General features: G+C 67.1%; 94 protein-coding genes (1 of these 94 running past the window's edge). 59 read left to right on the plus strand and 35 right to left on the minus strand.

Going from position 1 to position 104,757, the window contains the following annotated elements; translation table 11 throughout:
• The 5 genes from pheT to EV560_RS32575 all read left to right on the plus strand — a co-directional run.
• Window positions 1-1,292, plus strand: partial view of a phenylalanine--tRNA ligase subunit beta gene (pheT, locus tag EV560_RS32555; RefSeq protein ID WP_131860016.1) — the 3' portion only. The gene continues 1,132 nt to the left of window position 1, outside the view; only the last 1,292 of its 2,424 coding nucleotides appear in the window; its start codon lies off the left edge, out of view; the stop codon is at window positions 1,290-1,292.
• Window positions 1,293-1,537: 245 nt separating this feature from the next.
• Window positions 1,538-2,449, plus strand: coding sequence for an alpha/beta fold hydrolase (locus tag EV560_RS32560; protein ID WP_131860017.1), 912 nt, complete (start codon window positions 1,538-1,540; stop codon window positions 2,447-2,449).
• Window positions 2,446-3,540 carry a tartrate dehydrogenase gene (locus EV560_RS32565; RefSeq protein ID WP_131860018.1) on the plus strand — a complete coding sequence of 365 codons (1,095 nt, stop codon included), beginning with the start codon at window positions 2,446-2,448 and terminating at the stop codon, window positions 3,538-3,540. The genes EV560_RS32560 and EV560_RS32565 overlap by 4 nt, the downstream gene beginning before the upstream one ends.
• Before the next feature lie 72 nt (window positions 3,541-3,612).
• Complete coding sequence (locus EV560_RS32570) at window positions 3,613-4,317, plus strand: TerC family protein (protein ID WP_131860019.1); 705 nt, start codon at window positions 3,613-3,615, stop codon at window positions 4,315-4,317.
• A 27-nt stretch (window positions 4,318-4,344) separates the two neighbouring features.
• Window positions 4,345-5,085: a TerC family protein gene (locus EV560_RS32575; protein WP_131860020.1), complete on the plus strand. Its 741-nt coding sequence runs from the start codon at window positions 4,345-4,347 to the stop codon at window positions 5,083-5,085.
• 10 nt (window positions 5,086-5,095) lie between these two features.
• On the opposite strand, the gene EV560_RS32580 is transcribed toward EV560_RS32575, so the two are convergent.
• Window positions 5,096-5,704 (minus strand): 4'-phosphopantetheinyl transferase family protein, encoded by a 609-nt coding sequence (locus EV560_RS32580; protein WP_131860021.1) that lies wholly within the window; start codon window positions 5,702-5,704, stop codon window positions 5,096-5,098.
• Between the two features lie 131 nt (window positions 5,705-5,835).
• On the opposite strand from EV560_RS32580, the gene EV560_RS32585 reads away from it, so the two are divergent.
• The 3 genes from EV560_RS32585 (at window position 5,836) to EV560_RS32595 (ending at window position 7,850) form a co-directional block, all read left to right on the plus strand.
• A complete protein-coding gene (locus EV560_RS32585; protein WP_131860022.1) occupies window positions 5,836-6,567 on the plus strand; it encodes an AzlC family ABC transporter permease in 732 nt (243 codons plus the stop codon).
• Window positions 6,554-6,871 carry an AzlD family protein gene (locus EV560_RS32590; RefSeq protein ID WP_131860023.1) on the plus strand — a complete coding sequence of 106 codons (318 nt, stop codon included), beginning with the start codon at window positions 6,554-6,556 and terminating at the stop codon, window positions 6,869-6,871. Before EV560_RS32585 ends, EV560_RS32590 begins: the two co-directional genes overlap by 14 nt.
• 112 nt (window positions 6,872-6,983) lie before the next feature.
• Entirely contained in the window at window positions 6,984-7,850 is an 867-nt protein-coding gene (locus EV560_RS32595) for a branched-chain amino acid aminotransferase (RefSeq protein ID WP_131860024.1), read from the plus strand.
• 83 nt (window positions 7,851-7,933) lie between these two features.
• Here EV560_RS32595 and murJ read toward each other — a convergent pair whose 3' ends face one another.
• Both murJ and EV560_RS32605 read right to left on the minus strand, forming a co-directional pair.
• On the minus strand, window positions 7,934-9,460 hold the full coding sequence (gene murJ / locus EV560_RS32600) for a murein biosynthesis integral membrane protein MurJ (RefSeq protein WP_131860025.1): 1,527 nt from the start codon (window positions 9,458-9,460) through the stop codon (window positions 7,934-7,936).
• Window positions 9,461-9,524: 64 nt separating this feature from the next.
• Window positions 9,525-10,559, minus strand: coding sequence for a glycosyltransferase family 2 protein (locus tag EV560_RS32605; RefSeq protein ID WP_131860026.1), 1,035 nt, complete (start codon window positions 10,557-10,559; stop codon window positions 9,525-9,527).
• Window positions 10,560-10,714: 155 nt separating this feature from the next.
• On the opposite strand from EV560_RS32605, the gene EV560_RS32610 reads away from it, so the two are divergent.
• Entirely contained in the window at window positions 10,715-11,545 is an 831-nt protein-coding gene (locus EV560_RS32610) for a ChbG/HpnK family deacetylase (protein ID WP_131860027.1), read from the plus strand.
• A gap of 160 nt (window positions 11,546-11,705) precedes the next feature.
• Window positions 11,706-13,352, plus strand: coding sequence for a methyl-accepting chemotaxis protein (locus EV560_RS32615; protein ID WP_165923749.1), 1,647 nt, complete (start codon window positions 11,706-11,708; stop codon window positions 13,350-13,352).
• Between the two features lie 171 nt (window positions 13,353-13,523).
• On the opposite strand, the gene EV560_RS32620 is transcribed toward EV560_RS32615, so the two are convergent.
• Window positions 13,524-14,123, minus strand: coding sequence for a superoxide dismutase (locus EV560_RS32620; RefSeq protein WP_131860029.1), 600 nt, complete (start codon window positions 14,121-14,123; stop codon window positions 13,524-13,526).
• 330 nt (window positions 14,124-14,453) lie between these two features.
• On the opposite strand from EV560_RS32620, the gene EV560_RS32625 reads away from it, so the two are divergent.
• Window positions 14,454-15,905, plus strand: a complete 1,452-nt coding sequence (locus EV560_RS32625) for a hypothetical protein (protein ID WP_131860030.1) — start codon at window positions 14,454-14,456, stop codon at window positions 15,903-15,905.
• Between the two features lie 33 nt (window positions 15,906-15,938).
• Here the strand turns inward: EV560_RS32625 and EV560_RS32630 are convergent, their stop codons facing one another.
• Window positions 15,939-18,074 (minus strand): S9 family peptidase, encoded by a 2,136-nt coding sequence (locus EV560_RS32630; protein ID WP_465247064.1) that lies wholly within the window; start codon window positions 18,072-18,074, stop codon window positions 15,939-15,941.
• A gap of 511 nt (window positions 18,075-18,585) precedes the next feature.
• On the opposite strand from EV560_RS32630, the gene EV560_RS32635 reads away from it, so the two are divergent.
• Complete coding sequence (locus EV560_RS32635; protein ID WP_131860031.1) at window positions 18,586-19,002, plus strand: Ros/MucR family transcriptional regulator; 417 nt, start codon at window positions 18,586-18,588, stop codon at window positions 19,000-19,002.
• A 217-nt stretch (window positions 19,003-19,219) separates the two neighbouring features.
• Here EV560_RS32635 and EV560_RS32640 read toward each other — a convergent pair whose 3' ends face one another.
• Entirely contained in the window at window positions 19,220-19,657 is a 438-nt protein-coding gene (locus EV560_RS32640) for a SufE family protein (RefSeq protein WP_131860032.1), read from the minus strand.
• A gap of 113 nt (window positions 19,658-19,770) precedes the next feature.
• Window positions 19,771-20,067: a hypothetical protein gene (locus EV560_RS32645; protein ID WP_131860033.1), complete on the minus strand. Its 297-nt coding sequence runs from the start codon at window positions 20,065-20,067 to the stop codon at window positions 19,771-19,773.
• A 412-nt stretch (window positions 20,068-20,479) separates the two neighbouring features.
• Here EV560_RS32645 and EV560_RS32650 point away from each other — a divergent pair, with 412 nt between their 5' ends.
• From EV560_RS32650 to EV560_RS32660, 3 genes are read left to right on the plus strand one after another with little or no spacing between them, the layout of a single operon-like run.
• The gene (locus tag EV560_RS32650; RefSeq protein WP_165923750.1) at window positions 20,480-22,195 is read left to right on the plus strand and encodes a PAS domain-containing sensor histidine kinase; all 1,716 of its coding nucleotides are present in this window, start codon (window positions 20,480-20,482) and stop codon (window positions 22,193-22,195) included.
• Between the two features lie 16 nt (window positions 22,196-22,211).
• Window positions 22,212-22,814, plus strand: coding sequence for a hypothetical protein (locus tag EV560_RS32655; protein ID WP_131860035.1), 603 nt, complete (start codon window positions 22,212-22,214; stop codon window positions 22,812-22,814).
• A gap of 18 nt (window positions 22,815-22,832) precedes the next feature.
• Window positions 22,833-23,168 carry a DUF1491 family protein gene (locus EV560_RS32660; RefSeq protein WP_131860036.1) on the plus strand — a complete coding sequence of 112 codons (336 nt, stop codon included), beginning with the start codon at window positions 22,833-22,835 and terminating at the stop codon, window positions 23,166-23,168.
• A 108-nt stretch (window positions 23,169-23,276) separates the two neighbouring features.
• On the opposite strand, the gene EV560_RS32665 is transcribed toward EV560_RS32660, so the two are convergent.
• Window positions 23,277-24,407 (minus strand): DUF2336 domain-containing protein, encoded by a 1,131-nt coding sequence (locus tag EV560_RS32665; RefSeq protein ID WP_131860037.1) that lies wholly within the window; start codon window positions 24,405-24,407, stop codon window positions 23,277-23,279.
• A gap of 180 nt (window positions 24,408-24,587) precedes the next feature.
• Between EV560_RS32665 and EV560_RS32670 the strand changes: the two genes are divergently transcribed.
• A complete protein-coding gene (locus EV560_RS32670; RefSeq protein WP_131860038.1) occupies window positions 24,588-24,800 on the plus strand; it encodes a hypothetical protein in 213 nt (70 codons plus the stop codon).
• 44 nt (window positions 24,801-24,844) lie between these two features.
• Window positions 24,845-25,618: a hypothetical protein gene (locus tag EV560_RS32675; protein WP_131860039.1), complete on the plus strand. Its 774-nt coding sequence runs from the start codon at window positions 24,845-24,847 to the stop codon at window positions 25,616-25,618.
• 105 nt (window positions 25,619-25,723) lie between these two features.
• On the opposite strand, the gene EV560_RS32680 is transcribed toward EV560_RS32675, so the two are convergent.
• The 3 genes from EV560_RS32680 to EV560_RS32690 are packed head-to-tail and all read right to left on the minus strand — an operon-like array spanning window position 25,724 to window position 29,160.
• A complete protein-coding gene (locus EV560_RS32680; RefSeq protein ID WP_131860040.1) occupies window positions 25,724-26,353 on the minus strand; it encodes a DUF1254 domain-containing protein in 630 nt (209 codons plus the stop codon).
• Window positions 26,350-26,925 carry a DUF1214 domain-containing protein gene (locus EV560_RS32685; RefSeq protein ID WP_131860041.1) on the minus strand — a complete coding sequence of 192 codons (576 nt, stop codon included), beginning with the start codon at window positions 26,923-26,925 and terminating at the stop codon, window positions 26,350-26,352. Before EV560_RS32685 ends, EV560_RS32680 begins: the two co-directional genes overlap by 4 nt.
• Before the next feature lie 6 nt (window positions 26,926-26,931).
• A complete protein-coding gene (locus EV560_RS32690; RefSeq protein ID WP_131860042.1) occupies window positions 26,932-29,160 on the minus strand; it encodes a transglycosylase domain-containing protein in 2,229 nt (742 codons plus the stop codon).
• A gap of 267 nt (window positions 29,161-29,427) precedes the next feature.
• On the opposite strand from EV560_RS32690, the gene EV560_RS32695 reads away from it, so the two are divergent.
• The 10 genes from EV560_RS32695 (at window position 29,428) to nadC (ending at window position 40,175) form a co-directional block, all read left to right on the plus strand.
• Window positions 29,428-29,919, plus strand: coding sequence for a YcgN family cysteine cluster protein (locus EV560_RS32695; protein ID WP_131860043.1), 492 nt, complete (start codon window positions 29,428-29,430; stop codon window positions 29,917-29,919).
• Between the two features lie 289 nt (window positions 29,920-30,208).
• Window positions 30,209-32,893: a pyruvate, phosphate dikinase gene (gene ppdK / locus EV560_RS32700; protein ID WP_131860044.1), complete on the plus strand. Its 2,685-nt coding sequence runs from the start codon at window positions 30,209-30,211 to the stop codon at window positions 32,891-32,893.
• Between the two features lie 85 nt (window positions 32,894-32,978).
• On the plus strand, window positions 32,979-33,692 hold the full coding sequence (locus EV560_RS32705; protein WP_131860045.1) for an HAD family hydrolase: 714 nt from the start codon (window positions 32,979-32,981) through the stop codon (window positions 33,690-33,692).
• A 218-nt stretch (window positions 33,693-33,910) separates the two neighbouring features.
• Window positions 33,911-34,120, plus strand: coding sequence for a cold-shock protein (locus EV560_RS32710; protein WP_131860046.1), 210 nt, complete (start codon window positions 33,911-33,913; stop codon window positions 34,118-34,120).
• Between the two features lie 173 nt (window positions 34,121-34,293).
• Complete coding sequence (locus EV560_RS32715; RefSeq protein WP_131860047.1) at window positions 34,294-35,802, plus strand: DEAD/DEAH box helicase; 1,509 nt, start codon at window positions 34,294-34,296, stop codon at window positions 35,800-35,802.
• A gap of 81 nt (window positions 35,803-35,883) precedes the next feature.
• Complete coding sequence (gene infA, locus EV560_RS32720; protein ID WP_054207590.1) at window positions 35,884-36,156, plus strand: translation initiation factor IF-1; 273 nt, start codon at window positions 35,884-35,886, stop codon at window positions 36,154-36,156.
• A 10-nt stretch (window positions 36,157-36,166) separates the two neighbouring features.
• Window positions 36,167-36,436, plus strand: a complete 270-nt coding sequence (locus EV560_RS32725) for a hypothetical protein (protein ID WP_131860048.1) — start codon at window positions 36,167-36,169, stop codon at window positions 36,434-36,436.
• A 172-nt stretch (window positions 36,437-36,608) separates the two neighbouring features.
• Window positions 36,609-37,697, plus strand: a complete 1,089-nt coding sequence (nadA, locus tag EV560_RS32730) for a quinolinate synthase NadA (protein ID WP_131860049.1) — start codon at window positions 36,609-36,611, stop codon at window positions 37,695-37,697.
• A gap of 53 nt (window positions 37,698-37,750) precedes the next feature.
• Complete coding sequence (locus EV560_RS32735) at window positions 37,751-39,307, plus strand: L-aspartate oxidase (RefSeq protein ID WP_131860050.1); 1,557 nt, start codon at window positions 37,751-37,753, stop codon at window positions 39,305-39,307.
• 13 nt (window positions 39,308-39,320) lie between these two features.
• Complete coding sequence (gene nadC / locus EV560_RS32740) at window positions 39,321-40,175, plus strand: carboxylating nicotinate-nucleotide diphosphorylase (protein WP_131860051.1); 855 nt, start codon at window positions 39,321-39,323, stop codon at window positions 40,173-40,175.
• 109 nt (window positions 40,176-40,284) lie between these two features.
• On the opposite strand, the gene EV560_RS32745 is transcribed toward nadC, so the two are convergent.
• A complete protein-coding gene (locus tag EV560_RS32745; RefSeq protein ID WP_131860052.1) occupies window positions 40,285-40,875 on the minus strand; it encodes a hypothetical protein in 591 nt (196 codons plus the stop codon).
• Window positions 40,876-41,202: 327 nt separating this feature from the next.
• On the opposite strand from EV560_RS32745, the gene EV560_RS32750 reads away from it, so the two are divergent.
• From EV560_RS32750 to EV560_RS32765, 4 genes are all read left to right on the plus strand, one after another.
• Window positions 41,203-41,841 (plus strand): 2OG-Fe(II) oxygenase family protein, encoded by a 639-nt coding sequence (locus EV560_RS32750; protein WP_131860053.1) that lies wholly within the window; start codon window positions 41,203-41,205, stop codon window positions 41,839-41,841.
• A gap of 92 nt (window positions 41,842-41,933) precedes the next feature.
• Window positions 41,934-42,809: an aldose 1-epimerase family protein gene (locus tag EV560_RS32755; RefSeq protein ID WP_131860054.1), complete on the plus strand. Its 876-nt coding sequence runs from the start codon at window positions 41,934-41,936 to the stop codon at window positions 42,807-42,809.
• Window positions 42,810-43,581: 772 nt separating this feature from the next.
• The gene (locus EV560_RS32760) at window positions 43,582-43,770 is read left to right on the plus strand and encodes a hypothetical protein (protein WP_131860055.1); all 189 of its coding nucleotides are present in this window, start codon (window positions 43,582-43,584) and stop codon (window positions 43,768-43,770) included.
• Between the two features lie 541 nt (window positions 43,771-44,311).
• A complete protein-coding gene (locus tag EV560_RS32765; RefSeq protein WP_131860056.1) occupies window positions 44,312-45,508 on the plus strand; it encodes an acyltransferase family protein in 1,197 nt (398 codons plus the stop codon).
• 288 nt (window positions 45,509-45,796) lie between these two features.
• On the opposite strand, the gene EV560_RS32770 is transcribed toward EV560_RS32765, so the two are convergent.
• Window positions 45,797-47,104 carry a cell wall hydrolase gene (locus EV560_RS32770; protein WP_248312322.1) on the minus strand — a complete coding sequence of 436 codons (1,308 nt, stop codon included), beginning with the start codon at window positions 47,102-47,104 and terminating at the stop codon, window positions 45,797-45,799.
• Between the two features lie 238 nt (window positions 47,105-47,342).
• Between EV560_RS32770 and EV560_RS32775 the strand changes: the two genes are divergently transcribed.
• Window positions 47,343-48,581 (plus strand): MFS transporter, encoded by a 1,239-nt coding sequence (locus EV560_RS32775; protein WP_131860057.1) that lies wholly within the window; start codon window positions 47,343-47,345, stop codon window positions 48,579-48,581.
• Between the two features lie 273 nt (window positions 48,582-48,854).
• Complete coding sequence (acuI, locus tag EV560_RS32780; protein WP_131860058.1) at window positions 48,855-49,841, plus strand: acrylyl-CoA reductase (NADPH); 987 nt, start codon at window positions 48,855-48,857, stop codon at window positions 49,839-49,841.
• Between the two features lie 46 nt (window positions 49,842-49,887).
• Here acuI and EV560_RS32785 read toward each other — a convergent pair whose 3' ends face one another.
• Both EV560_RS32785 and EV560_RS32790 read right to left on the minus strand, forming a co-directional pair.
• Window positions 49,888-50,793: a LysR family transcriptional regulator gene (locus EV560_RS32785; protein ID WP_131860059.1), complete on the minus strand. Its 906-nt coding sequence runs from the start codon at window positions 50,791-50,793 to the stop codon at window positions 49,888-49,890.
• Between the two features lie 126 nt (window positions 50,794-50,919).
• Entirely contained in the window at window positions 50,920-51,912 is a 993-nt protein-coding gene (locus EV560_RS32790; RefSeq protein WP_131860060.1) for an L-threonylcarbamoyladenylate synthase, read from the minus strand.
• 163 nt (window positions 51,913-52,075) lie between these two features.
• Between EV560_RS32790 and EV560_RS32795 the strand changes: the two genes are divergently transcribed.
• Window positions 52,076-53,851, plus strand: a complete 1,776-nt coding sequence (locus tag EV560_RS32795; RefSeq protein ID WP_131860061.1) for an acyl-CoA dehydrogenase family protein — start codon at window positions 52,076-52,078, stop codon at window positions 53,849-53,851.
• A gap of 224 nt (window positions 53,852-54,075) precedes the next feature.
• Here the strand turns inward: EV560_RS32795 and EV560_RS32800 are convergent, their stop codons facing one another.
• Window positions 54,076-54,864: a class I SAM-dependent methyltransferase gene (locus EV560_RS32800; protein ID WP_131860062.1), complete on the minus strand. Its 789-nt coding sequence runs from the start codon at window positions 54,862-54,864 to the stop codon at window positions 54,076-54,078.
• 80 nt (window positions 54,865-54,944) lie between these two features.
• On the opposite strand from EV560_RS32800, the gene EV560_RS32805 reads away from it, so the two are divergent.
• The 4 genes from EV560_RS32805 to EV560_RS32820 all read left to right on the plus strand — a co-directional run bounded on the left by EV560_RS32805 (window position 54,945) and on the right by EV560_RS32820 (window position 58,915).
• Entirely contained in the window at window positions 54,945-55,799 is an 855-nt protein-coding gene (locus EV560_RS32805; protein ID WP_131860063.1) for an SDR family NAD(P)-dependent oxidoreductase, read from the plus strand.
• A gap of 12 nt (window positions 55,800-55,811) precedes the next feature.
• A complete protein-coding gene (locus EV560_RS32810) occupies window positions 55,812-56,672 on the plus strand; it encodes an SDR family oxidoreductase (RefSeq protein WP_131860064.1) in 861 nt (286 codons plus the stop codon).
• A gap of 195 nt (window positions 56,673-56,867) precedes the next feature.
• Window positions 56,868-57,887, plus strand: a complete 1,020-nt coding sequence (locus EV560_RS32815; RefSeq protein ID WP_248312323.1) for a magnesium transporter CorA family protein — start codon at window positions 56,868-56,870, stop codon at window positions 57,885-57,887.
• A 71-nt stretch (window positions 57,888-57,958) separates the two neighbouring features.
• Complete coding sequence (locus EV560_RS32820; RefSeq protein ID WP_131860112.1) at window positions 57,959-58,915, plus strand: DMT family transporter; 957 nt, start codon at window positions 57,959-57,961, stop codon at window positions 58,913-58,915.
• 127 nt (window positions 58,916-59,042) lie between these two features.
• Here the strand turns inward: EV560_RS32820 and EV560_RS32825 are convergent, their stop codons facing one another.
• Together EV560_RS32825 and EV560_RS32830 are read right to left on the minus strand one after the other, a co-directional pair.
• Window positions 59,043-60,473, minus strand: coding sequence for a TRAP transporter large permease (locus tag EV560_RS32825; protein WP_465247063.1), 1,431 nt, complete (start codon window positions 60,471-60,473; stop codon window positions 59,043-59,045).
• Window positions 60,470-61,084: a TRAP transporter small permease subunit gene (locus EV560_RS32830; protein ID WP_131860114.1), complete on the minus strand. Its 615-nt coding sequence runs from the start codon at window positions 61,082-61,084 to the stop codon at window positions 60,470-60,472. Before EV560_RS32830 ends, EV560_RS32825 begins: the two co-directional genes overlap by 4 nt.
• A 374-nt stretch (window positions 61,085-61,458) precedes the next feature.
• On the opposite strand from EV560_RS32830, the gene EV560_RS32835 reads away from it, so the two are divergent.
• Complete coding sequence (locus tag EV560_RS32835) at window positions 61,459-62,631, plus strand: hypothetical protein (protein ID WP_131860065.1); 1,173 nt, start codon at window positions 61,459-61,461, stop codon at window positions 62,629-62,631.
• Window positions 62,632-62,653: 22 nt separating this feature from the next.
• Here EV560_RS32835 and EV560_RS32840 read toward each other — a convergent pair whose 3' ends face one another.
• Window positions 62,654-63,700, minus strand: a complete 1,047-nt coding sequence (locus EV560_RS32840) for a cysteine synthase A (RefSeq protein ID WP_131860066.1) — start codon at window positions 63,698-63,700, stop codon at window positions 62,654-62,656.
• A gap of 126 nt (window positions 63,701-63,826) precedes the next feature.
• Between EV560_RS32840 and EV560_RS32845 the strand changes: the two genes are divergently transcribed.
• Window positions 63,827-65,062, plus strand: coding sequence for a class I SAM-dependent RNA methyltransferase (locus tag EV560_RS32845; protein ID WP_131860067.1), 1,236 nt, complete (start codon window positions 63,827-63,829; stop codon window positions 65,060-65,062).
• A gap of 79 nt (window positions 65,063-65,141) precedes the next feature.
• Complete coding sequence (locus tag EV560_RS32850; RefSeq protein WP_131860068.1) at window positions 65,142-66,548, plus strand: FAD-binding oxidoreductase; 1,407 nt, start codon at window positions 65,142-65,144, stop codon at window positions 66,546-66,548.
• 105 nt (window positions 66,549-66,653) lie between these two features.
• On the opposite strand, the gene EV560_RS32855 is transcribed toward EV560_RS32850, so the two are convergent.
• Window positions 66,654-68,261 carry a gamma-glutamyltransferase family protein gene (locus EV560_RS32855; protein WP_131860069.1) on the minus strand — a complete coding sequence of 536 codons (1,608 nt, stop codon included), beginning with the start codon at window positions 68,259-68,261 and terminating at the stop codon, window positions 66,654-66,656.
• Between the two features lie 59 nt (window positions 68,262-68,320).
• Window positions 68,321-69,094, minus strand: coding sequence for an SOS response-associated peptidase (locus tag EV560_RS32860; protein ID WP_248312325.1), 774 nt, complete (start codon window positions 69,092-69,094; stop codon window positions 68,321-68,323).
• A gap of 87 nt (window positions 69,095-69,181) precedes the next feature.
• Between EV560_RS32860 and EV560_RS32865 the strand changes: the two genes are divergently transcribed.
• On the plus strand, window positions 69,182-69,664 hold the full coding sequence (locus tag EV560_RS32865) for a hypothetical protein (RefSeq protein ID WP_131860070.1): 483 nt from the start codon (window positions 69,182-69,184) through the stop codon (window positions 69,662-69,664).
• 162 nt (window positions 69,665-69,826) lie between these two features.
• Here EV560_RS32865 and EV560_RS32870 read toward each other — a convergent pair whose 3' ends face one another.
• Both EV560_RS32870 and dxs read right to left on the minus strand, forming a co-directional pair.
• Window positions 69,827-70,552, minus strand: a complete 726-nt coding sequence (locus EV560_RS32870) for a TlyA family RNA methyltransferase (RefSeq protein WP_131860071.1) — start codon at window positions 70,550-70,552, stop codon at window positions 69,827-69,829.
• Between the two features lie 118 nt (window positions 70,553-70,670).
• A complete protein-coding gene (gene dxs, locus EV560_RS32875; RefSeq protein WP_131860116.1) occupies window positions 70,671-72,581 on the minus strand; it encodes a 1-deoxy-D-xylulose-5-phosphate synthase in 1,911 nt (636 codons plus the stop codon).
• A gap of 164 nt (window positions 72,582-72,745) precedes the next feature.
• Here dxs and EV560_RS32880 point away from each other — a divergent pair, with 164 nt between their 5' ends.
• A complete protein-coding gene (locus EV560_RS32880) occupies window positions 72,746-73,969 on the plus strand; it encodes an MFS transporter (RefSeq protein WP_165923752.1) in 1,224 nt (407 codons plus the stop codon).
• Here the strand turns inward: EV560_RS32880 and EV560_RS32885 are convergent.
• Window positions 73,947-74,867, minus strand: a complete 921-nt coding sequence (locus EV560_RS32885) for a pirin family protein (RefSeq protein ID WP_131860073.1) — start codon at window positions 74,865-74,867, stop codon at window positions 73,947-73,949. The genes EV560_RS32880 and EV560_RS32885 overlap by 23 nt on opposite strands.
• A gap of 130 nt (window positions 74,868-74,997) precedes the next feature.
• Between EV560_RS32885 and EV560_RS32890 the strand changes: the two genes are divergently transcribed.
• Window positions 74,998-75,666 (plus strand): GntR family transcriptional regulator, encoded by a 669-nt coding sequence (locus EV560_RS32890; RefSeq protein ID WP_131860074.1) that lies wholly within the window; start codon window positions 74,998-75,000, stop codon window positions 75,664-75,666.
• Window positions 75,667-75,864: 198 nt separating this feature from the next.
• A complete protein-coding gene (locus EV560_RS32895; RefSeq protein ID WP_131860075.1) occupies window positions 75,865-76,458 on the plus strand; it encodes a biotin transporter BioY in 594 nt (197 codons plus the stop codon).
• On the opposite strand, the gene EV560_RS32900 is transcribed toward EV560_RS32895, so the two are convergent.
• The gene (locus tag EV560_RS32900; RefSeq protein ID WP_131860076.1) at window positions 76,424-76,999 is read right to left on the minus strand and encodes an NAD(P)H-dependent oxidoreductase; all 576 of its coding nucleotides are present in this window, start codon (window positions 76,997-76,999) and stop codon (window positions 76,424-76,426) included. The genes EV560_RS32895 and EV560_RS32900 overlap by 35 nt on opposite strands.
• A gap of 85 nt (window positions 77,000-77,084) precedes the next feature.
• Here EV560_RS32900 and EV560_RS32905 point away from each other — a divergent pair, with 85 nt between their 5' ends.
• On the plus strand, window positions 77,085-77,993 hold the full coding sequence (locus EV560_RS32905) for a LysR family transcriptional regulator (RefSeq protein WP_131860077.1): 909 nt from the start codon (window positions 77,085-77,087) through the stop codon (window positions 77,991-77,993).
• A 15-nt stretch (window positions 77,994-78,008) separates the two neighbouring features.
• On the opposite strand, the gene EV560_RS32910 is transcribed toward EV560_RS32905, so the two are convergent.
• The 3 genes from EV560_RS32910 to EV560_RS32920 form a co-directional block, all read right to left on the minus strand.
• Window positions 78,009-78,266, minus strand: a complete 258-nt coding sequence (locus EV560_RS32910) for an exodeoxyribonuclease VII small subunit (RefSeq protein ID WP_131860078.1) — start codon at window positions 78,264-78,266, stop codon at window positions 78,009-78,011.
• Window positions 78,267-78,335: 69 nt separating this feature from the next.
• A complete protein-coding gene (locus EV560_RS32915) occupies window positions 78,336-78,773 on the minus strand; it encodes a hypothetical protein (RefSeq protein ID WP_131860079.1) in 438 nt (145 codons plus the stop codon).
• Between the two features lie 34 nt (window positions 78,774-78,807).
• On the minus strand, window positions 78,808-79,272 hold the full coding sequence (locus tag EV560_RS32920) for an Lrp/AsnC family transcriptional regulator (RefSeq protein ID WP_207908173.1): 465 nt from the start codon (window positions 79,270-79,272) through the stop codon (window positions 78,808-78,810).
• A gap of 259 nt (window positions 79,273-79,531) precedes the next feature.
• Between EV560_RS32920 and EV560_RS32925 the strand changes: the two genes are divergently transcribed.
• On the plus strand, window positions 79,532-81,082 hold the full coding sequence (locus tag EV560_RS32925; protein WP_131860080.1) for an ABC transporter substrate-binding protein: 1,551 nt from the start codon (window positions 79,532-79,534) through the stop codon (window positions 81,080-81,082).
• Window positions 81,079-81,930, plus strand: a complete 852-nt coding sequence (locus EV560_RS32930; protein WP_131860081.1) for a metallophosphoesterase family protein — start codon at window positions 81,079-81,081, stop codon at window positions 81,928-81,930. Before EV560_RS32925 ends, EV560_RS32930 begins: the two co-directional genes overlap by 4 nt.
• 32 nt (window positions 81,931-81,962) lie before the next feature.
• Here the strand turns inward: EV560_RS32930 and EV560_RS32935 are convergent, their stop codons facing one another.
• Together EV560_RS32935 and EV560_RS32940 are read right to left on the minus strand one after the other, a co-directional pair.
• Entirely contained in the window at window positions 81,963-82,946 is a 984-nt protein-coding gene (locus EV560_RS32935; RefSeq protein WP_131860082.1) for an NUDIX hydrolase, read from the minus strand.
• 34 nt (window positions 82,947-82,980) lie between these two features.
• The gene (locus tag EV560_RS32940; protein WP_131860083.1) at window positions 82,981-83,493 is read right to left on the minus strand and encodes a tyrosine phosphatase family protein; all 513 of its coding nucleotides are present in this window, start codon (window positions 83,491-83,493) and stop codon (window positions 82,981-82,983) included.
• 122 nt (window positions 83,494-83,615) lie between these two features.
• Between EV560_RS32940 and EV560_RS32945 the strand changes: the two genes are divergently transcribed.
• Window positions 83,616-84,176: a thioesterase family protein gene (locus EV560_RS32945; protein ID WP_131860084.1), complete on the plus strand. Its 561-nt coding sequence runs from the start codon at window positions 83,616-83,618 to the stop codon at window positions 84,174-84,176.
• 104 nt (window positions 84,177-84,280) lie between these two features.
• Here EV560_RS32945 and EV560_RS32950 read toward each other — a convergent pair whose 3' ends face one another.
• Window positions 84,281-87,847: a PAS domain-containing hybrid sensor histidine kinase/response regulator gene (locus EV560_RS32950; protein ID WP_131860085.1), complete on the minus strand. Its 3,567-nt coding sequence runs from the start codon at window positions 87,845-87,847 to the stop codon at window positions 84,281-84,283.
• 273 nt (window positions 87,848-88,120) lie between these two features.
• Here EV560_RS32950 and mscL point away from each other — a divergent pair, with 273 nt between their 5' ends.
• The 3 genes from mscL (at window position 88,121) to EV560_RS32965 (ending at window position 91,055) form a co-directional block, all read left to right on the plus strand.
• Entirely contained in the window at window positions 88,121-88,540 is a 420-nt protein-coding gene (gene mscL, locus EV560_RS32955; RefSeq protein ID WP_131860086.1) for a large conductance mechanosensitive channel protein MscL, read from the plus strand.
• A 122-nt stretch (window positions 88,541-88,662) separates the two neighbouring features.
• A complete protein-coding gene (locus EV560_RS32960; RefSeq protein ID WP_131860087.1) occupies window positions 88,663-89,850 on the plus strand; it encodes a pyridoxal phosphate-dependent aminotransferase in 1,188 nt (395 codons plus the stop codon).
• Window positions 89,851-89,987: 137 nt separating this feature from the next.
• A complete protein-coding gene (locus tag EV560_RS32965; RefSeq protein ID WP_131860088.1) occupies window positions 89,988-91,055 on the plus strand; it encodes an AbrB family transcriptional regulator in 1,068 nt (355 codons plus the stop codon).
• 226 nt (window positions 91,056-91,281) lie between these two features.
• Here the strand turns inward: EV560_RS32965 and EV560_RS32970 are convergent, their stop codons facing one another.
• From EV560_RS32970 to EV560_RS32980, 3 genes are all read right to left on the minus strand, one after another.
• Window positions 91,282-92,871, minus strand: coding sequence for an ABC transporter substrate-binding protein (locus EV560_RS32970; RefSeq protein WP_131860089.1), 1,590 nt, complete (start codon window positions 92,869-92,871; stop codon window positions 91,282-91,284).
• A 102-nt stretch (window positions 92,872-92,973) separates the two neighbouring features.
• Window positions 92,974-93,912, minus strand: coding sequence for an SMP-30/gluconolactonase/LRE family protein (locus tag EV560_RS32975; protein ID WP_131860090.1), 939 nt, complete (start codon window positions 93,910-93,912; stop codon window positions 92,974-92,976).
• Window positions 93,913-93,999: 87 nt separating this feature from the next.
• Window positions 94,000-94,905 carry a LysR family transcriptional regulator gene (locus EV560_RS32980; protein WP_131860091.1) on the minus strand — a complete coding sequence of 302 codons (906 nt, stop codon included), beginning with the start codon at window positions 94,903-94,905 and terminating at the stop codon, window positions 94,000-94,002.
• Window positions 94,906-95,041: 136 nt separating this feature from the next.
• Between EV560_RS32980 and EV560_RS32985 the strand changes: the two genes are divergently transcribed.
• The 3 genes from EV560_RS32985 to glcF all read left to right on the plus strand — a co-directional run bounded on the left by EV560_RS32985 (window position 95,042) and on the right by glcF (window position 99,187).
• Entirely contained in the window at window positions 95,042-96,478 is a 1,437-nt protein-coding gene (locus EV560_RS32985) for an FAD-binding oxidoreductase (protein WP_131860092.1), read from the plus strand.
• The gene (locus tag EV560_RS32990; RefSeq protein WP_131860093.1) at window positions 96,475-97,662 is read left to right on the plus strand and encodes an FAD-binding protein; all 1,188 of its coding nucleotides are present in this window, start codon (window positions 96,475-96,477) and stop codon (window positions 97,660-97,662) included. Before EV560_RS32985 ends, EV560_RS32990 begins: the two co-directional genes overlap by 4 nt.
• A 130-nt stretch (window positions 97,663-97,792) precedes the next feature.
• Complete coding sequence (gene glcF / locus EV560_RS32995; protein ID WP_131860094.1) at window positions 97,793-99,187, plus strand: glycolate oxidase subunit GlcF; 1,395 nt, start codon at window positions 97,793-97,795, stop codon at window positions 99,185-99,187.
• A gap of 105 nt (window positions 99,188-99,292) precedes the next feature.
• On the opposite strand, the gene EV560_RS33000 is transcribed toward glcF, so the two are convergent.
• Complete coding sequence (locus EV560_RS33000; RefSeq protein ID WP_131860095.1) at window positions 99,293-99,994, minus strand: DUF3053 family protein; 702 nt, start codon at window positions 99,992-99,994, stop codon at window positions 99,293-99,295.
• A 185-nt stretch (window positions 99,995-100,179) separates the two neighbouring features.
• Between EV560_RS33000 and hisS the strand changes: the two genes are divergently transcribed.
• From hisS to EV560_RS33020, 4 genes are all read left to right on the plus strand, one after another.
• Window positions 100,180-101,721 carry a histidine--tRNA ligase gene (hisS, locus tag EV560_RS33005; protein ID WP_131860096.1) on the plus strand — a complete coding sequence of 514 codons (1,542 nt, stop codon included), beginning with the start codon at window positions 100,180-100,182 and terminating at the stop codon, window positions 101,719-101,721.
• Window positions 101,722-101,826: 105 nt separating this feature from the next.
• Window positions 101,827-102,939, plus strand: a complete 1,113-nt coding sequence (locus EV560_RS33010) for an ATP phosphoribosyltransferase regulatory subunit (protein ID WP_131860097.1) — start codon at window positions 101,827-101,829, stop codon at window positions 102,937-102,939.
• On the plus strand, window positions 102,936-103,910 hold the full coding sequence (gene hisG, locus EV560_RS33015) for an ATP phosphoribosyltransferase (protein WP_131860098.1): 975 nt from the start codon (window positions 102,936-102,938) through the stop codon (window positions 103,908-103,910). The genes EV560_RS33010 and hisG overlap by 4 nt, the downstream gene beginning before the upstream one ends.
• 184 nt (window positions 103,911-104,094) lie before the next feature.
• On the plus strand, window positions 104,095-104,583 hold the full coding sequence (locus tag EV560_RS33020; protein WP_248312326.1) for an META domain-containing protein: 489 nt from the start codon (window positions 104,095-104,097) through the stop codon (window positions 104,581-104,583).
• Window positions 104,584-104,757: the final 174 nt, after the last annotated feature.

Consider the following 104,757-nt stretch of genomic DNA (forward strand, 5'->3'; position numbering starts at 1 on the left):
ATCTCGCCACCGCGATGATCCTCGATCTCTGCGGCGGCGAGGCCTCCGAGATGGTCTTCGCCGGCGAGATCCCCGAGTCCAAGGGCGCCATCGACTTCCCGTGGTCGGAGGTCAAGCGCCTCACCGGGCTGGAGCTGCCGCAGGTCGAGATGAAGCTGGCGCTGACCTCGCTCGGCTTCCACGTCTCGGGCGCGGGCGAGCGCGTCAAGGTCGCGGCGCCGTCCTGGCGCGGCGATGTCGAAGGCAAGGCCGATCTGGTCGAGGAGATCCTGCGCATCGCCGGGCTCGACCGCGTCGAGCCGACGCCGCTGCCGCGCATCAAGGACGAGGTGATCAAGCCGGTCCTGACCGTGCTGCAGAAGCGCACCCGCGCCGCCAAGCGCCTGCTTGCCAGCCGTGGCCTGGTCGAGGCCGTGACCTGGTCCTTCATCTCGCGCGATGCGGCCAGGCTTTTCGGCGGCGGCTCGCCCAAGCTCGCGCTCGCCAATCCGATCGCGGCCGATCTCTCGGATATGCGGCCCTCGCTGCTGCCGGGGCTGATCCGCTCGGCCCAGGCCAATGCCGATCGCGGCTTCGGCGATGTCGCGCTGTTCGAGGTCGGGCAGGTCTTCCAGAGCGACGAGCCGGAGGGCCAGCTCATCGCCGCCGCCGGCCTGCGCCGCGGCAGCGCCCGGCTCGACGGCGTCGGCCGCCATTGGGACGGCGCGGCCAAGCCGGTCGACGTCTTCGATGCCAAGGCCGATCTGATGGCGCTGCTCTCCGGCCTCGGCATCCCCGTCGGCGGCCTGCAGACCGTGGCCGGCGGCCCGGCCTGGGCCCATCCCGGCCGCTCGGCGACGCTGCAATTTGGCCCGAAGGGCGTGGTCGGTGCCTTCGGCGAGGTCCACCCGAAGGTGCTGAAGGCGCTCGACGTCAAGGGACCGCTCGTCGCCTTCGAGATCCATCTCGATGCACTGCCGCCGCCCAAGTACAAGCCGACCAAGGTCAAGCCGAAGCTCGTCCTGTCCGGCTTCCAGCCGGTGACGCGCGATTTCGCCTTCATCGTCGACGGCAAGGTCGCGGCCGGCGACATGCAGAAGACGGCGCAGAATGCCGACCGCAACCTGATCTCCGACGTCTCGGTCTTCGACCTCTATGAGGGCCCGGGTGTCGAGGCCGGCAAGAAGTCGATCGCGCTCGCGGTCACGCTCCAGCCGGTCGAGAAGACCCTGACCGATGCCGAGATCGAGGCGGTCGGCGCCAAGATCGTGGCCGAGATGGCCAAGCGCTACGGCGCCGCGCTCAGGGGCTGAGCCGGCCGCCAGCCGCCATGCCCGGGCTCGTCCCGAGCATCCGCGGCCTGAACACCAGCTTTCACGATTGAAGGCATTGCCGGCCGCCGCAAGGGCGGCCATGACGCGGGCGCTGCTCCCGCGGTGCTGGCGGCTGCGCGCCTGCCGGCCCCGTTATTGATAACATATTGTGTAATAATCCGCGCACGAAATCGCCGATAGATCAGGCTATCGGCTTTAGGATTGTTGCAATGCTGCCGTTCTGAATGACCCTGATCGAACGCCCCGTCGAAGATGCGCTCTTCCCCGGCTACCGCCTGCTCGATGTCGCGACATCGGGCGCGCGCATCCGCGTGCGCACGGGAGGGCAGGGGCCGGCGCTGCTCCTGCTGCACGGCTACCCGCAGACGCATGTGCTCTGGCACAAGGTCGCGGCACGCCTGCAGGACCGCTTCACCCTCGTCTGCGCCGACCTGCGCGGCTATGGCGACAGCGAGAAGCCGGCGACCGATTCCGAGCACCTGCCTTATTGCAAGCGCGCCATGGCGCAGGACATGGTCGAGGTGATGAGCGCGCTCGGCCATGCCAGCTTCGCCATCGGCGCGCATGACCGCGGCGCCCGCGTCGCCCATCGCCTGGCGCTCGATCATGCCGATCGGGTCACGCGCCTCGCCACGCTCGACATCGCGCCGACGCGCGAGATGTACGCCAATACCGGCGACGCCTTCGCCCGCGCCTATTGGCACTGGTTCTTCCTGATCCAGCCGGCGCCTTTCCCGGAGCGGATGATCGGCGCCGATCCGGAGGCCTATTGGCGCAAGAAATGCGGCTCCGGCTCGGCCGGGCTGACACCTTTCGCGCCGGAGGCGCTCGCTCATTACCTGCGCTGCTTCGCCGATCCGGCGACGATCCATGGCAGCTGCGAGGATTACCGCGCCGCCGCCACCATCGACATCCGTCATGACGACGAGGATGGCGGGCGCAAGCTGACGCAACCCCTGCTCGCGCTCTGGGGCGCGAACGGGATCATAGGCCGGTGCTTCGACCCCTTGGCGCTGTGGCGGCTGCGTGCTCAGGATGTGCGTGGCCACGCCTTGCCGGGCGGGCACTACCTGGCGGAAGAGGTCCCCGACCTCGTTGCCGCCGAATTCACGGCCTTTCTAGGAGAGACCCCATGACCGCGCCCAGTAAGCCCGGGACCAATCGCGTCTATCGTATCGCCGTCATCCCCGGTGACGGCATCGGCAAGGAGGTCATGCCGGAAGGCGTGCGCGTGCTCGAGGCCGCCGCGAAGAAATACGGTTTCGAGCTCCGGCTCGACCATTTCGATTTCTCCTCGGTCGATTATTACGAGAAGCACGGCCAGATGCTTCCCGACGACTGGAAGGAGACGATCGGCGGCCATGACGCGCTCTATTTTGGCGCTGTCGGCATGCCGGACAAGGTGCCCGACCACGTCTCGCTCTGGGGCTCGCTGCTGCTCTTCCGCCGCGAGTTCGATCAATACGTCAACCTGCGCCCCGTGCGCCTGATGCCGGGCGTGCCCGGCCCGCTGGTCGGCCGCAAGCCGGGCGATATCGACTTCTTCGTCGTGCGCGAGAACACCGAGGGCGAGTATTCCTCGGTCGGCGGGCGCATGTATGGCGGCACCGAGCGTGAGATCGTCACCCAGCAGACGATCATGAGCCGCGTCGGCGTCGACCGCGTGCTGAAATACGCTTTCGAGCTGGCGAGCCGCCGGCCGCGCAAGAAGCTGACCTCGGCCACCAAGTCGAACGGCATCTCGATCACCATGCCCTACTGGGACGAGCGGGTGAAGGAGATGTCCCGGCACTATCCGGGCGTGACCGTCGACCAGTACCATATCGACATCCTGACAGCGCATTTCGTGCTGAACCCCGACAAGTTCGACGTCGTCGTCGCCTCCAACCTGTTCGGCGATATCCTCTCGGATCTCGGCCCGGCCTGCACCGGCACGATCGGCATCGCGCCGTCCGGCAACATCAATCCCACTCGCGAGTTCCCCTCATTGTTCGAGCCGGTCCATGGCTCGGCACCGGATATCTATGGGCAGGGGATCGCCAACCCGGTCGGCCAGATCTGGTCGGGGGCGATGATGCTCGACCATCTCGGCGAGCATGACGCGGCCAAGGCGATCGAGGCCGCTATCGAACGTGCGCTCGGCGACGAGCGCACCCGCACCCGCGATCTCGGCGGCAAGCTCAGCACCGAAGCCGCCGGCAAGGCGGTCGAACAGGCTCTCGGCTGAAGGAGAGGCGGCCTCGCTCTTGGGGCCGTCTGAACCACGGAAACGCACTACCTATAGGAAAGGCCCACGGCTATGGATCTGCTCACCTCCTTTGCCGACCCCCTGATCTGGGGAAAACTGTTTCAGATCATCGCGCTCAACATCGTGCTGTCGGGTGACAACGCGGTCGTGATCGCGCTCGCCTGCCGGGCTCTGGCGCCCAGTCAGCGCGCCACTGGCATCGCGCTCGGCGCCGGCGTCGCCGTGCTGTTGCGCGTCGTCTTCACGGTGGCGATCGCCTCGCTGCTGAACATGCCTTTCCTGCACATCATCGGCGCCGGTCTGCTGATCTGGATCGCGGTGAAGCTCGTCGTCGAGGATGGCGAGAGCGACGAGGACTCGATCGCCGCCAACAGCAAGCTCTGGAAGGCGGTGCAGACCGTCGCCATCGCCGATATCGTCATGAGCCTCGACAACGTGCTGGCCATCGCCGCCGTCGCCAAGGATTCGCTGCCGCTGCTCGTCATCGGCCTGCTGATCTCGATTCCGCTGATCGTCGTCGGCGCCTCGCTGATCACCAGCCTGCTCACCCGCTTCCCGATCCTGGTCTGGGCCGGCGCGGCGCTGCTTGGCTGGGTCGCCGGCGAGATGTTCGACAGCGATCCCTGGCTCATCGAGCAATTCGGCGCCTCGACCCTGCATGCGCTCGAATATCCGGCCGCCATCCTCGGCGCGCTGCTCGTCGTTGGCCTGGGCTACTTCCTGAAGAAGTCGCGCCAGCCCAATCCCGTCACCTGACCACGTAACAAGGGGAACAAAGGACACATGGATTTCTCGTCGAGCCAATTCTGGGTTTCGCTGCTGCAGATCATCTGGATCGATCTGCTGCTGTCCGGAGACAACGCGGTCGTGATCGCGCTCGCCTGCCGTTCGCTACCCGAAAACAAGCGCAAGCTTGGCATCTGGCTCGGCGCCGGTGCGGCTGTTGGCCTGCGCATTCTCTTCGCGCTGGTCGTCACCTGGCTGCTCGGGGTGCCTTACCTCAAGCTGATTGGCGGCATCCTGCTGTTCTGGATTGCCATCAAGCTCGCCAAGGGTGAGGAGGAATCTCATGGTGATATCGCGGCCAGCGATAGCCTCTGGAAGGCGGTGCGCACCATCGCCATCGCCGACGCGGTGATGAGCCTCGACAATGTCATCGCCATCGCCGGCGCGGCGAAGGGGCATGTCGAGCTCTTCATCTTCGGTCTGCTGCTCTCCATCCCGCTGATCATCATGGGCGCCCAGCTCCTGACCACGATCATCGAGCGCTATCCGATCCTGATCTGGCTCGGCGCGGCGCTTCTGGGCTGGATCGCGGCCGAGATGATCCTCGGCGATATCGCGGTGCTGCAGTGGCTGCAGGTCAATATGCCGACCTGGGTCAAGACCGTTCCGGTCGAGGAGAATCCGCTCGGCATGGCTCCGGCAGATACGCCGCACTATGTGGGCGCGGTCATCGGTGCGCTCATTGTCTGCGCCGCGGGCTTCATGCTGAAGAGCAAGCCGGTCAACCAGCCCGGCTGAGGCTCAGGCCTCAGGCGAGAACGACAATCGCGGCGGCCAGGGTTCCCTGGCCGCCGTTTTCGATGGTGCGGCCCGTGCCGGCGATGACGCCCGGCCTGTTCGGGTCGCTGACCTCGAATTGCTCGGTCGAGAGCAATGTGACCGCGAAGCTCTCCGGCGCCCGCGCGAAGCCGAGCCCGAGCGCCTTCACATAGGCTTCCTTGGCGCTCCAGAGCTGGGCGAAGGCGAGCGGCCTGGCGGGGACGGGCAGGGAAAGCAGGGCCTCGCTCTCCTGCGGATGCAGCGACGTCAGCGGCAGCTCGATGTCGGGATCGATCCGCTCGACATCGATTCCGACGGGGTCATGCGCCAGCGCCACCGCGACCAGCCCTGCGCGCGTCGCCAGCGAGAGATGCAGGCCGGTTCCGGCCGGATGGCGCAGGATCGGCTTGCCGCGCTCGTCATGCTCGATCTCGACCTCGCCATGCTCCAGGTTGAATTGCCGCGCGATCAGCCGGCGCGCCGTTTCTCGGCGCAGGGCCGAGCGCTCCGTCAGACCATGTGGATGTTCGCCGCTATCGATCAGCCAGCCGGCGGGGAGGGTAGAGGCGGTCGCGTCGGGGGAAGTCAGCCAGATCATCGTTCCAAGCTAATCCTGCTGCCGCGGCTTGTCCTCGTACTTGTCGAAGCTGGGCCGTCCTGCGCCCGGTTCATGCGCCCGCACCGCCGGTGCGCGTTGACCTCGTCCCGGCTTGGTCCTTTGGAAGACGCATGTCCTCGCTTCAAGAACCCTCCCGCAAGACGGCGGGGCCCATTCTCACCTGGCATGGCGCCGTGCAGGGCGCCCGCAGCGCCCTGGTCCTGATCCCCGGGCTCGTGGTCTTCGCGGTCGCGTTCGGCGCCGCCGCCTCGGCCAAGGGGCTGAGCCTGCTCGAAACCGTGATGATGAGCGCCTTCGTCTATGCCGGCGTGTCGCAGCTCGTCGCCATCGAGCTTTGGCGGCCGGAATGGAGCTGGGGTGCGATCGCCGGGCTCGCGGTGGTCACCGCGACCGTCAATGCCCGCCTCGTGCTTCAGGGCGCCTCGCTGCAGCCCTGGCTCGCCCCCTATCCTAAGCTCGTCAACGCCCTGCATCTGTTCTTCTTCACCGATGCGAACTGGCTGATCGGCACACGCTACCATGCCGAGGGCGGGCGCGATCTCGGCGTGCTCTTCGGGGCCGGCTTCATCATCTGGATCAATTGGATCCTTGCGACGATCCCCGGCTACCTGCTCGGCTCGCTCGTCGCCGATCCGCGCCGCTATGGCATCGACCTGGTCATGCCGATCTTCTTCGCCTCGATGCTGGTGCCTCTCTGGCGCGGCCGCAGCGCCGCGGTGCCCTGGATCGTCGCCGGCATCGTCGCGCTCGTCACGGCCAAGCTGGTCGAGGGCTATGCCTTCATCATCGTCGGCGCCTTGAGCGGCGCGCTCGTGGGAGCCTTCCGCGATGACCGTGCCTGATCCGGTCCTCTGGGGTGCGCTCGCAGCCATCGGCGCGATGGCTGTCGCGACCTATCTCTGCCGCATCTCCGGCGTGGTGCTGATGGGCTTCATCCCGCTCACCCCGCATGTGCGGCGCGGGCTCGCGGCGCTGCCGGGCTCGATCGTGGTCGCGACCGTGCTGCCGCTGATCGAGCGCCTCGGCTTCGCCGCTGCGCTCGCCCTGCTTGCGGCGATCGGCAGCATGGTGCTGCGCCGCAGCGAGCTGCTGGCGCTGATCGTCGGCATGGGGGTGATCTCGGGGCTGCGTGCGCTCGGCTGGTGATCCATCACCCGTTCCGATCGCACCCATCACATCACATCATCCGCGCCATGTTGACGCCACGCCACCGCGGGCAGACGGTGCGGGCAAACAACGCTGACCGAACGGGGATAGCATGGCTTGGTATACGCAGACTTGGACATGGTTCGAGGGTGAGTGGCTCGAAGGCAATCCCGGCATCATGGGACCGCGTACTCATGCCGCCTGGCAGGGCTCGAGCGTCTTCGATGGCGCCCGCTATTTCGATGGCGTCTCGCCCGATCTCGACCGTCACGCCGCCCGCGTGAACCGCTCGGCCGTCGCGCTCGGCCTCAAGGCCACCGTCACGGCCGAGGAGATCATCGCCAGGACCGCCGAGGGTGTGAAGAAATTCGCCGGCGGCACGGCGCTCTACATCAAGCCGATGTACTGGGCCGAGGCCGATGGTCCCTCGACCATCATTGGCGAGCCCGAGTCGACCAAGTTTGCGCTCTGCCTGTTCGAGGCGCCGATGGGCGACCCCGGCAAGGGCTTCTCGGTGACGCATGGCGCCTATCGCCGTCCGACCTTCGAGACGATGCCGACCGACGCCAAGGCCGGCTGCCTCTATCCCAACAATGCCCGCGTCCTGCGCGAGGCCAAGGCGCGCGGCTTCGACAACGCGCTGGTGCTCGACATGCTCGGCAATGTCGCGGAGACCGGCACCTCCAACATCTTCTTCGCCAAGGACGGCATGGTGAAGACGCCGGCGCCGAACGGCACCTTCCTCAACGGCATCACCCGCCAGCGCACCATCGGCCTGCTGCGGCAGGACGGGGTCCCGGTCGAGGAGACCAGCCTGCGCTATCAGGATTTCGTCGAGGCCGACGAGATCTTCAGCACCGGCAACTATTCCAAGGTCATGCCGATCTACCGCATCGACGACCGCGAGCTGCAGCCCGGCCCGATGTTCCGCAGGGCGCGCGAGCTCTACATGGACTTCGCGCATAGCAAGACGGCCTGAGACCGCAACGGCCCCGACGGCTTGCGACCGGGGCATATCAGCTTCTCCGCCCTGGCTTCGGCCGGGCGGGGAATTCGGTGGCTTCAGCGCAGCAGCCGGATCAGCCGGGCCGCCTTCAGCCCGCCAAGCGCCACCACCAGATAGATCAGGCCGGCGACGATGCCGACCGCCGCCAGCGTCACCAGCTTCGCCTCCGCGGGAATACGGGCCAGCTCGACCAGCAGCACGGGCGTCAGCACCCGCGCCGCGACCGCGGCGATGACGGAGCCGGCGAGCGTGATCATGATCAGCAGCGGCAATTGCCTGTCGGGCTTCGTCCAGCCGCGCTTCAGCGCCAGCACGAAAAGCGCCCCGAGATTGATCCAGGCCCCGGCTGCCGTGGCGAGCGCGAGGCCCGGCGCGCCCCAATCGCGCCAGAGCAGCAGCTTCAGCGCGACATTGCAGGCGATCGCGGCGAGCGAGACGATCATCGGCGTCGTCGTGTCGCCGCGCGCCTGGAAGGCCGAGACCTGGCTGCGGATCAGCACGATCGCGGGAAGCCCGACCGAATAGGCGAAGAGCACGGCGGCGGCCGCCTGGCTCGCCGCCGCATCGAAGCGCCCGCGCTCGAACAGCGCCGAGACGATCAGCTCGGGGATCGCGAGGAAGGCGGCTGCGAAGGGCGCGGCCATGACGAGGGTCAGTGCCACCGCCCGGTTCTGCGCCTTGTCGGCCGCCTCGACATTCCCGGCGGCGATGAAGCGGCTCATCGTCGGCAGCAACACCGTGCCGACGCCGATCGCGATCACGCCGATCGGCAGCTGGTAGAGTCGCTCGGCATAGTAGAGCGCCGAATAGGCGCCGCGCGGCAGGAGCGAGGCGATGATCGTGTCGGCGAAGAGCGCGATCTGCACGCCGGCCGAGCCGATCACGGCCGGGCCGAAGGCCCTGAGAAAGCTCTTCACATCGGCATCGATCCGTGGCGCGACCAGCGCCGCACCGACGCCGGCCCGCTGCGCATCGACGGCGACGAGCAGCCATTGCAGCACGCCGGAGATCGCGACGCCCCAGGCGGCGGCATAGGCCGCGCCCGGGAACAGGAAGGCGATGGCGAGCGCCGCGATCAGGCAGACATTCAGCAGGATCGGCGCGCCGGCCGCTGCCGCATAACGGTCGATCGCATTGAGATTGGCCGAAAGCAGCGTCACCAGCGTGATGAACAGCAGATAGGGGAAGGTGATCCGCGTCAGCGAGACGGCGAGCTCGAAGCGCTGCGGATCGTCGCTGAAGCCGGGCGCGAGCAGGCGCACGATCTCCGGCATGAAGGGCAGGGCGAGCGCGAGGAGCACGACCTGCACGATCAGGTTCAGCGAGAAGATCCGGTTGGCGAAGAGCGCCGCGGCCGCCTCGCCGGCCTGCTGGCGGACGCGCGCATAGGCCGGGATATAGGCCTGGTTGACGGCGCCCTCGCCAAAGATGGTGCGGAAATGGTTCGGCAGTCGCAGCGCCACCGAGAACGCATCCATCATCGCGCCGGCGCCGAGCACGGCGGCAAGCGCGACGTCGCGGACGAAGCCGCTCAGGCGCGAGAGCAGCGTGAAGCCGCCGACCGACAGGATCTTTCTGAACATTGTACTCTCGGGCTCGACGAGGCCTCAGCCCTCATGGCGAGAGCGGCAGGAGTCTACCCGATTCTCAACGGATCAGCGGCGGCAATGCGTCGCCGCGCGGATGGTCCACGGTGCGGGCGTCGAAACCGACCCGCTCGCCGATCAGGTAGAGCGGCCGGCGCTTCACCTCGGCGAAGATTCGCCCGACATATTCGCCGATCATGCCCAGCGAGATCAGCTGGATGCCGGAAAAGAACATGATCGAGACGATCAGCGACGGGAAGCCGGGCAGGTCCGTGCCGAAGAACAGCGTGCGGACTAGGAAGAAAGCGGCCGTCAGCGTCGAGATCACGGCGATCGCCACGCCGATCCAGGTCGCGATCTTCAATGGCACGGTCGAGAAGGAGGAGAGCCCGTCGAACGCGAAGCTGAACAGCTTGCCGAACCGGAACTTGCTGACGCCATGCTCGCGCTCGGCCACCTCGAAGGTGACGCCCGTTCCGGGGAAGCCGACCCAGGCATAGAGCCCCTTGGTGAAGCGGGCCCGCTCCGGCAGCGCCCGCAGCGCATCGACGACCTTGCGGTCGAGCAGGCGGAAATCGCCGGCACCCTCCGGCAGCTCGATCTCGCCGAAGCTGGCGAAGAGCTTGTAGAAGGCCTTGGCGAAATTGCGCTTGAGCCGGCCCTCGCCCTCGCGGTCGGCCCGCTGCCCGTAGATGTTGAGATAGCCCTCGCGCCATTTCGCGAGGAAGAGCGGGATCGTCTCCGGCGGGTGCTGCAGGTCGGCGTCCATGATCACCACGGCGTCACCGGCGGCATGGTCGAGCCCGGCGGCGATCGCGACCTCCTTGCCGAAATTGCGGCTGAACGAGACCGCGCTGATGCGCTTGTCGTTGGCATTCAGCAGGCGCAGCACCGCAAGCGTGCCGTCGCGGCTGCCGTCGTCGACGCAAACCAGCTCCCAGGACCGTACTTCCTTGTCGAGCACCGCCTTCAGCCGCTCGACCAGCAGCGGCAGGTTGTCGGCCTCGTTGTGAACGGGCACGACGATCGAAAGCTCCGGCCGCGTGGCGGCCGGGCCCTGCGATACAGGACGGGATTGGGTGAGGACTTCGGACACGCTCGACCTTTCGCTCCGGCCACGGAGCCCGCCTCGCCACCGGAGAGGTGACTCGGCCTGCCTAAATTGTCATTTAGAGCACCTGGGCCCGCCGTGCCCGCACGCTCTGCGCCGGCTGCATACACCAGCGCAGATGAACCCAGGATAACGAGCCCATGGCCACCCGCTTCGTTCTTTGCGCCGATGATTTCGCGCTGACGGAGGGCATCAGCCGCTCGATCCTCGAATTGCTGGCGCTGGGCGCGCTCACCGCGACCGGCGCCATGACCAGCCGGCCGCATTGGAAACGATTCGCCGGCGAGCTTGCCGCTTTCTCCGGCCGGGCCGATCTCGGCCTGCACCTCAACCTGACCTGTGCCGCCCCGCTCAGCCCGATGCGGCGCCTCGCCCCGGGCGGGGAGTTTCGCGCGCTGGGCGACGTCGCCAAGGCGGCCGCCTCATCGCGCGAGGCACGCGCCGAGATCGCCGCCGAGATTGCGCGGCAGCTCGATGCATTCGAGACCGCGCTCGGCCGCGCGCCCGATTTTGTCGACGGCCATCAGCATGTCCATGTCCTGCCCGGCGTGCGCGGCGCGGTGTTGTCGGCGATCCAGCGGCGCTATCCGGAGGGCAGCGTCTATCTGCGCGACCCCGCCGATTCGTCCGCCGCTATCCGGGCGCGCGGCGTTGCCGTCGGCAAGGCGCTGGTCATCGCCGGCCTGGCGTTCGGCCTGCGCGGGCAGGCCCTGCGCCGCGGCATCAAGGTCAATCGCGGCTTCTCCGGCGTCGCGCCCTTCGATCCGGAGCGCGACTTCGCCAGCGATCTGCGCCGCTTCCTGGTCCGGCCCGGCCCATCCCATCTCGTCATGTGCCATCCCGGCCATGTCGACGACGAATTGCTGGGGCTCGATCCGGTGGTCGCGACACGCCCGCTCGAACATGCGGCGTTGAAGGATTTCGTGCCGCCTCCGGGGCTGGAGATGGCCCGCTTCGCAGCTCTGTCCTGACCGGCCGCGCTATCGGCGACGCAATCGAATATTTACCGGGTTCCGTCAAATTGCTGCCACCTGGTCCGTTCCGTTCGGATCCTGTGAGGCCTCCGGCGGAGATGTCTGCGCGATGACTTGGCTAAAGCGAGCGGGTGCGGCCGCTTCGATTGCGCAGCGAATGGCTGTCAAGGAAGGCTCCAGCGGTTCTCTCGGCAGCCAGATCGCCGGGGCCGCGGTTGCCATTGTCGCGGTGGCGATCCTCTTCGTGGTGATCGCGGTCGCGCGCTATAACGACGCCAAGACGCGCGGCGATCTCGAGCAGAAGATGACGGCCCTGACCACGATGGTGGTCAATGCCTCTCCCGCCCTGATCCTCGCGCGCGATACGACGACGCTCGGCTATATCCTCGAGTCGCTGCGCCGCGATCCGGATTTCGATGCCGGCATCGTGGCCGATGACGTCTCGACGCTCGCCAGCGCCGGCCGCAACGAGGAGGCCCGGCTCTCGCTGACGCCGCGTGCGCTTGCCGCGGCGCTCGGCCGCGACCCCTGGGACGTGCTGAAGGACCAGACCTCGACCGAACTCGAGGACAAGACCTTCATCACCCGGCTTCATGTGGTCAAGGTCGGTGGCCACAAGAAGCAGATCGGCTATATCGCCATCCGCTTCGACAAGAGCCGCCTCGTGGCGCGCGCCGCCTTCGAGCAATTCGTCACGATCGGTTTCGGCATCCTGATCCTGCTCGTGCTCGGGCCGCTGCTCTGGATTTCGCTCTCGCGCACGATGAAGCCGCTGAAGAGCATGACGAACGCGATCGTCAGCATCTCCGACGGCAATCTCGACACGAAGATCGACGCGATGGGCCGGCGTGACGAGATCGGCGCGATCGCACATGCGCTCGGAATCCTCAAGCTGCGCCTCGCCGAGCGCGCCGCCCTGCAGGAAAAGCAGCATGTCAACGAGGTCGAGCGCCGCCATCACCAGCAGCGCGTCGACGAGGCGATTGCGCTGTTCCGCGCCGAGGTCGGCGTTGCGCTCGAAGCCTTCAAGAGCAATGCCGAGCGCATGAGCGAGGCCTCCGACGGGCTTGCCCGGGTCGCGGCGGAATCCTCGCAGCGTGCCGCCCGCGCCGCGCAGAACTCCCATGGCGCCTCCGGCAATGTCGAGAACGCCGCCCAGGCCGCCGAGGAAATGGGCGCCGCCATTCGCGAGGTCGAGTTCCAGGTCCGGCGCGTGCGCACCGAGATCGTCGAGGCCGCCTCGATCTCGCGCGACACGGCAAGCTCGGTCCAGGCGCTGGACGAGACCGCCCGCGCCATCGGCGAGGTGGTGAACCTCATTCGCGATATCGCGGCGCAGACCAATCTCCTCGCGCTCAACGCCACCATCGAGGCTGCCCGCGCGGGCGAGGCGGGGCGCGGCTTCGCCGTCGTCGCGTCCGAGGTGAAGAGCCTCGCCTCGCAGACCGCCGATGCGACCGACCGCATCGTCAGCCAGGTCGGCGCCATCCAGAGCGCCACCGGCGAGGTCGTCTTCGCCATTCACAACATTGCCGAGCGCATGGGGGCGATCGAGAATTTCGCGAATGCGGTCGCGACCTCGATCGAGCAGCAGGCCATTGCCACCGGCGAGATCGCCAGCGGCGTCGCCATGGCGAGCACCTCGGCGCTTTCCGTGTCGAGCGATCTCAGCGTGCTTGCCGACAGCGTCGAGGAGACCGGGCAATCGGCCGAGCAGGTTCGCGGCGCGGCGGGCGAGGTCGCGGCGCAGGCGCTGCGCCTGCGCGCCACGGTCGACCAGTTCCTGCGCAGCGTCGCGGCCTGAAGATTTCGCTTCAGCGTCGTTGCGAGCGTAGCGAAGCCATCCAGCAGGGCTGGCGCCCGGCGCCCCGGATCGCTCAGCCGGCCGCGCCTCCTCGCAATGACGCAAGGGCATCGCCCAAACGAAAACGGGGCCCGCAAGGGCCCCGTCCGCATTCGAACCGTCGCTGAAGGCTCAGGCCTTGGCGCCGTCATAGAGCTCCGCGACATAGTCCCAGTTCACCAGGCTGTCGAGGAAGGCCTTGAGATAGTCGGGACGGCGGTTGCGGTAGTCGATGTAGTAGGAGTGCTCCCAGACATCGACGCCGAGGATCGGCGTGCCGCCATGGACGAGCGGGCTCTCGCCGTTCGGGGTCTTGCTGACCGCGAGCTTGCCGCCCTTGACCTCGAGCCAGGCCCAGCCCGAACCGAACTGGCCGACGCCGGCGGCGACGAAATCTTCCTTGAACTTGTCGACCGAACCGAACGAGTCGGTGATCGCCTTCTCCAGCGCACCCGGCAGCTTGCCGCCGCCATTGGGCTTCATCCACTTCCAGAAATGGAGGTGGTTGTAGTGCTGGCCGGCATTGTTGAACACGGCCGGGTTCTTGCCATAGGAGCCCTTGACGATCTCCTCGAGCGATTTGCCCTCGAATTCCGTGCCTTTGATCGCGTTATTGCCGTTGGTCACATAAGCCTGGTGGTGCTTGTCGTGATGGTATTCGAGCGTCTCCTTCGACATGAAGGGCTGGAGCGCATCATGGGCGTAGGGCAGGTCGGGAAGGGTAAAGGACATCGTGCCTCTCCTTGGGCTGTCAAATCGCACTGCTGAGAATGGCTTCGTCTTGAACGGCTTGGAACCTGGCGGCTCCGGCGGAACCTCCCGCCATTCCACCCGCTAGTTAAGCCCGCGGCCGGCCACCGGCAACCGCCAGTAGCGAGCAAACATCATGCATTCCGCGGAGAAGCTGGGACGCAGTCGCGATATGGTCATGCTCGCGGCGCGCCGGCTTTTGCGGCCCGATCAGTCACGATTTGTGAAATTGTCTCTTATTCAATAAGTTAGAGGCTAATCTGATGGAATCGGTGCCGCCGTTCCCGTCGATGCCTTGCTGAGGATGCTGGGTTGATCACGATCTTCGTCTTGCTGGGCCTGTCTTTCCTGGTCGGTGGCGTTGGAGCCATTGTCGATGGCTGGCCATATCTGGTGCTGGAGCGTGGCTTCACGCAGGTGATTATTGGCACCGTTGCGGCGACGGGCGGCGTGATCTTGCTTGGCCTGGCCTGGCTCCTGATCGAGCTGCGCCGCGTCAGGACGGAGCTGCGCGCGATGTCGCTGCTCTCGGCTGTGGGGCTACAGGGCGAGCCGGCGCCGCGGGCAGCCATTGAACCGACGCCGCGGGCAGCCATTGAAGAAGAGCGCGCGCCGACTTTTCCCGAGCCGCCGCCATCGGAGAGCAGGCTGCCGGGTCTCGGCACCGTCGCGGCCGGTGCAGGCCTCGCTGCCGCCGGCGGCGCCTTGGCGACGGCAATGGCCGAGCGCGGGATCGCTCGGCGCGAGGATGAGCCATCGACCGCAGAACCGGTTTCCCCGACTCGGGACGAGCCTGAACCGCAGGCGCCGGAACCTGTCGCGAAGGATATCTTCGACGAGGCGCTGCTCGACGTTGCCGCGACCAGGGGGACTGATGACGAGGCCCTGTCCCATGCCGCGTCCCATCCTGGGCGCGAGCCTGCTGCGCACGAACCACTGCCGGAGCCGGAGCCAGAGGCTGAGCCAGAGGCCGAGCCCGAGCCGATTGCGGCTGAGCCGCAGCGGGACAAGGCGCCCGAGGACGATATCTTCGCCGCGATCGCGGCCGACCATGCTCTGCCGACCGAACGCGAGCACGAGATTCCCGCCCAGGAGAGGGAGCCCGAGTTGCAGGTCGAGCCGGTGCCCACCGTCGAACCGGTCGAGCCGCCTCCCGTCGCCGCGCCCGAGCCGCGGCGCTCATGGTGGCCGCGCTTTGGCGCCGGCCGCACCTCGGAAGCGACCTCCGAGCGCGCGGGCGGCGAGGCCGATGACCTTGCCTCGCTGCGCCAGCATCTGACGCTCGGGCCGCAGCCGCCGTTGAAGCCGGCGGAGCCCGAGGACACGGTCGAGGAGCAGCGCGAGGCCGAGCCGGCCGCGCCCGAGGCCTGGGCGCCGCCCCCCGTTTTCGGCCGGCGCGAGCCGACATTCGACGAGCCGTCCGAGCAGGAAACGCCGCAATCCGAGCCCGAGGATGAGACCGGGGCGGAGGACGCGCCGACTGAAGAGGCAGCTCAGGCTGATGAGCCGACTGCCGAGGCCGCCGACGAGGTCGTCGCGGATGAGGCCGAGACCGCAGTGGAAGCGCCGCAGCCGGCCGAGCCGCCACGCCCGGCCGCCTCGGACGAGGGCGTCGTCGGCGCCTATCAGGTCGGCGACACGCATTTCACCATGTATGCGGACGGTTCGATCAAGGCCCGCACGCCGGATGGCGAGTACAGCTTCGCCTCGATGGACGAGCTGAAAACCTATCTCGCCAGCGAGAAGAGCCGGCTCGGAAGCTGAGCGGTACCAGGGCGCTCAGCTCGAAAGCGCTGCTCAGCTCGCAGCCATGACGGCGTCCGGCCAGCCGCCCTCCACGGCTTGGATCGCGAAGGCATAGGCCAGCGCGACCTCCTTCAACGAGTCGAAGCGCCCGGCCGAGCCGGCATGGCCGGCTTCCATATTGGTGTGCAGCAGGACGGGGCCGCCGCCGGTCATCGTCGCACGCAGCCTCGCGACCCATTTTGCCGGCTCCCAATAGGTCACGCGCGGGTCGGTCAGTCCCCCCATCGCCAGGATCGGCGGATAGGCCTGCGGCTTGACGTTGTCATAGGGCGAATAGCTGCGGATCGTGTGGAAGGCCTTGATGTCGCGGATCGGATCGCCCCATTCCGGCCATTCCGGCGGGGTCAGCGGCAATGTGTCGTCGAGGATGGTGTTGAGCACGTCGACGAAGGGCACTTCCGCGACGATGCCGGCAAAGAACTCGGGCGCCATGTTGGCGATCGCGCCCATCAGCATGCCGCCGGCGCTGCCGCCATGGGCGACGATGCGGCCGCGTGCGGTGAAGCCGGCATCCGCCAGCATCTCGGCGGCCGCGATGAAATCGGTGAAGGTGTTGGTCTTCTTCTCGCGCTTGCCGTCGAGATACCAGCGCCAGCCCTTGTCGGTGCCGCCGCGGATATGGGCGATGGCATAGACGAAGCCGCGATCGACCAGGCTGAGCGGATTGGTCCGGAACGAGGCCGACATCGCCGAGCCGTAGGAGCCATAGCCGTAGAGCAGGCACGGTGCCGAGCCGTCGATCGGCGTGTCGACCCGGTGCAGCAGCGAGACCGGCACCTTGGCGCCATCCTTCGCGGTCGCGAAGATACGCCGCACCCGATAGGCCGCGGGATCGTGGCCCGAGGGCACCTCCTGGCGCTTCAGCAGGGTGCGCTCGCCGCTGCGCATGTCGTAATCATAGGTCTCGGCCGGTCGCGCCATCGAGGCATAGATGAAGCGCAGCGTGTCGGTCTCGAATTCGTAGCCGGCATCGAGGCCGAGCCCATAGGCCTCCTCCTCGAAGGCGATGCTGCCTTCCGTGCCGCTGGCGAGATCGCGGATGACGATGCGCGGCAGGCCCTCCTCGCGCTCCAGCCGGATCAGGCGACCCTTCAGGCAGACATGGCTCAGGATCAGCCGCCCGGCCCGATGCGGAATGAGGTCGCGCCAGTTCCGTGGCGCGGGATCGGCCACCGGCGCGGTGACGATCTTGAAGTCCTCCGCCCCGTCGGCATTGGTCAGGATCAGGAAATCCTCGCCGTGATGGTCGACGCTGTATTGCCGCCCGACCTCGCGCGGCGCGATCGTCACCGGCCTGGCCTCGGGCTCGGCAAGGTCGGCGATGCGGATTTCGGAGGTCTCGTGGTCGCTGATCGAGATCAGCAGGAAGCGGCCGGACTGGGTCTCGTCGATATCGACGAACATGCCGGCATCCTGCTCGTCATGCAGCAACTCGTCCTTGGCCTGCTCGCTTCCAAGCCAGTGCCGGTAGACCCGCGAGGGGCGGTGGTCGGCATCGAGTCGGACATAGGCGAAGGAGCGCGCGTCGCGAGCCCAGATGATCTCGCCAGTCGTGTCGACGATGCGGTCGTCGAGATCGCTCCCGCTCGCAAGGTCGCGCACCCGGATCGTATGGAGTTCGGAGCCGGCCTCGTCGGCGCTCCAGGCCAGGAGCTTGTGGTCCGGGCTATGCGCGGCATCGCCGAGATCGAAGAAATCCTTGCCCTTCGCCAGCGCGTCGGCATCGAGCATGACCTGCTCGCGCGCGGCCTTGCCGGCTGCGGAAGCGCGCGGCTTGCGGCAGATCAGCGGATGCTCGCCGCCGCGGCGATAGCGCGAATAGTAGAGGAACGGCCCGTCCGGCTGCGGCACGCTGGCATCGTCCTCCTTGATCCGGCCGCGGAACTCCTTGACGAGCTGTTTCTGCAGCTCGCGCGTCGGGGCCATCAGCGCCCGCGAGTACCTGTTCTCGGCCGTGAGATAGCTGCGGATCTCGGCCGGCAGGACGGTGGGATCGCGCAACACGTCTTTCCAGTTGCTGGCCCTCAACCAGCCATAATCGTCACGAAGTACCAATCCGTGCACGATTCTGCTTTCGGGATGGGCTTCGGCGCGCGGCGGGGCGGGGATATGCTTGGCCATGGTCATGCTCATCACTTCGTCGGAAGGCTGGATACTCGGCATAGGCCCGCATCCGAGGCCTGTCGAGGCGCAAGCTTGGCGCAAGCATTGACGCTGCAATGATATTGTCCGGCTATCAGCATCATCGTTCGTGCATCTTGATGCCATCGCAACTTTTCTTCGTCATGCCGAGGCATATCCGCCGTTCCTGCCCTGCAAGCGCCAGTCCGGTGCCGCATTGGTGAGCAGGAGACAACCAACGCGAGCAGGATCAGGGCGCGGTGCACATTTTGGTTACCATGAACACGCCAAAAGAAGTCCAATATTTCGCTGCTGAACGTATTCATCGCGAGGTTTATTGGCTTGCGGGAACGTTATTGATGCACTACATCGATGCCTAGATCGATCCGCTTCGCGTGATTCTATTGTCGGCTGTCCTTGACCTGCTGTCGGCTTTGAAGAACGGGGCTTCGGAGCCGGGAGACGTGGAACGGTCGGGTGATATCTGGTCCAAGAACACATAAGGAGTGGTACAATCATGGCTGATAATGATGGTTCGGATTTCATCGAACTCACCGCCGATATCGTTTCTGCCTACGTCTCGAACAACTCGGTGCCCGCATCTGATCTGCCTGCCCTGATCAATGATGTGCATGCCGCACTGAACCGCGTTGTTGGCGGCGCCGCCCCGGTGATCCCGGTCGAGGCCCCCAAGCCTGCGATTCCCGTCAAGAAGTCGATCACGGCCGATTACCTGATCTGCCTTGAAGACGGAAAGAAGTTCAAGTCGCTGAAGCGCCACCTGCGCACGCAGTACAACATGTCGCCGGAGCAGTATCGTGAGAAGTGGGGCCTGCCGCCCGACTATCCGATGGTCGCGCCCAACTATGCCGAAGCGCGGTCGCAGCTGGCAAAGAAGATGGGCCTCGGCCAGCAGCGCCGCAAGCGCCGCTGAGCGGACCATCTGGGCGAGGGGCGGGGCCTGCCGGCCGGTCTCCTCGGCTCGGGTTCGATGGACGTGAGGTCAGGAGCCGCCGGTCTGCCGGCGGCTTTTTCATGCCGACGCAAGCGGACGGGGATCGGTCGAGCGCGTCCTTGCAGGCAGGTTTCCAGGAATATCTCTCGCGCGCCGGGATGCGCGCCTTGGGATCATGGCGCCCAAATGAGCGGCGTCAGACCATTTCCGTCGCTGCCGCGGCGCGCGCATCGCTCTTGATCCGCTCGATCATGGAGCGCACGCCGTTCGAGCGCTGCGGCGTCAGATGGGCGGCGAGGCCGAGCTTTTCGTAGATCGCGAAGGCGTCGGTCGCCAGGATCTCCTTGGCGCTGTGGCCCGAATAGATGGCGAGCGCCAGTGCCACCAGGCCGCGCACGATATGGGCGTCGCTATCACCGAGGAAATGCAGGCGCGTGCCCTCGCCGGGGCCGCCTTCGCGGCGCGCCTCGAGCCAGACCTGGCTGGCGCAGCCGCGCACCTTGTTCTCGTCGCTATGGCCAGCCTCCGGCAGCGGGGCGAGGCCCCGGCCGAGCTCGATCAGATAGCGGTAGCGGTCGTCCCACTCTTCGAGCAGCTCGAAATTGGCGACGATCTCGTCGAGGGTTTCGCTCATATCCGTCCATTTGCGCCGTCAGCCCTGTGCCCGGCGGCTGACGCGGGTTTCTTCGGCGCGCGGACGCGCAGCGTCAAGCACGGTCACAGAACAAGATGTAGGCTCGCGGCGGGCTAGCGGGAAGGGGAGGCGGCAACCGGGCGCAGATGAGCGTCGGTCTGCGCGGCCGCGCCGGCCGCAAGCGAGAGCACGCGTGCGCGCGTCTCGGGGTCGAGCCCGGCCAGGACCTGCGCCGCTTCGCGCGCCGCGGCCATGCCGTTAAGGGCTGTCCTGGCGTCGATCTGGCTCGCGGCCGCCGCGATGCTGCGCACGGCCTCCCGAGCCCCCTCGCTCTCGGATTTGCCACTATGAACCGGCGAGTTGAAAGCGATGATGCCGATCACCGCCATGCTGCGCATCAGATAGGCCATTCCCTGTCCCCGTTCCCCGCGGAGTCCCGAACCCGCAGGCACTATAGCGCGGCAGACGCAAAGATCGCGTCTGCCATTTGAATCAAATCGGTGCGGCCGTCTTCAGCTTCCGTTCACCCTGCTGCGAACATCGCCGGGTGAAGCGCGATGCCGGTGGTCGCCGAACAAGTTATTGATAAATCTAGGATTTTCGACCGACCTCCGCCCGTCGCCGCGGCCGCCGGCCTGCTTCGCCTTAAGCCGGGCTTAAACCGCACATGGCGAGGATCGGGATCGATACAGGCGAATGGGCCTGCAGAGGTGAGTGTTGCAGTTTCCTCAGACGATAATGGCGATCGGGACGCAGGTGGCGGCGATGGTGCATCCATCGGTTCCGCCCTATTCGCCCGAGCGCATACGCCATGAGCGCTTCATGCTGACGCGTCTCGCGCTCGGCGCGGCTGCGCTTGGGCTGGCGCCAGCCTATCTTGCCTGGCGTGGCGCGCCCGGGGCCCTGGAGGCGCTTCTGCTGGTTGCCATGGCGCTGCCGCTCCTCGCCGTTTTCGTGCTCTCGCGCAGCGGCCGGCTCGATATCGCCCATGGCATTTCGGCGGCCTCCCTGGCGCTGTTCGTCGCTGCGCTCGCGGGCATGACCGGCGGCGCGGCTTCGCCCTTCCTGATCTGGCTCGCGGCCGTGCCGGCCGGAGCGATGCTCTTCGGCGCGCGTGACTATGTCGTGCGGGCAGGGGCGATCGCCGCCGCAGCGCTTGCCGGCATTCTGTCCTTGCATCAGCTCGGCATCTTCGCCGAAGCAGCGCCCTGGGTCGCCACGGCGATGCCGGCCATCGCCGCACTGGCTGTCCTGCACGCGATCATGATTGCGGTCATGGCCCTGCAGCATCGCGACGGCGAGCAGCGCGAGCGCCGCGCCGCCGATATGCGCGCACAGCTTCTGCTCGACCATGTCGGCGATCTCGTGACCTGGCACGATGCGACCGGCGGGGTCGTGTTCGCCAATGCCGCCGCCGAGGCGCTTGCCGGCGCCGAGCCGCGCGACCTGATCGGCCGTGGCCTGCTCGACCGTGTCCATGTCGCCGACCGGCCGCTCTTCCTGAAGGCGTTGAGCGATGCCGCCCATGGCGCGGGCCCGAGCAGCGCTTGCTTCCGCACCTTGTTCGTGCCGCGCGAACTCGGCCCGGAGCCGAGTTCGCCGGTTGCGCTCTGGCTGGAAATGAAGGCCCACCGCGTTGCCGATGCGACGTCGCGCGACGGCGTCGCTGTGGTCTGCGTGATGCGCGACGTCACCGCCAGCCGCGCCCTCGACGAGGAGCGTGCCCGCGTCCATGCCGCTGCGCTCAAGGCCAATGACATCAAGGGCCAGTTCCTGGCCACGCTGAGCCATGAGCTGCGCACGCCGCTCAACGCCATCATCGGATTCTCGGAGATGCTGGGCGGCGATCACGCCCGCCTGCTCGATGCCGAGAAGCGTCTCGACTATGCCCGGATCATCCATGATTCCGGCCACCACCTGCTCGATGTGGTCAATACGCTGCTCGATATCTCGAAGATCGAGAGCGGCGCGATGACGATCGAGCAGGAGACGCTCGATCTGGCGGTGATCGCGCGGGATTGCTCCGCGCTGATGGCGCTGCGCGCCGAAAATGGCGGGGTCGCGCTCGAGCGCGTCTCCGGCCCCGACCTCCCGGCCGTGATCGGCGACAAGCGCGCGCTCAAGCAGATCATGATCAACCTCCTATCCAATGCGGTGAAGTTCACGCCGGCGGGCGGGCGCGTCACGCTCGCGGTGATCCGCGACGGCGAGATGATCGACCTCTCCGTGTCCGACACGGGCATCGGCATCGCGGCCTCCGACTTGCCGCGCCTCGGCGATCCGTTCTTCCAGGCCAAGAGTTCCTATGACCGCACGTATGAGGGGACCGGGCTCGGACTGTCGGTCGTGCGTGGCCTGGTTGGCCTGCATGGCGGCTGCCTGACGGTCGAAAGCGCGCCCGGCATCGGCACGCGCGTCTCGGTGCGGCTGCCGATCGGCGGCGTCGCGGCCGCCTCGCAGCCGGTCAAGATCGAGACCTTCGCCCGGGCGCCACGCCGCGGCCTTGAAACCAAGCTTCCTTTTCGTCTGACTGCCTGATCGAGAGCCTGTAACCATGTCCGCAACGCTCGCAGCCCGCGCCCATACCAACGCGACCCTGTCCGCGCCGCCGGTCAGGCGCAGCCAGCCGGCCCGTCGCAAGACCTCCTGGCTCGGACAGGTCTGGCGCGCGGCCCTGCGCCGCCCCGGCCGCAGCCTCGTGTTGTTCCTCTTCGCCGGCGCAGCGATGGCCATCGCGATGAACGCGCTCGTCTTCCAGAAGGTGCGCCACCCGGCCCCGATCGCCGCCGTGCCTGCGCCCGTCTCGCCGCCGGCGCGTCCGGCCGAGCTTCGCCTCGAGCAATCCGCCGCTGCGCCCGAGGCTGCGCCGGCCGCCGTCATGCCTGCCGCGGTGCCGCGCCCGCCGGTGCGCCCGGTCGAGCGCCAGCAGACCGCCGCGCGCGAGGCCGCACCGCGTCCGCCGGCACCCGTCGCCGCGGCTGCGCCGCGCTCGGCGCCGGCCGTGCAGCCTGCTTCGGCACCGGCCCCGGCGGCGCGCAACACCGCCCCGCGCGATCCGATCGCCGATCTCATCAATGGTGACATGCGTCCGCCGGCCGAGATCCGCGGCGTCGCCGCCGCACGGCCTGCCGCGCCGCGCCGCAGCGCGGAAAACTGAGCCGTCGGCGCCGGCGGCATGGCGCGCCTCACCAGCGATTTCTGGGTCTCCGCCTATTTGTACCAGGCGGCGCTCGAAGGGCTCGTCGCCGTCCTGCGCCGCCGCGGCGCGCGCGAGGCCGGGGCGATCTTCGTCAAGCTCGACCGGCTCGACGGCACGGCCGCGCTCTACGGGCCGGCCCCGCAGGCGCTGGCGGATGAAAGCGGCGTCCGCCGCTTCCAGCTCATCCTCGATTCCGATCCGGGCAGCATCGAGGAGCGTGTCGAGCGTGAGCGCCGCTTCGATCCCGATCTCTGGCTGGTCGAGATCGAGAATCGCAACGGCGATCCCAAGCTCGATCTCGTCGAGCCCTGAGCGGCCTTAGAGCATTTTCGAGCGAAGTGGACACCGGTTCGCGTGAAGAAAATGCGTCAAAACAAATAGATAGAGAATTTTCGCGATTCGAAGAAACGCGGAAATGCTCTAGCCCTGCTCGCGCTTGCCTTTGAGCGTGCGCCGGACCTCGTCGAGCACCGTGCGGCTGTCGGGCTTGGCGGCGCCGGGGCGCGCCGGCGTGCCGCTCGGATCCATCGCCGGCTGATGCTGGCTGCGCCGCGCAGGCGGCTGGACGCTCTCGCCGGCGACCTGCATGACGAGCCGATAGGCGACGCCCCGGCTGACCGAGCGCATCAGGGCCACCAGCGCGAAGATGCGATCGACCGAATGGGCCGCCTCGTCGCTGAGCCGGATCAGCAGGCGGGTGGCATCCTCGACGCTGATTCCGGTCGCGATCATCGCCAGTGCGATCAGGTCGCGCGAGCGATCCTGCGCCATCGCGTCGGCAAGGGGCGGTCCGCCGCCGAGCTGGCTCGCGATCACTCCGAAGATGCTGTCGCGATCCTCTCCCGCGGTCAGCAGCCAGCCGTCGAAGGTCTCGGCATCGAGCGAGGCCCGCCGCTCCGACGGGCCGAGCGCCTCGATTGCCGCTAGCGAATCGAGCATGGCGAGCCGCCGCTCCGGCCCGGCCTGGAGGAACAGCGGGATGAGTTCCGCAGCGGCGAGATCGCGCCGGGCGAGCAGCCCGGGCGCATAGACGGCATCGGTGCGGGCGCGCGCCAGCAGCAGGTCGAGCCCGGCGCGGGGCAGGGGGGCGGGGTTGGCGATCAGCGCGAGATCGAGCGCCCGCTCGCCGCGCCCGGCCAGCATCAGGCTTGCGGCCGCCGGGAGATCGGCCCGCTCGGCGAGCGCGAGCATGGCTTCACCGTCGCCATGCCCGGCGATCTCCTCGAGCTCGGCCGGCGGCAACGGCGCGCCGTGGCGTAGCAGCGCCGCCAGCACTGCGCCGCCGCGCGCCCTCAGTGCCTGGAGCACGGCAGCGGGCGCGTGGCGCCAGCCGGCGAGCTTGCGCGCCAGGATCGTCGCGGTCGCCTCGTCGACAGTCGGGATCAGCGCGGTCGCGAGCTCGCTGAAGGCGGCGATGTCCTCGGCCGGCGGCTGCGGCGTCGAGAGCAGGAGATCGGCCTTCACCCGCAGCGAGACCTGGCTGAGATCCAGCCCGCCATCACGCGCGAGGCGGGCGAGTTGGGCTAGCTCGGCGGAGATGCGGGAGGGCATGCGGGCAACTCGAGGAGGGATTCGACGGTTTCGGGCAGGTTATGCCGCAGGCGTTTACATGACGTTAACCATGTCGATGCCTGATGCGAACAGGAGGGCTTGGCTAGCGATGCGGGTTCGTCCCGAAAGCCGATCGTCATCCGTGACCGCAATCCAGGCGCCAGCCAAAGGAGGCGCATCATGGCCGTCGTCATTCCGTTCGCGCCGCGCCGGCGTTCGCAGGGCAGGATTTCCGCGCAGGAAACCCGGACGCCCGGCGAGATCCTGTTCTTCACCGGCGTCCGCTATGAGCGCCAGCCGGAGCCGCTGCCGGCCGCCAAGCCGCCGCGCCGCTCGCCGAGATCAGGTTCCCGCAGCAAGACGATCGCCAAGACCGCCGGACAGCCGGCGTGAGGCTATTTGCGTCGTTGCGGCGATCCAGAGCATTTTCGAGCGAAGTGGACACCGGTTCGGGGCCGAGCCCACGGCTTGCCGCGGCGCTGGTTCTTGGTCTCACGGTGGCGGCCTGCACTGCCGGCGATTTCGGCCGGCCGCGGCCGGGCGTCTGGAATGATGTGATCGGTCCCGAACTCGGCTTCTGGGCGGCGACGGCCCGGGGCGAGGCGGCTTCGCCCTTCCACCTGACCGATGACGAGGAGCAATTGCGCGATCGCGCCTGGCGCTTCGTCATGCCGGCCTATGCGCGCAATTATTTCGACATCCAGGTCTCCGACCTCGCCTACAAGCGCATCCTGCCGGTCGAGGCGCAGTCGAGTGCGATCTCCGACTATTTCAACGGCCTGACCGGAGTGGCCTATCGCTCGGCGGCCTCGCGCTATAATCGCCTCGCTGAGGATGCCCATGCCGACCGTCTGCTGCTCAGCCCGTTCCGGGGCAATGCCTGGCGGGTCGTCGCGGCCGATCGCGTGCGCATGCGCGCCGTCGATGCCTCGCCGCTGGTGCCGCCGGATCAGCGCGGGCCTGCCTTCGCGCGCGTGGTCGAGAACGAGGGGGTGATCCTCTGGGTCTGCGAGCGCATCAGGTTCCGCATGGCAAGCTATCGCTACGCGCTCGCCAATCTCGTGGTCGAGATGCCGTCGCGCGAGGCAATCCGTGCCGAGCGCAGCATCATGGCGCTGGAGCAGGAAGCCGGCCCGCTCTGCAAGATCGAGCTCATCGGCGTCTTCGGCGGCGGAGCGCCGCCCGACAAGCCGGTCGTCTACAAGGGTTGAGTGCTCGAGAATTTGCGCGCTTCGGAGAAGCGCGAAAATTCTCTATCTCTTTGTTTTAACGCATTTTCTTCACGCGAACCGGTATCCATTTCGCTCGAAGATGCTCTAGTCGGCGAGGCCGCAGGCGACCCCGGTCGCCAGCGCTTCGGCCTCGCTCCGGTCCGAGGGGCGCTCCATCAGCACGCGCGCCACGATCAGCCCCTGCTGGGTATCGGAGACCACGCGCAGCTCGCGCGTCGTCTCGCCATCCTCGTCCTGGGCCAGCCTGTCATCGTGCTGCGCCTCGGTCATCACCACGAATTCGAGCGTGCCGCGGATCGCGGCGCGGTCGGTGATGGCATAGACCACGCCGCCGCCGCGCCGGTGCAGCGACAGGCCCAGCGGCAGCGTGCCGGTGCGCGCCACGACCCGCAGGGGGCCGCCGCTGAGATCGTAGCTGCAGACTGCCGTGACCGTGGCCGGATCGGCATCGCGCAGGTCGGGCTGGCCCGACGCGCCGGGCGTAAGCAATTCGGCCTTCCCGCCGGTTCCGAAGCTCATATAGGCCGTTGCCGCATCATGTTCCGACACCAGCGGGATCAGCAGGATCGTCACGATATGGACGATCCCGGCCAGCACGATTCCGGCCAGCGTCGCCAGCGCGAAGCGGCGCACGAGCGCGGCGAGCCGCGAACGCCATGGCAATCTGTACGCGGGCAATGTTGCGCCCTGGTCGGACGGGTCGAGCACGCTCATCGGCAGTCGACCCGGTTGATGCGCGGCAGGATTTCCGGCCGCATCTCATTGGCATGGCTCGAGATCGGCGTGTCGTAGAGCCTGAGCCGGAACTGGAATCGGCCGCCTGACGGCAGCGGCAGCCAGTTCCCGGCCTCTGGCGTCGCGGCGGCGGCGATGCGCAGGTCGCCCTGCTCGTCCCGCACCACTTCGGCATCGGAAAAGCCGCTGCGCTCCAGCGGCAGGCGGAAGGCGTGCCCGTCGAGATCGGTGACGCTGAGCGTCCAGCCCCGCGTCGTCGGCGTCGTCCCGGTGATCAGATAGCGACAGCGCCCGTCCAGGCCGACGCCGCTCGCATCGCGGTCCGCGATCAGCTCGAGCCCTTCGCCGGCGCCGAGCGGCAGGTGCACGCCCCGCACCAGATAGGCCCGCATATAGGGGTCGATATCGCGGCTGCCGCTGCGTGGCCAGCTCGTCCATGCGCCGATCTGCGTCATGCCCAGGAGCGGCCGGCCGGCGACGGCATATTGCGCCGAGGCGAAGCCGAGTCCGGCGCCGAGCGCGATCACATAGGCGAGTGTGATGCCGCGCATGGTCGCTCAGCGCAGCCGAATTCCGCCGCCGGGCGGAGACAGCTCGCGGATGCCGACCTGCATCGGCGCGCTCGCGCTGCGGATCGGCTCGATCGTCTTGAACATCTGGCCGACCGCCGAGAGCACCTCGAACGACTGCCGCGGCATGTGCCCGGCGCCCGGGCCCGTCGCCGCTGCCGTGGTCGTGGCCGGCGTATTCGCCTTGGCGACGGTCGCTCCCTTCGGATCGACCGGCGGCATGACGCCCGGGATCGGCTTCAGCTCGAGCCCCTGATGGGCGAACTGCATGATCTCCTTCCAGGTCATGGCCGGCAGGGCGCCGCCGGTCATGTTCGCGGTCGAGGTCGAATCGTCATTGCCGAACCAGACCGCACCGACGAGGTTGCCGGAAAAGCCGACATACCAGGCGTCCTTGTAGCCATTGGTCGTGCCGGTCTTGCCGGCGGTGATGACGCCCTCGAGCGCGGCGCGCCGGCCTGTGCCCTCGGTCGGCACCTTCGAGAGCATGAAGTTCATGTCCTGCACGACCTGCGTGCTCAGCACCTGCTTCGGCGGCGGCTCGTCGCGGTCATGCCGGTAGATGTCGTCGCCCTGGGAGTTGCGGATCTCGATCGCGGCATAGGGCTGCGCCCGCTTGCCGCCATTGGCGAAGACCGCATAGCCCGCCGCCTGGTCCATCACCGTGACCTCGGCGGCGCCGATCGGCAGCGAGACCGTGTCGGTCAGCGGCGTGGTCAGGCCCATGGCGCGGGCGGTCTCGACGATCTTGGCACGGCCGATCTTGGCGGCGCGGGCCTCGTGCGTCTCGCCGGTCGCCTTGCCGATCGCGATCGACATCTGCACCGGTATCGTGTTGATCGACTTGGCGAGCGCGACCGTCAGCGGCATCGAGCCGGCATAGGAGCGGCCGTAATTGTTGGGGCACCAGTTGCCGATGCAGACCGGCCGGTCGGTCACGATCGTCGTCGGCTTGTAGAGCCCGGCCGAGAGCGCCGCGGCGTAGACATAGGGCTTGAACGAGGAGCCGGGCTGTCTGGCGGCCGTGGCGCGGTTGAACTGGCTCGCGCCATAGTCGCGCCCGCCGACAATGGCGCGCACCGCCCCGTCCGGATCCATGATCACGGTCGCTGCCTGCTTCACGTGATAGGCCGGGCCGTGCTGGCGCAAGATCGACTCGATCGCCTCGTCCGCGCGCTGCTGGATCGCAGGATCGTAGGGCGTCTTCACGGTCAGCACCCGGTCGGGGCCGATTTCGCCATTATCGGCCAGGCGTTTCACCTCGTCGAAGGCCCAGTCGAGATAGTAATCCGGGGTCGTGTCGCGCTTGCGGTCGACCGGCGTCGCCGGGTTGCGGCGGGCCGAGTCGATCTGGCCGGCGGTCATGAAGCCGGCATCGACCATATTGTTGAGCACGTCGTTGGCGCGGGCGCGGGCCGCCGGCAGGTTGACATGCGGCGCATATTTCGTCGGCGCCTTGAACAGGCCGGCGAGCATCGCGGCCTCGGCCACGCTGACATCCTTCACCGACTTGCCGAAATAATACTCGGCCGCCGCGGCCACGCCGAACGTGCCGCCGCCCATATAGGCGCGGTCGAGATAGAGCTTCAGGATCTCGTTCTTGCTCAGGCGGTATTCGAGCCAGAGCGCCAGGAAGGCTTCCTTGATCTTGCGGTCGAGCGAGCGCTCGTTGCTCAGGAACAGGTTCTTGGCGAGCTGCTGCGTGATCGAAGAGCCGCCCTGCACCACGCCGGAGGCGCGGGCATTCACCGTCAGCGCGCGGAAGGTGCCGATGATGTCGATGCCGAAATGGTCATAGAAGCGCCGGTCCTCGGTTGCCAGCACCGCCTTGATCAGGTGGTCGGGCAATTCCTCGAGCTTCAGCGAATCGTCATGGCGCGCGCCGCGATGGCCGATCTCGGAACCATAGCGGTCGAGGAAGGTTACGGCGAAGACCTGGTTCTTCAGCGCCTCCTCGCGGCCCTCGCGAAAGGCCGGGATCGCCAGCAGCAGCACGACCAGCGAACCGGCGATGCCGACATTCAGGCCTTCGCTGGCGAATTCGGCGGCGACGCGTTTTCCGCCGGTGACGGTGAAGCGGTCGGCGAAGCTGCGGATGCGCTCATAGAACTCGCCGCTGCGGCGCCCTGCGCCCCAGAGCGTGTCGTCCAGCCACGAGTCGACGGCAAGCGCGAAGCGCTTGAGACGTGTCGTCCAGCGTGCCTTTCTGAACTCCATGCCGACCTGGCTATCCCGATAAGAGCCGCTGAAGTCTTCCTGCCGCGCCCTGAACGCCTTGGCAACCCAAACCGTTCCGGGTTGTGGAGATATGCTTTCCGCGGCCCGGCGATAAGGGGTAGGCCGCCACGCTTTGGGGGTATGTGACCTGTATCACGCATGATCCCGGATTCGTGACCGGCTGACGCCCGAAACGCTCGGAATCACGCTGCGCATGCGCGCTCGCGCCTCCTTCCATCGCGGCAGCGGAGAGCGCATAAGCAGGCCATGGATGACAAGGCGCAACTGCCCGAGCCGTTCTGGCGCACGAAGACGCTCGACGAGATGACGCCCGAGGAGTGGGAATCGCTTTGCGACGGCTGCGGTCGCTGCTGCCTGGTCAAGCTCGAGGACGAGGATACCGGGCGCATCCACGCCACCGATATCGGCTGCCGCCTGTTCGATGCCGGTACCTGCCGCTGCAAGGATTACGCGAACCGCTCGGCCACCGTGCCCGATTGCGTGACGCTGACGCCGAAGGAGGTGCGCGAGCTCGCCTGGCTGCCGCCGACCTGTGCCTACCGGCTGGTCGGGGAGGGGCGGGACCTGCCCTGGTGGCACCCGCTGGTCTCGGGCGATCCGGAATCGGTCGTCGCCGCCGGCGTCTCGGTGCGCGGGCGCATCTATGCGAGCGAGGAGGATGTCGCCGAGGACGACCTCGTCGAGCGCATCGTCAACTGGCCGCTGCGCTGGCCGCGGGCGGCGAAAGCTGCTAAGTGACGGTACATTGCCGTCGAGCTGTTATTTAAATCGATTTAGATTACCTAAATACAGCTCCGCTGAAGTGAAATCACCGCCCGGTGAAATGAATTCAGCCCCACGGATCGGCCGATGGTAACCTTATTCGTCAAAGGTATCCGTTATTCCTGCCTCTTGGCTCATTGATTGTTCATCTGCTTTTCGGCATGAACCACGTCGCGCACATGCGCTGGACGATATCGTTCGCTGCATGAAACAATCCCGATGCCGCGGCGTTGCTACGCGCGGCTAACGTGAAGAGGCGGTGCTGATGGCTGGCGCGAAATGGGTCTACACCTTCGGTGACGGCAAGGCCGAAGGCGAGGCGGGCATGAAGAACCTGCTCGGCGGCAAGGGGGCGAACCTGGCCGAGATGAGCAATCTGGGCCTGCCGGTCCCTCCCGGTTTCACCATCACCACCGAGGTCTGCACCTACTATTACGATAACGGCAAGAGCTTCCCGGCCGATCTCGACGCGACCGTCAAGGCCGCGCTCGCCGGCATGGCCAAGCTCACCGGCAAGACCTTCGGCGATCCCGCCAATCCGCTCCTCGTCTCGGTCCGCTCCGGTGCCCGCGCCTCGATGCCGGGGATGATGGACACGGTCCTCAATCTCGGCCTGAACGACGTCACCGTCGCGGCCGTCGCCACGGCCTCGGGCGATGCCCGCTTCGCCTGGGACAGCTATCGCCGCTTCATCACCATGTATTCGAATGTCGTGCTCGATATCGACCACGGCCATTTCGAGGAGGCGCTCGAGGACTACAAGGAGCGCAAGGGCCTGCATCTCGACACCGAGCTTTCGGCCGATGACTGGAAGCTGCTGGTCGGCAAATACAAGGACATCGTCAGGAAGGAGCTCGGCAAGGACTTCCCGCAGGATCCGCAGGAGCAGCTCTGGGGTGCGGTCGGCGCCGTCTTTTCCTCCTGGATGAACGCTCGCGCCATCAAGTACCGCGAGCTAAACAGCATCCCCGCCTCCTGGGGCACGGCGGTCAATGTCCAGTCCATGGTCTTCGGCAATATGGGCGAGACCTCCGCGACCGGCGTCGCCTTCACCCGCAATCCCTCGACCGGCGAGAACGCGCTCTATGGCGAGTTCTTGATCAATGCCCAGGGCGAGGACGTCGTCGCCGGCATCCGCACGCCGCAGGACATCACCGAGGCCGCCAAGATCGAGGCCGGTTCCGACAAGCCTTCGATGGAGAAGGCGATGCCGGAGGCCTATGCCGAGCTCTGCCGCATCTACGGCATCCTCGAGAAGCATTACCGCGACATGCAGGACATGGAATTCACCATCCAGGAGGGCAAGCTCTGGATGCTGCAGACCCGCTCCGGCAAGCGCACCGCCAAGGCGGCGCTGAAGATCGCGGTCGAGCTCGCCCAGGAAGGCCTGATCAGCGAGAGCGAGGCCGTCGGCCGCATCGAGCCCGGCGCGCTCGACCAGCTCCTGCACCCGACCATCGATCCCAAGGCCGAGCGGCGCGTCCTCACCATCGGCCTGCCGGCCTCGCCCGGCGCCGCCGCCGGTGAGATCGTCTTCAACTCGGACGAGGCCGAGGCCGCGAAGAAGGCCGGGCGCAAGGTCATTCTCGTGCGCGTCGAGACCTCGCCCGAGGATATTCACGGCATGCATGCGGCCGAGGGCATCCTGACCACGCGCGGCGGCATGACCTCGCATGCGGCCGTCGTCGCCCGCGGCATGGGCAAGCCCTGCGTCTCCGGCGCCGGCCAGATCCGCGTCGACTATGCCAAGGGCACGCTGTCGGTTGGCCCGACCACGCTCAAGGCCGGTGATTTCATCACCATCGACGGCTCCGTCGGCCAGGTCCTGCTCGGCGAGGTCAAGATGCAGAAGCCGGAACTCTCCGGTGAGTTCGGCATCCTGATGGGCTGGGCCGACAAGGTCCGCCACCTCAGGGTCCGTGCCAATGCCGAGACTCCGGAGGATGCCCGCACCGCCCGCGATTTCGGCGCCGAGGGCATCGGCCTCTGCCGCACCGAGCACATGTTCTTCGACGAGGATCGCATCCAGCCGATGCGCGAGATGATCCTGGCCGGGGACGACAAGGGCCGCCGCTCGGCCCTTGCCAAGCTCCTGCCGATGCAGCGCCAGGATTTCGTGTCGCTGTTCACGATCATGCAGGGCCTGCCGGTGACGATCCGCCTGCTCGACCCGCCGCTGCACGAGTTCCTGCCGCATACGGAAGCGGAGATCGCGGTCGTCGCTCGCGCGCTCGGCGTCACGGCCGAGCAGCTGCGCCACCGCGCCGCCGAGCTGCACGAGTTCAACCCGATGCTCGGCTTCCGCGGCTGCCGTCTCGCCATCGCCTATCCGGAGATTGCCGAGATGCAGGCGCGCGCCATCTTCGAGGCGGCCGTGAAAGCCGCCAAGGAGACGGGCAAGCCGGTGATCCCCGAGGTGATGGTGCCGCTCGTCATGGGCGTTCCCGAGTTCGATCTCGTCAAGTCACGCATCGACGCCATGGCAGAGGCGGTGAAGAAGGAGACCGGTGCCGAGCTCAGCTATCAGGTCGGCACCATGATCGAGCTGCCGCGTGCTTGCCTGCGCGCGCAGGAGATCGCCAAGACTGCCGAGTTTTTCTCCTTCGGCACCAATGACCTGACCCAGACCGCGCTCGGCATCAGCCGTGACGATGCCGGCTCCTTCCTCGGTTCCTATACGGCGCGTGGCATTCTCGCCTCCGACCCGTTCATCACCATCGACCGCGACGGTGTCGGCGAGCTCGTGAAGATCGGCGTCGAGCGCGGCCGGAAGAGCCGGCCCGACATCAAGCTCGGCATTTGCGGCGAGCATGGCGGCGATCCGGCCTCGGTCGGCTTCTGCCACGAGGTCGGGCTAGACTATGTCTCCTGCTCGCCCTTCCGCGTGCCGATCGCCCGCCTCGCCGCCGCGCAGGCGGCGCTCGGCGAGGTCAAGGCCAAGGAAGGCTGAGCTGAGGAAGGCTGAGCCCAGGGAACGCCGAGCCAAGCAAGGCTGAGCCATCGACCTTGCAGGGTCGGCGGGATAGGTTCGCCCCATGTCCCACCGCGCTCTCACCACGATCGGTTTCGACGCCGACGATACGCTCTGGCAGAACGAGCAGTTCTTCCGGCTGACGGAGGAGCGCTTCGTCGCGCTGCTTGGCAGCCATGGCGAGGCGGCCGAGATCTCCGGCAAGCTGCTCGAGGCGGAGCGCCGCAACCTCGCCTTCTACGGTTTCGGCATCAAGGGCTTCACGCTTTCGATGATCGAGACCGCGATCGAGGTGACGAAGGGCGACGTGCCGGCCGGGGTGATCGCCGAGATCCTGGCGGCGGGCCGCGAGATGCTCGCCCATCCCGTCGAGACCTTGCCGCATGCCGCCGAGACGCTTCAGGCGCTGTCCGGCGAGTACCGGCTGGTGCTGATCACCAAGGGCGATCTCTTCGATCAGGAGCGCAAGCTGGCGCAATCCGGCCTCGGCGATATCTTCGACGGCGTCGAGATCGTCAGCGACAAATCGGCCGCGACCTACGAGCGCGTCTTCGCCCGCCATGGCGATGGCGCGCAGAAGGCGATGATGGTCGGCAATTCGCTGAAATCCGACATCCTGCCGGCGCTCGCAGCCGGCTCATGGGCGGTGCATGTCCCGCATGCGCTGACCTGGGCGCTGGAGCATGCCGAGGAGCCGGAAGGGCAGGGGCGCTATCACAAGCTGCCGGACCTGATCGGGCTTCATCCGCTTATCCGAAAGATAGGGCAGGATTGCTGACCAATTCTGCTGGACCGGGATTGCAATTCGTGGTAGTGCTGCCCACGTAAGACGAGATGCGGCCGGGTTCTGGCCAATCCTCGGCGGGGATGAAGTCCCGGTCGGCGGGCCCCAATCAGATCCACCACACATCGTTATCAAGGCCACGGTAAGGCGTCCGCGCGTCGAGCCGTGTCTTCCATAAGTGCACGCGGGATCTGAACTAAAGGACTACGCCCATGAACAAGGGTACCGTTAAGTGGTTCAACGCCACCAAGGGCTATGGCTTCATCACCCCGGAAAACGGCGGTCAGGACGTGTTCGTCCACATCAGCGCCGTCGAGCGCGCTGGCCTGCGCGAGCTGCGTGACGGCCAGGTCGTCAGCTTCGAGCTGATCGCCGATCGCAAGACCGGCAAGACCTCGGCCGGCAACCTCGTCGTCGCCTGAGGCGAAGCTTCGCCGGGAGGGTGAACCACCCTCCCGGCATCACGACAAAACCTCCCGGCGCGTGGCTAGCGGTTCGCCGGCAGGAAGAGACCATGCAAATGGCCGGACACGAGTCGGTGGCGCAACCGGTTTCCACATGTGCCCCTCGCGTCCCGGCTTCGGAAAGATCCGTTTTGACTAAATTTACCGACCTCGGATTGGCCGAGCCGCTCCTCAAGGCGCTCGCGGCCGAAGGTTATGCCACGCCGACGCCGATCCAGGCGCAGGCTATCCCCCATATTCTCGCCGGCAAGGACATGTTCGGCGCGGCCCAGACCGGGACCGGCAAGACGGCGGCCTTCTCGCTGCCGATGCTGCACCTGCTGCTGAACAAGCCGCGGCGCATGCAGCCGCGCTCGGTGCGCGCGCTGATCCTCAGCCCGACGCGCGAGCTCGCGGCCCAGATCGAGGCCAATATCGCGACCTACGCGCAGTTCACCACCGTCAAGTCGACGGTGATCTTCGGCGGCGTGCCGGTCGGCAAGCAGATCCGCGCGCTCGGCCAGCATGTCGACATTCTCGTCGCGACGCCCGGCCGCCTGCTCGACCTCGTCGACCAGCGCGCCGTCTCGCTGCGCGAGATCGAGTTCCTGGTGCTCGACGAAGCCGATCAGATGCTCGATCTCGGCTTCATCCACGCGCTGCGCCGGATCGCGACCCTGATCCCGAAGGAGCGCCAGACGCTGCTGTTCTCGGCCACCATGCCGAAGCAGATCCGCGAGATCGCCTCGGCCTATCTCACCAATCCGGTCGAGGTCGCGGTGACCCCGGTCGCCACCACCGCCGAGAAGGTCGACCAGCGCGTCATCCATACGCAGCCGGGCGATAAGCCCACGCTGCTGGCGAAGACGCTGGGCGTTCCCGAGATGGAGCGCGCCATCGTCTTCACCCGCACCAAGCATGGCGCTGACAAGGTCGTGCGCCAGCTCGAGCAGTCGGGCCTGAAGGCTGCCGCGATCCATGGCAACAAGAGCCAGGGCCAGCGCGAGCGCGCCCTCGGCGCGTTCCGTGACGGCGAGTTGCGCATCCTGGTCGCGACCGACATCGCCGCCCGCGGCATCGATGTCGACGGCATCAGCCATGTCGTGAATTTCGACCTGCCGAACGTGCCGGAGACCTATGTCCACCGCATCGGCCGCACGGCCCGCGCCGGCGCGGCCGGTGTCGCCATCGCCTTCTGCACGCCGGAAGAGCGTGGCGACCTCGCCGCGATCGAGAAGCTGACCAAGGTCTCGCTGACCCCGGTCGGCGAGGTGCCGTACTGGGACGGTCGCATTCCGAAGAAGCCGCCGCAGAACCAGGGCCGCGGTGGCCGCAACAACGGCCAGAATGGCGGCGGTGGCCGCGACCATGGCCGGCCGCAGGGCCAGCAGCGCCGTGACGGCGGCCAGAATGGCGGCAGGCCACAGCATGAGGGCAGGCCACAGCATGCCGGCAAGCCGCAGCATGCCGGCAAGCCCCAGCACGGCAACGGCCAGCGTTCCGAAGCTCAGCGCCAGGAACGCCAGCCGCAGCGTCACGAGGCCCCGGCCGCACGAAAAGACGGCGGAAACGGCAAGGAAGGGCTTGGCGGCGTCGCCTTCTTGCAGCAAAGAACAGAGCAACGCCGCAATAACGGCGGCGCCCGGCGGCGCGCGGACTGACGCGCGCGACCGGACAACGACCGGACCAGCGGATCATCTGATCCGGTCGTCGGCCCGGGGGCGCATTAGAAGGACCAAGGAATGGCGAAAGAAGAACTGCTCGAATTCGATGGCACGGTGGTCGAAGTGCTTCCCGACGGCAACTACCGCGTGAAGCTCGACAACGATCACGTGATCCTGGCCTACGCGGCCGGCAAGATGAAGAAGAACCGCATCCGCACGATCGCCGGCGACAGGGTCGTCGTCGAGATGTCGCCCTACGATCTCGATCGCGGCCGCATCAACTTCCGTCAGAAGACCGCCGGCCCGGCCCCGGGTGGCCCGCCGCGCAACCAGAATTTCCGCCGGCGCTGAGCGGCCTGGCGTGCAATTCGGCCGAGCCGATATCCTGTTCATCGCAGTCGGTGCCGTGCTCGGCGCCGCTGTCGGCTTCGCCGTCAAGGCGGGCTGGCTCGCGACCTACGCGGCCTTTCCGCATTATCTCTTCGTCCTGATCGGCATGGGCCTGATCGAGGTGATCGCCGGCTTCATCACCGCCCGGCCACCTGGAACGCTCGTCGGCATGCCGGCCCGTATCGCCGCCTTCGTCGTCGGCGTTGGCGCGCAGATGCTGGTTGCGGGCGGCATCTCCTGACTTAGTCATAAACTGAGCACATGTTTGACCCGGCGTCCGCCGCATAGGCGCGGCGCTGGCCAGCCCATGGCAGACGTGGTAATATCCTTATGCTCAAAACGAGCATAGCCAGCTAGAAAAGAGCTGGCGGCGATCCGAACTGTCCCGGATCGCTGGAGGATAGGAGGATGCCATGTCTTTGGGCTTCGATACCGGCAAGACTGCCGCTCGTCCGGCGGCCGCCGCGCGCCGCAAGGACGATCCACGCTTCCGGCCCCTGCCGATGCCGGACCTGACCTGGACCCCCGAGGTCGAGGCCGCGACCGCTCATCTCTACGAGAAGGTCAAGACCGTCATTCCCGCGGTGGAGTGGCCCTTCTTCGCGCCGACGATCAAGGCGATCAACGAGCTGAAGCAGGTCCGCAACGCGGTCATCCTCGGCCATAACTACATGACGCCGGAGATCTTCCATTGCGTCGCCGATATCGTCGGCGACTCCCTGCAGCTCGCCAAGGTCGCCTCGAAGACCAAGGCCGAGGTGATCGTGCAGGGCGGGGTGCATTTCATGGCCGAGACCTCGAAGCTGCTCAGCCCCGAGAAGATCGTGCTGATGCCGGACATGAAGGCCGGCTGCTCGCTCGCCGCCTCGATCACCGGGGCCGATATCCGCCTGCTGCGCGAGCGCTATCCCGGCCGCCCGGTCGTCGCCTATGTCAACACCTCCGCCGACGTGAAGGCCGAGGTCGATATCTGCTGCACCTCGTCCAACGCGGTCCAGGTGGTCGAGAGCCTCGGCGTGCCCGAGGTGATCTTCGTGCCCGACCAGTATCTCGCCAAGAACGTCGCGGCCCAGACCAAGGTGAAGATCATCTCCTGGGCCGGCGCCTGCGAGGTCCATGAGCGCTTCACCGCCGAGGAGCTGGTGCGCTATCGCGAGGCTGATCCGAGCATCAAGATCATCGCCCATCCCGAATGCCCGCCGGAAGTCGTCGCCGTCGCCGATTATGCCGGCTCGACCAAGGGCATGATCGACTGGGTGAAGAACGAGCTGCCGGGCCGCGTCCTGCTCGTGACCGAGTGCTCGATGGCCGACAATGTCGCGGCCGAGACCAAGGGCGTCGAGTTCGTGCGCCCCTGCAATCTCTGCCCGCATATGAAGCGCATCACCTTGCCCAAGATCCTCGATACGCTGCTCTACATGCGCGAGGAGGTCGTCATCGACCCCGTCATGGCCGAGCGCGCGCGTCGTTCGGTCGAGCGCATGGTCAACCTCACCATGTGAGCAAAGGGGACGCCGAGTAACCCTCCCGGCAGCGGGAGGGGGCGGGAGCACCCATGTCCGACAGCAATACTATTCTCATCGTCGGCGGCGGGCTGGCGGGGCTGTTCACGGCCCTGAAGCTGGCGCCGTTGCCCTGCACCGTCCTGAGCCCCAGATCGCTCGGCGAGGGTGCCTCCTCGAGCTGGGCGCAGGGCGGAATCGCCGCGGCGATGTCGGAGGGCGACACGGCCGAGGCCCATGCCGCGGACACGATCGCGGCCGGCGCTGGCACCGTCGATGCCGCGGTGGCGCGGATGGTCGCGAGCGAGGCGGCCGAGCGCGTGCATGATCTGCTCAGCTACGGCGTGCCTTTCGACCGCGATCTCGCCGGCAGGCTGGTGCAATCGCGCGAAGCGGCGCATTCGGCCAACCGCATCGTGCGCGTCGGCGGCGACGGCGCCGGCGTGGCGATCATGCAGGCGCTGATTGCCGCCGTTCGCAACACGCCGTCGATCACCGTGCTGGAAGGCTATATCGCCGAGGACCTGCTGCTCGCGGATGGCGCCTGCGTCGGCGTGCTCGCCCGCGACGAGGACGGCAAGGCTCGCGAGGCGACGCGCTTCCATGCGGCCGCGACCGTGCTCGCGACCGGCGGCATCGGCCATCTCTATGCCGTCACCACCAATCCGGCCGAGGCGCGTGGCGAAGGGCTCGCCATGGCGGCTCGCGCCGGCGCGCTCATCGCAGATGCCGAATTCGTGCAGTTCCACCCGACGGCGCTGGCGCTCGGGATCGATCCCGCCCCGCTCGCGACGGAGGCGATCCGCGGCGAGGGCGGCATCCTGGTCAATACGGCCGGCGAGCGCTTCATGCTCAAGCTGCACAAGGATGCCGAGCTCGCCCCGCGCGATATCGTGGCGCGCGGCGTCTTCGCCGAGATCGCGGCCGGGCGCGGCGCCTTCCTCGATGCGCGCCAGGCGATCGGCGCCGAATTCCCGCATCTATTCCCGGCCGTCACCGCCGCCTGCGCCAAAGCCGGTATCGACCCCGTCACCGACCTGCTGCCGGTCGCGCCGGCCGAGCACTACCATATGGGCGGCATCGCCACCGACATGGACGGCCGCGCGAGCTTGCCCGGCCTCTCTGCCGCCGGGGAGGTCGCCAGCACCGGGCTGCACGGGGCCAATCGGCTCGCCTCGAACTCGCTGCTGGAGGCGGTCGTCTTCGGGGCCCGCGTCGCCGAGGATCTGAAGGCGCGCACGCTCGCCATGCCGGCGCGGGGCGCTCCGGTCCGGTTGAGCGGGCAGGGCGTCTGCCTGCCGACAGCGCGGGACCGGGACGCGATCGCGCGCCTGCGTGCCGTCATGGCCGACAAGGCCGGCGTGGTGCGGGACGGCGCCGGGCTGCTCGCCGGCTCGCGCCAGCTCCAGGCGATCGCCGAGGCGGCCGAGAGCTCGACGCTGGTCAATATGGCGAGCGCCGCGCTGGTCATCGTCGCGGCCGCGCTGGCCCGGCGCGAGAGCCGAGGCGGCCATTGGCGCAGCGACTTTCCGCAGGCGAGCACGGCCCTCGCCACCCGCAGCAAGCTCACCCTCTCGCCGCCGCCTGCGGCGCGCGCCGTGAACGCCTGACCAGGATATCGCCATGAACCAGCCCGCCCTCAATCCGCTGCTGATCACCGAGGCGGTGCGCGCCGCGCTCGTGGAGGATCTCGGCCGCGCCGGCGACATCACCACCCTGGCGACCATTCCGGCCGGCAAGCAGGCCAGGCTGGTGATCGCCGCGCGGCAGAATGGCGTCGTCGCCGGTCTGCCCTTCGCGCGCGAGGCCTTCGCGCAGATCGACCCCTCGCTTCGCTTCGAGGCGGTGCTGTCCGATGGCGACAGGCTCGCGCCCGGCGCCGTCGTCGCTCGCGTCGAGGGCGAGGCGCGCTCGATCCTCTCGGCCGAGCGCGTTGCGCTCAATTTCATGGGCCGGCTTTCCGGCATCGCCTCGCTCGCCGCGACCTATGTCGCCAAGGTCGCCGGCACCAAGGCGGTGATCGTCGACACCCGCAAGACCACGCCCGGCCTGCGCGCCTTCGAGAAATACGCGGTGCGCTGCGGCGGCGCCCAGAACCATCGCTTCGGGCTCGACGATGCCATCCTGATCAAGGACAACCATGTCGCCGTCGCCGGCGGCATCCGGCCGGCCCTGCAGGCGGCAAAGCGCGTCGCCGGCAATTTCGTCAAGGTCGAGATCGAGGTCGACACCCTGGCCCAGCTTGCCGAGGTGATCGAGGAAGGCGCCGATATCGTCATGCTCGACAACATGGTCCCCGCCGATCTGGTGAAGGGCGTCGCCATGGTCGCCGGCCGGATGAAGGTCGAGGCCTCCGGCGGCATCAATCTCGAGACCGTCGCTGCTGTCGCCGCCACAGGCGTCGACATGATCTCGGTCGGCGCCCTGACCCATTCGGTCGGCGTGCTCGATCTCGGGCTCGATATCGAGATCGCCTGACGTCACGACAAACGCCTGATGACAAGAAAAAAGCCCCGGCCGAAGCCGGGGCGTGAAGTGGTGTTTCCGTGGATAAAGGGTCTACGTCGAAACTCTGGTAGGCATGAACTCAGTAACGGGTCGGCTCCCAATACTTGGCGCCGGGGCTGATCATCTCCGTGCGCTCGACCGTCTTGTAGACGGGCGGGATCGTCTCGCGCACCACCTGCGTCGCGCGCAGCATCACCTGGCGCTGGCGTGGGACGTAGACGGCAGGAATGTTTTCGTATTCGACGGTCGCGGGTGAAACCTCGACCGTGCGCTGGCGATAGCCGAACTGCGCGGGCACATCGACCCAGCAGCCGACGACATTGCCGAACGCGTCGCGGCTGACGTCCCAGCGCTTCGTCGGAGGCGAGATCATCACCTTCTCGCTGACCGAGGTGAAGGTCGCCTGGCGATAATGCGGGATGGTTTGCGCCGGCTGCACCAGCACGTTCTCGGTGACATAGCCATATTCGGCCGGGATGAGGCGGGACTGGGTCCGCGCCGGCCGGGCGAGATAGGTCTTCGACACCGTCTGGTAGACCGCCGGCTTCTTGACCAGGCGGTAGCAGGCGGCGCCATAGCAATCGGCCGCCTGGGCGCCCTGAGCGCCGAGCAGGAACATCGCGGCGAGGCCCGAGCCCGCCAGTCCAGAAACGAAAGCCTTACGCAACATGGTTAGCCCCAGCCCCAGCACGGCGTCGCTGCGCCGCTTCGTCCAGGTCAAAAAGCCATTTGGCGTTCGTGAACGCAAGGTAAACGCGCAAACAAGGTAAAATTAACCACGCCGCGTGATGGCGGGTTGTTCATGCCTGTTGCGATCGATTGAACACAACCATTCAAATGCAACTCATTTCACGTTTTGATCGAGGAAGAGGTCGTCGCGAGTTGAATGGTATTACGACTTTGGGATGAAGAAAAGAAATCGCAGTGGTTTTGGCGTCGTGAGCAATATGCTATGAGGTGTATTGGGCTGAAACAGTAATCGCCGGAGGGTCTGCCTATGCCGGAGGCTTATTCCTGTCTCGATCTCGCAGCCATCCGCGCCGCCCGCACCGAGCGACAACCCTATAACTACATGGTCGCGGACCATGTGATCCAGCTGGGGAGCGTCGACGGATTGAGGGAGGATTTCCCCGATATCCGCGAGCCCGGCTTTTTCCCCGAGGAGGACATCACCCCCAAAGGCTTCTTCGCGTCCTTGCTGACGGAGATGAAGAGCCGCGATGTGTCCGCGATCGTTTCGGAGAAGCTCGATATCGACCTGGTCGACAAGCCGAAGATGATCACAATCCGCAAGCTTTCCGCCGCCAAGGACGGCCGCATCCACACCGACAGCGAGTCCAAGATCGCGACCTTGCTCGTCTATCTCAATGACAGCTGGCAGGCATCGAGCGCCGGGCGCTTGCGCGTGCTGCGCAACGGCCAGGATTTCGAGAACATGGCCGAGGAGATCAGCCCGGTGGTCGGCTCGCTCTTCGCCTTCCGCCGCGCCGATAATTCCTGGCACGGACACACCTCCTTCGTCGGCGAGCGGCGCGTCGTCCAGATGACCTGGCTGCGCAGCCAGGCCGATGTCGAGCGCAAGAAGAGCCGCGGCTCGCTGTCGCATATGCTGAAGCGGTTCCTGCCTTTCGGCTGAGGCGAGGGCGGCCTTGCGGCGCTCTCTGTCAATCCGGGCGCGCCTGGCTTAGGACATCCTGACGAGAGCTCGTGAGCGCGTCAGGATCCGCCATGCCGACCATCGCCAATGACCAGCTGACCGTCGAGATCGCCCCGCTCGGTGCCGAACTTCACGCAATCACGGACAAGGCCGGGCGGAACTGGCTCTGGCATGGCGACCCGGCCTTTTGGGCCGGGCGCTCGCCTCTGCTCTTTCCGGTCGTCGGCAAGCACCGCGACGGCATGGTGCTGATCGAGGGCCGGCACTATCCGATCAAGCCGCATGGCGTCGCTCGCACCAGCAGCTTCGCCATGGTCGATCAGGCGCCGGGCCATTGCGTGCTGCGGCTGACCGATTCCGGGCAATCGCGCGAATCCTACCCCTTCGCCTTCGTGCTCGACATGGGCTACCGGCTCGACGGCGCCTCGCTGACCCTGGAAGCGCGCATCGGCAATCGCGACGACCGGCCGATGCCCTTCTGCTTCGGCTATCATCCGGCCTTCCCCTGGCCGCTGCCGGGCGCGGAGGGCCTGCCGCACGCCATCCATCTCGACGGACCGCGCGAGCCGAAGCATCTCAGGATCGACCGCGACGGCCTGCTCCTGCCGGAACTGCATGATTCCGTGTTCAGCAAGGGCGTGCTGACGCTCGACCATTCCTTCTTCGCCGACGACGCGCTGATCTATGCCGAGGGCACGGGACCGAGCCTCTGGTACGGCGCCGAGGGCCATCCCGGCATCAGGGTCGATTGCCCGGACATGCCGCATCTCGGCATCTGGACCAAGCCGGGCGCGCCCTATATCTGCATCGAGCCCTGGCACGGACTGCCTTCGGCGGCCGATGCCGAGACGCCGCTCGACCAGCGCCCGGGCGCGATCATGCTCGCACCGGGAGAGGAGAGGGCGCTGGCGATGCGGCTGACCTTCGGGGTTGCCGGACCGGTCTGAGCCCGAACGGATGATCATGCGACGAGATCGAGGTGAAGCGGGATTGCCCGCTTGGAGCAGGTCCGCGCGTCTCTGAGACGCGAAAACGCTCTATCCTTTTGTTCTGGCACATGTTCTTGATGTGAGCCGGTCTCCACTTCGATCGAAATGCACCAGGCAGACGTCCGCAGGCTCGTTGCTGTGTCCTGACCGAAATCTCAAATCGCCCGACTTTGGTCTGTAGATTCATGTGGCCGCGTTGCTATCATGATCACACGGGGTTGCGGCGGCTATTGCTCCGGGTATACGCTTTACGATGCCTTTTATATTGTACTCGGACCGGAGCTTTCAGAGAGCGCCGCGACGGCTATTTTTCAGCATGACGGCCGGCACCGCTCTTCGGGGCGGTGTCGGCTTTTTTATTCGCCGCGGCGTAGCGTTTCGAAAGCAGAAGCTTCTTCTCAGCGGGCTAAAACAACACTGAAGACGGGTGATGTCATCTGGCAAGATCTTGCCCGGATCGGTATCGCCGTCATAGGCTGTGAAATACGGCGCGCTGCCATGGTCTCCGAACTGCGGAAGCGGCCGGTCTCATCCTCATCAGGGCAGGGCATCTGACGGCCCGATCTCACCCGAAATGCGGGGCAGCGACCATTCGCTCTCCCATCCGAGGCATGCCCGGAGCGAACGAAGTGCCCCGCACGGGCCGTGCCGTTCTCCCTTTGAGCCATGGACAGTCTTCGCCAGGCCGGCACCATTCCGCCGGTGGGCGGAATGCAATGGGGAGCTGGGCATGGAGATGGATTTCGAGCGGCCGCTCGCGAAGGATGCGCCGAAGGCGACCGTCGGAGCGCCGAAATTGGGAAGATCAAAAAACGATCTTGCCATGGTCCTTGAGGAAATTCGCGCCAATCAGGCAGAGCAGGCGGAGACGCTCGCCAACCTTCAGCGCTCCTTGCGCGCGATGCGTTGGCAGAAATAGCGTCGGGCAGGACGATCAACAGTGGGAGTTCAGAGCGTCGGACCCCATCGTGGTCCGACGCCTTGAGCTGCGGCCCCTATCGGGGCTGCGATGGTCGGCTCGTCCGGCCTGGGACCGGGACCGTGCCCAGCGGAATTCCGATTGCGGAACATTCCCCGCATTCAGCCGGTCGGCGGCCGCTCCCATGCCATGAGGCCGATTGCGGAAACGCAGCCAATCAGGATCGTGAATTCGAAAAGGCCCATAGAAGCCTCCCATTGAATTCGTGCGCGAAGCGAACCGACGGGGATGCGCAGCCGTTCCACTCACCTTCACGCTATGCCTACCGAACCGTTGCGGTGATCGAAGACGCGCGATTTCGAGCCGCCACCAAGCTCTCGGCACGCGCCGGTCAACGAGTAGGCGTCGCAAGACCTAAGTCTCTTAAGTGACTTGAAGAACACGGTCAGCGTTTACTGTGCAGAATCCAGCAAGGGCCGCTTTCGCGATACGCCGGAATATTCTACGCCGAGACTGCGGCGGGGGCTGCGGGTACCAAAGCATGACGCGCAAACATATTCCCGAGCTTGACGGCGTGCGGGGGCTCGCCTGTCTTCTCGTAATCGTCCTGCACGTCGTGGTCGCCCCGCTTCCGCTCTTCCCGGGCACTTGGTTTGATCTTGCCCGGTTTCGAATTCAGCCCTTCATGAGCGGCGGCGTTGACTTGTTCTTCATCCTGTCGGGCTTCCTGATTTCGGGAGCCCTGATGGATAGCAAGGGCTCGCCAGGCTATTTTCGCGCGTTCTGGACGCGCCGCATCGCACGTATCTTCCCGGTCTACTACTTGATGATCATCTTCTCGATCGTCGCGCGTGCTGCCTATGACGTAAGCCCAGCCCCGGTTTTGCACGCTCTGGTGAACCTGTCCCTGCCCGAGGGCTATTACGCGATCTTCTCGCAGAACATCGTGATGGCCCTGACCAAGGCGTCGGGAAACAACATCCTCGGGGTGACATGGTCGCTCGCGATCGAGGAGCAGTTTTATCTCGTCTTCCCGTTCCTCGTCTTCCTCGTTCCCCGGCGCTGGCTGGTCGTGTCGGCGGTTGCGGTGGTGGTTTCGACTCCGCTGATCCGGGCATTGGTTGTTGCGAATGTGAACTGGCAGGCCGGTTATCTGCTGACGGTCGCGCGGATGGACGCGCTCATGCTCGGCGTATTGCTCGCCGCGCTCGTGCGCCACGCGCCGGCTCTGGCCATAGCCCGACGCGTACAAGGGCCGCTCAACTGGCTCGCGCTGGCGCTCATCATCATGCAGCTCTGCGATTTCTGGGGCTATGTCGGCGAGCAGTGGCGGCTCTCGCTGGGCGGAAACATCACGTACCTGATGCTGATCGTCGCTCAGTATCCGTTGATCAACATCGCCATGGCCTGCCTCATGCTCAACATCTTCACACGAGAGGCCGGCCCGCTGCGCCCGATTTTCACGAGCAGGATTCTCACTTCGATCGGCCTCATCTCTTATGGGGCGTACATGTACCATCAGGTCGTGAACTATGCGCTGTGGCGCTGGCTTTACGCATCGAACCCGCGTGAGATGACCTTGCATCAGGCTTATATGCCTGTGACGGTGTTGCTGATCACGGCGGCTATCTCATGGGTCTCGCTGCGCTACTTCGAGATGCCGATCCGCCGCTGGATTACACGGCAGTCCAGGCGTGACGCTGCTTCTGCGGGAGCGCTGACAGCAAAGCGTGCCTAGAGCATTTTCGAGCGAAGTGGATACCGGTTCGCGTGAAGAAAATGCGTCAAAACAAGTAGATAGAGAATTTTCGCGATTCGAAGAAACGCGGAAATGCTCCAGTTCAGGATTGCCCGGTCCGGGAGCGGACGGCGCGCGAGTTAGGCTGTGTCGTCTGAGACTGCTTGCGGTGCGTTCCCAGGCTGGCTTACCGGGCGACACAGCCAGCTCCGATTTCAGGATCTGTTGCCACTTGATCCTTCGTTCATTGCCATTTGAAACTTCGCGCTACAGCGACAGACTACCGGCCTAAGTCTGCCCCGGCCTCAGCTTGTAGAAGACGTGGCGGCCGATCACGTCCATTTTCTTGAGCTTCTTCGCCCAATACGGCCGGACATAGTCGGCATGGTAATGCGTGGAGGCGCCGACTTCCGCGAGATAGGTCGTGCCCTCATAGACCTCGCGCGCGATGCGGACCGAGGCGCGCCACGGCTCCGGTTCGGTGATGCGCAGCGACTTGCCCTCGCAGGCGAAGGTGAACTGGCAGGCGAGATAGCGGTTGCGGTTCTGGTAGACCGTGCCGCAGACGGTGTTCGGATAGAGCCCGCTCTTCACCCGGTTGAGCACGACCTGCGCCACTGCGGCCCGGCCTTCGTCCGATTCCGAGCGCGCCTCGAAATAGACGGCCTCGGCCAGGCAGCGCTGTTCCTTAGCCATGTCCTCCGGCACGATCAGCCCGGTATAGATCTCGCGCGGGCCGGGATCGGCCTTGCCGACCAGGCTGCTCGACGAGGTCGTGCCGCGCGAGACCAGGCTCGGCTTGGCGACGTTGCCGAGCGCCGGCGCCTGCGGGGGCGGCGGCAAGGTCGCGACATTGTAGTTGACCGACGGGGTCGTCGAGGACGAGGAGGACGAGCGCGGCACCGATGGGGAGGAGCCATCGATGCTTTCCAGATGCAGCTCGGCCTGGCGCGGCGAGGTGATGACCGGCTTCAGCGAGCTCAGCGGCGAGGAATCGGAGAGCGCCGGATCGGTCAGCCCTTCGTCGAAGGGCAGGGGCTCGAAGCCGACCGGCGGGTCGGTGAGCTCATGCTCGCGGATGGCATCGAGGGAGAAGCCGCCGGAAATCAGCCCCGGCTGGTTGTCGCCGAAGACGATGGCCTCGAGCTCGCGCGGCGGCGCTTTTCCGGAGAGTGTCGGCCGCAGGCCGGGCAGCGGGTCGCCCTTATGGCTGCGATCGACCTCGGGGAAGACGCCGACGACGCGTTTCATGTCCTCGCGCGGCAGGCGTGGATCGACGACGACGCGCCGTTCGGGATCGTCGAAGGAGAGATGCGCCTGCTGGAAGGAGGAGGAGAGCGACAGGCCGGGCAGCCGGAAGGCGCTGGCCGCGACCAGCATCGAAGGCCCCTCGTCGAGCTCGGACAGGATCGCCGGCGCGACACGCGGCACGGCCGAAAGCGGGGCGCTGTCGAGCGCCGCATTCTGCCCGGCGGAGGCGGTGAAGGAGACGAGCATGCCGAAGGACAGGGCCCAGGGCGCGACCGTCGCCAGCGCCCATTTGACCTTGAGCGATCCGGCCCGCCGCTTACGCCGATGCAACCGCAACTGACTCAAGACTGCTCTGCCCGCCCTGACGACATGATACCGGTGGCGCGGATTCGTGCGCTTTCCGACGAATCCGTTATCGGTCCGGTAGGGTTGAGGGCCGGTTAATGCCGCCGCGAAAATTCGGCGCCGCGACCGGTCGCATGAGCCGGCGTGATGCTGCGCCTAACGAAAACGCGTTGTTCCACCACTCTCTCAGACGCTAACGTGCAGCCACACGATCCCCGAATCCTGGCGGAGATACCCCATGAACGCGGCTCCCCAGCGCAGCTATGCGCCGGAAATCATTGTCGCTGCCGGCTGCCTGATTGCGCTCATCACCTTCGGGCCGCGCGCCAGCGCCGGCCTGTTCCAGATCCCGATGACCGTGCAGTTCGGCTGGGGCCGCGACACCTTCGGCCTGGCGCTTGCGATCCAGAACCTGCTCTGGGGCCTCGGCGCGCCCTTCGCCGGCGCGATCGCCGACCGATTCGGTACGGTACGCGTGCTGTGCGCCGGCGCGCTGCTTTATGCTGCCGGCCTCGTCATGATGGCCTATGCCTCGACGCCGCTGCAGCTCCATCTCGGCGCCGGTGTGCTGATCGGCTTCGGCCTCTCGGCCTGCTCCTTCAACCTCGTGCTCGCCGCCTTCGGCAAGCTCCTGCCCGAGAGCTGGCGGCCGATGGCCTTCGGCGCCGGCACGGCGGCCGGCTCCTTCGGCCAGTTCCTGTTCCCGCCGATCGGCAACATCCTGATCGACACGCTCGGCTGGCAGCAGGCGCTCGTCGTCTTCGCCTTCACCCTGCTGCCGGTGCTGCCGCTGACCGTCATCCTGGCGACCCGCAAGCTCGGGGGCTCGGGCGCGCAGCAGGCCGCCGCCGCGAACCTGCCGAACCAGACCGTCGTCCAGGCGCTGACCGAGGCCTTCAAGCACCGGAGCTATGTCTTCCTGGTGCTCGGCTTCTTCACCTGCGGCTTCCAACTCGCCTTCATCACCGTCCATATGCCGGCCTATCTCAAGGATGCCGGCCTGCCGGCCTGGGTCGGCGGCTGGACGCTGGCGGTGATCGGCCTCGCCAACGCGGTCGGCTCGCTCTCCTCGGGCTGGCTTTCGACGCGCATGCCCAAGCGCCATTTGCTGGCCTGGATCTATTTCGGCCGGGCGGTGGCGATCGCCGCCTTCATCCTCTTGCCGGCGAGCCCGGCGACGGCGCTCGCCTTCGGCGTGGTCATCGGCCTGTTCTGGCTCTCGACGGTGCCGCCGACCTCCTCGCTGGTCATGCTGATGTTCGGCACCAAATACATGGCGATGCTCTACGGCTTCGCGTTTTTCTCGCACCAGGTCGGCGGCTTCCTCGGCGTGCTGCTCGGCGGCGTGCTCTATGAGCGCTTCGGCTCCTACGAGATCGTCTGGTGGCTTTCGGTCGCGCTCGGCGTCGCCTCGGCCCTGATCAACCTGCCGATCGTCGAGAAGCCGGTCGAGCGCGCGGTGCCGCAGCCGGCCTGAGAGCATGTTCCGCAAAAGTGGGAACCGCTTTTGCGCTGATCCGGCCCGGATTCTGATCGTTCGACCGATTCCTGTAGAAGGGATTGCGCGCTGACGCGCCGGCTTGCCGCTTGCGGGCGGCGGCGGGGCGGGGTCATCTGCCTGCCGACTAGAGCATTTTCGAGCGAAGTGGATACCGGTTCGCGTGAAGAAAATGCCTCAAACAAAGGGATGGAGAATCTTCGCGGTTCGGAGGAGCGCGGAAATGCTCTGGTGCATGGCAGGAGAGAACCGATGACGACCTTCAAGGCCCTGGTCGCGACAAAGGGCGAGAGCGGAACCAACCTCGCCTTCACCGATTTCGCCGAAGCCGACCTGATGGAAGGCGATGTCACCGTCCGCGTCACGCATTCGACGGTGAACTACAAGGACGGGCTTGCCGTCACCGGCAAGGCGCCGGTCGTGCGCCGCTGGCCGATGATCCCCGGCATCGATTTCGCCGGGCGCGTCGAGAGCTCCAGCCATCCCGGGTTCAAGCCGGGCGATCTCGTCGTGCTCAACGGCTGGGGCACCGGCGAGACCCATCTCGGCGCCTACGCCCAGAAGAGCCGGGTCAAGGGCGACTGGCTGGTGCCGCTGCCTGCCGGCCTGAATCCGGACCAGGCCATGGCGATCGGCACCGCCGGCTTCACCGCAATGCTCTGCGTGCTGGCGCTCGAAAAGCATGGTCTGAAGCCCGCCGACGGTCCCGTCGTGGTCACCGGCGCGGCCGGCGGGGTCGGTTCGGTCGCGATCGCGCTGCTCGCCAAGGCCGGCTGGCATGTCATCGCCTCGACCGGCCGGGCCGAGGAGGGCGACTACCTGAAGAGCCTCGGCGCGGCCGAGATCATCGACCGCAACGAGCTTTCCGGCCCAGGCCGCCCGCTCGGCAAGGAGCGCTGGATCGCCGGCGTCGACGCGGTCGGCTCGCATACGCTCGCCAACCTGCTCTCGATGACCAGATATGGCGGCGCCATCGCCGCCTGCGGCCTGGCGCAGGGCATGGACCTGCCGGCCTCGGTCGCGCCCTTCATCCTGCGCGGTGTCTCGCTGCTCGGCGTCGATTCGGTGATGTGCCCGAAGCCGCGCCGGCTCGAAGCCTGGGCGAGGCTCGCGGCCGATCTCGACCGCGACAAGCTCGCGGTCATCACCACGACGATCCCGCTGGAAAGCGTGATCGAGACCGGCAAGGCGATCGTCGAGGGCAAGGTCAGGGGACGGGTCGTGGTCGAGATCGGCTGAGATGCCGACCCTCGCCCGGGCGCAATCGCTGCGGTCGGCCTGAGCCTCAGCCGGTACCTTCCAGCAGCCCGCGCTTCTTCGCCAGCTCGCTGCCGCAGAAATCCATGAAGGCGCGCACCCGTGGTGCGTGCCTGATATCGGGATGCGTCAGGATCCAGACCCCGGTCGAGAAATCGGGATTGGGCGGCGTCAGGCGGATCAGGCAGGGGCGCTGGTCGGCGATGAAGCAGGGCAGGGGGCCGATGCCGATGCCCTGCTCGACCGCCTCGGTGAGGCCGAGCACGGCCGAGCTCTTCAGCGCGATCCGCTCCGGCTGCACGCGGTCTCGGACATAGCGCGCCGCCTTCACATAGCCGAGCTGGTCGCCGAGCGTCACCCAGTTGCGCTCGAGCAGCGCGGCCGGGTCCGCCGTCTCTTCCGGCGTCAGGCCCTCGTCCTTGCGGGCGTAGATCGCCCAGGACAGCGTCGCGATCCGGCGCCCGACCAGCGTCTCGCCCGGCGAATCGCTGGCGCGGATCGCGACATCCGCATCGCGCTTGGAGAGGTTCAGCGTCTGGTTGCCGATGGCGACATCGAGCCTGATCGCTGGATGCATCTGCCGGAACATGGCGAAGATCGGCAGCAGCATGTTGAGATAGAGCGTGTCGGTCGTCGTCACCCGCAACTCGCCGGAGGGCGTGACGTCGCGCCCGGCGAGTCGGCGGTCGAAGGCGGTGACATCCTCGTCCATCCTGGCGGCGAGCGCGGTCATCTCCTCGCCGGCGACGGTCGCGACATAGCCGGTCTTGCGCCGTTCGAAGAGCGGCAGGCCGAGCTGCTCCTCGATCTGGCCGAGCCGGCGGAACACGGTGGAATGGTTGACGCCGAGCGCCTGCGATGCGCCGGTCAGCCCGGCATGGTCGGCAATCGCCTTGACCAGCCTGAAATCGTCCCAGGCAAGATTGGCTTTCATCGGCGCGAACTCCTCACGCCAAAAGCAACGCGATATCTTGCGCAATTGCAAGGTGCGTTTGCAAGCTCAGCCATCCACTCTCAGCGCATCGGGCCGCAGCGGATTGCGGTTTTCGGACAATGCCGACTAGCGCGGCGCTGCCGCCCGCCGCAGCCGGTCGTTGATCGCCTCGCCCAGGCCGTGCTCCGGCACCGACGCGACCGCGATGGCCGCCGGCCTCTGCGCGTCGAGCCGGCGCATGAAGCCGAAGAGATTGGCCGCGGCTTCCGCCAGATCGCCGGTCGGGCTGAGATTGAGCGCGATGGCGGGCAGGGTGCAGCCTTCAGGCTCCGGCCCGAAGCCGAGCCAGGCCTCGTCGGCGCGCGGCGCCGCCGCGTCCAGCCGCACCTGCGCTGCCGGCGCATAATGCGAGGCGAGCAGGCCGGGCGAGATCGGCGCCGCTCCCGCTTCGCCGGCGAGCACGAGCGAGCGCCCGATCACGCCCTCGATCGCGGCGCGCGGCACGCCGCCGGGGCGGAGCAGCTTCGGCGCGCCGTCGAGGCAGGAGATGATGGTCGATTCGACGCCGATCGAGGTCGGTCCGGCATCGAGCACGGCGTCGATCCGGCCGTCGAGATCGGCCAGCGCATGCGCCGCGCTGGTCGCGCTGACCCGGCCGGAGCGGTTGGCGGAGGGCGCCGCGATCGGCCGCCCGACCGCCTCGAGCACCGCATGGGCCAGCGGATGCGCGGGCACGCGCAGCGCCACCGAGTCGAGCCCGGCCCGTGCCAGTTCGCTCACCGTGCAGCCTGAGGAGACCGGCACGACCAGCGTCAGCGGCCCCGGCCAGAAGGCTTTCGCCAGCGCCAGCGCATTGGCATCGAACAGGCCCTCGCGCCTGGCGGCTTCGATACTCGGCAGATGCGCGATCAGCGGGTTGAAGCTCGGCCGCTCCTTGGCGGCGTAGATGCCGGCGACGGCCTTGCCCGAGGTCGCGTCGGCCGCGAGCCCATAGACCGTCTCGGTGGGCAGCGCGACGAGCCCGCCTTCGCGCAGCAGGCGCGCGGCCTCGGCGATGCCCTCCGCATCGGTCGAGAGCCGGCTCGTGGCGCGGGAAGTGGTTGACGTTGAATGGTTCATATATAAACTAATTCTGGCGCGTGCACGATCGGCGGAAAGTCGGGAGGCTGGCGCGTGGCGAAGGGGATAGTTCGTCGCTAACATCGCCGTCAACGCAGCAATGGCGGATCGAGACCTTCGAAGGGCGGTTCGCCCGGCAGCGAAGGCGTTCAGGGAGAAGGTCATGAGCTATCGCGCCCCGGTCGAGGATATGATCGCCACCATGCGCCATGTCGCGGGGCTGGACGGGCTGATCGGTGACGGGCTCGCGCCCGAGCTCGATGGCGGCATGAGCGAGGCGATCCTCGACGAGGCCGCGAAATTCGCCGCCGAGCGCCTGGCGCCGCTCAACGCCGTCGGCGACAAGCACGGCTCGACCCTGAAGGACGGCGTCGTCACCACCCCTCCGGGCTGGAAGGAGGCCTATCGGGCCTGGGCCGAGGCCGGATGGAATTCGCTGCAGGCGCCGGAGACCTATGGCGGCCAGGGCTTGCCGGTTTTGCTGCAATCGGCCTGCACGGAGATGTGGAACTCGGCCGCCTTCGCCTTCGCCCTCGGCCCGCTGCTGACGGTCGGCGCGATCGAGGCGCTTTATGCCCATGGCTCGGAGGAGCTGAAAGAGACCTATCTCGCCAAGCTCGTCTCCGGCGAATGGATGGGGACGATGAACCTGACCGAGCCGCAGGCGGGCTCCGACCTCAACGCGCTGCGCTCCAGGGCCGAACGCGCCGGCGACGGCACCTACCGCATCACCGGCCAGAAGATCTTCATCACCTATGGCGAGCAGGACATGACTGAGAACATCGTGCATCTCGTTCTTGCCCGCCTGCCCGATGCCCCTCCCGGCACGCGCGGCATCTCGCTGTTCCTCGTGCCGAAATATCTGGTCAACAACGACGGCACGCTCGGCGCCCATAACGACCTGCGCTGCTCCGGCATCGAGCACAAGCTCGGCATCCATGCCTCGCCGACCTGCTCCATGGCCTATGGCGACAAGGACGGCGCGATCGGCTGGCTGATCGGCGAGGAGAATCGCGGCCTCGCCTGCATGTTCACGATGATGAACAATGCCCGCCTCAATGTCGCGATCCAGGGCGTGGCGATCGCCGAGCGCGCCTATCAGCATGCGCTCGCCTTCGCCAGGGAGCGCCGGCAGGGCACCGCGCTCGACGCACCGAAGGGGGCGCCGATGAGCCCGATCATCGTACACCCGGATGTCCGCCGCATGCTGATGGACATGCGCGCCAAGACCCAGAGCGCCCGCGCCATTTCCTACCTGCTGGCCGAGGCGCTCGACCGTTCGCATCGCGAGACGGATGCGGGCAGGCGCAAGGCCGCGGCCGAGCGCGCCGCGATCCTCACCCCCATCGCCAAGGCCTATGCGACCGATATCGGCATCGAGGTCGCCTCGACCGGCATCCAGGTCCATGGTGGCATGGGCTATGTCGAGGAGACCGGCGCGGCGCAATATCTGCGCGATGCCCGGATCGCGGCGATCTACGAGGGCACCAACGGCATCCAGGCCATCGATCTCGTGCTGCGCAAGCTGCCGCTGTCCGGCGGCGAGGCGGTCAAGGCGCTGATCGCCGAGATGCGCGGCGTCGCAGCCGAGGTCGCGGCGGCGAACACGCCGGGCTTCGGCCACACTGCCGCGCGGCTTGCTGCCGCCATCGACGCGCTGGAGCGCGCGACGCAATGGCTGCTGGCGACGATGGGCGCGAAGCAGGCCGATGCGCTGGCCGGGGCGACGCCTTACCTCAAGCTCTTCGCGCTGGCGCAGGGCGGCACCGGGCTGGCGAAGAAAGCCCTCGCCATGCGCTCCGAGGAGAACGGCGCGGCCGCGCTCGCCACCGCCCGCTTCTACGCCGAGCACGCCGTCCCCGAAGCCCAGGCGCTGGAGCTGGCGGTGACCGAGGGCGCCGGCGCGGTCGAGGATGCCGCTGCGGTCTTCGCGGCGTGATTTCGACATCGAAGCAGTTCGGCCGGGCGGGCGGTGTTCTTGAGAGCCTGCGGGTAAGCCAGTGTCTGCAAGGAAGACCGTCATTGCGAGCGCAGCGAAGCAATCCAGGGGCCGCCGAGCGCTACGAGTCTGGATTGCTTCGCTGCGCTCGCAATGACGGCGGAGGAGCGGCCACGCAGCGGCTAACGCGTCCCGCCAACCTCGAGAGAAGCGCCTTTTCAGGCTCAGGCCGGCTTCCGCACCCGCAGGTGCAGGAACAGCGGCCCGACGCGCAGGTCGGCGAGGTAAGGCACGGCCTCGGCCGTCGCCGCGTCGACCGTCGGCTCGTCCACGTGCTCGATGGAAAAGCCCGTCGCGACGATCAGGTTGAGCCATTCACTCAGCGTGCGGTGGAAGCGCGGCACGCGGAACGGTTCGACCTTGGCCTTCTCGTGCTCCGGCGCGGTGCCGAAACGCCAGGTCTCGACATCGCCCTGCACCGCGCCGAAATAGCCGCCGACCTCGATCGCCCGCACCCTGCCGTCGGGTTCGCGCAGCACCTTGCGATAGGGCGGCGAGAAACAGGGATGCAGGATCGAGAATTGCAGGAAGCCGCCGGGCTTGAGCACGCGCCCGGCCTCGGCGAGGACGCGATGCTGCTCCGGCATGTCCATCAGCGACATGAAGGCGGTGGCGAAATCGAAGCTCTCATTCGCGAAGGGCAGGGCCATGCCGTCGCCGACCTGGTAGGCGATACCGAGCGGCTGGGCCGCTTCCGCCTCCTGCGCATGGCGGATGAAGGTCGGCGCGATGTCGATGCCGGTCATCGCCGCGCCGAGCTCCGCGAGCTTGCGCGTGTTGAAGCCCTCGCCGCAGCCGATATCGAGGCCGCTCGACCCCACCACCGGCGGCAGGTTCGCCAGGAACACGGGTGTGTTCACCTCGTCGCGGTAGCGGTCGTAGCCGGAGCGCGCGTGGCGCGTCCAGGTTTCCGCATTGGCCTCCCAGCAGGCCGCAACTTCGCTCGCATCCATGGCTCGTCTCGCTCTTCGGGGGAGGGCGGCTCTAGGCGATCACGCGCCGCGCCGCCAGCAGAAAAGCGGGCTTTCTGGCGATGAAACATGACAGCCCGATCAAGCCGCTCGCGGACAAGATCTGCCTGGTCGCCGGCGCGTCGCGCGGGCTCGGCCGTGGCATCGCCAAGGCCCTGGGCGAAGCCGGCGCGACGGTGATCGTCACCGGCCGCTCCAGCGAGGCCGGTCCGCGCACGGACCAGCGCCTCGAGACCTTCGAGGATACGGCGCGCGAGGTCGAGCTCATCGGCGGCAAGGGCCATCCCTATCGCTGCGACCACACGCAGGAGCGCGAGGTCGATGCGCTGGTCTCCTGGGCGTTGCGCCGCTTCGGCCGGCTCGATTGCGTCGTCGACGCGGTCTGGGGCGGCAATGAGGGCTATGATGGCGAGCGCTATCCGGACGGCTCCAATTTCGGCACGCCGTTCTGGCGCCGGCCGGTGGCGCGGCTCGGCGAGAGCTTCGAGAGCGGCGTCTACGCGCAATTGCTGCTGGCGCGTGCCGTCGCGCCGGCCATGGTGCAGATGCGCAACGGGCTGATCGTCACGGTGAGCTTCGACACCTCGGCCTATCTCGGCGATGCCTTCTACGATCTTGCCAAAGTGGCGATGAACCGGCTGACCCTCGCCATGGGCACGGAACTCAAGCCGTTCGGCGTCACTGCGCTGGCCCTGTCGCCCGGCCATGTCCTGACCGAGCGTGTGCGAGACGCAGGCATGGCCGAAGAGACCACCGAGTCGCCGCTCTATGCCGGCCGCGCCGTCGCAGCGCTCGCGGCGGATCCGCATGTCGCCCGCCATGCCGGGCAGGTTCTGCACGTGGCCGATCTGGCGCGCGCCCATGGCTTCACCGACCAGGACGGCACGCAGCCGGCCCGGTTCACCATTCCAGGCTGATTGGAGACGACCATGTCGCTCAAGAACAAGACGCTCTTCATCACCGGCGGTTCGCGCGGCATCGGGCTTGCCATCGCCATCCGGGCGGCGCGCGACGGCGCCAATGTCACCATCGCGGCCAAGACGGCCGAGCCGCATCCCAAGCTGCCGGGCACGATCTACACTGCCGCGGCCGAGATCGAGGCGGCCGGTGGCAAATGCCTGCCGCTGATGGTCGATGTCAGGGACGAGCAGAGCGTCGCCGAGGCGATCGCCAGGACCGCCGAGACCTTCGGCGGCATCGACATCGTCGTGAACAATGCCAGCGCGATCCAGCTGACCAACACCCAGATGACCGAGATGAAGCGCTTCGATCTGATGCACCAGATCAATACGCGCGGCACCTACATGGTCTCGAAATACGCGATCCCGCATCTGGAGAAGGCCGGGAATCCGCATATCCTGATGCTGTCGCCGCCGCTCGACATGAAGACGCAGTGGTTCGCGCCGCATCTGGCCTATTCCATCGCCAAATACGGCATGAGCCTGTGCGTGCTCGGCCTCGCCGGCGAGCTCGCGCCGAAGGGCATCGCGGTGAACGCGCTCTGGCCGCGCACCACGATCGCGACGGCGGCGGTGCAGAACTTGCTCGGCGGCGACAAGATGGTGCAGGCGAGCCGCACGCCGGAGATCCTGGCCGACGCCGCCCATATGATCTTCAGCAAGCCCTCCCGGCAGTTCTCCGGGCATTTCCTGATCGACGACAGCTTCATGGCCGGCGAGGGCGTCACCGACTTCTCCGGCTATCGCGTCGACCCCTCCGTGCCGCTGATGCCGGACTTCTTCGTGCCCGCCGACAGCAAGCCGCCGCAGGGCGTGAAGGGCGGGGTTTGAGACGCTTTCCGTCATTGCGAGCACCCGGGTCTTGCCTATGGCAAGCCCGGGTACAGGCTCCGCGAAGCAATCCAGGAGGCCTCGCTCCACGCCCCCTGGATTGCTTCGTCGCTGCGCTCCTCGCAATGACGGGTTAGCGCGTCATCGGTTTGACATCGCAGCAGGATTGGAGTTCTTGCGCCGCAGCAAAACGGCATGTTCGCCGCCGCTGAAAGTCTCGCCGCCATGCTTCTGATCCACGGCATCTGCCCGGAGACAGGCGACCGCCTGATCCATCGCACGCTGACCAAGGACGAGCCGATCCCCGGCGGCTCGGCCTGGATCGACCTGCTCAATCCGACGGCGCCCGAGGACAAGAAGGTCGAGGCCCATCTCGGCATCTCGATCCCGACGCGCGAGGAGATGCACGACCTCGAGCCGTCGGAGATCATCTATACCGAGAACGGCGCGCATTACATGACGGCGCGGGTGATCTGCCAGTCGGATACCAACGTCCCCAAGCTCGCCGACGTCACCTTCATCCTGACCGAGGCCTCGCTCGTGACCGTGCGTTATGACGAGCCAGGGGCTTTCGGCATCTTCCTCAACCGGGTCACCAAGCCGGGCGGCTGCGGCGTCCAGCCCGAAGCGATCATGGAAGGCATCATCGAGGCGATCGTCGATCGCGCCGCCGAGGTGCTGCGCGGCGTCGGCGACCGCGTCGACAACGCCTCGCGCCGCATCTTCGCCGGCCGCTCGTCGGACGTGGAGCAAGGCGGCGCCTATCAGGCGGTGATCCAGAAGATCGGCCAATACGAGCACATCATCTCCAATGTGCGCGAGAGCATGGTCTCGATCGAGCGCGTGCTCCTCTTCCTCTCGGCCAATTACAAGCGGCCGAAGAAGGCGACGAGCGGCTTCTCGCCGGAATGGCGCACCTCGATCCGCGACGTGCAGGCCATCGAGGAGCACGCGACCTTCCTGTCGAACAAGCTCCAGTTCATGATGGACGCCACGCTCGGCCTGGTCAGCATCGAGCAGAACAAGATCATCAAGCTCTTCTCGGTCGTCTCGGTCGCCCTGATGCCGCCGACGCTGATCGCCTCGATCTACGGTATGAACTTCAAGGCCATGCCTGAGCTGGACTGGAGTTTCGGCTACCCGATGGCGATCGGCCTGATGGTGCTGTTCGCGGTGCTGCCTTACATGTTCTTCCGCTGGAAGAAGTGGTTGTAGGGGAAGCAAGTATTTCCTGTTCGCCGCGCCGCCGGTTCCTGCTAAGCTCTAGTCGAGCGGGGGGACAGGCCATTCAAGCGCTGCCAATAGCTCATCCAGGCGAAGCGAAGGCGCCCGCGGGCGCCGCGACACCGCTCGCCTATCCCATGGCGGTTCTGTGCTGGTTTCTCTCGGCCGGCGTCTACATCGCCGCCAAATGGGCCGCTCCCGAGATGCCCTCCTGGGCGCTCTGCTTCTGGCGCCTGTCGCTCGCCTGCCTGATCCTGCTGCCGATCGTGCATCGCCATCACGGCGCAATGCTTGCGCTGATCCGAACGCGCGCGACCGAGGTCGTGATGATCGGCGCCATCGGCCTGACCCTGTGCCAGGGCATGATCTTCACCGGCCTCAACTATACCAACGCGACGACCGCCGGCATCATCATGGCGCTGTCGCCGATCATGACGATGGTGCTCGCCCGCTTCGTGCTTGGCGAGCCTCTCGGCCCGGCCAAGGCGCTCGGAGCAGCGCTCGCCCTCATCGGCATGGTGGTGATCGTCGCGCGCGGTGACCTCTCCATGCTGCTGCGGCTCCAGTTCAATCCCGGCGAATTATGGATCGTCGGCAGTGCGCTCTGCTGGGGCCTCTACACCGTGCTGCTGCGGCGCTCGAAATTCGGCATCGAGCTGCTGCCGATGGTCGTGCTGCTGCTCGGAGCCGGTGCGCTCGCCGCCTTGCCGTTCTACCTCTGGGAAATGACCTCCGGCGCGCGCATGAGCCTGCATGCCGACGGGCTCCTGGCGCTGGCCTATGTCGCCGGCCCCGGCGGCGCGCTGATGTATTATCTCTACAACCGCAGCGTCGAGAGCCTCGGCGCCAGCCGCGCCAGCATGCTGCTCTACCTGCAGACCGTTTTCGTCGCCGTGCTCGCCTATCTCATCCTCGGCGAGCGCCTGCACGATTTCGACCTCGCCGGAGCGGCCTTCATCGTCGCCGGCATCGTGCTGGCGACGGTCGTCAAGCCGAAGGTGCGTGCGGAACCCGCATAGGCCTTGGCCGGTATCCGCGGTGCCTGCTTCCGACCATGGCCGCGAGCGGGCCGCCCCCAAGGGGCCACCCGTCAACGCAGCCCGCGCCGGGCCTTCCCCGGCCGGTCCGCTTGGCTCCCCTGGCGTGTTACTGCTGCCCCGGCAAGGGCGGGAGCCCAAATCCGCCGTCGACGCCCGGGATGTTGTTCAGGATGTCGTTGACCCTGGACGGGTCGATCTTGATCGGCGCTTCCAGGAAATAGGTCACGATCTGCGGGAAGGCGATCATCAGCGCTACCAGCATCAGCTGCAGCACGATCCAGGGGATCGAGCCCATGTAGATGTCGGAGGTCTTCACCTCCTTCGGCGCGATGCCGCGCAGATAGAACAGCGCGAAGCCGAAGGGCGGGTGCATGAAGGCCGTCTGGATGTTGGCGCAGATCAGCAGGCCGAACCAGATCAGGTCGATGCCGAGCTTGGTCGCGACCGGCGCCAGCAGCGGGATGATGATGAAGGCGATCTCGAAGAAGTCGAGGAAGAAGGCCACGAAGAACACGAAGATCATCGTGAAGGTCAGGAAGCCGACCTGGCCGCCAGGCATGTTCGCCAGCATGCTCTCGATCCAGTGGCCGCCGCCGACGCCCTGGAAGACCAGGCTGAAGACACGCGCGCCGATCAGGATGAAGGTCACCATGGCCGTGAGGCGCATGGTCGAGGCCATGCCCTGGTAGCACAGCTTCCAGGTCAGGGTGCGGTACATCCAGGCGAGCAGGATAGCGCCGACCGCGCCCATGGCGCCGGCTTCCGTCGGCGTGGCCAGGCCCATGAAGATGGTGCCGAGCACCAGGAAGATCAGCGCCGCAGAGGGGACGATGCCGCGGATCGCCTTCCACAGCAGCGGCCAGCCCTTCAGGGTCCGCGCCTCCGGCGGCAGCGCCGGCACATGGTCGGGACGGATGAAGCTGAGAACCAGCACCCAGCCGCAGAACAGCACGAGCTGGACGATCGAGGGGCCGATTGCGCCCATGTACATGTCGCCGACCGACTTGCCCATGACGTCGGCGAGCACGATCAGGACGAGCGAGGGCGGGATCAGCTGCGTGATCGTGCCCGACGCCGCGATCACGCCGGTGGCATGCCGCATGTCGTAATTGTAGCGCATCATCACCGGCAGCGAGATCACGCCCATCGCGATGACCGAGGCCGCGACCGTACCGGTGATCGCGCCCAGGATCGCGCCGACGAAGATGACGGCGTAGGAGAGGCCGCCGCGGATCGGGCCGAAGAGCTGGCCGATCGAATCCAGCAGATCCTCCGCTAGCCCGCAGCGCTCGAGGATCGCGCCCATGAAGGTGAAGAACGGGATCGCGAGCAGGAGATCGTTCGAGACGATCGAATAGAGCTGGAAGGTCAGGTTGCCGAGATAGTTCGGCGCGATGACGCCCATCTCGATCGCGATGAAGCCGAAGAACAGGCCGACAGCGGCGAGCGAGAAGGCGGCGGGATAGCCGATCAGCAGGAAGACGACCAGCCCGCCGAACATCAGCGGGCTCAGGTTGTCGCGAAACGTATCCATCATTGCAGGGGCTTTTCGTAAGCGTATTCGTGTTGATGGAAGCCACGGATCGCGGCCGCGCGCTTGATGATTTCGGAAAAGCCCTGAACGGCCACCATGGTGAACCCGAACGGCAGGAGCACGATGACGGGCCAGCGGATCAGGCCGCCGGCATTGGTCGAGCGCTCGCCGAGCGTCCAGACCTGAACGAACCATCCCCAGGTGAAGTAGATCAGGACGATGCACATCGGCATGAGGAAGACGATGCCGCCGATGAAATCGACCCAGTGGCGGCCCTTGTCGCTATAGAGCCCATAAAGCAGGTCGACGCGGACATGCTCGTTGACCCGCAACGTGTAGGCGGCGCCGAACAGCACCATGCCGGCGAACATGTACCATTGGCCTTCCAGGAAGGCGTTGGCATAGAGGCCATAGGCCTCGATCGCCGGCATCAGCCAGGTCAGCAGCGGATGGAAGGCGGCTTGGCCCGGATCGGCCAACACGTTCCGGATCGGCGTCAGCGAATAGCGGACGATCGCATTGCCGGCACTCAGCAGGCAGCAGAGCAGCACCAGCCAGTTGGCGATGACACCGAGCACGCCGCCAATGGCGTCGATCGGGGTCGTCAGCCACATCAGTTGGCGGCAGAAGACGTATACGACAAGCCCAAGCGCGACCATCGCGCCAAGCACACCGGTAGCCAGGGCAATTTTGTCCAAACCCATCCCCCTGGGATCACTATTGCCTGTCCCAACCGGGCAGGTCGGCGGCTCTTAGGCATTCTGGGGACAGAAGACAATTCGGGCTTTCGATCTACGACGCCCGTCGGCGAACGCTTGCCTGCCGGCGTCGCGGCGGCGCTACGTCATCCGCAAATATCCGAAACGGTCTGGAAGCTGGGATTGTCGCTGCGAGACGGCTCGAGCAAGCTCGATTTCAGGTGGCGGCACGCCAGAATTGTGCTCATGATCGGGAATCGAGCAGCCTATCGTTTCCGCGAGGTCGTGCCATGCGCCTTGTCCTGACAACGACTGCCGTTCTTCTTGTCGCAGCCGTCCCGGCCTATGCTGATGATCGCGACGAATGTCTCGCCGGTATCGGGCGCCTGCGCAGCGCCGCCGCGCGCTCCACCCCCACCCGGCGAGGCGACCGTCAACGCACGCTCCGCCGGGCTGAACGCGAGGCCCGCGAGCGCCAGTTCCGCGACTGTGTGGACATCCTCAAGGTCGGCGCCGGCGAAGCTGAAGAGGGCCGCAGGGACGAGGGTGACGTCGACGAGGGGCCCGAAACCGAGGACATGTTCGGCTTCACGCAGGGCACCAGCATCCTGGACAAGGGCAAGTTCGAGATATCCGGGGGCGCGGAAGCTGCATTCGGCAGGCGCTTCGGCCGCTATCGGGCCGGGGCGCTGGGCAGCACCTTCGCATTCGCGCCGGTCGACGGGCTCAGCATCGAGTTCGGCGCGATCGGCACCGGCTTTTCGATCCGTGACGTCCCGGGGCTGGACAATCGGCGCGGCAGCGGTTTCGGCGGCTTCTCGACCGAGCTGAAATGGCGAGCCGTCAAGCGCGGCGCCGGCTCGCCCGTTGGCCTGACCTTCATCGTCGAGCCCGAGCTGAGTTTTCTGGACGCCGATAGTGGCGAGCGCGGCCGGGGCATGGGTCTCGGCGCGCGCATCGCCCTCGATGCCGAGCTCGTGCCCGGGACGCTGTTCGGCGGATTGAACCTGATCTACGAACTGGAGAAATTCCGCCCGCGGGGCCATGCCCTGTTCAATGGCGAGGCCGAGCCGCTGGAGGGCGTTCCGACCGGTCCCTGCCTGCCGGACGCCGACGAGGACAGTCTGGAGACATGTGTCGCATCGGCACGCCGCCTTGCGGCCGAGCGTACCTCACGCGTGGGAGTGTCGGGCGCGCTGGCGGTCCAGATCAACCGGAACGTCTTCGTCGGCGGCGAAATCCGCTATTTGCGGTCCTATGCCGGGCTCGGACTGAACAGTTTCGAGGGGCACGCCGTCTTCGTCGGCCCGACCCTTTACGCCAGGCTCAGCGAGAACCTGTCGATCTCCGCGGCCTTCTCGACGCAGATCGCGGGAAAATCGCAAGCCGCTCCGGGGCGGTCACTCGATCTCGACAACTTCTCCCGCCATCAGGCCAAGTTGAAGATTTCCTACGAGTTCTGACACGCGTTGCCGGCGCAGTCCTTCACGCCATCACCCGCGTCATCACATCCTTCATCGCAGCGCCGTCGCGCACCAGCCACTCGGGAACCGGCAGGTTCTTCGAGCGCAGGAAGTCCGGGTTGAACAGCTTCGACTGATAGCGCGTGCCGTAATCGGCGAGGATGGTCACGATCGTGTGGCCAGGCCCCATCTCCTTCGCCAGCCGGATCGCGCCGGCGACATTGATGCCCGACGAGCCGCCGAGGCAGAGGCCCTCATGCTCCAGGAGGTCGAAGCAGAGCGGAATCGCTTCTTCGTCCGGAATCTGGAAGGAGACGTCGATCGGCGCGCCCTCGATATTCCTGGTGATGCGGCCCTGGCCGATGCCCTCGGTGATCGAGGAGCCCTCCGCCTTGAGCACGCCCGTGGTGTAGAAGGAATGCAGCGCCGCGCCCATCGGATCGGCGAGCGCGATCCTGATCTTCGGGTTGAAGCCCTTCAGCGCCATCGCGACGCCGGCGAGCGTGCCGCCGGTGCCGACCGCGCAGGTGAAGCCGTCGACCTTGCCCTCGGTCTGCTGCCAGATCTCCGGGCCGGTCGTCTCGATATGGCCCTGCCGGTTGGCGGTATTGTCGAACTGGTTGGCCCAGATCGCGCCATTCGGCTCGCTCTTGGCCAGTTCCTCGGCGAGGCGGCCGGAGACCTTCACGTAGTTGTTGGGGTTGACGTAGCCGACGGCCGGCACCTCGACCAGGGTCGCGCCGGCGAGCCGCAGCATGTCCTTCTTTTCCTGGCTCTGCGTCTCCGGGATCACGATCACCGAGCGGTAGCCCAGCGCATTGCCGACCAGCGCGATGCCGATACCGGTATTGCCGGCCGTACCCTCGACGACGACGCCGCCCGGCTTGAGCAGGCCTTTCTTCTCCGCGTCGCGGATGATGAACAGCGCGGCGCGGTCCTTGACCGACTGGCCGGGATTCATGAATTCGGCCTTGCCCAGGATGGTGCAGCCCGTCGCCTCGGAGGCGCGCTTCAGCTTGATCAGGGGCGTGTTGCCGATGGCCTCAATGACGCTGGGGCGAATGGTCATGTCGAAATTTCCCTGTTTCGTCCCGACCTGATAGGCGAAAGCTCGCAATAGGTCACCAGCAAGGCACGCATGCCCCTCGCCAAGAATACTCTCGCCAAGAATACACTGGCCAAGAATACTCTGGCCATGAACGAAACCCTCACCATCGCCCGGCTCGGCCAGCGCGGCGATGGCATTGCCGAGACGCCGCAGGGCCAGGTCTTCGTGCCCTATGCGCTGCCGGGCGAGACCGTGCGCGCCGTGCGCGACGGCGAGCGGGCGCAACTGGTCGAGATCATCGCGCCGTCCGAATCGCGCATCGCCGCGATCTGCCCGCTCTTCACCCGCTGCGGCGGCTGCGCGGCGCAGCATATGGCGCCGGAATTCTACCGGGATTGGAAGCGCCAGCAGGTCGTGACCGCGCTGGCGCGCGCCGGAATCGAGGCGCCTGTCGCCGAACTCGTCGATGCGCATGGCGCGGGTCGCCGCCGCGTCACCTTCCATGCCCGGCGCGAGGATGCCGGCATGATCGTCGGCTTCATGGCGGCGCGCAGCCATGATCTCATCGCCGTCGATACCTGCCCGGTTCTGGCCCCCGGTCTCGAACGGGCGCCGGCTGTGGCGCAGATGCTGGCCAACCGGCTCGCCAGCTCCAACAAGCCGCTCGATATCCAGGTCACCGCGTCCGAGGCCGGGCTCGATGTCGATATCCGCGGCCATGGCCCGGCCGGCGACAAGCTGCGCATCGCATTGACGCAGGTGGCCGAGCGGCTCGATCTGGCGCGGCTCGCCATGCATGGCGAGACCATCGTCGAGCGCCGCCCGCCGCTGCAGCGCATGGGCAAGGCCTATGTCGCGCCGGGGCCCGGCGGCTTCCTGCAGGCGACGGCGGAGGGCGAGGAGCGCCTCGCCGCGCTGGTCTGCGCCGCCATACCCAAGGCCAAGCGTGTCGCCGATCTTTTTGCCGGCTGCGGTCCGTTCAGCTTCCGGCTGGCCGAGCGCTGCCAGGTTCACGCCGTCGAGGGCGAGAAGGCGGCGATCCAGTCGCTGCTCAAGGCGGCTGGCGCGACCCAAGGCCTGAAGCCGATCACGGCCGAGCAGCGCGATCTGTTCCGCCGGCCTCTGCTGGAGCACGAAGTGAACGGCTTCGACGCCGTCGTGCTCGATCCGCCGCGCGCCGGCGCGGAGGCGCAGGTGAAGCGCATTGCCGCCTCGAAGCTTGCGGCGGTGGTCTATGTCTCCTGCGACGCCGGCTCCTTCGCCCGCGACGCGGCGCTTCTGATCGCTGGCGGATATGCGCTGGAAGGCGTCACGCCGGTCGATCAGTTCCGCTATTCCGCCCATATCGAGCTGGTCGGCGTCTTCAGGCGTGCCAGACGATGACCAGGAAAAGTGGGTACCGGTTTTCCGTCCGGTCATCGACGAGCAAGACCACCAGGAAGAATTGACTGCCGGAGGCATTATGAGCGCCGATATCCTCGACCGTATCGCCGGAATCATCGGCGCGAAGAACATCGTCACCGATGCCGACGACATGGTGCCCTACTTGAAGGAATGGCGCGATCTCTTCCGCGGCAAGGCGCGCGCCGTGCTGCGCCCGGGCTCGACCGAGGAGGTCGCGGCGCTCGTCAAGCTCGCGGCCGAGACCGGCACGCCGCTGGTGCCGCAGGGCGGCAATACCGGCCTCGTCGGCGGCCAGATCCCGGTGGCCGAGGGCCGTGAGCTGATCCTGTCGCTGCAGCGCCTCGACAAGATCCGCTCCGTCGATACCGATGGCGACACGATGATCGTCGAGGCCGGCCTCACGCTCCAGCGCGCGCAGGAAGCGGCCGAGGCGGCCGGGCGCCTGTTCCCGCTCTCGCTCGCCTCGGAGGGCACCTGCACGATCGGCGGCAATCTCGCGACCAATGCCGGCGGCACTGCAGTGATCGCCTATGGCAATGCCCGCGAGCTTTGCCTTGGGCTTGAGGTCGTGCTGGCCGATGGCCGGATCTGGAACGGGCTGCGCCAGCTGCGCAAGGACAATACCGGCTACGATCTCAAGGACCTGTTCATCGGCGCCGAAGGCACGCTCGGCATCATCACCGCCGCGGTCTTGAAACTCTTCCCGCTGCCGGCGGCGCGCGCCACCGCCTTCCTCGCCCTGCCGGGGCCGGAGGAGGCGCTTGCGCTGCTCAATGCCGCCAAGGCGAGCGCCGGCGGCACGCTCACCACGTTCGAGCTGATGCCGCGCGTCGGCCTGGAATTCGTGCTGCGCCATGCGCCCGGCACGCGCGACCCGCTCTCAGAGCCCTCGCCCTGGTACGTGCTGATGGAGGTCTCGGCGCAGTCGGCCTCGGGGCTGGACGATGCCGTCGAGGCCTTCCTGGGCGATGCGCTGGAGAAGGGGCTGATCACCGACGCGGCGCTCGCCGGCTCGCTGGAGCAGCGCGGCGCCTTCTGGAAGCTGCGCGAGATGCTCTCCGAGGTGCAGCGCTTCGAGGGCGGCTCGATCAAGCACGACATCTCGGTGCCGGTGCATGCCACGCCGGAATTCCTGGCGCGCGCCATCGCCAAGGTCGAGGAGATGGTGCCCGGCTGCCGGCCGGTGGCCTTCGGCCATCTCGGCGACGGCAACATCCATTTCAACGTCAGCCAGCCGATCGGCGCCGACAAGGAGGCCTTCATCGCCCGCTGGGACGAGATCAACCACGAGGTCCACGCCATCGTCGCCGACATGCACGGCTCGATCTCGGCCGAGCACGGCATCGGCCGGCTGAAGCGCTATTTGCTGCCGGGCGTGAAGGATCCGGTCGAGCTCGACCTGATGCGCACGCTCAAGGCGACGCTCGACCCCAAGGGCATCCTGAACCCTGGGGCCGTGCTCTAACGCATCGGTCCGAAAAGTGGATTGCGGTTTTCGGGAAAAGCCGATGCGAAAACAAGGAGCTGGGTCATCGGACCGGATACGATATCCGGTCCGATGCGCTAACGCTCACGGCGTCGCGACATAACCGTCGCGGCGTGGATCGGCCGCGCCGGTCAGGCGGCCCGTAGCCGGGTCGACCGCGACGGCCTGCATGCCGCCGACGCGCATGGTCCAGCCGGCATCGAACGGCTTGATCTCATGGCCGAGTTGCTGGAGCTGCGCGATCGTCTCCGGCGCGATCCGGTTCTCGACCTCGATCGCACGTCCGTCCCAGAGCCGGGCGCGGGGCGCCTCGATCGCCTGCTGCAGCGGCAGGCCGAAATCGAGATGCTGCACCATGGCCTGCGCCTGCGTCTGCATGATGCCGTAGCTGCCGGGCGTTCCCAGCGCCAGCACCGGCGTGCCGTCCAATGTCGAGAGGCTGGGCGTCATGCACATCGGCAGTTCGCTGCCGGGCTGGGAGCGGTTCGGGCTGCCGGATTGGACATCGGCCCAATACAGGAAGTTGTTGAGCGTGAGGCCCGTGCCGGGCACGACGACGCCGCTGCCGAACGGGCTGCCGATGCTCTGCGTCACGCAGATCAGGTTGCCCTCGCGATCGGCGATCGAGAACGAGGTCGTATGCGCCGGGTCTTCGCCGGCAGGCGCTTGCGGCATCCACTGCTCGGTCGGCGCTTCGATCGGCCGGCTGTCGCGCAAGCGGGCCCGCAGCTTTTCGACCGAGGCGTCCGACAGGAGCTCGCCGAGCTTGTCCGGGTCGGGATTGTTATGGGCGATACGGATGCCGGCCGCGAGCCGGATGGCGCGATAGACGATATCGAGATGCTCGGCACCGTTCGGCTCCAGCTTGCCGAGATCGAAGCCCTCGAGAATGCGCAGCGTCAGCAGGAACTGGAAACCCTCGCAGGGCGGCGGCGGCACATGCACGCGCCGGCCGCGATAGCTGATCGCCAGCGGCTCGCGCCAGACCGGCGCGACCCTGGCGAGATCGGCCATGGCGAGCGTGCCGCCCATCGCCCTGAGATGCGCCGTGATCGTCTCGCCGAGCGCGCCGCGATAGAGATAGTCGGGCCCCTTGGCGGCGATCTCCCTGAGCGTGCCGGCGAGATCGGGCTGGCGCAGGATATGCCCGAGCGCGATGCGCTCCTCGTGTCCGGGCAGGTAGTTGCTCGCCCAATGCCCGTAGAGATCGGGCCGCTCGCGCAGCAGCGGAATCTGTTCGTTGAACTCCGTGATGCCGAACTCGGCGACCGGAAAGCCGTCCTGCGCGAGAGCTATGGCCGGCGCGAAGATCGCCTCCAGCGAGGCCTTGCCATAGCTGCGGTTGAGCTCGCACCAGCCGGCGAGATTGCCGGGCGGGGCGACGGAAAGTGCGCCGCGCTCGAGATCAGAACGTTGGCTGAAGCGCTCCAGCGGAAAGCTTTCGGGCACGCGCGGCACGAAATCGAGCACGCGCACGCGCTTCTCGGCCGCGACCCACATGATCGCGAAGCCCATGCCGCACAGGCTCGACATGAACGGCTCGACCACGTTCAGCGCCGCGGCGGTCGCCGCAGCGGCGTCGAAGGCGTTGCCGCCATTGGCCAGCAGGCGCGCGCCGGCCTGCGCCGCCAGCGGATGCGCCGCGGCGACCATGCCGTGGAGGGAACTGATCGTCGGGCGGCGGCCATGCATCGGCTTATCCTTCGGCGGCTTCGGGCCGGGGGAGAGTAAGCGCAGCAAGGCCCTCGCCGCTAGAACAGGCTGCCCTGACTATCGTCGCTGCCGCCCCGCCGCGAACGCATGGCTGGCGCCCTGGCAGGACCAGGCCTTGCCTCGGCTTTCGCCGGATCGAACGGCTCCTGCACCTCGGGCCCGTCATTGGCGACCTTGTTCACCGCCGGGCTGACCGCGAGCATGTCCAGGAAATCGTCGGGCGGCGGCTTCATCAGCGAGCGGATGGCGCCGGGCGTCGCGGCCGGATCGAGCCAGGCATCGTACTGTGCCGGGTCGAGAATGACCGGGCAGCGATGGTGGACCGCCGCCATCAGGCCATTGGCCGGGCTGGTCACCATCGCGACCGTGTCGATCTCCGAGCCGTCCTGCGAATGCCAGGTTTCCCATAGCGCCGCGAAGGCGAAGAGGCCGCGATCCGGCCTGCGGAAGAGATAGGGCTGGTTCTCCTTGCCGGAGCGTTGCCACTCGTAGAAGCCGTCGACCGGCATCAGGCAGCGCCGGCGCGTCAGCGCGGCACGAAAGGACGGTTTCTCGCTGGCGCTCTCGCTGCGGATATTGATCACCAGCGGAAAATCCCTGGCGTCCTTGACCCAGCCGGGGATGAACCCCCAGCGCATCAGGATGAATTGCCGCGCGCCCTCGTGAAGCCGGACCACAGGCACTGGTTGCGTCGGCGCGATATTGTAGCGCGGCGGAAAATTCGGCTGCTCGAGATAGTCGAGCGCCTCACGCATTGCTTGTGGGGGCAGGGTGATGGCGAAGCGTCCGCACATGGCGGCAGGATGTGCCAATGCTCCGCATCAAGATCAACACTTTATTGGGGTTTCCAAGACCATAGTCCCGGCGTCTCTGAGGCTTCCCGATGACCGTGCTCCGCGATGAAAGCGCCCGCTATGGCCGCGGATGAATGGTCTGCTGCCGAAACGCCGCAACTCTCGACCGATTATCTCAACCGTTACGGCGAAGCCCTGATGCTGCTCGAGTTGGCGGCGATGGATTCCGAGGTCGTCGCCGAGCTCAGGACCTGGCGGGCGGTCGATTACCGCGAGCATTTCCGCCTGTCGCAGCTGCGCTGCTCGGAGGCCGCGCTGGCGGCCTATGAGGCGCTCGCACCGGGCAATCGGCGCTCCTTCGAGGATATCTGCCAGGCGATGAACCGGCTCGTCGCCACGGTGACGGCATTGCTGGACGATGACGAGTACCGCGACGATATTCCGGCCATTATCGAGGTCGCGAGCGCCTCGCTGCGCAGCCTGATCAGCCGCGCGACGCAGTTCATCAACGCCAATGGCCGCATCGACATGTCCGAATGCGCGCCGCGCCGCCTCCAGGACGATATCGACGCGGCTTTCGTGCACTAGAAGCATTTTCGAGCGAAGTGGATGCCGGTTCGCGTGAAGAAAATGCGTCAAAACAAATAGATAGAGCATTTTCGAGCGAAGTGGATGCGGGTTCGCGTGAAGAAAATGCGTCAAAACAAATAGATAGAGAATTTTCGCGATTAGGGGAAACGCCGAAGCTCCTTAACGCCTCTGCCCTCCAAGCAGGAACTCGCGATTGCCGTCACCGCCGGCAACCGGCGAGGGGATCGGCCCGCTCACCCGGAAGCCGAGTTCTGCCATCGTCGCTGCAATCTCGGCGCAGACGCGCTCATGGATGGCTTCATCGCGGACCACGCCCTTCTTGAGTGCGGCGCGCCCGGCCTCGAATTGCGGCTTGACCAGCGCGGCGATGCAGGCCCCTGGCGCAAGCAGCGTCGCGGCGGCGGGCAGGACGAGCTTCAGCGAGATGAAGCTGACATCGATCACGGCCAGGGCCGGGGCCTCCGCCATCGAATCGGCTGGCAGAGCCCGGATGTCCTGAGCCTCCAGGCTGGTGACGCGCGGGTCGGCGCGAAGGCTGGCGTGAAGCTGCTCGCGCCCGACATCGACAGCATAGACATGGGCCGCGCCGCGCTTCAGCAGCACATCTGTGAAGCCGCCGGTCGAGGCGCCGATATCGATGCAGATCTTGCCCGTGGGGTCGAAGCCGAAGGCGTCGAGCGCCGCCGCGAGCTTCAGGCCGCCGCGCGAGACGTAAGGGTGCGGCGCTTCCGCCGTGATCTCGGCATCATCGGCGAGCATCTCCGATGCCTTGCGAACGGCTGCGCCATTGGCCGTGACGAGCCCGGCCGCGATCGCGGCCTGGGCCCGCGCCCGGCTCTCGAACAGGCCACGTTCGACGAGGAGCTGGTCGGCCCGGCTCTTCATAGAGCATTTCCGCGTTTCTCCGAATTGCGAAAATTCTCTATCCCTTTGTCTTGACGCATTTTCTTCACGCGAACCGGTGTCCACTTCGCTCGAAAATGCTCCAGGGGGCGAGGGCGGGTCAGGCCCGCTTGGCCGCAGCCGCAGCGCCGAGCGCGCCTTCGACCGAGCGCACGATGCCGGCGGCATCGAGCCCGGCGGCGGCATACATCGCCTCGGGCTTGTCATGGTCCTGGTAGAGATCGGGCAGGGTCAGCGTGCGGATCTTCAGCCCGCTATCGAGCATGCCGGTCCGTGCCAGCAGATGCAGGACCTGGCTGCCGAAGCCGCCGATCGAGCCTTCCTCGACGGTGACCAGAACCTCGTGCTCGCGTGCGAGACGCAGGATCAGCGCCTCGTCGAGCGGCTTGGCGAAGCGGGCATCGGCGACGGTGGTCGAGAGGCCGCGCTGGCCGAGCAACTCCGCCGCCGCGAGGCATTCCGCCAGCCGCGTGCCGAGCGAGAGCAATGCGACCCGCGTGCCCTCGCGCACGATCCGGCCCTTGCCGATCGCGAGCGGCACGCCGTGCTGCGGCAGCTCGACGCCGACACCCTCGCCACGCGGATAGCGGAAGGCGATTGGCCCCTCGTCATAGGCGGCCGCGGTCGCGACCATATGGGTCAACTCGGCCTCATCGGCCGCGGCCATCACCACCATGTCCGGCAGGCAGGCGAGATAGGCGATGTCATAGGCGCCGGCATGGGTCGCGCCATCGGCGCCGACCAGCCCGGCCCGGTCGAGCGCGAAGCGCACCGGCAGCTTCTGCAGGGCGACGTCATGGACGACCTGGTCATAGGCGCGCTGCAGGAAGGTCGAATAGATCGCGCAGAACGGCTTGAAGCCCTCGGTCGCCAGGCCGGCGGCGAAGGTTACCGCATGCTGCTCGGCGATGCCGACATCGAAGGTCCGGCTCGGGAATTCCTTGCCGAATGCGTCGAGCCCGGTGCCCGAGGGCATCGCGGCGGTGATCGCCACGATCTTCTCGTCCTCGCGTGCCGCCTTAATCAGCGCATTGCCGAAGACGCTGGTATAGCTCGGCGCGTTTGCCGGCGCCTTGGCCTGCTGGCCGGTGACCGGATCGAATTTGACGACGCCATGGTACTTGTCGGCGCTGGCCTCGGCCGGGCCGTAGCCCTTGCCCTTCTGCGTCACGACGTGGACGAGGATCGGCCCCTGCTCGGCGTCGCGGACATTGCGCAGCACTGGCAGAAGATGGTCGAGATTATGCCCGTCGATCGGCCCGACATAGTAGAAGCCGAGCTCCTCGAACAGCGTCCCGCCGGTCCAGAAGCCGCGCGCGAATTCCTCGGTGCGGCGCGCCTTGTCCTTGAAGAAGCGCGGCAGGTGGTCGGCCAGATGCTTGGCGATCTCGCGCAGCGAGCGGTAGGTCCGGCCCGAGACGAGCCTGGCGAGATAGGCCGACATCGCGCCGGTCGGCGGCGCGATCGACATGTCATTGTCGTTGAGGATGACGATCAGGCGCGAGTCGAGCGCGCCCGCATTGTTCATCGCCTCATAGGCCATGCCGGCCGACATCGCGCCGTCGCCGATCACCGCGACCACGTTGTTGGCCTTGCCGGCGAGGTCGCGCGCGACCGCCATGCCGAGCCCGGCCGAGATCGAGGTCGAGGAATGGGCGGCGCCGAACGGATCGTATTGGCTCTCGCTGCGCTTGGTGAAGCCCGAGAGCCCGCCCGGCTGGCGCAGCGTACGGATGCGCTCGCGCCGTTCGGTCAGGATCTTGTGCGGATAGGCCTGGTGGCCGACATCCCAGATCAGCCGGTCGCGCGGCGTGTCGAAGACATGGTGCAGCGCCACGGTGAGCTCGACCACGCCGAGGCCGGCGCCGAGATGGCCGCCGGTGACGGAGACCGCGTCGATCGTCTCGGCCCTGAGCTCGTCGGCGAGCTGGCGCAGTTGCGCATCGTCGAGCCGGCGCAGATCCGCCGGGGTCGAAACCTGATCGAGGAGAGGGGTGACGGGGCGGGGCACGATCTCGGCAACGCGTTTCATCAAGCTGCTCAACCTCGAATAAAGCCTGCGGAGGGCGCTGGCAAACCGTAGTGATGTCGCATGGTTACGAGGCAGGAATCGGGTGGGGCCGTGCAGGAACTCATGAGACCGTCCGGGCAAGCTCGGAAACACGGATCAAGATCATGCCCTCGCCACAGGTTTTTGCGCTGCTTCTGACCGGAATCATCGCGCAATTCGCCGATAAGCTCGCACTCGACACGATCACGCTCGCCGCCACGCAGGCCGGCGCGACGCCCCGTTTCGTCGGGCTCCTGGTCGCCGCGCAATCGGCCGCCTGGCTGCTGGTCTCGCTGCCGGCCGGCGTGCTGGCCGACCGGATCGCGCCGCGCTCGCTGATTCTCGCCGGCGGCGGCCTGATGGTGGCGGGGTCGCTGGCGGGTACTGTTCTGCTGGCCTCCGGCCATATCGGCTGGGCGCTGGCGCTCTCGACCTTCGTCGCGGCGACAGGGCCGGTCGTGGTGGCGCTCTCGATCTTCGTGCTGCTGCCGCGCCTCGTGCCGGTCGCCGAGCTGCCGCGCGCCAATGGCCGGCTCGAACTCGGCCGCGCCTGCCTGAGCCTCGCCTCGCCGCTGATCGCCGGCTGGGCCGTGGCGCGTGGCGCGGGCTCGCTCGGGCTCGGCATCTGCGCCGCCGCCGGCCTGTTCCTGCTCGTCAATGCCTTGCGCCTGCCGGCCGAGCGCCCCGCCGCGCCGCCGCGCCAGAAGCTGCACCGCGCCATCGCCGAGGGTGGCGCCTTCGTCATCAGCCATCCCTATCTCAGGCCGATCGCGCTTTGCGCCATTGGCTGGAACCTTGCCTTCTTCGCCTTCATGGCGCTGTTCGCGCCCTATGCCGCGCGCATCCTGCTGCTCAATCCGGAGACGATCGGTCTGGCCTCCTCGGTCTATGGCGCCGGCCTCGTCCTCGGCGCGCTCTGCGGGCCGACCCTGATCGCACGGCTGCCGACCGGTGTGCTGCTCGTCTTCGGCCCGGCCTCGTCGCTGCTCGGCGCGGGGCTGCTGGCGCTCGCTCCTGCCGGGCTCGGCGCCCAGGCCCTGGCCGTCGCCTTCTTCCTGTTCGGCTTCGGCCCGATCCTCTGGTTCATCACCCAGACCAGCCTGCGCCAGGCGGTGACGCCGCAGGCCCTGCTCGGCCGCGTCAGCGCGACGCTGACCACCGCGATGTATGGCATGCGCCCGCTTGGCGCCCTGGCGGGCGGCCTCGCCGGCGAATCGCTCGGGCTGCAGGCCGCGATCTGGCTGCCCGTCACGCTTTTCGCGCTCTCGACCCTGGCGATTCTGGCCTCGCCGATGCCGGGTTTGCAGGCGATGCCGGGAGGAGAACTCACCCCTCAGGCAGCGGAATGAACTCGCTCTCGTCGCCGGGCACGGTGTCGAAGCGGCCGGATTTCCACTCGGCCTTGGCCTGGTCGATGCGCTCCTTCGAGGAGGAGACGAAGTTCCACCAGATATGGCGCGGGCCGTCCATCGGCTCGCCGCCGATCAGCATCAGCCGGCTCTGGTCGATGGCGAGGATCGAGATCCGATCGCCGGGCTTGAACACCAGGAGTTGCCCGGAGCCGAACTCGTCGCCGGCAATGTCGACCTTGCCCGAGACGATATAGATGGCGCGCTCGTCATAGTCGGGATCGAAGGGCAGGATCGAGCCGGGCGAGAGCACGGCCTCGGCATAGAGCGTCTCCCACGGGAATTTCACCGGCGAGCTCTCGCCATAGGCCGAGCCCATGATCAGGCTGATGCGCTTGCCCTCGCCGACGATGCGCGGCAGCTCCGGCGCGGCGTGGTGGACGAATTCCGGCGCGACCTCCTCATGCGTCGTCGGCAAGGCGAGCCAGGTCTGGATGCCGTAGAGCTTCGGCGCCTTCAGCCGCTCCTCCGGCGCCGTGCGCTCGGAATGGACGATGCCGCGCCCGGCCGTCATCAGGTTGACCGCGCCGGGCCGGATCGGCAGCGCCGTGCCGAGCGAGTCGCGATGCATGATCTCGCCGTCGAAGAGATAGGTCACGGTCGAGAGCCCGATATGCGGATGCGGGCGCACGTCGATGCCCTCGCCGAGCAGGAACTCGGCCGGCCCCATCTGGTCGAAGAAGATGAAGGGGCCGACCATCTTTCGGCCGATCGAGGGCAGGGCGCGCCTCACCGAGAAGCCGCCGAGGTCGCGGGCACGCGGCACGATCACCTGCTCGATCGCCTGGCAGGACCGGGCATCGCCCGGGATCGGATCATGGTCTGGCAACTGGGACATGGGGCACTCCTGGCAGGATGGCCGGAGCCTGAACGCAAGCGCACGCCCGGGCAAGCCTCGCCTGTGCCGCAGCCGGTTTCGAGCGGTTCAAATGCTCGACAGCTGAGGTGGCTGAAATTATCTATAAAATATGGCCAAAGAGAAAACCGATACGCTCGCGATCCGCATCAGCCGTGTCCTGGCCGAGCGCATCATCTCCGGGGCGCTCGAACCTGGCGCGCGGCTGCGCCAGGACCATGTCGCGGCCGAGTTCGGTGCGAGCCATGTTCCGGTGCGCGAGGCCTTCCAGCGCCTGGAGGCGCAGGGGCTCGCGATCAGCGAGCCGCGCCGTGGCGTCCGCGTCGCCGCTTTCGACCTGCGCGAGGTCCGCGAGGTGGCCGAGATGCGGGCCGCGCTGGAGGCGCTGGCGCTGCGCCAGGCCGCGCCGCATCTGACCCGGGCCATTCTCGATCAGGCCGAGGATGCGACGCGCGCCAGCGAGAAGGCCCGCGATGTCGGCGCCTGGGAGGAGGCGAATCGCCGCTTCCACCGGCTGCTTCTGGCGCCTTGCGCCATGCCGCGCCTGCTCGCCGCGATCGACGATCTGCACGCGGCCAGCGCCAGATTCCTGTTCTCGGCCTGGCGGGCGGAATGGGAGGCGCCGACCGAGCACGACCACCGCGCGATCCTGGCGGCGCTGCGCGAAGGCCAGACCGAGGCGGCGGTCACGATCCTGGCCCGCCATGTCCAGCGCATCGGCCGCCGGCCCGTCACCTCCGCAACCGGTACCACCCGCGAGGCCTTCGCGATCGTCGGCTAGAGTATTTTCGAGCGAAATGGACACCGGTTCGCGTGAAGAAAGTACGTCAAAACAAAGGGATAGAGCATTTTCGCGATTCGGTGAAACGCGGAAATGCTCTGAGGGCCGTCTCCGCTTCCTCTTGCAATTCCCGCCATTCTGTGGAGTCGATTGTAGATCGCGTGATAGAATTATCTATAATTTGCGATGGAGATCGATATGACTGAAATCAGCTATGCTTCGCCCCGTCCGGGATTCAGCCCGCTTGCCCTCGACAGCCGCTCGCTGCCGGTGCGGCTGGCGGCGGTGCTGCTCGGAACCCTCGTTCTGGCACTGGCCTCGCGGATCAGCGTGCCGATGGTGCCGGTTCCGGTGACCATGCAGACCTTGGCTGTGACACTGATCGGCGCCTTCTACGGCTGGCGCCTGGGTGCTCTCACCATCATCGCCTGGTTGATCGAAGGCGCGGCCGGACTGCCGGTCCTCTCGAACGGCGCCGCCGGTCTGGCGCATTTTGCCGGGCCGACCGGTGGCTATCTCTTCGCCTTCCCCATCGTCGCAGCCATGGTCGGCTGGCTGGCGGAGCGCGGCTGGAACGGCCGCAACCTGCCATTGGCCTTCGCGGCGATGCTGCTCGGCAATGCGCTCTGCCTGGTGATCGGCGCCGCCTGGCTGGCGACTCTGATCGGGTTCGAGCGGGCGCTGCTGGCCGGCGTCGCGCCCTTCCTGCTCGGCGGCCTGCTGAAATCGGCGCTCGGCGCGGCGATCCTCAGGGCCTTCACGCGTCAGAAGGCGCAGGCTCCGACCGCCTGACAGCCTGCGAGCCCATGCCTGCGAGCCGGCGGGCATAGTGCTCGCCGGCTACCTGCAGGGCTTCCGCATCGGCCTTGTGCGCGGCGTAGATCAGGAACGGCTCCTGCCAGACCAGCCCGCAGCGATATGCGGTCGCCTCCAGCGGCCGCAGCAATTCGCGCAGCGGGAAGCGGTTCTGGCCGGCGGGCGTATACGCCTCCGGGACATTGCCGGCCGAGGCCGCGATCATCAGCGGTCTGCCTTCGATCAGCCGGCCCTCGCTCTCGTAGGCAACGTAGAACATCCGCGTCAGCACCGCATCCTGCCAGCCCTTGAGCAGCGGCGGCGTCGAATACCATTGCACCGGGAATTGCAGCACGATCCGGTCCGCGGCGATCAACCGCGCGACCTCGGCATCGGTGTCGATGGCGCCATCGGGATAGAGCGCCTGCATGTCGACGATTGTGACGCCGGGCTGGCCGGCGGCCGCCTCGCTGAGAGCGCGGTTGGCGCGCGAGCGCTCATAGGCCGGGTGGAAGAGCAGGATCAGGGTATTCGTCATGGCGACCTCCTTTGCGATGGACAAAGGGTGCGGCCGCCCTGGAAATTATTCCAATGGATGATCGATATATCGTATTATCCATCCTATGAATTTGCGATCCGTCGATCTCAACCTGCTCGTCGTGCTCGACGCCCTGCTCGACGAGGCTCATGTCTCGCGCGCGGCGGAGCGGGTCGGGCTGTCGCAGCCGGCGGCGTCGAGCGCCCTCGAGCGTTGCCGGCACCTTTTCGGCGATCGCTTGCTGGAGCGCGGCCGCGGCACCATGCTGCTCACGCCGAAGGCGCAATCCTTGCAGGAGCCGATCAAGGATCTGCTGGCGCAGATGACGGCGCTGATCGATCCGCCGGCACCGGATCTGTCGACGCTGCATCAGACCGTTCGCATGGTGACGGCCGACCTCCCGCCGGCGCTGCTGGCCGGCGAACTCCATGCGCAATTGGCGCAGGCTGCCCCGGGCATCACGCTGGCGCTGCTGCCCTGGCATGGCGCCGCGGAGGCGCTCGAAGCCCTTGCGCGCGGCAATGCCGATCTCGCCGTCTCGGTCTTTCCCACCGTCGAGAAGGACTTCATTCGCAAGGAGCTGTTGCAGGAGCGCTATGTCGTGGCGATGCGCAGGGGGCACCCTGCTGCCGAGAGCTTCGATCTCGAGCGCTGGCTCGCCTATCGCCATATCCTGATTTCAGGGCGCGGAGAGACTTTTGGCGCGCTGGACGAGGCGCTCGCCGCGCTCGGCCGGTCACGGCGCATCGGGCTCGTGGTGCCAAGCTTCCTGCTGGTTCCGCCGCTCCTGCTCGGCTCCGACCTGATCGCGCTGCTGCCGAGCCGGACGCTGCCACCGGAGGCTGGCGAGCATTTCGTCACCTTCGAGCCACCGATTCCGGTTGCGGGCTTTCCGCTGCATGTGGCCTGGCACAGGCGCAACGACCGCGATCCGGCGGTCCAATATGTTGCGCGGCTGGTCGAGACGGTGCTCGGGACCGCTATCAGCGCTTGAAGCGGCCGGGCGGGCCTACCTGTCGACGTCGAGCGGGGCCGTTCCGGCCGGCTTGCCGTCGGCGCCGAGCGTGATCTTCTCGATACGCGCCTCGGCCTGCTTCAGCAGGGCGTCGCAGCGCGCCTTCAGGGCCTCGCCGCGGGTGTAGATATCGATCGATTCCTCGAGCGGCACGTCGCCGCGCTCGAGCCGGGCGACGATCGCTTCGAGCTGCTTCAACGCCTCCTCGAAAGGGAGGGCGGCGATATCGGTATTGGTCTTGGTGTCGGTCAAGGTCGGCGATTCCCGTTGGGGGCTCGTTATCGGCGCTCAGTGCGCCTGGGGCAAGCCGGGGGCTGTTCATCAGGAATAAAACGCGTGCCTGATTAGTGAACCGAGCTGGCCAGGCGTCGCAAGGTCGACTGGCACTGGCGGGTAGCTGTCGTCGCCGCCGAAGCCTCCATATTTGGGATCACGCTTGAGTCGAGAAAACGCGACACCGGACTTAACTCTCACGATGTCATAAGCGGCACAATCTCTATACATCGCTTTCCAAGAACGGATGCGAAGGGCTCGAAACACCTGCCGAATCGCTTCGGTCGTCTCCTCTTCATCAGCCGTTCGAGCTGGTTCTTCGTCGAGCATGCGCCGCGTGAAGGCTTCAAGGCCCTCCAGATCGTCGATGATTGTTGCAATCGGCAACCGGAAGGTTGGGAGGCCCCTGGCGCCGACCGCAATAGGTTTGAGGACATGCCTTCCGTCCTTCAGGTACCCGTTCACCTTCCAGACCTTATAGGTCATCGTCGTCTCGGTCCCTTGGATCGATGGTCTGCGCTCACACCGGCAGCGCCGAGGTCTTCTTGATCGTCCGCAGCGTCAGCGTCGACTGCACGCGCGTGACGCCCGGCAATTGCGTGATGATGTCGGTGTGGATGCGTTCGAAATCGGCGCTGTCGCGGTAGATCACCCGCATCAGATAGTCATGCGCGCCGGCGAGCAGGTGGCATTCGAGGATCTCGGGCAGGCTCTGCACCGCCTGCTCGAAGCTCTCCAGCGAGGCGCGGCCCTGCTGGTCGAGCGTGACGAAGACGAAGGCCGTTCCGGGAAAACCGGCGATCTTGTCGTCGAGCATCATCGCATAGCCGCGGATCAGCCCGCTTTCCTCGAGCTGCCGCACCCGGCGCAGGCAGGCGGATGGCGAGAGGTGCACCTTCTCGGCGAGGTCGGAATTGGTGATGCGCCCGTCGGTCTGCAGGATGCGCAGGATCGTGCGGTCGCGGGAATCGAGCTCGATGGTCATGGCCTCTGGCGCCTGAACGAAGTTTGGCGATGGATCGTCGCAAATTTGGCCGAGCGCAAGCAATTTTCTGCGTCAAACGCGCGCGGTCGCGCTGATATGCGTGCCAACCGCCCTTGCGTCTGCACAAAATCACCGCGCCTCGCGTCCGGCTCGGGCTGAGAAGCCGGATTCGGTCGATCACATCCGGGAACCGCTTGCAGGGCGTCATGCCCCTGTAACGGCCGGGGATCATGGAACGCTCCCGGAAGGAGCGCCCGCCATGCTCACCCGCCGAAACCTTCTTGCTACCGGCATCGCCGCGCCCGCCCTGTTGCCGCGGCTGGCGCGGGCGCAAAGCGACACTCGCCCCGTTCTGCGCATCGCCGTGCAGGCCCTGCCGCCGACGCTCGAGCCGTTCGAAGCGATCTCCAATGTCGGCCTGCGGACCACCTACAATGTCTTCGACACGCTCTGGCGTCGCGACTTCAATCGCGAGGCGGCCGAGGGCGGCCAGCACCTGCTGCCGCATCTCGCGACCTCGCTCAGGCAGCGCGACCCGTTGACCTGGGAGGCCAGGCTCCGCGACGGCGTGCGCATGCATGATGGCAGCGTGCTCTCGGCCGAGGACGTGCTCTCGACCTTCTCGCCGGAGCGCATGTACGGCAAGCAGGTGCAGCACCATGAGGGCCGGGTCAATTTCGGCCATCTCACTGCGGTCGAGGCCGAGGGGCGCGATACCGTCCTGTTCAGGACCGCGACGCCCGACGTGGTCATGCCGCAGCGCCTCGCCGCCTATGGCGGCTGGATCCATTCGGCGAAGTTCTACAACGAGCATGGGCTCGCCGGCATGCGCCAGCGACCGGTCGGCAGCGGCCCCTATCGCATCGCTTCCTTCCAGCGCGACCAGCGCGTCGTGCTCGAAAGCCATGACGAGTATTGGATGGGCCGCCCGGCCGCGCGCCAGATCGTCCTCATCGTCGTGCCCGAGGCTTCCAGCCGCCTCGCCGGATTGCAGGCGGGCGATTTCGACCTCGTCACCAACCTGCTTCCCGAACAGGCCGAGACGCTCAAGGGCAGCACGACGCTCGAAGGCGTCGATGTCGTGCTCGATCTCGCCCATATCCTCTATTACGACACCCGGAACCCGGTGGTGGCGGATGCGCGCGTCCGGCGTGGGCTCAACCACGCCGTCGATATGGAGACGATCGGCAAGGCGCTCTGGGGGCCGACATTCCAGCGCATGGCCGCGCTGCAGACGCCGGCTTTTGGCGAATATTACGACGCCGGCCGTCGCGGCCAGGTCTACGATCCCGATCTCGCGCGCAAGCTGCTGAACGAAGGCGGCTACAAGGGCGAGGAGATCGTGATCCGGATCACGCCCGGCTACTACCTGCAGATGGACCTCGCCGTGCAGGTGATCCAGCAGATGTGGGAAGCGGTCGGCGTCAAAAGCCGGCTCGAGACCATGGAGAACATCGCCCAGCTGGTTCGCCCGGGCGCCGATGTCAGGCCGATTTCGGTCTCCTTCCGCTTTCCCGACCCGCTCGGCGGCGGGCTGATGGTCAACCTGTCGAAGGATTACTCGACGCAGAAAAGCGGCTTCTGGCAGCCCGTGACGTTCAACGCGATCAGCGATGAGCTCCGGCTCGCGACCGAACCGGCCGAGCGCAAGCGGCTCTGGCTCGCCCTGCTCGACGAGTTCGAGGCGGAGGCCCCGGCGCTGATCCTCTATCAGGCGCGCGAGTACTTCGCGAAGCGCCGCAATGTGAGGTGGAGCCACTACCCGCTCTACTACATGGATTTCCGCCCCTTCAACCTGAGCTTCGCATGACCCGCGTCGTCGTCCTCTCCGACCTGCACCTCTCCCCGACCCACGGCTTCTTCTGGCCGAACTGGCTGCTCGCTCGCGACGCCGCCAGCCGGCTCGACGCCGCCTGCACCATCGTCAACGGCGATCTCTGCATCGACGGACCCGACAGCGATGCCGAGATGGACTTCGCCGCCAGGGCGCTGGCCACATTGCCGGGCACGGTGCTGCCGCTCCCCGGCAATCACGATATCGGCGACGAGCCGCCGGGCCAGGACCCGAACCAGCTCGTCGACGAGGCGCGCCTCGCCCGCTGGGACAAGGCCATCGGGCCCGACCGCTGGCGCTTCCGCTTCGACGGCTGGACCCTGCTCGGCGTCAACGCCCAGCTCTTCGGCTCCGGCCTCGCCCGCGAGACCGAGCAGAACGACTGGCTCGACGCCATGCTCGCCGATGCCAAGGGCGATCGCGTCGGGCTCGTCATGCACAAGCCGCTCTTCGTCGAGAGCCCTGACGAGGCGCTGCCGAGCCCGGCCTCGCTCTGCCCGGCGCCGCGCGGCGAGCTGGTGCAGCGCTTCTGCCGCGCCGATATCCGGCTGGTCATCAGCGGCCATCTGCACAAGTATCGCGACCGCCCCATCGATGGCTTGCGCCATCTCTGGGTGCCCTCGACCGCCTTTGCGGGCGAGCGCGGGCTGGAGGGCGATGCGCGCTGTGGCTTCGCCGTGCTCGACTTCGACGGCGACCATGTCGGCGTCGAGATCATCCGGCCCGAAGGGCTGATCTCACACAACCTGGCCGCCATCAAGCAGGACGGCCGCTACCGTTTCCTGCGCGAGATGCCGGCCTGCCCGCCGGAGCTCGCCGCCTGAGGCTGCGCGATTTGGAAGAACGCGGACGTGCTCTACACTGCGCCCATCGTGCGGCCGCCGACGCGCAGGCCGGGCGCGGGCCGCTCGGCAATGACCTCGCGCCGGTAGCGGAAGAGCGCTGCCGGGCGCCCGGCGGTCCGGGTCATGGTCCCGGTCGGCTCGACCAGCGCGGCGCTCTCGACCAGCCGCCGGAAATTCTGCTTGTGGACATGCCGGCCCGAGATCGCCTCGACGGTGTTCTGCAGTGCGGTCAGCGTGAAGGCGTCCGGCATCAGCTCGAACACGACCGGCCGGTATTTCAGCTTGGCGCGCAGCCGGCCGATCGCGGTTGCCAGGATGCGGCGATGGTCGAAGCGCATCGCCTGGCCGAGTGCGGGCGCATGGTCGAGCGCCTCCGGCCTCCGGTCGCGCAGCGCCTCATAGGCGAGCCCGGCATCGTAGAGCAGTTCGTAGCGCTCCAGCGTCTTCTCCTCGTCCCAGGGCGCGCCGCCGACGCCGAAGCAGGTCGCGAGGCGCTGCTGGCGCGAGAGCGCGCGCCGGTCCTGCTCCGCCTGCTCCGCCGCCTTGTCCTGCGCCCATTCCGAGAGCAGCGGCAGGAGCACCGCATCGAGCACGGCAGGGCGCCCCGCGCGCCAATCCTCCCAGGGGAAGAAGCTGTACCAGGGGCGGAAGGCGGCATGGGCCGCGAGCGTCGGCGCCCGCGTCAGCGCAAGATAGCCGACCGAGACGACATGTGGCCCGGTAACGCGGATTTCCGCCTGCCGGCCGCGATCGCCGAACGTGTAGAGCTGCTCGACATACCCGAGCGAAAGCGCCGTCTGTTCGGCCACCCAGGCGCGCAGGCCGATCTCGAAGGTGCGGTGCTTCAGCGGGTCGAACGGGCCGTAGGGCAGCCCGGGCGTGGCGTCGCCATCATCGGTCTCGGCCGTGAGGATATGCGGCTGGCCGCCGCTGAAGGCGACGATGGCGGCGGCGAGGCCGATCTCGATGGCGGGGGGAGTCGTGGTGCGCGGCATGGCGCCGGCACGATGCCGCAAGCAGGCGCCGGCCTCAATCGAGATCGACGCGGAAGGGCGTGCACTCGAACGCATCGGCGCCACGGCCGATGCTCTCGATCGCCTGCTTCATGCGCCCGCCGCGCCGGAGGATCTGGTCGGCGATCGCGACGAGCCGGGCATTCGGCGTCGCCGAGGGCGAGGCGCCGCGCAGGGCCAGCGCGATCTCGGCCTCGTCACGGTCCGGCCGCAGGGCGCAGGCGGTGATATAGGCGGCGGCCGTGGAACGGCTGATGCCGGCCCAGCAATGGATCACGATCGGCGCGGCGCAATCCCACTCCCTGACGAAGCGCAGCAGGCGGTCGACATGCTCCTCGCCGGGCAGGATATGCCCGTCCATCGGCGCCACGATATCGGACATGCCGATGAAGAGATGCCGCTCGGCGCTGATGCCCAGCGGCCGCTCGACCACGGTGTTGGCGTTGATCAGCGTCACGACATGGCTCGCGCGCACGGCAGCCACGGTTTCATGCAGCTTCGACAGGGATGAGACATGGAGCGTGGGCATGGGCTGTCCCCGTTGATCGGCAAGGCCGGCTTAAGCCGGGTTAGAGCGCGAGTCGATGTCGATGATATGGCCAAGCGCGCGCACATGTTTACAAGTGAACCATCCCCCGTGCGGAGGCCCTCATGAATCTCTGGTTCCGCCTGCTTTGGCTGCTCGTGACGACGCCATTCCGGCCACGGCTCGTGCCGCCTTTCGGGTGCTCCCTGCTGCCGTTCCGGGTCTGGTTCCACGATCTCGACACCAGCCTGCACATGAATAATGGCCGCTACTGGAGCCTGATGGATCTTGGCCGCACCGATCTGATGTTGCGCAGCGGCCTCTGGCGCACCGTGCTGCGCGAGGGCTGGGTGCCGGTGGTCAATGCCGGCATGATCCGCTTCCGGCGCGAGCTCAGGCTGTTCCGCGCCTTCGAAATCGAGACCGCGATCTTGTGCTGGACCGAGAACTGGCTGGTAATGCAGCACCGTGTCATCAGCCGCGGCCGCGATGGGGCCGAGATCGTCGCGGCCGTCGCACTGGTGCGCGCCGCGCTCTACGACCGCAAGGCCAAGAGCTATGTCCCGGTCGCGCGCATCATGAGCGAGCTGGGCACGGACGCCGAGAGCCCGCCGCACACGCCGGAGGTCGCAGCCTTCCTCGCCGCTGAGGAGACGATGAGGCAGGCGGGGGCGGCGGAGCGCTGAACGTCGTCATTGCGAGGAGCGCAGCGACGAAGCAATCTAGGGGGACTGGGCGCCCGGCCGCTCCTTGGATTGCTTCGCTGCGCTCGCAATGACGGGGGGCGGAGCTACTCCGCCGCCAGCCGCGTCGCCCGCCATTGCGCCAGCAGCGCCCGGAGCGCGCCGGGCTTCAGCGGCTTGTTGAGGATATGGACATCGAAGGCGGCGGCCGTCTCCCGCACCTGCGGCGAGCGGTCGGCGGTGAGCAGGATCGCGGGCAGGGACGAGTTCGTCCGCCCCCGCAGCGCCGCGATCGCGCTCAGGCCGTCGCCATGGTCGAGATGATAATCGGCGATCACGACATCGGGCTGCCTGCCGGGCTTCAGCATGGCGAGCGCCTCGTCGAGGCCCGGCGCGGTCGAGACCTGGCAACCCCAGCCCTCGAGCAGGAGCCGCATGCCGTCGAGAATGGTCGGCTCGTTGTCGATCACCAGCAGCCGCAGCCCGGCGAGCTGGCCTGCCGGTGCCTGGCGCGGCGTGGAGCTGGTCGCCATCGCGGGCAGCGGCGAGGCGCGCGGCACCAGCACCGCGAAGCGCGTGCCGCGGCCCGAGGCGGAGACGAGCGTCAGCTTGTGGTCGAGCGTGCGGGCGATGCGCTCGACGATCGAGAGCCCGAGCCCGAGCCCGCGCGCGATGCGAGCGCCCTGGTCGAGTCTCTGGAATTCGCGGAAGACCGTGCGCTGCTTGCTTTGCGGGATGCCGAGGCCGGTATCGAGCACCTCGACCGAAACCTGCCCGCCGCGCCGGCGGCAGCCGACGAGGACCTTGCCGTTCGGCGTATATTTGATCGCGTTCGAGATCAGGTTCTGCAAGAGCCGCCTGAGCAGGCGCCGGTCCGAGCGCAGGGTGAGACCGCTCGGCACGAAGATCAGCTTGAGGCCCTTCTCCTGGGCGCTCGGCTCGAATTCACGCTGGAGCTGGCGCATCAGTTCGTCGAGCCGGAAGCCGGTCAGTTCCGGCTTCAGCGCGCCGCCATCGAGGCGCGAGATCTCGAGCAGTGCCGTCAGGATCTCCTCGACCGCATCGAGCGAGGCGTCGATATTCTCCGCCAGCTCGGGGCTCGCTCCGGCGCGATCGCGCTCCACCAGCGCCGTGGCATAGAGGCGGGCCGCGTTGAGCGGCTGCAGGATGTCGTGGCTGGCGGCGGCGAGGAAGCGCGTCTTCGAGGCGTTGGCCTCCTCCGCCGCGCCCTTGGCGCGCTGCAGCTCGGTGTTGACGCGCAGCAATTCCTCGGTGCGCTCGGTGACCCGCCGCTCCAGGCTCTCATTGGTGCGCTCGAGCTCCTCATGCGCCGCGACCGATTCGGTAATGTCGGTATAGGTCGTCACCAGGCCGCCATCGGGCAGCGGGTTGGAGCGGATCTCGATCACCTTCTTCGAGGGATAGAGCTTGAGCCGCACAGGCTCGCGATCATTGACGAAGCTCTCGAGCCGCGCCGCCATCAGCTCGTCCTGCTCGCCGTCGCCATAGGCGCCGCGCGCCGCGTTGTAGCGCACGACCTCGTCGAGCCCGGTGCCGAAGCGCACCAGCGATTGCGGCAAGTCGTAGAGCTCGATGAAGGCCTGATTCCAGGCCAGCATGCGCAGGTCGCGGTCGAGCACGGTGATGCCCTGGCCGGCATGGTCGAGCCCGTGCTGCAGGATGTCGCGGTTGTATTGCAGCGCCGCCGAAGCGTCGTCGAGCAGCTTGAAGGCGGCCTCGGTCGAGAGGTTGCGCCGCTTGAGAAGGAGCGACAGCACGAGCCGCGACGAAGCCGCGCCGATGGCCGAGGAGAGCAGATGCTCGCCGAAGCGCAGCATATGGATATCGGCCTCGCGATTGCTGTTCGGCGCCTCGCCGCGCCCGTTCGTGAAACTGTCGAAGGCGCGCTGCGTCCGCTCCTGGCCGAGATAGCGGCCGATCGTCGATTGCAGCTCGGCCTCGGTGACGCTCGAGCGCCAGAGCGAGAAGGACTGCGCCATCGTGGCGCGATCTGATTCGACGAAGGAATTGGCCTGCAGCCGTTCCATCGCGCTGGCGGGCCTGAGCAGGGAGAAGCCGATATAGCAGACGATGTTGAGCCCGAGGCTCCAGAGCACGCCATGCGGCAGCGCCGGCAGGTCGAGCCCGAACAGCGCCTCCGGCCGCAGCGCGGGAATGCCGAGCGGGCCCTTCTCGACCACGTCGCTCCAGACGCTGTCGGGATGGGCGAGGCTCGGGATCAGCAGCGTGTAGGTCCAGGTCACGGTACCGGCGATCAGCCCGGCCGCAGCGCCCAGCGACGTGCCGCGCCGCCAGAGCAATCCGCCGAAAAACGCGGGCGCGATCTGCGCCGTCGCCGCGAAGGAGAGCAGGCCGATCGAGACCAGCGCCGCCTCGCCCGCCGCGCGGTAATAGGCATAGCCGAGCAGGATCACGAGCAGGATGGCGAGGCGGCGGATGACCACGACCTGCGAGCCGAGGTCGCCGCCCATCGTGCCGTTGCTGCGCTGTTTCAGCGTCGCCGTGGCACGGTCCGGGTCGGTGAGCAGGCCGCGCAGCCGCACCATCAGCGGCATGACGAGATGGTTCGAGATCATGATCGCCAGCGCGACCGAGGCGACGATCACCATCGCCGTCGCGGCCGAGAGCCCGCCGATGAAGACGAGCAGTGCCAGCAATCCGGCGCCGTGCTCCAGCGGCAGCAGCAGCACGGTCATGTCCCGGTCGATGTCCGGGCCTGGCATCAGCAGCTCGCCGGCCATGGCGAGCGGCATGACGAAGAGATTGATCAGGATGAGGTAGAGCGGGAACATCCAGGCGGCACGGCGCACGTCGCGCGCATCCCGATTCTCGACGATCGTCATGTGGAACTGCCGCGCCAGCAGCAGCGAGGCGCAGGACGAGAGCAGGGTCAGCGTCAGGAACATCGGCCAGCTCGAGGTCCGGTCCCAGATCGGCAGTCCGCCATCCGGCGGCTTCGACGCCTTGGCGATCAGGTCGCCGGCGCCGTCGAACAGGCCATAGGCAACGAAGAATCCCAGCACGAGGAAGGCGATCAGCTTGACCACGGATTCGGCCGCGATCGCCAGCACGAGCCCGTCCTGATGTTCGGTTGCGTCGATATGCCTGGTGCCAAAGGCGCAAGCGAAGCCGGCGAGCACCATGGCGACGAGGAAGGCGAGGTCGCTCAACACCGGCACGTCCGGCGTCAGCGCCCGTCCGCCGGTCGCGGTGAGGAAGACCGAGAGCGAATTGGCGACCGCCTTCAATTGCAGCGCGATATAGGGCAGGGCGCCGATGACGGCGACGAGGCAGACCAGCGCCGCCACGCGCTCGCTCTTGCCGTAGCGCGCGCCGACGAAATCGGCCACCGAGGTGATGTTCTGGGATTTCGCGATCTCGACGATCCGCGCGACGAAGCGATGGCCGAGTCCGATGACCAGGATCGGCCCGACATAGATGCCGAGGAAGTCGAAGCCGGCGCTATCGGCGAAGCCGACCGAGCCGTAGAAGGTCCAGGACGTGCAATAGACCCCGAGCGCCAGCGCATAGATCGTGGTGCGGGCTCGCCCGGTCATCAGCCGCCGGCCCGAGGTGTCGGCGACATGCGCGATCGCGAACAGCACGCAGAGATAGCCGAGCGCGGCCAGAATGACGGACCAGGTGGGGATCATCTTGTCTCCATGGCCGAAAGCTTAGCGCAGGAACTTGGCGAGCGCGATGCGGCTTTCGGCCGGTGCCTGTGGCTAACTCCTTGGACCACAGGCCGATTTGAGCGGCGGAACAACCGCGCCGGCGCCGCGGCACCTGCAAGTATTGCCGGTGAAAACAGGAACCAATTCGTCCGCTTCGCTCTTCTAACCTGCGTCGCTCTCCACTAGCCTGCGCTATCGCCGCTGCCAGCCGGGCAGCCGTGAAGCCGACCGTTCGAAGAGAAGGGGCCGAGAATGCTGAAGGAATTCAAAGAATTCGCAATGAAGGGCAACGTCCTCGACCTCGCCATCGGCGTGGTCATCGGCGCGGCCTTCGGCAGGATCGTCGACTCGCTGGTCGGCGACCTGATCATGCCGATCTTCGGTGCGATCGGCGGTCTCGATTTCTCCAACTACTTCCTCGGCCTGAACAGCGCCGTCACCAGCCCGGTCCTCGCCGATGCCAAGAAGCAGGGCGCCGTCTTCGCCTATGGCAACTTCATCACCGTCGGGATCAATTTCGTGATCATCGCGGTGGCGCTCTTCCTCGTGGTCAAGCTGATCAACCGGGTACGGCGCGCCGAGAAGGTCACGGACGACGCGCCCAAGCCCAAGCCGGACGATGTCCTGCTGCTCGCCGAGATCCGCGACCTGCTGAAGCAGCGGCCGATGTGACGTTTCGTCGATCCGTCGCGGTCGATTCATCAGCGCGACAGATCGACCCGATCTCGTGATTTCATGCCTCCCGCCGCCGGCTTCGGCTAAAGGGGAGGCAGTAAACCATGAGGGCGAGCTCCATGACGACAACGCTGCCGGGCGAAGGCCTGATCGCCGATTTGCGGCCTGAGGCCCGCAATGCACCCGAGAGCGGCATCGTCGAGGTGATGAACCATGGCCGGCTCAGGCCGGGGCTGATTCCGCTCTGGGTCGGCGAGGGCGACCTGCCTACGCCGGACTTCATCATGCGCGCCGCGCAGAAGTCGCTGCTCGACGGCGAGACCTTCTACACCTGGCAGCGCGGCATCCCGGAACTGCGCGAGGCGCTCGCCCGATACCACACCCGCCTCTACGGCCAGCCCTTCTCGGCGGAGCGCTTCTTCGTCACCGGCTCGGGCATGCAGTCGGTCCAGATCGCGGTGCGCATGCTCGCCGGCCCCGGCGACGAGTTGATCATCCCGACCCCGGCCTGGCCGAATTTCGTCGCGGCCATCGAGGTCGGCGGCGCCAAGGCCGTCTGCGTGCCGATGGATCTCGACCAGGGCCGCTTCACGCTCGATCTCGACAAGCTCGCGGCCGCGATCACGCCGAGGACGCGCGCGCTGATCATCAACTCGCCTGCCAACCCGACCGGCTGGACCGCGACCAGGGACGAGATGGCGGCGCTGCTCGCGCTCGCCCGCAAGCACGGCATCTGGATCGTCGCCGACGAGATCTATGGCCGCTTCATCTATAATGGCGAGGCGCGCGCCGCCTCCTTCCACGATGTGATGGAGGAGGAGGATCGCGTGCTCTTCCTCCAGACCTTCTCGAAGAACTGGGCCATGACCGGCTGGCGCATGGGCTGGATCGAGGCGCCGCCCGCCTTCGGCCAGATCATCGAGAACCTGATCCAGTATTCGACCTCGGGCTCGCCGGTCTTCATCCAGCGCGCCGGCGTCGCGGCGCTCGACGAGGGCGAGTCCTTCGTCGCCGAGCAGATCGCCCGCGCTGCGCAGGGCCGCAAGATCGTCTCCGAGGGCCTGAAGGCGACCAACCGCGTCTCGCTCTCGGCGCCGGACGGCGCCTTCTACCAGTTCTTCAGCGTCGATGGCCGGGTCGATTCGCGCGCGCTCGCCGTCGAGCTGGTCGACACGGCCAATGTCGGCCTCGCGCCGGGCACGGCCTTCGGCCCGGGCGGCGAGACCGGCCTGCGCCTCTGCTTCGCCCGCAAGGCCTCGGACCTGACCGAGGCCGTGGCGCGGCTGCAGCGGGCGCTCGCGGCCTGAACGACGCCAGTGTGACCTTCACGCAAGGCCGCCCTGCGTGCGCGGGGCGGCAAGCCGTTTGACCGGGGCGGGCAGGGCGTTCATTGAACGCCCATCCGTTTTCATCCCGCGCCGTGCCGGTGCGTCCCCCGCAAGACATGGCCATTCCGAGTTTCATTCCCTATCGGCTGAGGACGCTTTCGGGCGAGGCCCTCGTCATCGGCTGCGCCGCCATCGGCGGGGCGCTGTTCACGCTGCTCAACGTGCCCGCCGCCTGGCTTTCGGGCTCGATGCTGCTGGTCTCCGTCCTCGGCGTCACCACGCGGCTGCCGGACCTGCGCAAGCCCTGGTTCGATTCGACCATGGTCATGTCGGGCACCCTGATCGGCTCCTCGGCGACGCCGGAGGCGCTGGCCGCGACGGCGCGCTATCCGGGCTCGCTGCTCGTGCTGCTGCTCGGCATGGTCGCCATCATGGTCACGACCGGAGCCTATCTGCGCTATGTCGCGCGCTGGTCCTGGATCGACTCGCTGCTCGCCGCCGCCCCCGGCGCGCTCTCGACCGTGATCGCCGTGGCGCAGTCCAAGGGCGCCAATATCGGCCGCATCGCCGCGATCCAGCTCTTCCGCATCCTCGTCCTGGTCGCGGTGCTGCCCAGCATCATGACCCTCTCTGGCGGCGGCGGGACCGGCGCTCCGCCGGCCGTCGCGATCGCCAGCCTCCAGGATTCCACGATCGCGCTCGGTTGCGGCCTCCTTGCCGGGCTCGTCTTCGAGCGGCTCGGCATCACCGCCCCCTTCATCCTCGGCGCGACCCTGTCGAGTTCGATCCTGCATGGTTCGGGCGTGATCCAGGGTACCTTGCCGCCGGAGATTGCGACCGCGGTCATGATCATGCTCGGGGCGGCGATGGGCGGGCGTGTCTCGAACCTCAAGCGCGGCGAGCTCGCCGCGCTGTTCCCGCTGGCGATCGGCGGCTTTGCCGTTTCGATGATCGTCGCCTTCGCTTTCGCCTGGCCGGCGGCCTGGCTCGCCGGCGTGCCCTATGCCAATGCCATGGCGGCCTTCGCGCCCGGCGGGCTCGAGGCGATGGCGATGCTCGCCTTCGCCATGGGGCTCGATCCGCTCTATGTCGGCGCGCACCATCTGACGCGGTTCATGGTGCTCGGTCTCGCCATGCCCTTCCTGCTGGCCTGGATGAAACCGGAGCCGCCGGCGAAGGATTAGAGCATCGGACCGAAAAGTGGAATCCACTTTTCGGGCAAATCCGATGCCAGATCAAAGGGATAGATCGCCATTTCGCGTACGGAAGGACGCGCGGCGATCTAGCGCGTCTTTATCCCTCGTATTGCGACGGAACATCAGCGACATCGTCGCTGCTTTCACCCTCAACGTCATCCCGGCCGAAGCAAAGCGGAGCGCCGGGATGACGGAGTGAAATTGCCGGACTCGCTCAGTCCACGCCGAGCGTGGTCAGGTCCTGGAACCAATGCTGCGCCAGCGTGAACTTCTTCACCTTGGGCGAGAGCGCATGCGGGTTGGTGTCGTGTACCACCCAAACAAGCACCGCGTCGTCGACGATCTGCGCATGCGCCTTGGCCAGCAGCTCGTCCTGCTTGGCGACATCGAAGGTCTTCATCGCTTCGTTCAGGTAGCCATCGACCACCGGGCTCGCGTAAGTGCCCCAGTTCACCCCGGTCGGCGCGACCTGGCTGGAATGGAAGAAGCGGATGATCGCGTAGAGCGGGTCCGAGGTCACATAGGCGATGTTGTTCGAGGTGATGCCGGCATTCATCTCGTCCTTCGCGCCCTTGCGCCAATGGGTGTAGAGCACCTCGAGTTCGACCACCTTGAACTCGATCTCGATGCCGACATCCTTGAGGTTCTGCTGGATGAACTCGTTCATCGGCAAAGAGAGCATCTGGCCGGTGCCGCCCTGCGCGATCACGAAGGTGGCCTTCAGCGGCTTGGCCGGGGAATAGCCGGCCTCGGCAACCAGTTTCTTCGCAGCTTCCGGATCGTACTTGATCGAGAATGAGGGCTTGCCGAACCAGGGGCTCGCCGGATCGACCTGGCCGACGGCGGGCTTGGCGAGACCGTTCATCAGCGCGACGATGCCCTCGCGGTCGATGGCGAGGTTCATCGCCTTGCGCAAGCGCACATCGGTCCAGGGCGAGCCGGGCGCCACGCTGAGATGGTAGTTCCAGACATGCGGCGTGACGTTCTCGACGATCTTCATGCCTGCCGACTTGAGCTGCGGCACGGTGTCGGGGGCCGGGGTCTCGATCAGGTCGACCTGGCCGGAGATCAGCGCGTTGGTGCGCGACAGCACCTCGGGCATCGGGATCAGGACCAGCTTGTCGACCTTGGCGAGCCGGCTCCTGTTCCAATAGTCCTGGTTCTTGCTGAGTTCCGCCAGCTCTCGCGGCACGAGCCTGGTCAGCTTGAACGGGCCGGTGCCCGAAGGCTGCTGGGCGAACTTGTCCCAATCGCGCCCGAGCTTCTCGTATTGCGCCGGGCTCGACACCAGGAACCAGAGCATCTGATAGGGGAAGAAGGAATCGACCACCTTGGTGGTGATCTCAACGGTCTTGCCGTCGATCTTGCGGTAGCTCACGACCGAGGGCAGGCGCGGCCTCACCTGGGCCGACTGGCGCCGGTCGTAATGTGGCGCCTTCTCGTTCAGCACCTTCTCCAGGTTCCAGATCACCGCGTCGGCGTCGAAGGCGCTGCCATCGTGGAATGTCACGCCCTCGCGCAGCGTGAACAGCCATTTCGTCGGGTCGGCGGGGTCGACCTTCCACTCGGTCGCCAGCCCCGGCACCAGCTTGCCCGGTCGGTCGGCGACATCCATCTCCCACGCGACCAGTGGGTCGTAGAGCGTATAGCCCGTGAACTTGTAGGCGCCGGCGCCGCGATCGGGCTGGCCGGAGGTCAGCGGGATGTCGGCCAGCGAGATGCCGTAGCGGACGACCGATTCCGCCTTGGCCCAGCTGGTCAAGGATAAGGCGAGGAACGCCGATACTGCCAAGCGTTTGAACATGAAGGAGCACCCTTTGAGGACGATGCTCCTTCGTCAGCAAGCGGTATGCCAGACACCAGCCGATGAACCGACTGTGATCGGCCGCTTCAGCTGCAGCTGCTGTTACCGCTTCGGCCAGGTCGCGCCGTTGGTATGCGTCATCACCGCGTAGAGCGAGGTCGTGCCGCAGATGAAGAGGCGGTTCAGCTTCGGCCCGCCCCAGGCGACGTTTGCGACGGTCTCGGGAATGCGCACCTTGCCGATCAGCGTGCCGTCCGGATCATAGACATGCACGCCGTCATTGGCGCTGCTCCAGAGCCGGCCGGTCGCATCGAAGCGGAAGCCGTCGAACAGCCCGGCGGTGCAGGTGGCGAAGACCTCCGACTTGCCGAGCGCCGTGCCGTCCTTGGTCAGCGCGACCTTGCGGATATGGCGCGGCCCCTTGTCCGGATCATGGCTCGCGCCGGTATCGGCGATGTAGAGCGCATTTTCATCGGGCCCGAAGGCGAGCCCGTTCGGCTTGACGAAATCATCGGCGACGATCGCGAGCGTGCCGCTTTGCGGGTCGATGCGATAGACATTGCAGCGGCCGATCTCGCTCTCGGCCTTGTCGCCCTCATAGTCGCTGCCGATGCCGTAATCGGGATCGGTGAACCAGATCGAGCCGTCCGACTTGACCACGACGTCGTTGGGCGAGTTCAGCCGCTTGCCCTGCCAATGGCTGGCGAGCACGGAGACCGAGCCGTCATGCTCGGTGCGGGTCACCTGCCGCCCGCCGTGCTCGCAGGTGACGAGCCTTCCCTCCAGGTCGACGGTGTTGCCGTTGGAGTTCCGCGCCGGCTGGCGGAAAGTGCCGACATGGCCGGTCGCTTCGTCGTAGCGCAGCATCCGGTCGTTCGGGATGTCGGACCAGACCAGCGTGCGATGCGCCGGGAACCAGGCCGGCCCTTCCGCCCAGCGCGAGCCGGTCCAGAGCCGCTCGATCCGCGCCGAGCCCGGCACGATACGGTGGAAACGCGGGTCGTAAACCTCGACCCCGGTGCCTTCGATCACGCCGAACATCTCTTTCCTCCCTGATTGGGGGCGGACAATCGGCGATTGTTTGGAGGTCAGCAAGATGGTGAGGCGCGGGAGGTCCCCGCGCTTTTCTCAAAGATCGAGCCCCGCATCCCAATACGGCGTCGCCCCATAGAGCTCGGCCAGATAATCGACGAACACACGGACCTTCTGCTCCATGTGCCGCCGGCTCGGATAGACCGCGTAGACCGCGACGCGCTTGCCGCCCGAATAATCCGGCAGCACATGCACGAGCTGGCCCGATTTGAGCTCCGGCCCGACATCCCAGGTCGAACGCAGGGCGATGCCGACGCCGCCGAGCAGCGCTTCGCGCACCACCTCGCTCGAATTCGTCCTGAGCGGCCCGGTGACGGCGACATTGACCGGCCCGGACGGGCCGTCGAGCCGCCATTGGTCGGCGTTATGGGCGATCAGCGTGTGCTGGGCCAACTCCTCGACGCTGCCGGGCAGGCCGCGTTCCGCGACATAGCTCGGCGTCGCACAGAGCACGCGATGATTCGGCGCCAGCCTTTTTGCGACGAGGCTCGAATCCTGCAAGTCGGCGATCCTGACCGCGAGATCGAATCCCTCGCCGATAATGTCGACGAAGGCATCGGTCAGGATCAGGTCGACCGTGACCATCGGGTTGGCGTCGAGGAAGGGTTTCAGGTGCGGCGCGATATGCAGCCGCCCGAACGAGGTCGGGGCCGAGACTCGCAAGGTCCCGCGCGCCTGACCCGAGCCGCTCGCAACCCAGGCTTCGGCATCCTCGATCGAGGCCAGGATCGAGACGACGCGCTCGTAGAAGCCCTGGCCGGCCTCGGTCAGCGAGAGCTGCCGCGTCGTGCGCTGGAGCAGGCGCACGCCGAGCCGCTCTTCCAGCCTGCGGATGCGTTTCGAGATCACCGCCGGCGAGAGCTTCAGCTCGCGCCCGGCCGCCGACATGCTTTTCGCCGTGACGACATGGGCGAAGACGTCGAGATCGCCGAACCGGTCCATGCTTCCCCCAGTTTTTCTCTTTGGGAAATAATCATGGCCTTTAGCCACGCTGCAAGCGAGTTCGAATTGCTCTAACCTATTGGCAAAGAGCGGGCTATGAGCAAACTGACCCCGCCGCGCCTCGAGGAGATCCAGCATGAGCGCCATCGCGTTCCCCATTCCGCGGGCCGATATCCTGGCGCGGCGCGACGAGATCATCGCCGGGCTGAAGCCGTTGGTCGCGGCGGAGGCGCTGATCACCTCCGACGACGAGCGCCGCCCCTACGAGACCGACGCGCTGACCGCCTATCGCCGCATGCCGCTCGCCGTCGTGCTGCCCTCGACCACGCAGGAGGTCGCGGCGGTTCTGTCCTATTGCCGCGAGCAGGGTGTGCCGGTCGTGCCGCGCGGGGCGGGGACCTCGCTTGCCGGCGGTGCGATCCCGCAGGAGGACGCCATCGTCATCGGCGTCTCCAAGATGAACCGCATCCTCGAGATCGACTATGCCAACCGCGTCGCCAAGGTGCAGGCCGGCGTCACCAATCTCGCCGTCACCGGCGCGGTCTCGGCCGAGGGCTTCTTCTATGCGCCCGACCCGTCCTCCCAGCTCGCCTGCTCGATCGGCGGCAATATCGGCATGAACTCGGGCGGCGCCCATTGCCTGAAATACGGCGTCACCACCAACAACGTGCTCGGCGTCACGCTGGTTATGCTCGATGGCAGCATCGTCGAGATCGGCGGCGCCCATCTCGATGCGCCCGGCCTCGACCTGCTTGGCCTGATCGTCGGCTCGGAAGGCCAGCTCGGCATCGTCACCGAGGCGACCGTGCGCATCCTGCGTTCGGCCGAGGGCGCGCGCCCGGTGCTCTTCGGCTTCCCGACCAGCGAGGAGGCCGGCGCCGCCGTCGCCGCGATCATCGCCGCCGGCATCATCCCGGTCGCGATGGAGTTCATGGACAAGCCTGCCATCGAGATCTGCGAGGCCTTCGCCAAGGCCGGCTACCCGATGGATGTCGAGGCTCTGCTGATCATCGAGGTCGAGGGCTCCGACGAGGAGATGGACGCCCAGCTCGCCCGCATCGTCGCCATCGCGCGCGAGCACAACGTCAAGCGGGTCAAGGAGAGCAAGTCGGCCATGGAGACGGCCGCGATCTGGAAGGGCCGCAAATCGGCCTTCGGCGCCACCGGGCGCATCGCCGACTATATCTGCATGGACGGCACCATCCCGACCGGGCAACTGCCCTTCGTGCTCCGGCGCATGGACGAGATCATCAAGGGCTATGGCCTGCGCGTCGCCAATGTCTTCCATGCCGGCGACGGCAACCTGCACCCGCTGATCCTCTACAACTGCAACGATCCGGTCGAAGCGCAGAAGGCCGAGGATGCCGGCAACGACATCCTCAAGCTCTGCGTCGAGGTCGGTGGCTGCCTCACCGGCGAGCACGGCGTCGGCATCGAGAAGCGCGACCTGATGAATGTCCAGTTCAACCCGGAGGACCTCGCCCAGCAGATGCGCGTGCGCGCGGTCTTCGACGGCCAATGGCTCTTGAACCCGGCCAAGGTCTTCCCGCTCGAAGGCAGGATCGCCGCGTGACCATCCATACTCCCACGACCGAAGCCCAGGCCTGCGCGGTCGTCGCCTCCATCGTCGCGACCGGCATACCGCTCAGCATCCGCGGCGGCGGCACGCGCTCGGGCCTCGGCCGCCCGATCCAGGTCGTCAGCACGCTCTCCAGCGCGGGGCTCACCGGCATCACGCTCTACGAACCGGCCGAGATGGTGATCGCCGCGCGCGCCGGCACCCCGCTGTCGCTGGTGCAGGAGACCTTGGCGGAGCGCGGCCAGATGCTGCCCTTCGAGCCGATGGACCATCGCCCGCTGCTCGGCACCACCGGCGAGCCGACCATCGGCGCGGTCGCGGCCGGCAACATCTCCGGCCCGCGCCGCATCAATGCCGGCGCCGCGCGCGACTCGCTGATCGGCATCCGGCTGATCAATGGCCGCGGCGAGGCGATCAAGTCGGGGGGGCGCGTGATGAAGAACGTCACCGGCCTCGACCTGGTGAAGCTCGTCGCCGGCAGCCATGGCACGCTCGGCTTCCTCACCGAGGTCACCTTCCGTGTGCTGCCCAAGCCGGAGCGCATCGCCACGCTCACTTGGCAAGGCCTAGCCGATGATGCCGCCATCGCGCTGCTCTCGGCCGCGCTCGGCTCGCCCTTCGAGCCGATGGCGGCAGCGCATCTGCCGGCCGGCATCGGTGCCGAGCATGCCCGTACCGTGCTGCGCCTGGAGAATTTTTCCGACTCGATCGACTACCGCGGCAAGGCGCTGGCCGAACTGTTCAGCCGCAACGGCCAGCCCCAGCAGAGCGAAGGCTCGGCCTCGGAGGCGCTCTGGGCCGAGATCCGTGACGCCAGCTTCTTCGCCGGCACGCAGGAGGCGGTCTGGCGGCTCTCGCTCGCCCCGGGCAACGGTCCGCGCGCCACAGCCGCGATTGCCAGGGCCGTGCCGCAGGCGCGCTGGTTCTACGATTGGGGCGGCGGCCTGGTCTGGCTCGCGGTTCCCGCCGAGGGCGATGCCGGCGCGGCCGCGATCCGTGCGGCGATCAGGCCGCTCGGCGGCCATGCCACGCTGGTGCGCGCGCCCGATGCGGTCCGCGCCGCAGTCCCGGTTTTCGAGCCGCTCTCCGAGCCGCTCATGCGGGTCAGCGCCGGCATCAAGCAGAGTTTCGATCCGGCCGGTATTTTCGAGCCCGGCCGGATGTATGCGGGGATTTGACCCGCCTCTTATCGTCATGGTCGGGCTTGTCCCGACCATCCACGTCTCCCCTTCAACCGCGTCGCAAGACGTGGATGCTCGGCACAAGGCCGAGCATGACGGGGAGGGAACCGGATGCGAGCCTTAAGTCATGCAAACCAATTTCACGCCCGAACGTCTCGCCTCCGACCCGCGCATGCCGGCCTCGGAAAAGATCCTGCGCACCTGCGTCCATTGCGGCTTCTGCACCGCGACCTGCCCGACCTATCTCCTGCTCGGCGACGAGCTCGATTCGCCGCGCGGTCGCATCTACCTGATCAAGGACATGCTGGAGAACGGCAAGCCCGCCACCGAGCAGGTGGTGACGCATATCGACCGCTGCCTCTCCTGCCTCTCCTGCATGACGACCTGCCCCTCGGGCGTGAACTACATGCACCTCGTCGACCATGCCCGCGCCCATATCGAGGAGACCTATCAGCGCTCCTGGCATGACCGGCTGCTCAGGCGCGTGCTCGCGGCGGTGCTGCCCTATCCCGACCGCTTCCGCGCCGCGATGCTGGCTGCCCGGATCGGCAAGCCCTTCGCCGGCCTGCTCGGCGCGCTGCCGCTGGTCGGCGAGCGCCTCAAGGCGATGCTCGCGCTGGCGCCCTGGTCACTGCCCGGCCGCTCGGCCTGGGAAGGGCCGCAGAGCTTTCCTGCCGCCGGTGGCGAGGCCCGTGCGAAGCGCGTCGCCATTCTCTCCGGCTGCGCCCAGCCGGTGCTCGATCCCGCCATCAACGAGGCGACGATCCGCCTGCTGACCCGCCACGGCGTCGAGGTCGTGCTGCCGAAGGGAGAGGGCTGCTGCGGCGCGCTCGTCCATCATATGGGCCAGGAGCATGATGCGCTCGCCTTCGCCCGGCGCAATATCGACGCCTGGACGGCCGAGATCGACGTCGAGGGACTCGACGCCATCCTGATCACCGCCTCCGGCTGCGGCACCACGATCAAGGATTACGGCTTCATGTTCCGCAACGAGCCGGCCTATGCCGAGAAGGCAGCCAAGGTCTCCGCGCTCGCCAAGGACATCACCGAATTCGCGGAGACGCTCGAGCTGCGTCATGTTCGCGATCCCGGCTTCCAGATCGCCTATCACTCCGCCTGCTCGATGCAGCACGGCCAGCAGCTCAAGGACGGGCCGAAGCGCCTGCTCGGCGAGGCCGGCTTCAAGGTCAGGGAGGTGCCGGAAGGCCATATCTGCTGCGGCTCGGCCGGCGTCTACAACATCCTCCAGCCCGAGCTCGCCGGCCAGCTGCGCGAGCGCAAGATCGGCAATATCGAGCGGACCAAGCCGCTCATCGTCGCCACCGGCAATATCGGCTGCATGACCCAGCTCGCGAAGGGCTTTGCCGACAAGGGCGCGGCGACGCCGGTGGTCCACACTGCCGAACTGCTCGACTGGACGACGGGCGGCCCGCTTCCGGACAAGCTGGCCCGGGCGGGGATCAAGGATGTGCCCGCCACCGGGCCGCGCCCGCGCAAGGACATGCTCTTCGCGGCCGAATGAGCCCTAAAGCATTTTCGAGCGAAGTGGACACCGGTTCGCGTGAAGAAAATGCGTCAAAACAAATAGATAGAGCATTTCCGCGTTTCGGAGAAACGCGGAAATGCTCTATCCGCCATACATGGCGCTGCGCAGCTTCTGCTGCGCCGCGTTCATCGCCTGCTGCTTGGCGTTCATCGCATTGAGGGCCGCCTGCACCTTGGCCTGGACGGCCGGGTTGGAGATCTGGATCTGCGGGCCGCTGAACTTGATCACGGCCTTGTTCGCCTCGATCAGGTCGGCGAGCGCGAGGATGGTGCCGAAGGTCTCGTCGGTGATCGGGAAGACCTCGCGGAAGGTGCCAACCGGCTGCGTCACCAGCTTGGCATAGGCCTGGCCGTAGACGGGGGCGAGATCCTCGGGCTGCTTCAGCGCCGCGCGTTCCTTGTCGGCCTCGGCGGTGGCGGCATCGAGCGCCTCGCGCATCTTGACGAAGCCCGCCCGCACTGCGGCAAGATCCGCCTTGCGATTGACCACCTCCTCGATCGAGCGCGGCATCGCGCCAGCGAGCGCCTGCTGCATCGGCTTCGCCACCGACTCGTTCATCCGGTCGTGGAAGCGCGGAATGATCGCGTAATGCGCGGCGTATTCGCCAAAGCTCTTCTGCTTTTCCGCGTCCGGTCGGGGCAGGCGCACGCCGGGCTTCGACAGTACATCGGTCTGCAGGAAGGCGATGAACGCCTTGCGCTGGTCGGCCTCGCTCGGGCTGCAGGCAGCGAGCAGCAGGCCGGCGAGCAGCGCGATGATGGTGGAGCGGAACGAGACAGGCATGGGCTTTCCTTTCACGGAGGAGGCTGGAGCCTAGAGCGGCACTGTGACACCGCCTAGCGCGGTCGCGGGAGCCTGTCATGCGGGGCGAAAGCTGGCTTGCGCTTGCCCGCCGCGCCGCAGCGGGCTAACCCCACCCGCAAACCTTTCCGGGCAATCGCCCGCCGCGTCATCGAGAAGTGAAGTCCATGTCGAAGCCCGACAAGCTCAAAGCCCGCCAGCCGCGCGGTTTCGTCGACCGCGGCCCGGCCGACGTCGCCGCGACCGAACGCATGCTCACCGTCATCCGCGAGAGTTTTGCGACCTATGGCTTCGAGCCGGTCGAGACGCCCTTCGTCGAATATACCGACGCGCTCGGCAAATTCCTGCCGGACCAGGACCGGCCCAACGAGGGCGTCTTCTCCTTCCAGGACGATGACGAGCAATGGCTTTCGCTGCGCTATGACCTGACCGCGCCGCTCGCCCGCTATGTCGCCGAGAATTTCGACGCGCTGCCCAAGCCCTATCGCAGCTATCGCGCCGGCTATGTTTTCCGCAACGAGAAGCCGGGTCCGGGCCGCTTCCGCCAGTTCATGCAATTCGATGCCGATATCGTCGGCGCCGGGACGGTCGCAGCCGATGCCGAGATCTGCATGCTCGCGGCCGATACGATGGAGAAGCTCGGCATCAAGCGCGGCGACTATGTCGTCAAGGTCAACAATCGCAAGGTGCTCGACGGCGTCATGGAGGCGATCGGCCTCGGCGGCGAGGAGAATGCCGGGCGCCGGCTGACGGTGCTGCGCGCGATCGACAAGCTCGACAAGTTCGGGCCGGTGGGCGTGCGGCTGCTGCTCGGCGAAGGCCGCAAGGACGAGAGCGGGGATTTCACGAAGGGCGCGGGGCTGAGGGAGGAACAGGCCGACTACATCCTGGCGGTGGTTCAGCACGAGCCGGGTAGCGCCGTTGCCGGCGACGAGGCCGGCAAGACGCCCGAGTGGAACGCGGAGATCAGGCGCAACGCGCTCACCGACGAGGGCTTCGGGGAGCTCGAGGACATCCAGAAGCTCGTTCGCGCCGGCGGCTACGGACCCGACCGCATCAAGATCGACCCGTCGGTCGTCCGCGGCCTCGAATATTACACCGGCCCGGTCTACGAGGTCGAACTCACCTTCCCGGTCACCAATGACGACGGCCAGGTCGTGCGCTTTGGCTCGGTCGCGGGCGGCGGGCGTTACGACGGTCTGGTCGGCCGCTTCCGGCCCGAGCCGGTGCCGGCGACCGGCTTCTCGATCGGCGTGTCCCGGCTCTATTCGGCGCTGAAGGCGGTGAAGTCGCCGCTCGTCGATGCGCGCAACGAACTGCCGCTCGTCGTCGTCACCGCCATGGACAACAAGTCGCCCGAGCACATGCCGGCCTATCAGGCCATGGTTTCGGCCCTGCGCCAGGCGAAGGACGAGGACGGCAAGCAGTTGCTGCGCGCCGACCTCTATCTCGGCTCCTCAGGCTTCAACGCCCAGATGAAATATGCCGACCGCCGCGGCGCCGTCTGCGCGGTGATCCAGGGCTCGTCCGAGCGCGAGGCGGGCACGGTGGTGATCAAGGACCTGATCCTCGGCGCCGAGCTCGCCGCGACGAGCAAGGAGCTGAAGGATTCGGCCGAGCACAAGGCGCGGCAAGCCGAAGCACAGTTCGCCGTCCCGGTGGCGGAGCTGGTCGAGGGGGTGAAGCGGGTGTTGGCTCGTCATGCGTGATCCCTTCTCCCCCGGGGAGAAGGAAAGCCGCTAACCCATTTCCCGAAAAACCATCGAAAATTCGCCGCACCGCTGCTAGGACGGCGCCGCAACAGGACGAATGCCGTGACCGCCACCAGCGCCAGCATCGAGACCGTGATCGCGCTTCTCGCGCGCGAAGGCTATGTGCGCGCCGAGCCGGCGATCCTGCAGCCGGCCGACGTCTTCCTCGATCTCTCCGGCGAGGATATCCGCCGCCGCATCTTCATGACCCAGGATGCCGACGGGCGCGACTGGTGCCTGCGGCCGGAATACACCATTCCCGTCGCGCTCGATCATATCGCCTCGGGCTCGACCGAGCCGGCGGCCTATGCCTATGCCGGGCCGGTCTTCCGCATGCGCTCGCGCGAGCCGGGCGAGTTCGCCCAGGCCGGGATCGAATCCTTCGGCCGTGAGGATTCCACAGCGGCCGATGCCGAGATCATGGCGCTGGCGATCGAGGCGACGGCGGCGCTCGGCCTCGCCCAGCCCCGGATCCTGATGGGTGATGTCGCGCTGTTCGGTGCGCTGCTCGACGGGCTCGCCGTGCCGCGCGCCGCGCGCCGGCGGCTGGTCCGCGCCGTCGTCCAGGGCAGGGGCGCCGATGCCGTCGCCGCGCTCGACCCACCCGCCAATGGCGGCGAGGCGACGCATGCCGGCCTGCTCAAGGCGCTCGAAGGCCAGGATCCCAAGGCAGCCAAGGCCTTCGTCGAGGACGTGCTCTCGATTGCCGGCATCTCGACCGTCGGCGGCCGTTCAGCCGGCGATATCGCTGAGCGCTTCCTGGCCCATGCGGCCGAGCGCGAGAACCCGGTCAACAGTGATGTGAAGGCGGTGCTCGCCCAGGCACTGGCGATCTCGGGCGATCCCGACACGGCCTCGGCCGCGCTGCGCGCGCTCGCCGACCAGGCCGCGCTCGATCTCGGCCGCCAGCTGGACGCCTTCGACGAGCGCACCGGCTTCCTCGCCGTGCGCGGCGTCGATGTCGGCGCGATCTCCTACTCGGCCGGCTTCGCCCGCAATCTCGATTATTATACCGGCTTCATCTTCGAGCTCCATGACGAGCGCCGCGGCGATGGCCGCCCGGTCGCCGGCGGCGGGCGTTACGACACCTTGCTCGAGCGCCTCGGTGCCAAACGGCCGGTCCCGGCCGTCGGCGTCTCGCTCTGGCTCGACCGCCTGGTGGGAGAACCGGCATGAGCGACGCCCCGCTGGTTCTCGCTGTCCCCTCCAAGGGGCGGCTGCAGGAGAACGCCACCGCCTTCTTCGGCCGCGCCGGGCTGAAATTCGTGCAGTCGCGCGGCTCGCGCGACTATCGCGGCACGATCGCCGGCCTGGACGGGGCCGAGGTCGCCTTCCTCTCGGCTTCCGAGATCGTCTCGCAGCTCGCCTCGGGCGCGGCCCATCTCGGCATCACCGGCGAGGACCTGGTGCGCGAGCAGGTCGCCGATGCCGATGCGGCCGTCGAGCTTCTGACCCCGCTCGGCTTCGGCAATGCCAATGTCGTCGTCGCCGTGCCGCAGGCCTGGATCGACGTCCGGACCATGGCCGATCTCGACGATGTCGCCAGCCACATGCGCGCCCGTCAGGGCCGCAAGCTGCGCGTCGCCACCAAATATGTGAATCTGACGCGCCGCTTCTTCGCCGAGCACGGTTTGGCCGATTACCGTATCGTGGAGAGCCTCGGCGCCACCGAGGGCGCGCCGGCCGCGGGCTCGGCCGAGATCATCGTCGACATCACCACGACCGGCTCGACACTCGCCGCCAACGCGCTGAAAATCCTCGACGACGGCGTGATGCTCGCTTCCGAGGCCAATCTCGTCGCCTCCGTGCGCGCGCCGTGGAGCGAGCGGGCGAAGGCTGCTGCGAGCGCCATCCTGTCGCGCATCGCGGCCGAGGAGGAAGCGCGCTCGGTCCGAGAGATCAGGGCGCGGCCGGCCGGCCTGGCGCCGGAGGCCGTCGACGAGCTTGCCACGCGCTTCGGCGCGCGCCTGCCCTTCGGCGGCGCGGGCGAGGGCTGCATCCTCACCATCCATTGCCCGGAGAAGGCGGTCTTCGCTTTGGTCGAGCAGCTTGCGCGCTCCGGCGCGGACGAGATCACGGTCGGTGCACCCGCCTATGTCTTCCGCAAGGCCAATCCGCTGATCGAGCGCCTGCTCAAGCGGATCTGACGGAGCGCGCCGCCTGGCGAGACACGTTCTTCGCCATGCTGCCGGCCCATTCCCCAAGGATATTCAACGCCGCTTCAGGGTTGCGCCATGCATCATCCTGTTGATCTGTGCGCATTTGGGCTCTACGCGCTTCCTTGAGCCCGGATCGTGAAATAGGCTCCCGGGGTTCGGGATGGGTAGAAGAATGATGAATCGACGCCTCGGCTATGCCTCTGTCCTCGCGCTGACGATCGCGCCCATGCTCATCGCCTCGGCGACCACGGCCGAGGCCCAGCGCCGCGGCAGCAACGCGGCGCGCGAGCAGCCTCCGCAACAGGTCCCGCCGCCCGCGCAGCAGGAAAAGAACTTTCCGATGGGCGCCTCCTGGAGCGCCTCCTCGCTGAACGGCAAGCCGATCAACAACATGCGGGCGACCTTCCAGCTCGATGGGAACCTTCGCGGGACCGGCTTCGGCGGCTGCAACACCTTCTCGGCCTCGGCCTATCCGCTGCGCCAGCAGGCCTTTGCCGTCGGGCCGATCGCGCTGACCAAGCGCTCCTGCGATAAGGCTGCACAGGATTTCGAGCGCAGCTTCCTCGTCGCGCTGCGCTCCGCCCGCGCCTGGGATCTGGTCCAGGGCCGGCTCGTGCTCAAGGGCGGCGGCGGCGAGCTGGTCTTCGACCGCGCTCTCTGAGCGGGAACCATCGTCCCGCCACCATCGTCATTGCGAGGAGCGAAACGACGAAGCAATCCAGGGGGTCGTAGAGCGAGCCCCCCTGGCGACTGTGTCTGACGTCAAGTCTTGGAGGGCGGTTTGTCTTGCCATGGCCTGTTCTGGCGGGCCATTGAGCTGAGGGCGACGAGAAGC

The organism is Allobosea sp. BK604 (assembly GCF_004341515.1).
GTDB lineage: Bacteria > Pseudomonadota > Alphaproteobacteria > Rhizobiales > Beijerinckiaceae > Allobosea.

Bases quoted from the DNA above. Each gene is read 5' to 3' on its own strand.
- EV560_RS32560 (WP_131860017.1), top strand. From the start codon at position 1,538: ATGACCCTGATCGAACGCCCCGTCGAAGATGCGCTCTTCCCCGGCTAC.
- EV560_RS32565 (WP_131860018.1), top strand. From the start codon at position 2,446: ATGACCGCGCCCAGTAAGCCCGGGACCAATCGCGTCTATCGTATCGCC.
- EV560_RS32570 (WP_131860019.1), top strand. From the start codon at position 3,613: ATGGATCTGCTCACCTCCTTTGCCGACCCCCTGATCTGGGGAAAACTG.
- EV560_RS32575 (WP_131860020.1), top strand. From the start codon at position 4,345: ATGGATTTCTCGTCGAGCCAATTCTGGGTTTCGCTGCTGCAGATCATC.
- EV560_RS32580 (WP_131860021.1), bottom strand. From the start codon at position 5,704: ATGATCTGGCTGACTTCCCCCGACGCGACCGCCTCTACCCTCCCCGCC.
- EV560_RS32585 (WP_131860022.1), top strand. From the start codon at position 5,836: ATGTCCTCGCTTCAAGAACCCTCCCGCAAGACGGCGGGGCCCATTCTC.
- EV560_RS32590 (WP_131860023.1), top strand. From the start codon at position 6,554: ATGACCGTGCCTGATCCGGTCCTCTGGGGTGCGCTCGCAGCCATCGGC.
- EV560_RS32595 (WP_131860024.1), top strand. From the start codon at position 6,984: ATGGCTTGGTATACGCAGACTTGGACATGGTTCGAGGGTGAGTGGCTC.
- murJ (WP_131860025.1), bottom strand. From the start codon at position 9,460: ATGTTCAGAAAGATCCTGTCGGTCGGCGGCTTCACGCTGCTCTCGCGC.
- EV560_RS32610 (WP_131860027.1), top strand. From the start codon at position 10,715: ATGGCCACCCGCTTCGTTCTTTGCGCCGATGATTTCGCGCTGACGGAG.
- EV560_RS32615 (WP_165923749.1), top strand. From the start codon at position 11,706: ATGGCTGTCAAGGAAGGCTCCAGCGGTTCTCTCGGCAGCCAGATCGCC.
- EV560_RS32620 (WP_131860029.1), bottom strand. From the start codon at position 14,123: ATGTCCTTTACCCTTCCCGACCTGCCCTACGCCCATGATGCGCTCCAG.
- EV560_RS32630 (WP_465247064.1), bottom strand. From the start codon at position 18,074: ATGACCATGGCCAAGCATATCCCCGCCCCGCCGCGCGCCGAAGCCCAT.
- EV560_RS32635 (WP_131860031.1), top strand. From the start codon at position 18,586: ATGGCTGATAATGATGGTTCGGATTTCATCGAACTCACCGCCGATATC.
- EV560_RS32640 (WP_131860032.1), bottom strand. From the start codon at position 19,657: ATGAGCGAAACCCTCGACGAGATCGTCGCCAATTTCGAGCTGCTCGAA.
- EV560_RS32645 (WP_131860033.1), bottom strand. From the start codon at position 20,067: ATGGCCTATCTGATGCGCAGCATGGCGGTGATCGGCATCATCGCTTTC.
- EV560_RS32650 (WP_165923750.1), top strand. From the start codon at position 20,480: ATGCTGACGCGTCTCGCGCTCGGCGCGGCTGCGCTTGGGCTGGCGCCA.
- EV560_RS32655 (WP_131860035.1), top strand. From the start codon at position 22,212: ATGTCCGCAACGCTCGCAGCCCGCGCCCATACCAACGCGACCCTGTCC.
- EV560_RS32660 (WP_131860036.1), top strand. From the start codon at position 22,833: ATGGCGCGCCTCACCAGCGATTTCTGGGTCTCCGCCTATTTGTACCAG.
- EV560_RS32665 (WP_131860037.1), bottom strand. From the start codon at position 24,407: ATGCCCTCCCGCATCTCCGCCGAGCTAGCCCAACTCGCCCGCCTCGCG.
- EV560_RS32670 (WP_131860038.1), top strand. From the start codon at position 24,588: ATGGCCGTCGTCATTCCGTTCGCGCCGCGCCGGCGTTCGCAGGGCAGG.
- EV560_RS32680 (WP_131860040.1), bottom strand. From the start codon at position 26,353: ATGAGCGTGCTCGACCCGTCCGACCAGGGCGCAACATTGCCCGCGTAC.
- EV560_RS32685 (WP_131860041.1), bottom strand. From the start codon at position 26,925: ATGCGCGGCATCACACTCGCCTATGTGATCGCGCTCGGCGCCGGACTC.
- EV560_RS32690 (WP_131860042.1), bottom strand. From the start codon at position 29,160: ATGGAGTTCAGAAAGGCACGCTGGACGACACGTCTCAAGCGCTTCGCG.
- EV560_RS32695 (WP_131860043.1), top strand. From the start codon at position 29,428: ATGGATGACAAGGCGCAACTGCCCGAGCCGTTCTGGCGCACGAAGACG.
- ppdK (WP_131860044.1), top strand. From the start codon at position 30,209: ATGGCTGGCGCGAAATGGGTCTACACCTTCGGTGACGGCAAGGCCGAA.
- EV560_RS32705 (WP_131860045.1), top strand. From the start codon at position 32,979: ATGTCCCACCGCGCTCTCACCACGATCGGTTTCGACGCCGACGATACG.
- EV560_RS32710 (WP_131860046.1), top strand. From the start codon at position 33,911: ATGAACAAGGGTACCGTTAAGTGGTTCAACGCCACCAAGGGCTATGGC.
- infA (WP_054207590.1), top strand. From the start codon at position 35,884: ATGGCGAAAGAAGAACTGCTCGAATTCGATGGCACGGTGGTCGAAGTG.
- nadA (WP_131860049.1), top strand. From the start codon at position 36,609: ATGTCTTTGGGCTTCGATACCGGCAAGACTGCCGCTCGTCCGGCGGCC.
- EV560_RS32735 (WP_131860050.1), top strand. From the start codon at position 37,751: ATGTCCGACAGCAATACTATTCTCATCGTCGGCGGCGGGCTGGCGGGG.
- nadC (WP_131860051.1), top strand. From the start codon at position 39,321: ATGAACCAGCCCGCCCTCAATCCGCTGCTGATCACCGAGGCGGTGCGC.
- EV560_RS32745 (WP_131860052.1), bottom strand. From the start codon at position 40,875: ATGTTGCGTAAGGCTTTCGTTTCTGGACTGGCGGGCTCGGGCCTCGCC.
- EV560_RS32750 (WP_131860053.1), top strand. From the start codon at position 41,203: ATGCCGGAGGCTTATTCCTGTCTCGATCTCGCAGCCATCCGCGCCGCC.
- EV560_RS32755 (WP_131860054.1), top strand. From the start codon at position 41,934: ATGCCGACCATCGCCAATGACCAGCTGACCGTCGAGATCGCCCCGCTC.
- EV560_RS32760 (WP_131860055.1), top strand. From the start codon at position 43,582: ATGGAGATGGATTTCGAGCGGCCGCTCGCGAAGGATGCGCCGAAGGCG.
- EV560_RS32765 (WP_131860056.1), top strand. From the start codon at position 44,312: ATGACGCGCAAACATATTCCCGAGCTTGACGGCGTGCGGGGGCTCGCC.
- EV560_RS32775 (WP_131860057.1), top strand. From the start codon at position 47,343: ATGAACGCGGCTCCCCAGCGCAGCTATGCGCCGGAAATCATTGTCGCT.
- acuI (WP_131860058.1), top strand. From the start codon at position 48,855: ATGACGACCTTCAAGGCCCTGGTCGCGACAAAGGGCGAGAGCGGAACC.
- EV560_RS32785 (WP_131860059.1), bottom strand. From the start codon at position 50,793: ATGAAAGCCAATCTTGCCTGGGACGATTTCAGGCTGGTCAAGGCGATT.
- EV560_RS32790 (WP_131860060.1), bottom strand. From the start codon at position 51,912: ATGAACCATTCAACGTCAACCACTTCCCGCGCCACGAGCCGGCTCTCG.
- EV560_RS32795 (WP_131860061.1), top strand. From the start codon at position 52,076: ATGAGCTATCGCGCCCCGGTCGAGGATATGATCGCCACCATGCGCCAT.
- EV560_RS32800 (WP_131860062.1), bottom strand. From the start codon at position 54,864: ATGGATGCGAGCGAAGTTGCGGCCTGCTGGGAGGCCAATGCGGAAACC.
- EV560_RS32805 (WP_131860063.1), top strand. From the start codon at position 54,945: ATGAAACATGACAGCCCGATCAAGCCGCTCGCGGACAAGATCTGCCTG.
- EV560_RS32810 (WP_131860064.1), top strand. From the start codon at position 55,812: ATGTCGCTCAAGAACAAGACGCTCTTCATCACCGGCGGTTCGCGCGGC.
- EV560_RS32815 (WP_248312323.1), top strand. From the start codon at position 56,868: ATGTTCGCCGCCGCTGAAAGTCTCGCCGCCATGCTTCTGATCCACGGC.
- EV560_RS32825 (WP_465247063.1), bottom strand. From the start codon at position 60,473: ATGATGGATACGTTTCGCGACAACCTGAGCCCGCTGATGTTCGGCGGG.
- EV560_RS32830 (WP_131860114.1), bottom strand. From the start codon at position 61,084: ATGTGGCTGACGACCCCGATCGACGCCATTGGCGGCGTGCTCGGTGTC.
- EV560_RS32835 (WP_131860065.1), top strand. From the start codon at position 61,459: ATGCGCCTTGTCCTGACAACGACTGCCGTTCTTCTTGTCGCAGCCGTC.
- EV560_RS32840 (WP_131860066.1), bottom strand. From the start codon at position 63,700: ATGACCATTCGCCCCAGCGTCATTGAGGCCATCGGCAACACGCCCCTG.
- EV560_RS32845 (WP_131860067.1), top strand. From the start codon at position 63,827: ATGAACGAAACCCTCACCATCGCCCGGCTCGGCCAGCGCGGCGATGGC.
- EV560_RS32850 (WP_131860068.1), top strand. From the start codon at position 65,142: ATGAGCGCCGATATCCTCGACCGTATCGCCGGAATCATCGGCGCGAAG.
- EV560_RS32855 (WP_131860069.1), bottom strand. From the start codon at position 68,261: ATGCATGGCCGCCGCCCGACGATCAGTTCCCTCCACGGCATGGTCGCC.
- EV560_RS32865 (WP_131860070.1), top strand. From the start codon at position 69,182: ATGAAAGCGCCCGCTATGGCCGCGGATGAATGGTCTGCTGCCGAAACG.
- EV560_RS32870 (WP_131860071.1), bottom strand. From the start codon at position 70,552: ATGAAGAGCCGGGCCGACCAGCTCCTCGTCGAACGTGGCCTGTTCGAG.
- EV560_RS32880 (WP_165923752.1), top strand. From the start codon at position 72,746: ATGCCCTCGCCACAGGTTTTTGCGCTGCTTCTGACCGGAATCATCGCG.
- EV560_RS32885 (WP_131860073.1), bottom strand. From the start codon at position 74,867: ATGTCCCAGTTGCCAGACCATGATCCGATCCCGGGCGATGCCCGGTCC.
- EV560_RS32890 (WP_131860074.1), top strand. From the start codon at position 74,998: ATGGCCAAAGAGAAAACCGATACGCTCGCGATCCGCATCAGCCGTGTC.
- EV560_RS32895 (WP_131860075.1), top strand. From the start codon at position 75,865: ATGACTGAAATCAGCTATGCTTCGCCCCGTCCGGGATTCAGCCCGCTT.
- EV560_RS32900 (WP_131860076.1), bottom strand. From the start codon at position 76,999: ATGACGAATACCCTGATCCTGCTCTTCCACCCGGCCTATGAGCGCTCG.
- EV560_RS32905 (WP_131860077.1), top strand. From the start codon at position 77,085: ATGAATTTGCGATCCGTCGATCTCAACCTGCTCGTCGTGCTCGACGCC.
- EV560_RS32915 (WP_131860079.1), bottom strand. From the start codon at position 78,773: ATGACCTATAAGGTCTGGAAGGTGAACGGGTACCTGAAGGACGGAAGG.
- EV560_RS32920 (WP_207908173.1), bottom strand. From the start codon at position 79,272: ATGACCATCGAGCTCGATTCCCGCGACCGCACGATCCTGCGCATCCTG.
- EV560_RS32925 (WP_131860080.1), top strand. From the start codon at position 79,532: ATGCTCACCCGCCGAAACCTTCTTGCTACCGGCATCGCCGCGCCCGCC.
- EV560_RS32930 (WP_131860081.1), top strand. From the start codon at position 81,079: ATGACCCGCGTCGTCGTCCTCTCCGACCTGCACCTCTCCCCGACCCAC.
- EV560_RS32935 (WP_131860082.1), bottom strand. From the start codon at position 82,946: ATGCCGCGCACCACGACTCCCCCCGCCATCGAGATCGGCCTCGCCGCC.
- EV560_RS32940 (WP_131860083.1), bottom strand. From the start codon at position 83,493: ATGCCCACGCTCCATGTCTCATCCCTGTCGAAGCTGCATGAAACCGTG.
- EV560_RS32945 (WP_131860084.1), top strand. From the start codon at position 83,616: ATGAATCTCTGGTTCCGCCTGCTTTGGCTGCTCGTGACGACGCCATTC.
- EV560_RS32950 (WP_131860085.1), bottom strand. From the start codon at position 87,847: ATGATCCCCACCTGGTCCGTCATTCTGGCCGCGCTCGGCTATCTCTGC.
- mscL (WP_131860086.1), top strand. From the start codon at position 88,121: ATGCTGAAGGAATTCAAAGAATTCGCAATGAAGGGCAACGTCCTCGAC.
- EV560_RS32960 (WP_131860087.1), top strand. From the start codon at position 88,663: ATGACGACAACGCTGCCGGGCGAAGGCCTGATCGCCGATTTGCGGCCT.
- EV560_RS32965 (WP_131860088.1), top strand. From the start codon at position 89,988: ATGGCCATTCCGAGTTTCATTCCCTATCGGCTGAGGACGCTTTCGGGC.
- EV560_RS32970 (WP_131860089.1), bottom strand. From the start codon at position 92,871: ATGTTCAAACGCTTGGCAGTATCGGCGTTCCTCGCCTTATCCTTGACC.
- EV560_RS32975 (WP_131860090.1), bottom strand. From the start codon at position 93,912: ATGTTCGGCGTGATCGAAGGCACCGGGGTCGAGGTTTACGACCCGCGT.
- EV560_RS32980 (WP_131860091.1), bottom strand. From the start codon at position 94,905: ATGGACCGGTTCGGCGATCTCGACGTCTTCGCCCATGTCGTCACGGCG.
- EV560_RS32985 (WP_131860092.1), top strand. From the start codon at position 95,042: ATGAGCGCCATCGCGTTCCCCATTCCGCGGGCCGATATCCTGGCGCGG.
- glcF (WP_131860094.1), top strand. From the start codon at position 97,793: ATGCAAACCAATTTCACGCCCGAACGTCTCGCCTCCGACCCGCGCATG.
- EV560_RS33000 (WP_131860095.1), bottom strand. From the start codon at position 99,994: ATGCCTGTCTCGTTCCGCTCCACCATCATCGCGCTGCTCGCCGGCCTG.
- hisS (WP_131860096.1), top strand. From the start codon at position 100,180: ATGTCGAAGCCCGACAAGCTCAAAGCCCGCCAGCCGCGCGGTTTCGTC.
- hisG (WP_131860098.1), top strand. From the start codon at position 102,936: ATGAGCGACGCCCCGCTGGTTCTCGCTGTCCCCTCCAAGGGGCGGCTG.
- EV560_RS33020 (WP_248312326.1), top strand. From the start codon at position 104,095: ATGATGAATCGACGCCTCGGCTATGCCTCTGTCCTCGCGCTGACGATC.